The organism is Hydrogenovibrio sp. 3SP14C1, from assembly GCF_029625905.1.
In the GTDB taxonomy this organism is placed as follows: Bacteria; Pseudomonadota; Gammaproteobacteria; order Thiomicrospirales; family Thiomicrospiraceae; genus Hydrogenovibrio.
In genome coordinates this window covers 1-115,343 of sequence record NZ_JARTLM010000008.1, presented here as the reverse complement: position 1 = coordinate 115,343, position 115,343 = coordinate 1, and the positions used below count along the sequence as shown (strand labels likewise).

Annotated in this window: 112 protein-coding genes and 1 other RNA gene (1 of these 113 running past the window's edge); 29 read left to right on the top strand and 84 right to left on the bottom strand. The window is 40.9% G+C overall.

Going from position 1 to position 115,343, the window contains the following annotated elements:
• The 3 genes in view from P8629_RS08290 to sucC are tightly spaced (at most 52 nt apart) and all read right to left on the bottom strand, a layout consistent with a single transcriptional unit that may run on beyond the window.
• Positions 1-364 carry the start of an NAD+ synthase gene (locus tag P8629_RS08290; protein ID WP_278165662.1) on the bottom strand. The gene continues 1,274 nt to the left of window position 1, outside the view, so 364 of the gene's 1,638 nt are visible here — the first part of the coding sequence; its start codon is at positions 362-364; the stop codon falls past the left edge of the window.
• Positions 365-416: 52 nt separating this feature from the next.
• The gene (gene sucD, locus P8629_RS08285; RefSeq protein ID WP_278165661.1) at positions 417-1,298 is read right to left on the bottom strand and encodes a succinate--CoA ligase subunit alpha; all 882 of its coding nucleotides are present in this window, start codon (positions 1,296-1,298) and stop codon (positions 417-419) included.
• Positions 1,295-2,467, bottom strand: coding sequence for an ADP-forming succinate--CoA ligase subunit beta (gene sucC, locus P8629_RS08280; protein WP_278165660.1), 1,173 nt, complete (start codon positions 2,465-2,467; stop codon positions 1,295-1,297). Before sucC ends, sucD begins: the two co-directional genes overlap by 4 nt.
• Positions 2,468-2,590: 123 nt before the next feature.
• Between sucC and P8629_RS08275 the strand changes: the two genes are divergently transcribed.
• Positions 2,591-2,857: a PP0621 family protein gene (locus tag P8629_RS08275; protein ID WP_278165659.1), complete on the top strand. Its 267-nt coding sequence runs from the start codon at positions 2,591-2,593 to the stop codon at positions 2,855-2,857.
• Here the strand turns inward: P8629_RS08275 and P8629_RS08270 are convergent.
• From P8629_RS08270 to cobO, 5 genes are all read right to left on the bottom strand, one after another.
• On the bottom strand, positions 2,854-3,300 hold the full coding sequence (locus P8629_RS08270; RefSeq protein WP_278165658.1) for an FKBP-type peptidyl-prolyl cis-trans isomerase: 447 nt from the start codon (positions 3,298-3,300) through the stop codon (positions 2,854-2,856). The genes P8629_RS08275 and P8629_RS08270 overlap by 4 nt on opposite strands.
• Before the next feature lie 46 nt (positions 3,301-3,346).
• Complete coding sequence (locus P8629_RS08265; RefSeq protein ID WP_278165657.1) at positions 3,347-4,582, bottom strand: GGDEF domain-containing protein; 1,236 nt, start codon at positions 4,580-4,582, stop codon at positions 3,347-3,349.
• 38 nt (positions 4,583-4,620) lie between these two features.
• On the bottom strand, positions 4,621-4,959 hold the full coding sequence (locus tag P8629_RS08260) for a hypothetical protein (protein WP_278165656.1): 339 nt from the start codon (positions 4,957-4,959) through the stop codon (positions 4,621-4,623).
• A 48-nt stretch (positions 4,960-5,007) separates the two neighbouring features.
• Positions 5,008-5,304, bottom strand: coding sequence for a hypothetical protein (locus tag P8629_RS08255; RefSeq protein WP_278165655.1), 297 nt, complete (start codon positions 5,302-5,304; stop codon positions 5,008-5,010).
• Positions 5,305-5,430: 126 nt separating this feature from the next.
• Positions 5,431-6,045: a cob(I)yrinic acid a,c-diamide adenosyltransferase gene (cobO, locus tag P8629_RS08250; protein ID WP_278165654.1), complete on the bottom strand. Its 615-nt coding sequence runs from the start codon at positions 6,043-6,045 to the stop codon at positions 5,431-5,433.
• 218 nt (positions 6,046-6,263) lie between these two features.
• Here cobO and P8629_RS08245 point away from each other — a divergent pair, with 218 nt between their 5' ends.
• Positions 6,264-7,388 carry an NAD(P)/FAD-dependent oxidoreductase gene (locus tag P8629_RS08245; RefSeq protein ID WP_278165653.1) on the top strand — a complete coding sequence of 375 codons (1,125 nt, stop codon included), beginning with the start codon at positions 6,264-6,266 and terminating at the stop codon, positions 7,386-7,388.
• 68 nt (positions 7,389-7,456) lie between these two features.
• Here P8629_RS08245 and P8629_RS08240 read toward each other — a convergent pair whose 3' ends face one another.
• Both P8629_RS08240 and P8629_RS08235 read right to left on the bottom strand, forming a co-directional pair.
• Entirely contained in the window at positions 7,457-8,155 is a 699-nt protein-coding gene (locus tag P8629_RS08240; RefSeq protein WP_278165652.1) for a response regulator, read from the bottom strand.
• A 72-nt stretch (positions 8,156-8,227) separates the two neighbouring features.
• A complete protein-coding gene (locus P8629_RS08235) occupies positions 8,228-10,159 on the bottom strand; it encodes a hybrid sensor histidine kinase/response regulator (protein WP_278165651.1) in 1,932 nt (643 codons plus the stop codon).
• A 120-nt stretch (positions 10,160-10,279) separates the two neighbouring features.
• On the opposite strand from P8629_RS08235, the gene P8629_RS08230 reads away from it, so the two are divergent.
• Positions 10,280-11,674: a class II fumarate hydratase gene (locus tag P8629_RS08230; RefSeq protein WP_278165650.1), complete on the top strand. Its 1,395-nt coding sequence runs from the start codon at positions 10,280-10,282 to the stop codon at positions 11,672-11,674.
• Between the two features lie 42 nt (positions 11,675-11,716).
• Positions 11,717-12,088: a thioredoxin gene (gene trxA / locus P8629_RS08225; protein ID WP_278165649.1), complete on the top strand. Its 372-nt coding sequence runs from the start codon at positions 11,717-11,719 to the stop codon at positions 12,086-12,088.
• A gap of 111 nt (positions 12,089-12,199) precedes the next feature.
• Here the strand turns inward: trxA and P8629_RS08220 are convergent, their stop codons facing one another.
• A complete protein-coding gene (locus P8629_RS08220) occupies positions 12,200-12,835 on the bottom strand; it encodes a CBS domain-containing protein (RefSeq protein WP_278165648.1) in 636 nt (211 codons plus the stop codon).
• 209 nt (positions 12,836-13,044) lie between these two features.
• Here P8629_RS08220 and P8629_RS08215 point away from each other — a divergent pair, with 209 nt between their 5' ends.
• From P8629_RS08215 to P8629_RS08195, 5 genes are all read left to right on the top strand, one after another.
• On the top strand, positions 13,045-13,647 hold the full coding sequence (locus P8629_RS08215) for a peroxiredoxin (RefSeq protein WP_278165647.1): 603 nt from the start codon (positions 13,045-13,047) through the stop codon (positions 13,645-13,647).
• Positions 13,648-13,772: 125 nt separating this feature from the next.
• Positions 13,773-14,657: a polyprenyl synthetase family protein gene (locus P8629_RS08210; RefSeq protein ID WP_278165646.1), complete on the top strand. Its 885-nt coding sequence runs from the start codon at positions 13,773-13,775 to the stop codon at positions 14,655-14,657.
• Positions 14,658-14,751: 94 nt separating this feature from the next.
• Positions 14,752-15,129 (top strand): 6-carboxytetrahydropterin synthase QueD, encoded by a 378-nt coding sequence (gene queD, locus P8629_RS08205; RefSeq protein ID WP_278165645.1) that lies wholly within the window; start codon positions 14,752-14,754, stop codon positions 15,127-15,129.
• A gap of 90 nt (positions 15,130-15,219) precedes the next feature.
• A complete protein-coding gene (locus P8629_RS08200) occupies positions 15,220-15,510 on the top strand; it encodes an STAS domain-containing protein (RefSeq protein ID WP_278165644.1) in 291 nt (96 codons plus the stop codon).
• Between the two features lie 9 nt (positions 15,511-15,519).
• Entirely contained in the window at positions 15,520-16,314 is a 795-nt protein-coding gene (locus P8629_RS08195) for a prepilin peptidase (RefSeq protein WP_278165643.1), read from the top strand.
• 2 nt (positions 16,315-16,316) lie between these two features.
• On the opposite strand, the gene P8629_RS08190 is transcribed toward P8629_RS08195, so the two are convergent.
• Entirely contained in the window at positions 16,317-16,610 is a 294-nt protein-coding gene (locus tag P8629_RS08190; RefSeq protein WP_278165642.1) for a DUF3579 domain-containing protein, read from the bottom strand.
• A 257-nt stretch (positions 16,611-16,867) separates the two neighbouring features.
• Here P8629_RS08190 and aroG point away from each other — a divergent pair, with 257 nt between their 5' ends.
• Complete coding sequence (aroG, locus tag P8629_RS08185; protein ID WP_278165641.1) at positions 16,868-17,935, top strand: 3-deoxy-7-phosphoheptulonate synthase AroG; 1,068 nt, start codon at positions 16,868-16,870, stop codon at positions 17,933-17,935.
• 119 nt (positions 17,936-18,054) lie between these two features.
• Entirely contained in the window at positions 18,055-20,574 is a 2,520-nt protein-coding gene (locus tag P8629_RS08180) for a methyl-accepting chemotaxis protein (RefSeq protein ID WP_278165640.1), read from the top strand.
• Position 20,575: 1 nt separating this feature from the next.
• Here P8629_RS08180 and thiL read toward each other — a convergent pair whose 3' ends face one another.
• From thiL to glyA, 8 genes are all read right to left on the bottom strand, one after another.
• Positions 20,576-21,547: a thiamine-phosphate kinase gene (gene thiL / locus P8629_RS08175; RefSeq protein WP_278165639.1), complete on the bottom strand. Its 972-nt coding sequence runs from the start codon at positions 21,545-21,547 to the stop codon at positions 20,576-20,578.
• Between the two features lie 86 nt (positions 21,548-21,633).
• Positions 21,634-22,119 (bottom strand): transcription antitermination factor NusB, encoded by a 486-nt coding sequence (gene nusB, locus P8629_RS08170; RefSeq protein WP_278165638.1) that lies wholly within the window; start codon positions 22,117-22,119, stop codon positions 21,634-21,636.
• A gap of 15 nt (positions 22,120-22,134) precedes the next feature.
• Positions 22,135-22,596, bottom strand: coding sequence for a 6,7-dimethyl-8-ribityllumazine synthase (ribH, locus tag P8629_RS08165; protein ID WP_278165637.1), 462 nt, complete (start codon positions 22,594-22,596; stop codon positions 22,135-22,137).
• Positions 22,597-22,656: 60 nt separating this feature from the next.
• Entirely contained in the window at positions 22,657-23,775 is a 1,119-nt protein-coding gene (ribBA, locus tag P8629_RS08160) for a bifunctional 3,4-dihydroxy-2-butanone-4-phosphate synthase/GTP cyclohydrolase II (protein WP_278165636.1), read from the bottom strand.
• A gap of 18 nt (positions 23,776-23,793) precedes the next feature.
• Positions 23,794-24,459, bottom strand: a complete 666-nt coding sequence (locus P8629_RS08155) for a riboflavin synthase (RefSeq protein WP_278165635.1) — start codon at positions 24,457-24,459, stop codon at positions 23,794-23,796.
• Positions 24,459-25,634 carry a bifunctional diaminohydroxyphosphoribosylaminopyrimidine deaminase/5-amino-6-(5-phosphoribosylamino)uracil reductase RibD gene (gene ribD, locus P8629_RS08150; RefSeq protein WP_278165634.1) on the bottom strand — a complete coding sequence of 392 codons (1,176 nt, stop codon included), beginning with the start codon at positions 25,632-25,634 and terminating at the stop codon, positions 24,459-24,461. Before ribD ends, P8629_RS08155 begins: the two co-directional genes overlap by 1 nt.
• Positions 25,634-26,098 (bottom strand): transcriptional regulator NrdR, encoded by a 465-nt coding sequence (gene nrdR / locus P8629_RS08145; RefSeq protein ID WP_278165633.1) that lies wholly within the window; start codon positions 26,096-26,098, stop codon positions 25,634-25,636. The genes ribD and nrdR overlap by 1 nt, the downstream gene beginning before the upstream one ends.
• 18 nt (positions 26,099-26,116) lie before the next feature.
• Complete coding sequence (glyA, locus tag P8629_RS08140) at positions 26,117-27,388, bottom strand: serine hydroxymethyltransferase (protein WP_278165632.1); 1,272 nt, start codon at positions 27,386-27,388, stop codon at positions 26,117-26,119.
• Positions 27,389-27,639: 251 nt separating this feature from the next.
• Between glyA and ettA the strand changes: the two genes are divergently transcribed.
• Positions 27,640-29,310, top strand: a complete 1,671-nt coding sequence (ettA, locus tag P8629_RS08135; protein ID WP_278165631.1) for an energy-dependent translational throttle protein EttA — start codon at positions 27,640-27,642, stop codon at positions 29,308-29,310.
• A gap of 37 nt (positions 29,311-29,347) precedes the next feature.
• Positions 29,348-30,265: a sensor domain-containing diguanylate cyclase gene (locus tag P8629_RS08130; RefSeq protein WP_278165630.1), complete on the top strand. Its 918-nt coding sequence runs from the start codon at positions 29,348-29,350 to the stop codon at positions 30,263-30,265.
• A 75-nt stretch (positions 30,266-30,340) separates the two neighbouring features.
• Here P8629_RS08130 and fur read toward each other — a convergent pair whose 3' ends face one another.
• The gene (gene fur, locus P8629_RS08125) at positions 30,341-30,754 is read right to left on the bottom strand and encodes a ferric iron uptake transcriptional regulator (RefSeq protein ID WP_278165629.1); all 414 of its coding nucleotides are present in this window, start codon (positions 30,752-30,754) and stop codon (positions 30,341-30,343) included.
• Between the two features lie 75 nt (positions 30,755-30,829).
• Between fur and P8629_RS08120 the strand changes: the two genes are divergently transcribed.
• On the top strand, positions 30,830-31,183 hold the full coding sequence (locus P8629_RS08120; RefSeq protein ID WP_278165628.1) for an outer membrane protein assembly factor BamE: 354 nt from the start codon (positions 30,830-30,832) through the stop codon (positions 31,181-31,183).
• Here the strand turns inward: P8629_RS08120 and P8629_RS08115 are convergent.
• Together P8629_RS08115 and P8629_RS08110 are read right to left on the bottom strand one after the other, a co-directional pair.
• The gene (locus tag P8629_RS08115) at positions 31,180-31,458 is read right to left on the bottom strand and encodes an RnfH family protein (RefSeq protein ID WP_278165627.1); all 279 of its coding nucleotides are present in this window, start codon (positions 31,456-31,458) and stop codon (positions 31,180-31,182) included. The two genes, P8629_RS08120 and P8629_RS08115, sit on opposite strands and share 4 nt — an antisense overlap.
• Positions 31,458-31,889, bottom strand: coding sequence for a type II toxin-antitoxin system RatA family toxin (locus tag P8629_RS08110; protein ID WP_278165626.1), 432 nt, complete (start codon positions 31,887-31,889; stop codon positions 31,458-31,460). The genes P8629_RS08115 and P8629_RS08110 overlap by 1 nt, the downstream gene beginning before the upstream one ends.
• Before the next feature lie 34 nt (positions 31,890-31,923).
• On the opposite strand from P8629_RS08110, the gene smpB reads away from it, so the two are divergent.
• Together smpB and ssrA are read left to right on the top strand one after the other, a co-directional pair.
• The gene (smpB, locus tag P8629_RS08105; protein WP_278165625.1) at positions 31,924-32,400 is read left to right on the top strand and encodes an SsrA-binding protein SmpB; all 477 of its coding nucleotides are present in this window, start codon (positions 31,924-31,926) and stop codon (positions 32,398-32,400) included.
• 137 nt (positions 32,401-32,537) lie between these two features.
• Positions 32,538-32,895: a transfer-messenger RNA gene (gene ssrA, locus P8629_RS08100) on the top strand.
• A gap of 354 nt (positions 32,896-33,249) precedes the next feature.
• Here ssrA and fliN read toward each other — a convergent pair.
• The 45 genes from fliN to P8629_RS07875 form a co-directional block, all read right to left on the bottom strand.
• Positions 33,250-33,711, bottom strand: a complete 462-nt coding sequence (gene fliN / locus P8629_RS08095; RefSeq protein ID WP_278165624.1) for a flagellar motor switch protein FliN — start codon at positions 33,709-33,711, stop codon at positions 33,250-33,252.
• Positions 33,704-34,723 carry a flagellar motor switch protein FliM gene (gene fliM, locus P8629_RS08090; protein WP_278165623.1) on the bottom strand — a complete coding sequence of 340 codons (1,020 nt, stop codon included), beginning with the start codon at positions 34,721-34,723 and terminating at the stop codon, positions 33,704-33,706. The genes fliN and fliM overlap by 8 nt, the downstream gene beginning before the upstream one ends.
• Positions 34,724-34,744: 21 nt before the next feature.
• The gene (locus P8629_RS08085) at positions 34,745-35,338 is read right to left on the bottom strand and encodes a flagellar basal body-associated FliL family protein (RefSeq protein ID WP_278165622.1); all 594 of its coding nucleotides are present in this window, start codon (positions 35,336-35,338) and stop codon (positions 34,745-34,747) included.
• Between the two features lie 38 nt (positions 35,339-35,376).
• Complete coding sequence (motB, locus tag P8629_RS08080) at positions 35,377-36,267, bottom strand: flagellar motor protein MotB (protein WP_278165621.1); 891 nt, start codon at positions 36,265-36,267, stop codon at positions 35,377-35,379.
• Positions 36,268-36,298: 31 nt separating this feature from the next.
• Positions 36,299-37,150, bottom strand: coding sequence for a flagellar motor stator protein MotA (motA, locus tag P8629_RS08075; protein ID WP_278165620.1), 852 nt, complete (start codon positions 37,148-37,150; stop codon positions 36,299-36,301).
• 49 nt (positions 37,151-37,199) lie between these two features.
• Entirely contained in the window at positions 37,200-38,195 is a 996-nt protein-coding gene (locus P8629_RS08070; RefSeq protein ID WP_278165619.1) for a methyl-accepting chemotaxis protein, read from the bottom strand.
• A gap of 19 nt (positions 38,196-38,214) precedes the next feature.
• Entirely contained in the window at positions 38,215-40,113 is a 1,899-nt protein-coding gene (locus tag P8629_RS08065; protein ID WP_278165618.1) for a flagellar hook-length control protein FliK, read from the bottom strand.
• Between the two features lie 79 nt (positions 40,114-40,192).
• The gene (gene fliJ / locus P8629_RS08060; protein WP_278165617.1) at positions 40,193-40,642 is read right to left on the bottom strand and encodes a flagellar export protein FliJ; all 450 of its coding nucleotides are present in this window, start codon (positions 40,640-40,642) and stop codon (positions 40,193-40,195) included.
• Between the two features lie 28 nt (positions 40,643-40,670).
• Positions 40,671-42,011: a flagellar protein export ATPase FliI gene (gene fliI, locus P8629_RS08055; RefSeq protein WP_278165616.1), complete on the bottom strand. Its 1,341-nt coding sequence runs from the start codon at positions 42,009-42,011 to the stop codon at positions 40,671-40,673.
• Positions 42,012-42,024: 13 nt separating this feature from the next.
• The gene (locus P8629_RS08050) at positions 42,025-42,855 is read right to left on the bottom strand and encodes a FliH/SctL family protein (RefSeq protein WP_278165615.1); all 831 of its coding nucleotides are present in this window, start codon (positions 42,853-42,855) and stop codon (positions 42,025-42,027) included.
• Positions 42,856-43,875: a flagellar motor switch protein FliG gene (gene fliG / locus P8629_RS08045; protein WP_278165614.1), complete on the bottom strand. Its 1,020-nt coding sequence runs from the start codon at positions 43,873-43,875 to the stop codon at positions 42,856-42,858.
• A gap of 1 nt (position 43,876) precedes the next feature.
• Positions 43,877-45,562, bottom strand: a complete 1,686-nt coding sequence (fliF, locus tag P8629_RS08040; RefSeq protein WP_278165613.1) for a flagellar basal-body MS-ring/collar protein FliF — start codon at positions 45,560-45,562, stop codon at positions 43,877-43,879.
• Between the two features lie 30 nt (positions 45,563-45,592).
• Positions 45,593-45,925 carry a flagellar hook-basal body complex protein FliE gene (gene fliE, locus P8629_RS08035; RefSeq protein WP_278165612.1) on the bottom strand — a complete coding sequence of 111 codons (333 nt, stop codon included), beginning with the start codon at positions 45,923-45,925 and terminating at the stop codon, positions 45,593-45,595.
• Positions 45,926-46,163: 238 nt separating this feature from the next.
• Positions 46,164-47,552, bottom strand: coding sequence for a sigma-54-dependent transcriptional regulator (locus P8629_RS08030; RefSeq protein WP_278165611.1), 1,389 nt, complete (start codon positions 47,550-47,552; stop codon positions 46,164-46,166).
• Positions 47,549-48,721 (bottom strand): sensor histidine kinase, encoded by a 1,173-nt coding sequence (locus tag P8629_RS08025; RefSeq protein ID WP_278165610.1) that lies wholly within the window; start codon positions 48,719-48,721, stop codon positions 47,549-47,551. The genes P8629_RS08030 and P8629_RS08025 overlap by 4 nt, the downstream gene beginning before the upstream one ends.
• Before the next feature lie 16 nt (positions 48,722-48,737).
• The gene (locus P8629_RS08020; protein WP_278165609.1) at positions 48,738-49,841 is read right to left on the bottom strand and encodes a sigma-54 interaction domain-containing protein; all 1,104 of its coding nucleotides are present in this window, start codon (positions 49,839-49,841) and stop codon (positions 48,738-48,740) included.
• Positions 49,842-49,927: 86 nt separating this feature from the next.
• Complete coding sequence (locus P8629_RS08015; RefSeq protein WP_278165608.1) at positions 49,928-50,224, bottom strand: hypothetical protein; 297 nt, start codon at positions 50,222-50,224, stop codon at positions 49,928-49,930.
• The gene (fliS, locus tag P8629_RS08010) at positions 50,217-50,651 is read right to left on the bottom strand and encodes a flagellar export chaperone FliS (protein WP_278165607.1); all 435 of its coding nucleotides are present in this window, start codon (positions 50,649-50,651) and stop codon (positions 50,217-50,219) included. The genes P8629_RS08015 and fliS overlap by 8 nt, the downstream gene beginning before the upstream one ends.
• A gap of 22 nt (positions 50,652-50,673) precedes the next feature.
• Positions 50,674-53,019 (bottom strand): flagellar filament capping protein FliD, encoded by a 2,346-nt coding sequence (fliD, locus tag P8629_RS08005; protein ID WP_278165606.1) that lies wholly within the window; start codon positions 53,017-53,019, stop codon positions 50,674-50,676.
• Between the two features lie 176 nt (positions 53,020-53,195).
• Positions 53,196-53,639 carry a flagellar protein FlaG gene (locus P8629_RS08000; RefSeq protein WP_278165605.1) on the bottom strand — a complete coding sequence of 148 codons (444 nt, stop codon included), beginning with the start codon at positions 53,637-53,639 and terminating at the stop codon, positions 53,196-53,198.
• 27 nt (positions 53,640-53,666) lie between these two features.
• A complete protein-coding gene (locus tag P8629_RS07995) occupies positions 53,667-54,077 on the bottom strand; it encodes a flagellar protein FlaG (RefSeq protein WP_278165604.1) in 411 nt (136 codons plus the stop codon).
• A 35-nt stretch (positions 54,078-54,112) separates the two neighbouring features.
• Entirely contained in the window at positions 54,113-54,976 is an 864-nt protein-coding gene (locus P8629_RS07990; protein ID WP_278165603.1) for a flagellin N-terminal helical domain-containing protein, read from the bottom strand.
• Between the two features lie 156 nt (positions 54,977-55,132).
• Entirely contained in the window at positions 55,133-55,996 is an 864-nt protein-coding gene (locus P8629_RS07985) for a flagellin N-terminal helical domain-containing protein (RefSeq protein ID WP_278165602.1), read from the bottom strand.
• A 284-nt stretch (positions 55,997-56,280) separates the two neighbouring features.
• Entirely contained in the window at positions 56,281-58,719 is a 2,439-nt protein-coding gene (locus tag P8629_RS07980; RefSeq protein ID WP_278165601.1) for a 6-hydroxymethylpterin diphosphokinase MptE-like protein, read from the bottom strand.
• Positions 58,720-58,740: 21 nt separating this feature from the next.
• Positions 58,741-59,463: an acylneuraminate cytidylyltransferase family protein gene (locus P8629_RS07975; RefSeq protein WP_278165600.1), complete on the bottom strand. Its 723-nt coding sequence runs from the start codon at positions 59,461-59,463 to the stop codon at positions 58,741-58,743.
• 26 nt (positions 59,464-59,489) lie between these two features.
• Entirely contained in the window at positions 59,490-60,572 is a 1,083-nt protein-coding gene (locus P8629_RS07970; RefSeq protein WP_278165599.1) for a nucleotidyltransferase family protein, read from the bottom strand.
• Entirely contained in the window at positions 60,569-61,792 is a 1,224-nt protein-coding gene (gene neuC / locus P8629_RS07965; RefSeq protein ID WP_278165598.1) for a UDP-N-acetylglucosamine 2-epimerase, read from the bottom strand. Before neuC ends, P8629_RS07970 begins: the two co-directional genes overlap by 4 nt.
• Complete coding sequence (gene neuB / locus P8629_RS07960) at positions 61,785-62,807, bottom strand: N-acetylneuraminate synthase (protein ID WP_278165597.1); 1,023 nt, start codon at positions 62,805-62,807, stop codon at positions 61,785-61,787. Before neuB ends, neuC begins: the two co-directional genes overlap by 8 nt.
• Positions 62,797-63,453, bottom strand: a complete 657-nt coding sequence (locus tag P8629_RS07955; RefSeq protein ID WP_278165596.1) for an acetyltransferase — start codon at positions 63,451-63,453, stop codon at positions 62,797-62,799. The genes neuB and P8629_RS07955 overlap by 11 nt, the downstream gene beginning before the upstream one ends.
• Positions 63,450-64,649, bottom strand: a complete 1,200-nt coding sequence (locus P8629_RS07950; protein WP_278165595.1) for a LegC family aminotransferase — start codon at positions 64,647-64,649, stop codon at positions 63,450-63,452. The genes P8629_RS07955 and P8629_RS07950 overlap by 4 nt, the downstream gene beginning before the upstream one ends.
• Positions 64,642-65,643 (bottom strand): NAD-dependent 4,6-dehydratase LegB, encoded by a 1,002-nt coding sequence (locus tag P8629_RS07945; protein WP_278165594.1) that lies wholly within the window; start codon positions 65,641-65,643, stop codon positions 64,642-64,644. Before P8629_RS07945 ends, P8629_RS07950 begins: the two co-directional genes overlap by 8 nt.
• A 30-nt stretch (positions 65,644-65,673) precedes the next feature.
• Positions 65,674-66,912 carry a murein transglycosylase domain-containing protein gene (locus P8629_RS07940; protein ID WP_278165593.1) on the bottom strand — a complete coding sequence of 413 codons (1,239 nt, stop codon included), beginning with the start codon at positions 66,910-66,912 and terminating at the stop codon, positions 65,674-65,676.
• Between the two features lie 135 nt (positions 66,913-67,047).
• The gene (gene flgL, locus P8629_RS07935; RefSeq protein WP_278165592.1) at positions 67,048-68,073 is read right to left on the bottom strand and encodes a flagellar hook-associated protein FlgL; all 1,026 of its coding nucleotides are present in this window, start codon (positions 68,071-68,073) and stop codon (positions 67,048-67,050) included.
• A gap of 21 nt (positions 68,074-68,094) precedes the next feature.
• Positions 68,095-69,987, bottom strand: a complete 1,893-nt coding sequence (gene flgK, locus P8629_RS07930; protein WP_278165591.1) for a flagellar hook-associated protein FlgK — start codon at positions 69,985-69,987, stop codon at positions 68,095-68,097.
• Between the two features lie 41 nt (positions 69,988-70,028).
• Complete coding sequence (locus P8629_RS07925) at positions 70,029-70,496, bottom strand: rod-binding protein (protein WP_278165590.1); 468 nt, start codon at positions 70,494-70,496, stop codon at positions 70,029-70,031.
• A gap of 10 nt (positions 70,497-70,506) precedes the next feature.
• Entirely contained in the window at positions 70,507-71,607 is a 1,101-nt protein-coding gene (locus P8629_RS07920) for a flagellar basal body P-ring protein FlgI (RefSeq protein ID WP_278165589.1), read from the bottom strand.
• Between the two features lie 295 nt (positions 71,608-71,902).
• Entirely contained in the window at positions 71,903-72,652 is a 750-nt protein-coding gene (locus tag P8629_RS07915) for a flagellar basal body L-ring protein FlgH (RefSeq protein WP_278165588.1), read from the bottom strand.
• A 44-nt stretch (positions 72,653-72,696) separates the two neighbouring features.
• Positions 72,697-73,488, bottom strand: a complete 792-nt coding sequence (gene flgG / locus P8629_RS07910; protein WP_278165587.1) for a flagellar basal-body rod protein FlgG — start codon at positions 73,486-73,488, stop codon at positions 72,697-72,699.
• A 16-nt stretch (positions 73,489-73,504) separates the two neighbouring features.
• A complete protein-coding gene (locus P8629_RS07905; protein ID WP_278165586.1) occupies positions 73,505-74,242 on the bottom strand; it encodes a flagellar basal body rod protein FlgF in 738 nt (245 codons plus the stop codon).
• Positions 74,243-74,559: 317 nt separating this feature from the next.
• Positions 74,560-76,170 carry a flagellar hook protein FlgE gene (locus tag P8629_RS07900; protein WP_278165585.1) on the bottom strand — a complete coding sequence of 537 codons (1,611 nt, stop codon included), beginning with the start codon at positions 76,168-76,170 and terminating at the stop codon, positions 74,560-74,562.
• Between the two features lie 77 nt (positions 76,171-76,247).
• Positions 76,248-76,934 (bottom strand): flagellar hook assembly protein FlgD, encoded by a 687-nt coding sequence (locus tag P8629_RS07895; protein ID WP_278165584.1) that lies wholly within the window; start codon positions 76,932-76,934, stop codon positions 76,248-76,250.
• 8 nt (positions 76,935-76,942) lie between these two features.
• Positions 76,943-77,353, bottom strand: coding sequence for a flagellar basal body rod protein FlgC (gene flgC / locus P8629_RS07890; RefSeq protein ID WP_278165583.1), 411 nt, complete (start codon positions 77,351-77,353; stop codon positions 76,943-76,945).
• Between the two features lie 2 nt (positions 77,354-77,355).
• On the bottom strand, positions 77,356-77,757 hold the full coding sequence (gene flgB, locus P8629_RS07885) for a flagellar basal body rod protein FlgB (protein WP_278165582.1): 402 nt from the start codon (positions 77,755-77,757) through the stop codon (positions 77,356-77,358).
• A gap of 416 nt (positions 77,758-78,173) precedes the next feature.
• A complete protein-coding gene (locus P8629_RS07880; protein WP_278165701.1) occupies positions 78,174-79,445 on the bottom strand; it encodes a hypothetical protein in 1,272 nt (423 codons plus the stop codon).
• A gap of 77 nt (positions 79,446-79,522) precedes the next feature.
• On the bottom strand, positions 79,523-80,497 hold the full coding sequence (locus P8629_RS07875) for a chemotaxis protein (protein WP_278165581.1): 975 nt from the start codon (positions 80,495-80,497) through the stop codon (positions 79,523-79,525).
• A gap of 167 nt (positions 80,498-80,664) precedes the next feature.
• On the opposite strand from P8629_RS07875, the gene flgA reads away from it, so the two are divergent.
• The 4 genes from flgA to P8629_RS07855 all read left to right on the top strand — a co-directional run bounded on the left by flgA (position 80,665) and on the right by P8629_RS07855 (position 83,035).
• The gene (gene flgA / locus P8629_RS07870) at positions 80,665-81,402 is read left to right on the top strand and encodes a flagellar basal body P-ring formation chaperone FlgA (RefSeq protein WP_336618923.1); all 738 of its coding nucleotides are present in this window, start codon (positions 80,665-80,667) and stop codon (positions 81,400-81,402) included.
• A gap of 97 nt (positions 81,403-81,499) precedes the next feature.
• Positions 81,500-81,820, top strand: coding sequence for a flagellar biosynthesis anti-sigma factor FlgM (gene flgM, locus P8629_RS07865; RefSeq protein ID WP_278165580.1), 321 nt, complete (start codon positions 81,500-81,502; stop codon positions 81,818-81,820).
• A gap of 22 nt (positions 81,821-81,842) precedes the next feature.
• Positions 81,843-82,331 carry a flagella synthesis protein FlgN gene (locus P8629_RS07860; RefSeq protein WP_278165579.1) on the top strand — a complete coding sequence of 163 codons (489 nt, stop codon included), beginning with the start codon at positions 81,843-81,845 and terminating at the stop codon, positions 82,329-82,331.
• Positions 82,332-82,462: 131 nt separating this feature from the next.
• Positions 82,463-83,035 carry a PilZ domain-containing protein gene (locus tag P8629_RS07855; RefSeq protein ID WP_278165578.1) on the top strand — a complete coding sequence of 191 codons (573 nt, stop codon included), beginning with the start codon at positions 82,463-82,465 and terminating at the stop codon, positions 83,033-83,035.
• A gap of 215 nt (positions 83,036-83,250) precedes the next feature.
• Here the strand turns inward: P8629_RS07855 and P8629_RS07850 are convergent, their stop codons facing one another.
• From P8629_RS07850 to P8629_RS07815, 8 genes are all read right to left on the bottom strand, one after another.
• Complete coding sequence (locus P8629_RS07850; RefSeq protein WP_278165577.1) at positions 83,251-83,547, bottom strand: hypothetical protein; 297 nt, start codon at positions 83,545-83,547, stop codon at positions 83,251-83,253.
• Between the two features lie 43 nt (positions 83,548-83,590).
• Positions 83,591-84,223: an LPP20 family lipoprotein gene (locus tag P8629_RS07845; RefSeq protein WP_278165576.1), complete on the bottom strand. Its 633-nt coding sequence runs from the start codon at positions 84,221-84,223 to the stop codon at positions 83,591-83,593.
• A gap of 15 nt (positions 84,224-84,238) precedes the next feature.
• Positions 84,239-84,496, bottom strand: coding sequence for a hypothetical protein (locus P8629_RS07840; protein ID WP_278165575.1), 258 nt, complete (start codon positions 84,494-84,496; stop codon positions 84,239-84,241).
• A 24-nt stretch (positions 84,497-84,520) separates the two neighbouring features.
• Positions 84,521-85,927: a hypothetical protein gene (locus P8629_RS07835; protein WP_278165574.1), complete on the bottom strand. Its 1,407-nt coding sequence runs from the start codon at positions 85,925-85,927 to the stop codon at positions 84,521-84,523.
• Positions 85,928-86,045: 118 nt separating this feature from the next.
• Positions 86,046-87,404 carry a hypothetical protein gene (locus P8629_RS07830; protein ID WP_278165573.1) on the bottom strand — a complete coding sequence of 453 codons (1,359 nt, stop codon included), beginning with the start codon at positions 87,402-87,404 and terminating at the stop codon, positions 86,046-86,048.
• A gap of 104 nt (positions 87,405-87,508) precedes the next feature.
• Positions 87,509-90,157, bottom strand: a complete 2,649-nt coding sequence (gene pepN / locus P8629_RS07825) for an aminopeptidase N (protein ID WP_278165572.1) — start codon at positions 90,155-90,157, stop codon at positions 87,509-87,511.
• A gap of 189 nt (positions 90,158-90,346) precedes the next feature.
• A complete protein-coding gene (pal, locus tag P8629_RS07820; RefSeq protein WP_278165571.1) occupies positions 90,347-90,910 on the bottom strand; it encodes a peptidoglycan-associated lipoprotein Pal in 564 nt (187 codons plus the stop codon).
• Positions 90,911-91,098: 188 nt separating this feature from the next.
• Positions 91,099-91,821, bottom strand: a complete 723-nt coding sequence (locus P8629_RS07815; protein WP_278165570.1) for a helix-turn-helix domain-containing protein — start codon at positions 91,819-91,821, stop codon at positions 91,099-91,101.
• Between the two features lie 538 nt (positions 91,822-92,359).
• Here P8629_RS07815 and P8629_RS07810 point away from each other — a divergent pair.
• Positions 92,360-93,565, top strand: a complete 1,206-nt coding sequence (locus P8629_RS07810; RefSeq protein WP_278165569.1) for a PfkB family carbohydrate kinase — start codon at positions 92,360-92,362, stop codon at positions 93,563-93,565.
• A gap of 84 nt (positions 93,566-93,649) precedes the next feature.
• On the opposite strand, the gene rlmB is transcribed toward P8629_RS07810, so the two are convergent.
• The 3 genes from rlmB to P8629_RS07795 form a co-directional block, all read right to left on the bottom strand.
• Positions 93,650-94,384, bottom strand: coding sequence for a 23S rRNA (guanosine(2251)-2'-O)-methyltransferase RlmB (gene rlmB, locus P8629_RS07805; RefSeq protein ID WP_278165568.1), 735 nt, complete (start codon positions 94,382-94,384; stop codon positions 93,650-93,652).
• Positions 94,381-96,720 (bottom strand): ribonuclease R, encoded by a 2,340-nt coding sequence (gene rnr, locus P8629_RS07800; protein ID WP_278165699.1) that lies wholly within the window; start codon positions 96,718-96,720, stop codon positions 94,381-94,383. Before rnr ends, rlmB begins: the two co-directional genes overlap by 4 nt.
• Before the next feature lie 367 nt (positions 96,721-97,087).
• Positions 97,088-98,497, bottom strand: coding sequence for a dihydrolipoyl dehydrogenase (locus P8629_RS07795; RefSeq protein ID WP_278165567.1), 1,410 nt, complete (start codon positions 98,495-98,497; stop codon positions 97,088-97,090).
• A 279-nt stretch (positions 98,498-98,776) separates the two neighbouring features.
• Here P8629_RS07795 and P8629_RS07790 point away from each other — a divergent pair, with 279 nt between their 5' ends.
• Positions 98,777-100,267 carry a lytic transglycosylase F gene (locus P8629_RS07790; protein ID WP_278165566.1) on the top strand — a complete coding sequence of 497 codons (1,491 nt, stop codon included), beginning with the start codon at positions 98,777-98,779 and terminating at the stop codon, positions 100,265-100,267.
• Here the strand turns inward: P8629_RS07790 and thiI are convergent.
• Together thiI and P8629_RS07780 are read right to left on the bottom strand one after the other, a co-directional pair.
• Positions 100,245-101,681, bottom strand: coding sequence for a tRNA uracil 4-sulfurtransferase ThiI (gene thiI / locus P8629_RS07785; protein WP_278165565.1), 1,437 nt, complete (start codon positions 101,679-101,681; stop codon positions 100,245-100,247). The two genes, P8629_RS07790 and thiI, sit on opposite strands and share 23 nt — an antisense overlap.
• 86 nt (positions 101,682-101,767) lie before the next feature.
• Positions 101,768-102,607 (bottom strand): HDOD domain-containing protein, encoded by an 840-nt coding sequence (locus tag P8629_RS07780; RefSeq protein WP_278165564.1) that lies wholly within the window; start codon positions 102,605-102,607, stop codon positions 101,768-101,770.
• Between the two features lie 333 nt (positions 102,608-102,940).
• On the opposite strand from P8629_RS07780, the gene P8629_RS07775 reads away from it, so the two are divergent.
• Positions 102,941-103,912 (top strand): class 1 fructose-bisphosphatase, encoded by a 972-nt coding sequence (locus P8629_RS07775; RefSeq protein WP_278165563.1) that lies wholly within the window; start codon positions 102,941-102,943, stop codon positions 103,910-103,912.
• Positions 103,913-104,000: 88 nt separating this feature from the next.
• A complete protein-coding gene (gene ppa / locus P8629_RS07770; protein WP_278165562.1) occupies positions 104,001-104,534 on the top strand; it encodes an inorganic diphosphatase in 534 nt (177 codons plus the stop codon).
• A 92-nt stretch (positions 104,535-104,626) separates the two neighbouring features.
• Here ppa and glnE read toward each other — a convergent pair whose 3' ends face one another.
• Both glnE and P8629_RS07760 read right to left on the bottom strand, forming a co-directional pair.
• Positions 104,627-107,362: a bifunctional [glutamate--ammonia ligase]-adenylyl-L-tyrosine phosphorylase/[glutamate--ammonia-ligase] adenylyltransferase gene (gene glnE / locus P8629_RS07765; protein WP_278165561.1), complete on the bottom strand. Its 2,736-nt coding sequence runs from the start codon at positions 107,360-107,362 to the stop codon at positions 104,627-104,629.
• A 57-nt stretch (positions 107,363-107,419) separates the two neighbouring features.
• Positions 107,420-108,199, bottom strand: coding sequence for a hypothetical protein (locus P8629_RS07760; protein ID WP_278165698.1), 780 nt, complete (start codon positions 108,197-108,199; stop codon positions 107,420-107,422).
• A 187-nt stretch (positions 108,200-108,386) separates the two neighbouring features.
• Between P8629_RS07760 and P8629_RS07755 the strand changes: the two genes are divergently transcribed.
• Together P8629_RS07755 and P8629_RS07750 are read left to right on the top strand one after the other, a co-directional pair.
• A complete protein-coding gene (locus P8629_RS07755) occupies positions 108,387-108,725 on the top strand; it encodes a P-II family nitrogen regulator (RefSeq protein WP_011370920.1) in 339 nt (112 codons plus the stop codon).
• A gap of 50 nt (positions 108,726-108,775) precedes the next feature.
• Positions 108,776-110,020, top strand: a complete 1,245-nt coding sequence (locus tag P8629_RS07750; protein WP_278165560.1) for an ammonium transporter — start codon at positions 108,776-108,778, stop codon at positions 110,018-110,020.
• A 66-nt stretch (positions 110,021-110,086) separates the two neighbouring features.
• Here P8629_RS07750 and P8629_RS07745 read toward each other — a convergent pair whose 3' ends face one another.
• Positions 110,087-110,515, bottom strand: coding sequence for a hypothetical protein (locus P8629_RS07745; RefSeq protein WP_278165559.1), 429 nt, complete (start codon positions 110,513-110,515; stop codon positions 110,087-110,089).
• Between the two features lie 121 nt (positions 110,516-110,636).
• Between P8629_RS07745 and P8629_RS07740 the strand changes: the two genes are divergently transcribed.
• The 3 genes from P8629_RS07740 (at position 110,637) to P8629_RS07730 (ending at position 115,215) form a co-directional block, all read left to right on the top strand.
• Positions 110,637-111,434, top strand: coding sequence for a flagellin N-terminal helical domain-containing protein (locus P8629_RS07740; protein ID WP_278165558.1), 798 nt, complete (start codon positions 110,637-110,639; stop codon positions 111,432-111,434).
• 312 nt (positions 111,435-111,746) lie between these two features.
• Positions 111,747-114,521 (top strand): valine--tRNA ligase, encoded by a 2,775-nt coding sequence (locus P8629_RS07735; RefSeq protein ID WP_278165557.1) that lies wholly within the window; start codon positions 111,747-111,749, stop codon positions 114,519-114,521.
• Positions 114,499-115,215 (top strand): TIGR04211 family SH3 domain-containing protein, encoded by a 717-nt coding sequence (locus tag P8629_RS07730; RefSeq protein WP_278165556.1) that lies wholly within the window; start codon positions 114,499-114,501, stop codon positions 115,213-115,215. The genes P8629_RS07735 and P8629_RS07730 overlap by 23 nt, the downstream gene beginning before the upstream one ends.
• Positions 115,216-115,343 lie beyond the last annotated feature (128 nt).

The following is a 115,343-nucleotide window of genomic DNA, read 5'->3' as shown; positions in this document are numbered from 1 at the left end:
CGCTGTAATTAGGTAAATTTTGTTTGATATAGCTGGCTTGAATTTGACCCGCTTCAATCCAGGCGGCCATGTTAAAGCGATCCCCCAACTCGTCCTTCATTGGGTAACCTATGACTAAAACAACATCGGTTACTTGTTCGCAAAGAGTTGACAAGGCTGACTCTACTTGTTGATAAAGTGTCTCACGAAACAAAAGATCTTCAGGTGGATAGCCCGTTAAAGTCATTTCAGGGAAAACAACAATATCAGCTTGATGTTCCATTTTAGCTTGCTTTGCCGATTCGATAATGAGAGCGGTATTCCCCTTCACATCCCCCACAATCGGATTAATTTGAGCCATAATGATGGTTAATTGTTCTGACATTCTGTGTTCCTGCATTGAATTTGAACGCTTTAAAATATGAGACTGCGACTCTTTAACCAATTAATTTTAGCATAGCGGTACCTAAATCAGCTGGCGAACGCACGACGGTGACATCCGCTGACTCCAAGGCGGAAAACTTTGCTTCGGCCGTGCCTTTACCACCACTCACAATGGCACCGGCGTGCCCCATACGTTTTCCAGCGGGCGCTGTGACCCCAGCAATATACGCCACCACGGGTTTAGTCACGTGCTGTTTGATGTATTCCGCCGCATCTTCTTCCGCTTGACCGCCAATTTCACCGACTAAAATAATACCTTGCGTCTGATCATCTGCTTGAAACAAGCGTAAGCAATCTATAAAGTCCATACCTTGAATCGGGTCTCCACCGATACCTACACAAGTTGATTGCCCTAAGCCATTTTGAGTGGTTTGATGAACCGCTTCATAGGTCAAGGTGCCGGATCGAGACACGATCCCAACCTTTCCTGGCAAATGAATGTGCCCCGGCATAATTCCGATTTTACATCCTTGCTGATCATTGCCTGGTGTAATCAATCCTGGGCAGTTAGGTCCGATTAAGAAAGCATCGGATTTTTCTAAAACCGCACGCACCTTTAACATGTCATTAACAGGAATACCTTCAGTAATACAGGTAATCACCTTAATGCCGGCAGCGATTGCTTCAATAATCGAATCTGCCGCGAACGCAGGCGGCACATATATCATCGAAGCTTCTGCACCCGTTTGTGCAACGGCTTCTTTCACTGTATTGAAAACAGGTAAGCCTAAATGCTCGGTACCCCCTTTTCCTGGCGTGACTCCACCAACCATTTTAGTACCATAAGCAATTGCCTGCTCGGAATGAAAAGTTCCCTGTTTTCCTGTAAACCCCTGACAGATAACCTTTGTGTTTTGATTGATTAAAATACTCATTGATTGGCCTCCAAAGCGACGGCAACGACTTTTTCTGCTGCATCAGCCAGACCATCAGCCGTGATAATGCTTAAACCGCTGTTTGCTAACTTTTCTTTTCCTAAAGCCACATTTGTTCCTTCTAATCGAACCACCACCGGAATCGCTAACCCCACTTCTTGTACAGCTTGAATAATACCGTCTGCAATTAAATCGCAACGCACAATCCCACCAAAGATATTCACCAAAATCGATTGCACATCAGATGAAGATAAAATAAGTTTAAACGCTTCAGCAACCCGTTCAGGGGTTGCACCGCCCCCCACATCTAAAAAGTTGGCCGGTTCTCCGCCATTCAGTTTAATTAAATCCATGGTTGCCATGGCCAACCCGGCACCATTGACCATACAACCAATATTACCGTCCAATGCAATATAATTTAATTGGTGATCTGCCGCTTTTGCCTCACGGGCATCTTCTTGAGAAATATCACGCATTTCCACCAGGCCTGGCTGACGATAAAGGGCATTAGAATCAATATTGACCTTAGCATCCAATGCAACCAATTCATTTTCAGCTGTTAAAACCAATGGATTGATTTCCAACAAAGCAACGTCTTTATCTAGTGCCAACTGATAAAACCCTTTCATAACCGTCGCCATTTGCTTAAATGCGGTGCCCGTCAAGCCCAATGCAAATGCAATTTCACGACACTGGTAAGGCATTAATCCTACCGTTGGGTCAATATGAATAGAAAAAATCTTTTCTGGCGATGCTTCTGCTACCAACTCAATGTCCATGCCACCTGCAGCAGAAATAACAAAGGTATGTGTTTTCGTTACACGATCCACCATCAAACTGAGATAAAACTCTTGGTATATATCTAAAGTTTGCTCAATCAACAAGGCATTAATCGGTAGTGCTTTGCCTGCTGTCTGTATCGTGGCTAATGAACTTCCCAACAACTCTGAAGCAACCTGCTCGGCTTCTTCAGCTGTCTCAACAAGCTTTACCCCACCTGCTTTTCCTCGAGCACCAGCATGAATCTGTGCTTTGACGACCCAGCCTTTTGAATCAATTTGATTGAGCGCGGCTTGGAGTTCTGCCAAGTCGTTAATCATTACCCCTTTTGGAACCGGGATACCGTACTGCTGAAACAGTGATTTTGCTTGATATTCATGTAAGTTCATTGAATGCCTTTAAAAGGTTACACTACTCAATTACTATGAATCGAGAGACATTGTGAGATTTAAATTGCAATTATTTTATGATTTTTAGACAATAAATGCATTAAACAAGAGCTGAAAAACCTGATGAGAGCCTTATTTTTTTTATTATTCGTATTTTTTATCTTCTTAGTGATCCGTTTTAGCTTGAAACGCATTAATGCAATTCGTGCTTTAAAGGAGCAAGAAAACCGTCAAAAAGCGGATTATGACCATCCTAAAGAAATGGTTGCCTGTGAAGTTTGTGGTGTCCATATTCCAAAGACTGAAGCAATCCTCCAAACAAATACTGATCAATCACACTTCTTTTGTTCTGAAGAACATAAGGTGCTTGCAAACAAAAACAGTGACTAGCTTACAATCGATTCGATTTTTGCTTCAAATACGATAACTTGACCTGCCAAAGGGTGATTAAAGTCAATGACGACACCGTCTTCTTTAACTTCATATATCGTTGCCGGCACCTCTTCTCCTGTCGGCGTATTGAAGCCAATAACATACCCCTCTTCCAATGGCATATCTTCTGGAAAATCTGACTTTGGAACTGTTTGGAAATTTACGGGATCTGGTAGCCCAAATGCTTGCTCGGGCATCAGGGTAAACTTACCTGTTGTCCCCACTTCTAGACCAATTAATAATTCATCTAGGTTATTCAGAAACTGACCATCTCCTATTTGAAAAGCAAACACTTCATCTTCTTCTGTTTGCTCGACCAAGGTGCCGTCAAGCAAACTTAGCTTAAAGCTGATTTCGATTTCACTGTTTTCTTGAACGGTTTTAACATTTTCAGGGTTCATCACGGCATTACCTTTCGACTCATTTGGTTTAACTTGACCAGTTGTTTTAAGATTTTTGTGTTTTAACTGCTTTTCGAGCTGGCTTAGTTGATTTAGGTGGCGCTTTGGAAGACTCACCATACACTACAACACGATTTCGACCGGCTTTCTTTGCTGCATACAAAGCTTCATCCGCTGCTTTCATGACCTCTTCAGGTTTTTTAAATTGGTCATTACGTTCCGCAAGCCCAAAACTGACGGTCACTTTGGTTTCAACTTGCTGCCCTTGTTTTTGAACACTCAAAACTCGGTCTGCAATTGCTTTTCTGACCGCTTCTAAGGCAGGTTTTACCTGCTCGGCCTGCTTGCCTTTAAACACAATGGTAAACTCTTCTCCACCATAGCGATAAACATGACCGGTTGAAATTAACGAGAGCTCAAAAGCGACCGTTCTTAAAACGGCATCGCCAACATCATGTCCATAGGTATCGTTAAAAGATTTAAAATGATCGATATCCATCATCGAAATGCTATATTTCCGTCCGAGACCTAAAAAGGATTCCAACAGAGCTCGGCGACCATTCAAGCCCGTTAACTGATCAGTGTACGCAATGTGATGAGCATCAAAGATCAGCGATAACAAGATCATCGTGGCAGCAAACGAAGACATCCACGCAATCGCACCGAATTGATAAAAAGAATTTAAACCAAACCCCATCAAGAACAAGACAAACACAACCGTTCTATCAAGCACCTTAGGCTGGTTTAATAACGCATTTCGTAACATTAAAATTAGCCAAACCGTGACCATCGTAATAAAAGCGGTTTTCGATACGTTAAACCCTTCAATCTCAATGGGTTGAGAAATCCATTGCCAATAAGTCAAAGGGAGGTTTTCCATCACCCAATAAACTAAATAGACTTGTCCGACCAGTAAAACCAACTGGAATAAAACATAGACTTTATCATGAATGCCACGCTCAGGAAGCAATAACCAGATCAATAAATTTAAGGGCAGTAATATCGACAAAACAGGAAACAAAGTCACCGCTGTCAGGCCAGTTGAGCCCGCAGGGATAAAGTACTGCATGCCGATATTGAAACAGACAAGGCTGAGTAAAATCAGAATGGGCTGTAAGCGATTTAAGAAGATACCAACAAACACCCCAAGCCCCGCAATCACATAGGGTAACCAAGGCAATAGTTTCTGGGTGCTAAGTGGCCACGTCAGGATACTTGGCATTTGCCATACGGCAAATGCGGTCAAACCCAACAACCAGGTATAATGTTTTAAAAAAGCCATTCAACAAACGTTCTCAAATCATCTTTTCATTAATTGAATTAAGTCTTACCAAAAATAGACGTTTCTTGTTTTGGCTTGTCAGAACAACGAATACGCCATTCCATGACATAATCACAAGCTTGGCCGGCTGCACAGGTGAAATCGTTATAGCCAAATTCACCTGCTTTTCCGGCATTTTTACTCAACACATCGTAGCCAATTGGGCAGAGATCATCGGCTTGGCTTTCTAGAGCCCAGCTCGAAAAACTGGTTGGAGGCTCGTTATAGAAATCGGTTAAAAAATATACATCTTGACCCATCTCTCTGGTTTGAACCCCTGAACACCCGGCCAAAAAAACAACCAGGCCTGCCATTAATAATTTAGTTATCGATTTCATTTTTTCTCTTAATTCAGTTAAATCAGCTTTTGAGTTCCTGCTTTTCACTTAGTTAGCAGGTTCTTCTTTCATTCCTATTTCAGAAACGATATAACACATATTAGTATGTAACTTCTTACCATCCACCAAAAACGATGTTGACGAGGTAATTTTATCATCTGGGTTAAGTCTGACACTGCCTTTATAGGTTTTCATTAACTTGCCAGAATAACAGCTATAAATTTCTATTTTACGATCCAGCCCCACCCAATCAGATTGAATGTTTTTTGCAGTATTAGAGACCTTTTCACAACCGGACAAAATAATAAGATTGAACAATATTACGGGCACTAAAAACCATTTCATAATCCCTTCCTCTTCTTTGCGCACATATGACCATATTTTACACGTTTTAAGGCCACATAAAAAACAAAGGAAAGCTTTTAAAAGAACTCGCACTAAAAGAATGCGAATAAAACTTAAAAAACAACGTTATAACTCTATGCCCAGTTGCGCCTGAACCCCTTTATCAAAGGCATGCTTCACCAAAGTCATTTCAGTGACGGTATCAGCCATATCAACCAAGGCATCCGGCGCGCCTCGTCCGGTAATAATGAGATGCTGACCAGGACAGCGTGTTTCAATATCTTGCCGAATAACATCAAAATCTAGGTATTGAAAACTCAACGCCACATTTAACTCGTCTAATACCACAAGATCGATGGAATCATCTTGTAAAAAAGACTTTGCCTGCGCCCAAGCCAATTCACAAATTTCAATATCACGCGTTCTATCTTGAGTATCCCAAGTAAACCCTTCCCCCATCGCTTTAAAGACAATCTCATCAGGAAACCGTTTAAAAAAACGCTCTTCTCCTGTTTCCATCGCCCCTTTAATAAACTGAACCACAGCGACCTTCATATCATGCCCTAAAGCACGAACGACCATTCCAAATGCCGAACTGCTTTTGCCTTTTCCATCTCCGGTATTGACCAACAAAATACCTTTAGAATCCGTCGCGATTTGAATTTTATGATCCATAAACGCTTTGCGGCGTTTCATGATTTTATTGTGTTTCTCTGCTAATGGGTCGACTTGGCTTGCCATGTTTTTTCCTACTCAATTTTCTAGAAAAAGAGTATAGCGGATATTCTTACTAAAACACTAGGTTAAACCCGTATAATAAATTTCATACCGTTTAAAAAAACACGATAAAACGACGCTCTCATAATTATTTTTTATTAAGACTCTTAACTTTTTTCTATTTTAGAAAAAAACTGTCTTCTTATATGATGGCTTTTTCGATTAAAAAGGATTAAACACTGATGAATATCACCATTCTTGGTACAGGATTTGCCGCTTTGACTGCGATAAAACAAACCCGAAAACTCGCACCCACTGCTAAAATTACCGTTATTTCGCCATCTAAAGAATTGGTTTATCTTCCGAGTTTAATCTGGATCCCGTCTAAGCTTCGTAAAGCTGAAGACTTAAAAATTGATTTAACCAATTACTTCAATCGACAAACAGTCGAACATATCAGTGCTTCCGTCACGGACATCACCGATGAAGGACGCGTAGTTCACACCGACAAAGGGGAATTCCGCAACGATGGATTAATCATTGCCTCAGGAGGTCGATTCATTAAAAAACTTCCTGGGATTGAACACATTATTACTCCTTGCGAAGGGATCAAAGCGGCTGAAGAGATTAAAGACCGCTTAGATAAGCTATCCGGTGGCACCATAGCCATTGGATTTGGTGGAAATCCAAAGGAGCCTTCTGCTATGCGTGGTGGCCCTATGTTTGAATTTTTATTTGGAATCGATACCTTACTCAGACAACAAGGCCGCCGAAAAAACTTTGAACTGGTTTTCTTTAATCCCGCGCCCAAGCCTGGTAAACGATTGGGGGACAAAGTCCCTGATGCTGTTTTGAAAATGATGACTAAACGTGACATCAAAACCCATTTGGGCCACAAAATGAAAGGATTTGAATCTAATAAAGTCATCACCGAAGGGGGTGAAATTGATGCCGATTTGATTTTGTTCATGCCCGGCATGACTGGACCCGCCTGGTCACAAAATTCAGCCATTGCAAAATCTGAAGGCGGGCTCATTAAAGCCAACGAGTTCTGTCAGGTTGAAGGCATGAAAAAGACGTATGTTGCCGGTGATGCGGGAAGCTTCCCTGGGCCTGATTGGCAGGCCAAACAAGCTCATATGGCTGATTTACAGGCCGTCGCCGCCAGCCGAAACTTGATCTCTGAATTGTATGGTAAAACTGAATTTGAAAAATTCAAACATGAATTACTTTGTATTATTGATACACTTTCTCATGGAGTGTTGATTAAACGTACAGAGAAAGGCACCATCATGTTACCGCAATGTCGTTTAATGCACTTTGCGAAACGATTCTTTGAGCGTTGGTATATCAAACAATATAAATAACACGCACGGTTACAATAAAAAAAGGGGCTAAAAAGCCCCTTTTTTATGAACAATTATAAATTGCACTCTTAACGAATTTCATCCAGAGCGACTTTAAGCAACCCAATATGGCTTGCGTAATTCACTAGCTCTGCCGAGGCTGTCATGCCTAGCTTCGTCATAATATTTTCTCTGTGCTTAGAAACCGTACGGTCACTGATTTCCAACATATCAGCAATATCCTTGGTTTTGTATCCTTCCGCAACCAGCTTAATAACTTGCTTTTCACGAACTGACAGCTTCTTAGGACGACTCGGCTTATCTCCAGTATTTTCTTCCGGGACTTTCTGTTCTTCTAACTCAGCAAGATAAGCATCCAGGCTTGGTTGAATTTCAGAATGAATAAAGTTTTCCTCGGCAATAACAGACTTAATCCCCGACACAAGCTCTGCTTTAGAGACTGACTTAAGCGCCAACCCTTCAACACCCAAATCCAATACTTCTTTCCACACATTCGGGGCTTCAGCAGCGGTCAAAACAATTACCTTGATTGGATTTTTTTGCTTTTTAAGCTGCGTAATCACCGCCAACCCGCTTAATTTAGGCATGGATAAATCGATGATTAAAATATCCGGTTGCTTTTCTTCAATCAAGGAAAGGGTTGTTTCGCCATCTTGTGCTTCAGCGATGACCTTAACGGTGCCATCCGAATCTAAAATGGATTTAAATCCAGCTCGAACCAAATCATGATCTTCTGCTAGGAGTACTTTAGGTTTTGCCTTTGCCATGCGAAATCCTTTCTGTATTAATCGTAAAATTATGTATTAATTGGAAATATTATAGACGTTTTTGGGTCAAAATTAATACAAACCATTTAAAATTTTTTCAACCTGCCCCACCATGCAATAGACATTCGACTTATCATCATAGTTATCGAGTTGCTCTAACTTCTTCACAATCTGCACCATGTAGTCTAAATTAAACAGCATCATATTGCCTTTTAGGCGATGAAGTATCTTTCTAACTTCTTTCTCATTGTCGGCTTCAATCTCATTTCTCAAGTGTTTAATTTCATCTGCTGTATTTTCAATAAACTTCGGAATCAGGTGTTTCAGTTCTTCCGGGATCGTTTGTGAAAAATGATCTGTCATTTCGATATCTAAAGCTTGCTCATTTTCCTTTTCCACTTCATTACTAGCGTGTTGTGTGCATTCCAATAAATGAATAATTTTATCTTGCGAGGCAGGCTTTTCTAACCATTCATCAAAAATCGACTTATCGACCTTTATACCTTCCAACTCTACTTCCGCTTCTGTATGAGCTGCCGTTAGCGCAAAAATACCTTTTAATTTCTTTTTCTGGTTAACCGGTAATGCCCTGATTTTCTGACACACTTGGATCCCGTCCAAGCCTGGCATCTGAATATCCAAAAATACAAAATCATATGACCCTTGTTGAAATTTCTCCCAGGCCTGGGTGCCATCTTGCGCTTGATCAACCGTACAATTTAATTGATGTAAAAAAGTTTCAAGTACTTCTCTGTTAATCACAGAATCATCAGCGATCAACACATGAAAATTGCATGTTCTTGATCGCGGCAAATCAGCAATGGGCTCTGTTACTGTTTTCGGTTTCTTAACCTGAGCGCAAGTACCTGGCTTCGTTGGCAGTTTAACAATGAAAGAGGTGCCAACGCCTTTGGTAGATTCCACCTCAATGGTACCGCCCATTAAATCAACCAATGTTTTTACAATCGCCAACCCTAATCCAGACCCAATATATTGCATACTGCCTTTCGATTCGAGCTGTTTAAAGGGTTTAAAAATACTCCCTAACTCTGCTTCGGCAATTCCTTCACCTGAATCGGAAATATGTAGTTCCAGTTGCTTATCTGAGCCTTTAATTTCAACAAACACCCCACCAAACTCAGTAAATTTAATCGCGTTCACAATCAAATTGACCAGCACTTGTGAAATTCGAACAAGGTCGCCATAAAAACAGTTGGTTTGACTGTTCAATGAAAATGAAACGAAGATGCCTTTTTCAGAAGCAATGGACTTGGTTAAATGACTGACATAATCAGCCATTTCGTCCAACGCAAACACGGTCGGATTCAATTGAATTCGATTAAACTCGGTTTGGGAGAAAGTTAAAATATCGTTAATCAAAAAATTTAACTGATCAATCGTCAGGCGCATCACTTTTAACTGCCCTGAAATAGGTTCTCGCTTTAAAGACCTGTCTTTAATAATGGAAATCAGACTATTCATTCCCATTAATGGCGAGCGTAATTCATGACTCAGCATTGCTAAAAACTGAGTTTGTTCACTGTATTGCTGTTGTAGTAGCTCTGTTTCCTTCTTCGCCATTTCTTCTTTGGCTTGAAGCTGATCAATAATCAGCTGACTATGTGATTCAATCAGCTTCTCTTCAAGCTCATGCATTTCCGAGACTTCTAAACAAGTGGAATAAGCGACTGGAACCCCTTTTTTTTCAGTCAAATTCAACTCATTAATCAGCCAAGTGATTTGGTCGCCCACTTTAAATCCAATTAAAATGCGCTCTCCTTTTTTTATTTGGCGTCCGGCATTGTCCAATTTATAAACGACTTGGTTCCGACTTTCTGGCACCAAACAAGATAAAAAAGTTTCATAGTCGGTTATTTTCGTTCCAATCTTCTCTTCCAAGGCTTTAGATGCTTGAAAGCCTTTTTGCGTTTCTGACAGACTAAAACACCACCATAAACTCTTTTCCAACAACAACTGTCCAAGAAACTCTTTATCCAAAACCATAAGTGCTACTTTCTATAATTTTCGTTATTAATACGATAGAATAGCAACAATTTAAAACTTAATCTACCAATCACGAACGGATCTAAAACGATCCTGACGATATAGCCAAAGATTCTTTCTATGACACAAAACTATCGAATTGAAAAAGACAGCATGGGGTCCTTACAGGTTCCTGAATCCGCACTTTATGGCGCTCAAACACAAAGAGCTATCGACAACTTTCCCATTAGCCACACCCCAATGCCTTCAATCTTTATCAAGGCGATGGCTTATGTAAAATTTGCCTGTTCAAACTCGAATTTAGAGTTAGGCTTAATTTCAGAAACAAAATCGACAGCTATTCAAACGGCTGCGAAAGAACTCATTCAAGGGCTTCATACCGAACATTTTCCAATTGATGTTTTTCAAACAGGATCTGGTACCAGCACCAATATGAATGTCAACGAGGTTATTTCAAACCTAGCTAAGCAGTTGACAGGCACTGAAGTGCATCCAAATGATGATGTAAACATGAGTCAAAGCTCAAACGACGTTGTGCCGACCGCGATTCATGTTGCCGCGGCAATCGCTTTGGAAGAACAACTCTTACCAAGCTTGGAAAAATTGACGCAAACACTAAAAGACAAAGAAAACAAACTAAGCGGTATTGTTAAAACGGGTCGCACGCATCTGATGGATGCTACGCCAATCCGTCTCGATCAGGAAGTCGGCGCCTGGAGACATTTGATCTCAGATAACATCGCGCGTTTAAAAGACACCCAAAAGCGTTTACACCGCTTACCTCAAGGGGGTACCGCGGTTGGAACAGGCATTAACGCCGATCCAGAGTTCAGTCGATTGGTCTGTGCAAACTTAAGCACCATTACCGCAATCGATTTCAGCCCGATGGATAACCTGTTTGTAGGCCTAAGCTCGCAGGACACTGCAGTTGAATTGAGCGGCCAACTCAATGTACTTGCCAGCAGTTTGATGAAAATGGCTAATGATTTACGCTGGATGAACTCAGGACCTTTGGCAGGCCTGGCAGAAATTCAGCTACCGGCACTTCAGCCCGGCAGTTCTATCATGCCGGGTAAGGTCAATCCAGTGATTCCAGAAGCAGTATGTATGGTCGCGGCACAAATCATGGGGAACCACACGGCCATTACCGTGGGAGGACAAGCAGGTAATTTCCAGCTGAATGTCATGCTTCCGATGATTGCCAATAATCTATTGCAGAGCCTGGAAATTGCAGCGAACGCAGCTGACGTTTTAGCAGATAAAGCGATTAGTGGCTTTACGGTAAATGAACAAAAGATTCAAGAAACACTGCAAACCAATCCGATTCTTGTTACTTCATTAAACCGTCTGGTTGGATATGAAACAGGTGCTGCGATTGCGAAAAAAGCTTACGAAACCGGTCAGCCTGTTTTTGACGTAGCCAAAGCGATGACGGACTTAGATGAAGAAACACTTAAGAAATACCTGAACCCTGCTTTATTGACTGAGGGCGGCAACCCCGCCCCAAATGAATAATAGTATTTTTCAGTCCCCTTTTTTTAAACCTAAGGAGAACCTATGTCTGTTATAGACTTAAAAGTAGAAGACTTTGAATCCACTATCGAAAACAACGACATTGTTATTCTAGATTTCTGGGCTGAATGGTGTGGTCCATGTAAACAATTTGCCCCGACTTTTGAAGCAGTTTCTGAAAAGCACCCTGATATTGTTTTTGCTAAAGTGAATGTTGAAGAACAACAAGACTTAGCGGGCATGTTCCAGGTTCGATCCATTCCAACCTTGGTTTTCATGCGTGAGAAAATCGTTGTATTCTCAAATCCAGGCGTCATTCCAGAAAGTAACTTTGAAGAAGGTATTGCTCAGTTGAAAGAACTGGATATGGAAAAGGTCCGTCAAGACTTGGAAAAAGCGCAGGAAGAAAACGCTTAATTTTTCTTGCCTCTTCATCTATGCGAACTCATTGATTCCGCATCAAGATATAAATTCAATTAGCTGGAGAGGCTTATCCTTTATTGATGACTGAAGATCCCATCATCAAACTTAGGCATAAATTTCTAACGGAGGCTGCTCCGCTAATCGACGAACAATATCCGATAATGTAACGATCCCGATCACAGTGTCGACTTCAGACATAATCGGTAAGCACCCTAACCCATACTCACTCATGACAAACGCCACCCGGCGAATATCTGTATTCACTTTTGTCGTAATCACTTCTTCGTTCATCACATCCGCTATGTTTCCATCTCGGATTTCTTCAATATTGCCTTCTGCATCCATAATCCCGCGCATTAATATATCGTGCGCTGAAATCAAACCAATTAAATCAGAGGATTCATTCACCACAGGTAAATGCTGAATATTCGAGTTTCGCATTATTTCCCAGGCTTCAACTAAAGAGCGATCTGCAGTCACCGTAATGACCGGTTGAACCATAATATCGGAAACTTTGACAACCAGCGTGCGTTCTTTTTCATGTTGCACAGACTCATATTGCTCTAATGCTGATTTGGATGCCCCCTGAGGAGAAGGATACGTTTCTTCAAAGTTTAACTGTTGATCCATTTCAGAATCTCCAATCGGCAACACTCGATTGACCGGGTCTACTTTTAAACCAGGCATTCTTTGTTTGTCACCAATGAAGTTGCGACCCTCTGGTGAATAAACTATAAACATAGCCTTCACTCCTTTAAAAAAGCTTTAATAAACATTATATCGGCATTGATTTTAAATAGGTTAATTATGTTTTCATATTCTATTCATCGCATCATGAACGCATTTCCCCAGATGATCAAACAAAACCCATTACTAAAGCAGTTTTCAATAGCCGACAAATTGACTATACTATTGCCACCAAATTTAAACTAAATCAAAGGAAACAAGCTATGTCAGTATTAGTTACTAAAAAAGCCCCGGATTTTACTTCAGCCGCCGTTCTTGCAGACGGAACCATTGTTGACGACTTTAATTTAAAAAGTCATATCGACGGTAAGTATGCGGTTGTGTTCTTTTACCCACTAGATTTCACATTTGTTTGTCCTTCTGAAATTCTTGCATTTGATCACCGTGTTGAAAAGTTCAAAGAATTGGGTACAGAAGTCATCGGTGTCTCTGTTGACTCTCAGTTCACACACAATGCATGGCGTAACACGGCTGTCAATGAAGGGGGCCTAGGGCCAGTTAAATTCCCTTTAGTGGCTGACTTAGGTGGCTCTATCATGGATGCTTACGGTATTGTGCATCCTGGCAACGTTGCTTTACGTGGTGCTTTCTTGATTGACAAAGAAGGGGTTGTTCGTCACCAAGTGGTTAACGATTTGCCTTTAGGTCGTAACGTTGACGAAATGGTTCGCATGGTTGAAGCACTTCAGTTCCATGAAGAAAATGGTGAAGTTTGTCCAGCTGGCTGGAACAAAGGCGATGAAGGGATGAAAGATTCTCCAGAAGGTGTTGCTGATTACCTATCAAAACATGGTGAAGAGCTATAATTTGCTTCGAATCATAAACGTTAAAAAGGCTGTCAAATGACGGCCTTTTTTAACCCTTTCTTTTAAAAATCTTTTTGAAAAAAGCTTCTCTTTTAGAACAGGCTTCTTTTCAAAAAGAATGTGGAATGACTTTTTTGAAACCAACGCTTTTACTTTATCAAAACAGAGTTAACCAACACCTCACTGCTTTGCTGGATCAGCAAACAGGTTGCCCTGCTTCGCTTTTAGAAGCCATCAAGTACGCAACCTTAAACAATGGTAAAAGATTACGCCCTGCCCTAGTTTATGCTGTAGGAGAAAGCTTAAACATTTCACTGGAAAAACTCGATGCTGCCGCTTGTGCGATAGAGCTGATTCATAGTTACTCATTGGTACATGACGATTTGCCAGCAATGGATGACGATGATTTGAGACGTGGTCAACCCACCTGTCATGTGCAATATGATGAAGCAACTGCAATTCTGGTCGGAGATGCACAACAAACGTTCGCTTTTGAGATTTTAAGCAAAGATCCGTTAACAGAAGATGCTGATAAAGTAAAACTCATCACGCTTCTCAGCCAAGCCAGTGGTGCTATTGGCATGATTGGCGGACAGATAATTGATATCCAATCCAATGGACATTTACCAGAGTTGTCCCAATTACAAAAAATGCATGACATGAAAACGGGGGCACTCATCACAGCCGCATTACTCATGGGTGCTGTACAGTCACCGCTTTACAATAAAAAACAGCCAGGCCTGGTTAAATTAGGCCAAAAAATCGGGTTGGCCTTTCAAGTGCATGATGACATCCTTGACATTGAAGGCAGCACCGATGTGCTCGGAAAACCCCAGGGAAGTGACGAAGCGGCAGGCAAATCGACATATCCCAAATTATTGGGATTATCCCAGTCAAAGAAACTAAGGGACGAATTAATCAGTGAATCACTGGAAACTTTATCGTCCTTACAACTAAACAATCCTTTCTTAAAAGAACTCATTACCTATATTGCTTGTCGCCAATATTGATTTTATTTAAACGATCTTAATGCTAATTTATTTATTTTCTTGAAGTTTTGTTATAATGCGACTCAATTAATCATTAACGTTACCGCATAAAATCATGGCTCAACAATTCGTTTTAAAAACTCTACTCGATTTTGCTTCCGCCCATAGCCTAAGAGGTTACCCGGGTGATTGCGCAAAACTGCATGGACATAACTGGAAAATTGAAGTTCAAGTCGTCGGTGATAAACTAAACGAAATTGGAATGCTGGTGGATTTCAAAGAAATCAAACGTCATGCAAAAGAAGTCATTGCTGAGCTTGATCATACCTTTTTGAATGACCATCCACACTTCAAAGAAAAAAACCCAACAGCAGAAAATATTGCAGAATATCTCTATCAGCAAATACAACAACGCATTCAAACTCCAAGCGTTCGCATGCATAGTTTGACTGTTTGGGAAAATGACCGGAATTGCGTCATTTACAGTGAGTAATAATAATTATTCACTTAAATTTTTCTTGCCCGCTTTTCATATAATATTTTTTATCCTATACTGACACGATACAACAATGGATACGTAAGAATGATTACTTATAAATTAAAAGACCAAACACTCTGGATTCATGTCAGTGATAAGTTCACAATTGACTCTTTTGCCGACTTTCAAGCTGCTTACACGGAAAACGAATTCAAAGACATTGTGATTGATTTTAGTGAAACATCACATATCGACAGTGGTGGTCTTGGCATGCTTCTTCAGTTACGCACCCATTTAGGGGAAGATTCTAACCGCATTACGCTTTGCGGCTTATCGGATCACATTCTCAAAGTATTTGAAGTGGTAAACTTCGAAAAACTTTTCAAAATGGCTTAACGCTACCCTATGGTTGATCTGACACAGGTAGAAGCCGTTTTTGCCGCCAGTCTCCTGGGTCTGATCATTGGAAGCTTCATCTCCATGTTGACTTGGCGACTTCCAAGAATGCTCTATCTAGATGCCGGTTCAACGGCACATTCCATTACCCTCAGTCGCTCAAAATGCCCTCACTGCCAAACCACGCTCTCTTGGCATCAGTTGATTCCGATTTTTAGTTGGTTTTTTGCTAAAGGGAAGTGTCTGACTTGCCACACCCCTATTTCCATTCGTTACCCCTTAATCGAAATCGGTACCATGCTGATAACGGGATTTTTAATCTGGCATTTCGGTCAAACTACTTCAGCATTGTTCGCAGTGGGGTTTTCATGGATTTTAATCACGATCTTAGTCATTGATATTGAGCATCAGTTAATTTTAGACAGCTTGAGCTTGCCTCTTCTGTGGGCTGGTCTTTTAATCAACAGTCAAGCTTATTATGTATCTGCTGAACAAGCTATTTTAGGCGCTGCAATCGGCTATATGATTTTATGGGCTCTTTTCCACTCGTTTAAGCTATTAACCGGCAAAGAAGGCATGGGATACGGAGATTTCAAATTGCTTGCTGCGCTGGGAGCTTGGTTTGGCGTGATGGCCATCCCTCAGATAATCTTAATTGCATCATTGAGCAGTTTAGTGATTGGAGGAGGACTTGCGTTACTCAGATTAAAAAAACTAGAAGACCCTATTCCATTTGGTCCCTTTTTAGCCATCGGAGGCTGGAGCAGCCTGGTATTGGGTAATCAGTTAATTCAACAGCTGTAGATCTATGATCCCGTCTTAGTTTCCAAGGTATCGCAAACTTGACTGATTTTTAGATTATTAGATTTTGCAAAGTTCATCACATACTCAAACATTGTCGGATTTTTAATTTCCAACTCAGTGTCAATAATCAAACATTTTTGACCGTTATGAAGTTCAGGATGAAGTAAGTCAGAAAAGACCAAACGATGAGAAGAACCATATGAGGCCATCAACGATGCAATGCGATCAATCCAATCGCTTGGACGGAATTTTTTCCCGTCTTCAGTATAGCCTTCAATGATGTATTTACAATGCACTATCAGCACCTTCCAAATAAGGGTTCTATTCGAAGTTGAACAACCAGTTCTCAACCGCGAATTTTAGCACAACTCATTATAATAACCACCCTTATCCCCCTTTAATTTAAAGATAATTTCATTAAAACTAAAATATCTCACTCAAATTTGATTGAAACTGAAAGCCATTACTGGTTTTTAACCAACTTTTGACCAAAATAAATGGCATAATATGCAGTCTTTATCATGAAATAAATTTGTAGCGCTAGAGAAGAACGATGACACAGTATCAAACCGATGACGTAAGAATCAAAACCATTACCGAAGTACGCCCACCGCAGGAACTTCATGAGTTGTTTCCCATTTCCGAAACGGCGGCTCAAACGGTTTACGACACACGTCAGGCAATACATAACATTCTCACAGGTAGAGATGATCGAATCCTTGTCATCATTGGACCTTGTTCCATTCATGACCCTGGCGCTGCCCGAGAATATGCCAAACGTTTAAAAGATCAAATGGATAAATATCAAAATGACTTGCTCATCGTGATGCGTGTCTATTTTGAAAAACCGAGAACTACGGTCGGGTGGAAAGGACTGATTAACGATCCTTTATTGAACGAATCTTTTGAGATCAACAAAGGATTAGAAGTGGCGCGCTCGCTATTAGCCGATATCAACGATATGGGTGTTCCATGTGCGACTGAATTTTTAGATCTGATTTCACCGCAATACATTGCAGACCTTATTTCATGGGGTGCGATTGGTGCAAGAACAACTGAAAGCCAAGGCCATCGAGAACTGGCATCTGGCTTATCTTGTCCGATTGGGTTTAAAAATGGAACCGATGGCGGCTTCAAAATTGCCGTCGATGCTATCCGTGCAGCCAATAACCCTCATATCTTTCTGTCGCTCACTAAAATGGGACACTCGGCTATTTTCTCAACCAACGGAAATGAAGACTGTCATGTTATTTTAAGAGGTGGGAACGATGCGCCTAACTATGACGAAGACAGTGTTAAAGAAGCCGTAGAGCAACTTCAAAAAGCGGGCGTACAAGATAAACTCATGATTGACTGTAGTCATGCCAACAGCAGCAAGCAGCACGAAAGACAACTTGTGGTTGCTCAATCGATTAAAGAGCAACTTTCTAAAGGGACAGACCATATCATGGGGGCAATGGTTGAAAGCAACCTAGTTGAAGGGCGTCAAGATGCACAACCAGGTCAGACGTTAACTTATGGCCAAAGCATTACAGATGCGTGTATTAGCTGGGAAGCGAGTTTAGGCTTGTTAGAAGACCTGGCAGAAGGCGTTCAAGCAAGACGCGCAACGAAAAAATAATACCTTCCTGATATACAATGTGATGCCCTCTTCATCACATTGTGATAGATTCGTCACCACCCTGTCATAATCCATTTATATACTTATTCCAAGTTATATTTATGCAGGTATTCGCTCTCATGAAGTTTTTCAACTTTATTTCAATCAATTTAAGACTTTTTATTAACACCCTTTTCTCTATTTTGTTTTTAACCACCATCGCTTACATTGGTTGGTCTGCCTTATCTGAAGTTCGTATTAAAGCAACCAGCTTATCAAATCTACAACATCAACAAGCAGAGAGAATCGCTAACTTTCAACAATCATTAATTCTAACAACTCAGCTAGCGAATGAATATATTTTGAGTCAAAGCTTAGATGCCAGTAAACAATTCAACTCTGCCATTGATGAACTTAAACAACAAAGCGAGGCCATGCTAGCTGTCTTAAAATCTGAAGAAAATCAAAATGCCATTCATTCACTTCAAACCGTTTTAAGAAAGTATAAAAAGGCAACTAATTCAAATGTTTTCTTAAAAAAAGAAGTCAACAACACTATTGAATACGGCATTGAACCAACCACAGAAACTTTGAAACAACAAACTGAGGCTTTTTTACAAACAGACCAAGCACATGAAAATTTAGCGTTATCTGAAGCGGTTAAAGCGATTCAAAAACGGCTCAATGCTTCTCAATTAATTCTTGGCAAAATGATTTCAACCAAAAACACTCAGCTAATCAAAGTGTTTGAAGAAAACGGATTAGGAGACAATGCGAACCCTGAAATGGAAACGATTGTCAGTGCTTTTGAAGGAAATTTTCAGTATACTGATATGCTTGATGAACTGGTTACAGCTAGAGACGGTTATCAGGAATCTTTCAGTGATATTAAAGACTATATGACAACCGAAACAGACAATAATGCCTCACTCATCTCGCTCATCAATAAAGCTAATAAAATAATTAATCACTTCACAAACCAGTCGCAACAGACGACTTCAAACCTGATATCTGAATTAAGCACTCTCTCAAATCACCAGATTGAGCGATTAGCCATTATCAGCATCATCGGGTTGATCTTAATGATTTTATTCAACTTAATTGTCGTTGCTTCCATTACTCGACCTCTTCACCGAATTCGCAAAAACATCGCTTCCATCTCCCAGACAGGTGATCTAAAACAGTGGAAACCCATCATAGGTAAAAATGAACTGGTTGATATGAGCTATAGTATTCAAGAGTTGATTTTATCTTTTCGTCATATCACAACCGAATTACAAGATGTCGGTATTGCATTATCTAGGGGCGAGTTTGATAAGAAAGTCGAAAAAGCCTATGCAGGCGATTTACTCACATTAAAACAAAACTTTAACAAGTCAATCACACAAATCTCAGACACCATGACTGCGATTCAAAACATGAGCCAAGCGTTGAATCAAGGAAACCTGAGCTTTACAGAACCATCAGATCGATATTTGGGCACCTATCGCACTGTAATTGAAAGCTTAAACTCTGCAATGGATACACAAATGAATGCTATTGAAGCAGTCAAAGAAGTCATGCAAATGATGAACAAAGGGGACTTCTCCAAGCGTATTGAGTTAGAGATGCCTGGTGAGCTGAGTCAACTTAAGACTTATTTAAATACCTCACTAGACAAACTTGATGAAGCCATCAGCCAAAAGTCTTACATATTAGACCATTTTCGCCAAGGGAACTTTGCCTATCAAATCGAAGGCGAATTTGAAGGTAAACTGCAAGATTTAAAAAATAATATGCAAGCTATGGCATCAAATATCAGCAACATGCTTTCAGATGTTCAAATAGCTTCTTCCAATGCAGTTAGCGGCGTTCAAGAAATTAGCGTGGGTAACCAAGACTTAAATGAGCGTGTCAATCAACAAGCTTTGGCCATCCAAAACACCATGAACCATATGCAGAAAATGGTTCAACAAATCAATGAATCACTTTCAAGTGCAAACACCGTTAACAACAAGAGCACCGCTGCTAAGGAAAATACTTTATCCGGCGTCAGCATTGTGAATAGTATGTCGGAAGCCATTAGAGAAATCGAAAGTGCCAGCCAAGAGATAGCAACCTTTACACGAGTGATTGATGATATCGCTTTTCAAACCAATCTATTAGCACTTAATGCCGCGGTAGAAGCTGCCCGTGCCGGTGAACAAGGTAGAGGATTTGCCGTTGTGGCAACCGAAGTCAGAAGCTTGGCCAGCAAATCAGCTGATGCCGCAAAAAGTATTCAGGCTGTCACGCAAAAAAGCCTAGCAAAAGTTGAACAAGGAATTGAGTTAAGCGAATTGACTAAGAAATCATTTGATGAGAATGCCCAAGCGATAGATGAAATTTCCTCCATGATGTCGGAAATGCACCAATCTTTAAATCACCAATCGCATGGTATAGAACAGGTCAATCAATCGTTAGGCGAAATCAACGAAATCACCCAACATAATGCCTCCCTGGTTGAACAAGTCACTCAGACATCTAACAACATTATCGAAAGTGTACAAGGCGTTGAAGATCGACTGCTAAGCTTCAAGTTAAAACCTAATCGCACGATACAGCCTCTTCCTTCAGCGAACGAAGAGCTTGAGTCACCAACCAACGATGGTGTTCTCTTACTCCCTGAAAAGGCATCTTAAACTAGAAGTGTTCAAATCCGAATTGGTTTAAATGTGCCTGCTGTTCAGGTGCATTTTTTAACCGAATATCCCCTTCTTCCTCTTTTTCTATTTGCCCGATTTCTGTCAAAGGAATATCCAACTCTTGTGCAAGTGTTAATAAAGACGAACGACTATCAGGATGAATGGTAAAACACAACTCATAGTCATCCCCTGCAATCAGGGGGAGTGACCAATCCTCAGATTGTTTGATATACGCTCGCATGGTGTCAGAAATCGGTACTGACTCGACATCAATCCAAGCACTGCATTTCGATGAGGCTAGAATATGCTTTAAATCCGCCAAGAGACCATCTGAAACATCAATGGCACTGGTCGCAAGCCCTTTCAGGTAATACCCTAAAGTTACTTGTGGAGCAGGTTGATTTAGCTTTTGTTTAGCATCCACATAATCAGCTTCATCCCAATGTTGCTGAACAGCTTTTAAGCCAAGTCCGCCTTCCCCCAGTTTGCCTGAGACAAAAATCAAATCTCCAGGTTTTGCCCCTTTTCGCAGAATGGCTTGTCCCGTTTCCACCCATCCTTGAGCAGTAACGGTAATCGTCAGACGGTCTGACCGTGTAGTATCGCCTCCTACTAAAGGAATGTTATATAAGCTGGCTAACTGCTTCAGCCCTCCGGCAAACAATTCTAGCCAGGCCTGGTCATTTTTTTCAGCAGGTAAACTTAGCGCCAAAGAATAAAAGGCCGGTGTTGCACCCATCGCTGCTAAGTCGCTCAAATTTACAGCCAATGCTTTCCAGGCAATATCATAAGCGGATGTCTCAGCGGGGAAATGAACCCCCTCTATTACGGTATCCGTCACCACCACTAACTGATGCCCAGAAAGACAAGACAAAACCGCCCCATCATCCCCAATGCCAATTTCTTCAGCTTGTCCAACTTTGGACAACGGTTTGAAAAAGGTCTCAATCACATCAAATTCATGTGCCATAAAAAGCTCTCTTTATTTTAAAAGGAGGGATAAAACAAAAAAACCAGAGCATTCTCTGGTTTTTAATATCTTCATCGAAAGCCTGTTTATTCTGCTTGAGTTTTTTCCAAACTTCTCAACTCTTGCGAGACTTTATCTAAAATACCATTGATATATTTATGACTTTCTTCAGCACCAAAGCGTTTGGCAAGTTCTACCGATTCATTGATGACAACACGATATGGAATTTCTAATTTATTTTGTAACTCATACACGCCCATGCGCATGATATTTTTTTCTATTGGATCGATGCGAGCCACGGCTCTATCCAACAAAGGCGCATACAGCTCATCTAACTCTGTTGCATGATTTGTAACTTCATTGACGATTTCTTGAAACAAAGCCGCATCAGTATCCACCAAGCGTCCTTCTTCTGAAAATTGCTTAATAATATCGAGCGTTTCTGAGTGATTCACCTGCCACTGATACAATGCCTGAAGTGCCACACGACGTGTTTGTGTTCTGACACTAACACTTTTTTCTTCTTCAGGAACCTCTGTTCCTTCGCCAGGTTTAAAATCGGATAAATTCATTAACTTAAACAACCATTAAATTTGTTTTAAAACATTAGCGGTTTCAATCGCTGCTAAAGTACACTCTTCGCCTTTGTTTCCGGCTTTCGTACCCGCTCGTTCAATGGCTTGATCAATGGTATCAACCGTTAACACACCAAATGAAACTGGAATACCACTATTTAATGCAACCTGACCAATGCCTTTAACACATTCTCCGGCAACGTAATCAAAATGCGGCGTACCGCCACGAATTACCGCACCGAGTGCGACAATCACATCATATTTTCCAGAAGCAGCCATTTTTTGAGCAACAATCGGAATTTCAAAAGCGCCAGGAACCAACACTTGTTCAATATTTTCTTCCGAACCACCGTGACGAACAATCGTATCAATTGCACCTTTTACAAGACTATCAACAATAAAGCTATTAAAACGACCAACAACCAGTCCGACTTTTAAGCCCTGCGCAGTTAAATTTCCTTCGATGATATTCATTATTCAACCCTATTATTCTATTTTGTTACTTCTATTTAATATTTTTAGCTTATTTAGCCATCATTCTTTTTGTTTGTCTATATTTTCAATGATTTCCAAACCAAATCCGCCCAACGCGCTCATTTTCCATGCTGATCCAATAACCTTTAGTTTCGTCAAGCCTAAGTCAGATAAAATCTGAGCGCCTAATCCGTAGGTCTTTGCATCATCTTCCGTTTGAACTTCTGGTTTATTGATGCCACGATCTTTCATTTGGAACTGTTGAATTTTATCCAATAGCTCAGCACCTTCTTCATGCTTACGCAACACAACAATAACACCCGATTCTTCCTGTGCAATTTGCTTCATGGCACTACGTAATGACCAACCACATTCGTCTCTTTTTGAATCAAACAAATCACACAATGTATCCAACATATGAACACGAACCGTTGTAGGTTTGTCTTTCTTTAATTGCCCGTGCACCAGTGCTAAATGCGTACGGTGTTCCAAAACATCTTCATAACCGATTAAACGAAAATCACCATATTCCGTTGGCAAATGACATTCAGAAACCCGTTCAATCGTTTTTTCATTCTTCAAACGATACTGAATCAAGTCGGCGACTGTTCCAAGTTTAATACCATGTTCTTTGGCAAAAACCTCTAAATCATCACGACGTGCCATTGTGCCGTCTTCGTTCATGATCTCAACAATCACTGACGCAGGTTCAAGCCCCGCCAAACGAGACAAATCACATCCAGACTCCGTATGCCCCGCTCTTTCGAGCACCCCGCCTGGCTTTGCCATAATCGGAAAAACATGTCCCGGCGTAACAATGTCGGTTGGTTGCGCATCGGGTTGAATCGCTGCTTGAATGGTTCTAGCACGATCGGCAGCCGATATCCCGGTGGTCACCCCTTCTGCCGCTTCAATTGAAACAGTAAAGCTTGTCCCTAAAGAATCTTGGTTATTACGCGTCATTAATGGAAGATGTAACTGCTGACAACGTTCTTTCGTCAACGTTAGACAAATCAAGCCACGTCCGTAACGCGCCATATAATTGATTTGATCTGCAGTCACCGCACTGGCAGGCATCATTAAGTCGCCTTCATTTTCACGGTCTTCATCATCCATCAGGATAATCATCTTGCCCTGCTTATAATCTTCAATCAATTCTTCAATGGTATTTAACTGCATGTTTTGTCCAATTATTTGTTACAAAAAACCGCGATCCGCTAACAACTCACGCGTAATACTAGACGAATCAGCATCTGATTGTTCGGTGTCTTTTGGTGCGTTTAACATTCTTTCTAGATAACGCGCTAGCAAATCAACTTCCAAGTTGATTTCTGTTCCGACTTGAAAATGTTTAATCGTCGTTTCCTGCCGTGTATGCGGCACAATATTAACATCAAAAGCACAGTCTTTTACCTGATTCACGGTTAGGCTGATACCATTAATACAAATAGATCCTTTGCCAGCAATGTATTTGGCCAACGCAACAGGTGCTTCAATCTGATAACGCCAAGACCGAGCTTCTTGTGTGATTGATAACACTTTACCCACGCCATCAACATGTCCACTCACTAGGTGCCCGCCCAAACGATCCTGCAATCGTAATGCTTTTTCTAGGTTAACCGGAGAGCCGACTTTTAAGCTCCCCAAAGTGGTGACTTTTAATGTTTCTGACGATACATCCGCCACGTAAGCTGAGTCGGTTAATTCAATCGCGGTTAAGCACACGCCATTACAGGCAATACTATCACCGATTTTGACATCCGACATATCCAGTTTACCAACCTTAATGGTCATACGCGCATCCCCATTAACGGGATCAATACGTGAAATAGAACCTTCAGACTCAATGATTCCGGTAAACATTAAACATCCTTTATTTGGTTAGCTTTCGGGGTTAATACCAAGTATAAATCCTCCCCTAACGTTTGAACAGACTGGTAAGCAAAAACCTTTTTATCGGCCATTTCTCCCAGGCCTGGTAGCACAAACATAGGTTTCGCCATGTCTCCCATCAAGATCGGTGCAGCAAACACATGCAATTCATTAACCACATCCGCCTGGATAAAAGCGCCTGCCACAATGGCTCCCGCTTCAACCATAACATCATAAACTTTTTCGTTTTCTACCAAATACGACAGCACGGAATGAATGTCTAACTTATCACCATCCGACTCCACAGCAATTACTTCGGCACCTTTTTGATAAAACTGCTCCACTAAATCCAGATTTTGATCAGCCGTTTCTTTAGACGTCATTAAAAGCGTGCGCCCATTTAAAGACAACATTTTTGCATTCAAAGGCGTACTCAAGTTTGCATCCAGCACCACTCTTAAAGGATGGCAATCTTCTGCTGTTAATCCCAATTCGACCAGCTCCGTTTCCGGCAAACGTACATTTAAACTCGGATTATCCGCTAAAACCGTTCCAACCCCTGTGACAACTGCACCATGCTGAGCACGCATTAAATGCACTTGGTGCCGTGCTTCCGACCCGGTGATCCACTGGCTTTCGCCATTCGCCATGGCGGTTCGCCCATCTAAACTGTTCGCTACTTTTAAACGAACAAAAGGTCTATTCGATTTCATGGCAGAAACAAACCCTTTATTTAAAGCAGCAGCTTCTTCAGACAAAATACCACTGTCAACGACAATACCCGCCTGCTCTAATCTTTTAATCCCGTTTCCTGCCACAAGTGGATTAGGATCTTGCATCGCAATCACAACTCTAGCCACCCCAGAGTCAACTAAAGCATCAGCACAAGGCGGCGTTTTGCCATGATGTGAACAGGGCTCCAGAGTGACATAAACCGTCGCACCTTTAACAGACTCAACCGCATTGGCTAAGGCGACACGTTCTGCATGAGGCTCCCCCGCTTTATGATGCCATCCTTCTGCAATGATTTTTTCTTGCTGGGTTATGACACACCCAACCGCCGGATTAGGCTTTGTTGAATAAATGCCTTTTCGAGCCAGATCAATCGCTCTTTGCATCATTTGGAGATCAAAATTAGAAAAGGCGTTATTTGATGGCAAAGACATTATTGTGATTTAGTCGCTTTTACCAGCCTTTCAATTTCTTCTCGAAAAGCATTAACGTCTTGGAAGGATCTGTACACGGACGCGAAACGGACATAAGCAACTTGATCGAGTTCTTTTAGAGCTTCCATCAATAGTTCGCCTATTTGAGAAGAAGGGATTTCTCGAACCCCTTCGGCAGTCAATTGTTTATGAATACGATTTACGACCTGATCAATTGCCTCACTGGCAACCGGACGTTTTTCAAGCGCCTTTATCAAACCACGACGGATCTTATCATCATCAAAGCGTTCACGATTACCATCAGATTTAATCACACGCGGTAAGGTGAGTTCAGCCGTTTCATAAGTCGTAAAACGTTCTGCACATCTCATACATTCACGTCGACGACGAACCTGCGCCCCTTCTGTTGCGAGGCGAGAGTCGATCACTTTCGTGTCAGGCGTGTTGCAAAATGGACAGTGCATAATCAGTCTTAAGTAAGGTTATTTATAAACAGGGCGTGCAGCACACAAAGCTTTCACTTTTTCGCGAACCTCTGCCACCACTTTGTCATCCCAAGATTCAGAAGATTGCTGACATGAATCAATCACATCGCACATCCAACCTGCAAGATTGCTTGAATCTTCTTCTGTAAACCCGCGAGTGGTAGAAGCGGCTGTTCCAACACGAATACCACTGGTCACGAACGGTGACATTGGGTCATTCGGCACTGAGTTTTTGTTAATTGTAATGTACGCTTCCCCTAACGCCGCATCCACCAACTTACCAGTCAAGCCCTGTTCTATAAAACTTACCAAGAACAGATGGTTTTCTGTCCCTTTTGAAACAACATCAAACCCTCTGTCCATAAAGACTTTAGCCATCGCCTGAGCATTAACTTTAACTTGCTTTGCATAAGTTTTAAATTCTGGTTCCATTGCTTCTTTAAAAGCAACCGCCTTGGCTGCGATTACATGCATCAACGGCCCACCTTGTGCCCCTGGGAAAATAGCGGAATTCAGTTTCTTTTCAATCTCAGGATTCGACTTCGCTAAAATTAATCCACTTCTTGGGCCACGTAAAGTTTTGTGAGTTGTTGTTGTTGTCACATCTGCAATTTGTACTGGGTTAGGATATTCACCTGCCGCAACTAAGCCGGCAACGTGCGCCATATCAACCATTAAGTACGCGCCAACCGCATCTGCAATATCGCGGAATTTCTGCCAGTCAACCACTTGTGAATAAGCTGAAAAGCCAGCAATAATCATTTTTGGTTTGTGCTCTTTCGCCAAGCGTTCCACTTCTTCATAATCAATAACACCCGTTTCAGAATTCAAGCCATACTGAACTGCGTTATACATTTTGCCTGAAAAACTAACATGCGAACCATGTGTTAAATGACCACCGTGAGCTAGGCTCATCCCTAGAACCGTATCACCGGGTTCTAACAACGCCATATATACAGGCGCGTTTGCTTGGGAACCAGAATGTGGTTGAACATTGGCATAATCCGCCCCAAACAATTCTTTAGCACGGTCAATCGCTAACTGCTCGACTACATCAACATGCTCACAACCGCCATAGTAGCGCTTGTTCGGATAACCTTCTGCATATTTATTCGTTAACACAGAGCCTTGAGCTTCCATTACACGCGGGCTAGTGTAATTTTCCGAAGCAATCAATTCGATATGATCTTCTTGACGCTGTGCTTCCGCGTTCATCGCATCTGCTAAAGCATCATCATATCCAGCTATGGTCATATTTTTGTCAAACATGCTAAAAGTCTCCAAACAAGAAAAAGTAAGTAATTAAAATATAAAGGCGAATTTTACCAATTATCGACCATTTAAACCACAATTAAGGTCTGCAATTATCGAATTAATTCACCAATATCAAGAATTGCTGGATTTATCATCATAATCAACTTTATAAAATCTTCTTTTTTCGGTACAGTTATGCATATTTTTTAAATGTTCCTTTTACAAGGGTCAACATTAAAATCGTTCAAATTATTTGAGGTAATATCGTGGCACAATTCGTTTACACCATGAATCGCGTTGGAAAAGTGGTTCCACCGAATAAACACATTTTAAAAGACATTTCCCTTTCTTTCTTCCCTGGCGCAAAAATTGGTGTGCTAGGGCTAAATGGCTCAGGGAAATCGACTTTACTGAGAATCATGGCGGGAATTGATCAAGATTATGTGGGTGAAGCACGACCACAACCCGGTATCAAAATTGGATACTTACCTCAAGAACCACAACTCAATCCAGATTTGGATGTTCGAGGCAATGTTGAGGAAGCGGTAAAAGAAGTTAAAAATGCTCTAAACGAACTGGATGCTATTTACGCTGCTTATGCTGAACCAGATGCTGACTTTGACGCTTTGGCTAAAAAACAAGCGGAAATTGAAGATCTTATCCAAGCCAAAGACGGTCATAATTTAGACAGAACTTTAGAAATTGCAGCGGATGCCTTACGCATACCAGCATGGGATGCCGATGTCACTAAACTGTCTGGTGGTGAGCGCCGTCGTGTCGCACTTTGCAAATTGTTGCTTGAAAGACCTGACATGCTACTACTAGATGAACCGACCAACCACCTTGATGCAGAATCAATTGCTTGGCTTGAACGATTTTTACTTGAGTTCAGCGGTACCGTGGTGGCAATCACCCATGATCGTTACTTCTTAGACAATGCAGCACAATGGATTCTCGAGCTTGACCGGGGGCAAGGAATTCCATATGAAGGCAACTACTCTTCTTGGCTTGAACAAAAAGAAAAACGCTTAGAAATGGAATCTAAACAAGAAGACGCTCGCATGAAAACAATTCAAAACGAATTGGAGTGGGTTCGCTCAAATGCAAAAGGTCGTCATGCCAAATCCAAATCACGTTTAGCACGCTTTGAAGAGTTAAGCAGTCAAGAGACGCAAAAACGAAATGAAACTAAAGAAATCTTTATCCCTGTAGCAGATCGTTTAGGAGAAAAGGTAATTGAAGTTTCGCACATGTCAAAAAGCTTTGGCGATCGTATGCTGATTGAAGATCTAAACTTCAATCTCCCCCAAGGGGGCATTGTTGGGATCATCGGGCCAAACGGTGCCGGTAAATCCACCCTTTTCAAAATGCTTACGGGACAAGAGCAACCTGATTCTGGGGAAATCTCTTTTGGGGAGACCGTTCAGCTTTCTTACGTCGACCAATCACGCGATGCGTTAGATGACAACAAGACTGTTTATGAAGAAATTTCTGAAGGCGATGATATCTTCATGGTGGGGAACATTGAAGTGAACTCACGCGCTTACTGTGGTCGCTTCAACTTCAAGGGAAATGATCAACAAAAACGCATTGGTGAATTATCCGGTGGGGAACGAAACCGTGTTCACCTTGCTAAAACTCTACGTAGCGGTGGAAACTTACTCTTATTGGATGAACCGACCAACGACTTGGATGTCGAAACCTTGCGGGCTCTGGAAGAAGCGCTTTTAGACTTTGCTGGCTGTGCGGTAGTTATCTCCCATGACCGTTGGTTCTTAGATCGAATCGCTACGCATATGCTCGCATTTGAAGGTGAGTCTCATGTAGAATGGTTTGAAGGTAATTTCTCTGATTATGAAGAAGATTTAAAACGACGAAAAGGGGCTGATGCCGCACAACCTCATCGTATAAAATACAAACCTGTCATTAAAAATTAACGCAACATTCTGACCTTAACGTTAAAAGGAACAAAGTATGGCCGAACAGTTTGACAAAATCCACTCGCATATTGAAGCCATCGCGAATGCAATGCCTGATCCCATCTTTGTGATGGGACAAGATGGGACTTACTTAGATATTATCGGGGGCCAAGAGCGGACACTTTATGCTGACGGTCATAACCTTATCGGTAAAAAGTACTCTGACGTGTTACCTGAGAAAATGGCAGAACGCTTTTTAAAAGTCGTTAATAAAGCCATTTTATCAGGCCATCTTCAAGAAATTGAATATCAGCTTGCTGACTCTGAAGTACAAGGTATTGAACCTTTAAGAACCACAGAAGGTCAATGGTATGAGGCTCGTGTTTATCCATTGGATGCTGAAGCGTATGACCAACCAGCTGCAATTTGGTTAGCCATTAATATCACCAACCGTAAACACATGGAAGAACAAATAGAGCGTTTATCCTCTAATGATCCATTAACCGATCTTTATAATCGTGATTATTTTATGGGCGTTATAGATGAAGAGCTCAACAAAGCACGCCTAAATCAACGCCCTTTATCTTTGGCTAAAATCAATTTGGATTGTTTTAAACGCATTACTGATGCTTATGGTCATGAGATGGGAGATAAAGCCATTCTCACTGCCGCTCACGCCATCAAAAATGTGGTTAAAGACTTAGGGTACATTGGTCGACTCAGCTGTGATCAATTTATGATTGTACTTCCTGAAATCAAAGCGGTGGATGCTTTCCGCATTACCAAACTGGCACAGGAAACGATTTCATCTCAGACGATTCAACTCGATAAAGATGAAAAAACATGTTTGACCAGCCATGCAGGCGTAACAGAGTTGAGAGAGCCCAACGAAGACAGCCAGATACTTTTTAAACGCGTGAACAAAGCCATTAAGGCGTTAGATGGAACCCGAGAAAAAACAAAAATTCTTTAAAAAGTTTCACTAACATCCATCTATAAAAAAACCACTTATTTAAGTGGTTTTTTTATATCCGAAAAAGGGAATATTTTATTTTACAGGGTCGGTTAAAGTCCCGTAGATAACCAAACTATGTGCGGATAATTCATAGCCTTTTTCTTTTGCAATTTCTTTAATGCGCTCTTCAATAACAGGGTCAACAAACTCTTTAACCCGACCGGTTTTCACACACACCAAATGATCGTGATTATCCCCAGTATCCAATTCAAAAACAGAAATGTTATTTTCAAAATTAAGTCGTCTCACAATGCCCGCTTGTTCAAACTGGGTCAAAACACGATAAACAGTGGCTAGACCGACTTCTTCTCCTTGCTCGATTAATATTTTATAAACATCTTCTGCGGTCAGATGATGTTCATCACCTTCTTGTTCTAAGATTTCTAAAACTTTTAATCGCGGCAGGGTGACTTTTAAACCTACTTTTTTTAAATCAGCACTACTCATTGAAGTTAAGATTCCTTATTAAAAATTCCGTAATGTGTATAATAAACCAAAAATTGATTTAAGATAAAATATTGTATGAATAAACAGGTCAAAACAGCTTTATTTCTGAGCCTTTCGCTCAGTTTACTAACCTTAAGTGGGTGTTCATTTTTCACGCCATACAAGGCCACAATCACTCAAGGAACGGTCATCAGCCAAGAAGCACTCAATACGCTTCAACCTGGATTGACTGCCAGCCAAGTCAAAGATATTCTTGGCCCGCCTTTAGGGCAAGACCCATTTAACCCTTATCACTGGGAATATGTGTTTTACACAACCGATCCAGACTTTCACCCGGATGCTGTTCGTCATCTAGTCATCAACTTTGATGAAGAACAATTTTTAGAAAACTGGAAAGTGGTACCACAAAACGTCACCGTAGACCGCTAAGAAGACTTTTTACGGTCTTCCTCTACCTGTTTACGACGCCGATCTCTTGGGTCGGCTTTAAGAGGACGATACACCTCAATTCGATCCCCTTCTCTTAAGACTTGATCTGGCTTTACAATTTGAGAAAAAATACCGACATTATCAATATTTAATTGAGGAAACTTCTTTAGCAAAGCGGATGATTTTAAGGCCTCAGAGACAGTCGTTCCGGCTTCAACCTCTTCTTCAAACAGAAATTGTTCTTCTTCTAACGCATAAGCGACTTCGATTTTCATTAACCATACACCTGTTTAGCTCGCTCACAAAAAGACTGAACCAATGTTGAAACAATTTGTTCAAACAAGGCACCGATTGCAGCATTTAAAAAAGCATTGCTGATTTCAAATTCAATATCCAATGTAATTTTACAGGCATTCTCATCTAAACTTTTAAATTGCCAGACACCGAACAAGCTTTTAAAAGGGCCATCAACTAAATTCATTTCAATCGATTCCGGCTTTTTCAGAAAATTTTGTGTTGTGAAAGTCTGCTTGATACCCGCTTTTGAAATTAAAATACTGGCTATCATTCTATCTTCTGACTCTTCAACCACCTCCGCCCCGCCGCACCAAGGCAAAAAATCAGGATAAGACGCTACATCGTTAACCAAATTAAAAATAGATTCCGCAGAATACGGCAATAACGCAGAGCGTGAGATTTTTTTCATATTTAACCAGTAAATTCGCTATAATCGCCCTATTATGGCAAAGAAAAAAAAGCAAAACAATCCAAACAGTATCGCTCAAAATAAAAAAGCGCGTTTTGACTATTTTATTGAAGAAACCTTTGAAGCGGGCTTAGCACTTGAAGGCTGGGAAGTTAAAAGTCTCCGCCAGGGTAAAGTGCAAATTAATGAAAGCTATATCTTGCTCAAAAACAACGAAGCATGGCTTTTTGGTGCGCTCATAACGCCTCTTATTACGGCTTCAACTCATTCAAATCATGATCCGTTAAGACTTAGAAAACTCCTGATGCACCGTAAAGAAATCGATCGGCTAATGGGGCTGGTGGATCAAAAAGGATTTACTGTCGTTCCGCTAGGTCTTCATTGGAGCAAAGGAAAAGTCAAAATATCTATTGGCTTAGCGAAAGGGAAAAAAATGCATGACAAACGTGCAACCCAAAAAGAGCGTGACTGGAATCGTGATAAACAGCGCATTTTGAAGTATCACGCATAAATTTTCTAGGACATCGCCCTTGAAAAATTCGTAACCATCCCCAATAAACGTTATAATGAAAAAGTAAATTTTGTGGTACATAAAAATTGGCCAGGCCTGGTCAAATTTTTACCGAAACAACCATGATAACCGAATTCGGGGATGCACTGGTTTCGACGGGGAGTACAAAATTTAGGATGCATGTCGTGCCTGAATGATGCACGTAAATCTTTATTTCAATTTGTTATAGTTGCAAACGACGATAACTACGCTCTAGCGGCTTAATCCCGCTAGCGCAGACTGGGACCGTTGTTCGTGGCACCCAGCTCTGTGTCGACTCACACGGAATCGTCGGGTCTTATGTGTTTGGATAAGGCTTGACTAAACTTTACAAACTCGCTCAATGTGATCCCTGCTGGCCGGGCAGCATTGAGTTAAAATAATAGACCAAATAAACATGTAGAGTTTTAAATGGAGGCTTCTCGGACGGCGGTTCAACTCCGCCCATCTCCACCAAACATCAATTAAAATCTGTTAGGCCTTAGCAGATTTTTTCTTTATTCTAAATTCGTTCTGACTGAAAACGTCATTAATTAGCAAAAAATGCCTTTAGGTAATTGATTGTTTCTGGCGTCAATACAAGCACCAACAATAATATTGTTCCTAAAACCAATAAAAGCTTAAGGACAACCGTTGAGACCTTAATAATCAAATAGATCATTAAAAGCACAAACAAGAACAGCAGAACTGAGCTGGGGGTAAGTAAATCTAAAAGCGCCCAATAGTCACTTGAAACCATTTATTTCTTCTTCACACAAAAAAGGGCTTATTACTTAAGCCCTTTTATATTAAATCACTGGAACAAAAACTCTATTTAAGTTTCTTGATTCGCTCTTGCGGACTAACAACATCCGTTAAACGAACCCCAAATTTATCATTGATGACAACGACTTCACCATGAGCAATCAAAGTTCCATTTACCAGTAAGTCTAACGGCTCACCCGCTAGGCGATCCATTTCTATCACTGAGCCCTGCGTATAAGACAGAAGGTTTCTGATAGACACTTTTGCTCGCCCAATTTCTAATTGAAGCGTAACTGGAATATCTAAAAGCACATCCAAATCGACTTTCTCTGAACTGTCTCCTCGCCCTTTTTCAAGCGCATCAAAAGAGGCAGCATCGATTTCATCAGAGTTGTTAGAAGATTTTTCAGCAGCTTGTTCGGAAAGCGCAGCTCCCCATGGATCATCACTTGCCGCATCACTTCCTTCAGCTTCAGCTTGCTCGTCTAGAGCATCTCCCCACGCACTTAGATCATCTTCTTCACTCATCGTACCATTCCTTTACATTTTCTACCATTCTCTCCTGATATGCAGGATGACGAAGTATTTGTTCAATTTTTACCGCTTTTCTATCTTGGCTCTCACCTACTTTACCTTTTAAAACGCCAATACCTTCTGCTTTAACAGTCACCATCTCTGGCATTTCAATCGGAATAATATCGCCTTTTTCCATCTTCATGAGATCATCCATATTCATCTGCAACTCAAGAAGATTAACAGCCAACTCAATTTCAATATTTTTGGTTTCTTCCTTAAGCGTTCTTGACCAGCGATTATCTGATTCACCTTGCAGGTTAGACATTCCCTCTTCAAGCTTATCTCGAACTGGCTCTAACATGGCATAAGGCATGACAATATCAACTCGCCCTTCTACGCCTTCAAATCGTACATTAATCGGGCTAACGACGATCATATCGGTGGCATCAACAATACTGGCAAACTTAGGGTTCATTTCAGAATGCATATAGTCAATTTCTATATCCATTACCGGTGCCCAAGCTTTGCGCAGGTTTTCAGAAGACATATCCAAAATACTTCTGACCATACTCATTTCAACAGGCGTATATTCACGACCTTCAATTTTAAAAGGAAGCAACCCGGTTCCACCAAAATACATATCAACCGCTGTGAATATCAGCTTTGAATCTAACGTAAATAGTGAGACCCCGTTGAGCGGATTAATGCGATATATGTTTAAACTGGTTGGTACAAAAAGATTTCTTAAATAATCAATCATCTTAATGATTTTGACTTCACCCGCAGTGACTTCCACACTGGACATAATCATTTCATTAAAGTGTCTTTGAAACCCTCTTGCGAAACGTTCATTAATGATATCCAAGGCAGGCAAACGCCCACGAACAATCCGCTCTTGGTTCGTGAAATCGTATACCTTCGCAGATGTTCCTTCAGCCGGGTTATCCCCTTCTGTATCAACATCTCCGCCTCCCATTCCTTTGAGAAGGGCGTCGACTTCATCTTGACTTAGAATATCATCCATTAACGTTACCTAAATTAGATCTTATTGCATTACAAAGCGTTCAAAATAAACGTTTTCTAATAAATCTGGGTAAATATTTCTTTTTTCCAACACGGCTCTTGCTTTAGTCAGAATCTTTTCTCTTAAAATATCAGGGCCATTATCTTGATTCATCACACTGTAAGTCTGAATTCTCAACAAAGAAGTTATGTCATTTCTTAAAATTGGACGATAACTCTCCATATCTGTTACCAGCTGCGGATAATGAGACATAAATTTTAGCGTCACAGCCAAAAATTTAGCTTGCCCTTCTCCTTTAAAGTTCACCACAAAAGGCTCCATTGCAAAATATTGTGGTGGAGATCCTGGCTCTGGCGGTTCATATTGTTTGAACTGTGGTGAGTATTGCTGAACAACGCCATCACTGGAGACAACCGGTTCATCCGAATGTTCAGCTGGTGCATGTTGTGCGGCTTTTTCAGTATGCGTAGAACCATTTTCACCATTACCACTTAACAGTACAAACGTCATAACCGCCACACCCACAATCAGCAAAACAATGATGACTAATAAAGCAATAATCATTCCTTTTCCACCACCACTGCTTTTTTTCTCTTCTTGAACATCTTCTGCCATGTTTTATCCCTTAAGTTCTTATATTAGCTCTATTTTTGTTAGTTCTTGTCCAGTGGAGAATTAATCAATTCTTTTGATAAATCTTCCATTCCTGGTGCTTCACTTAGACTTTTTAAGCGCTCATCAGCTTCTTTATTCAGCACGATAATACTGATTCGTCTATTACGGGGATTATACGGGTTTTCCTTATCAAATGGCACCGTATCTGATAACCCAACAACTTGTGCAATCTTTTTCTCACCAACGCCACCATCTAAAAGCAAGCGTCTTGCCGCATTGGCTCTATCCGCTGATAATTCCCAATTGGTATACTCTGCATTAGAGTGATATCCCGATGAATCCGTATGGCCCGCAATGCTTATTCTATGATTTGTTTGCGATAATACAGACCCTACTTCTGTCAACAATTTGGCTGCATAATCTTTTGGTAAATCAACACCACTGCCAAACATGGGTCTCTTACGGTCATCAAGCACCTGAACTTGCAACCCGTTTGGGGTTACTTCAATTTTCAATTGATTTTTTAACTCGTTCGTAATCGGGTTTTCCGAAATTTTTCGTTCTATCTGGCGCTTCAATTCTTCCATTTGGGCTTTTTCTTCAGCTTTATCAGCGCTATCTTCATTTTCGATGTTTCCTTTAGGCGTATCTTTAAACCCCCCCATATCAATCATCGAATCCGAACTTTGCCCTGCTTCTTTTGAAGGCACCAATACTTGAGGAGACGCTTCAATAACTGTTGGATCACGAAAATACTCAGCCATCGCTTTCATTTCTTCATCATTCACACCGCTTAAAATCCAAAGCATTAAGAAAAAAGCCATTGCCGCTGTCATAAAATCGGCAAATGCAACTTTCCATGCCCCACCATGAGCGCAGTGTGGACACTTAGTTAACCGTTTGATGATTATGGACTGTTCTTCACTCATTTGCTTTTACTCGGTATATCGCTAAGCGTTATTATTTTTGTGTTTGTAAAAACTCTTCTACTTCTTGGAAAGCAGGTCTTTCAGAACCTGGAATCGCTTTTCGTCCAAACTCAACCGCAATTTGTGGCGCATATCCATTCAGGTTTGCCATTAAGCAGGTTTTAATCGTGCCAAAATAAGCGCCTTCATTATGCGCTCTATTCGCCATATCAGATGAAATTGGCCCAACCACCCCATAAGCAACTAATATCCCTAAAAAGGTTCCCACCAAAGCAACCGACATATGATGTGCGATTTCTAACGGCCCGGCATCCAAATACCCCATCGTAACGATAATCCCCAATACCGCGGCGACGATACCGAAACCAGGAAGTGCTTCCGCAACTTTACCAACAGCTTCGGCAGGCGCTGCCGCTTCATGATGATGAATATCCATTTCTAAAATCATCAAATCTTCTAGTTGATAAGGATTGCTCGCCCCACTAATCATTAATCTCAAATAATCACAAATAAAATCAACTGCATGATGATCAGATGCTACTTTAGGTGAAGCATTAAATAACTCACTTGAACGAGGTTCTTCAACATCGGCTTCAATTGCCATCAACCCTTCACGTCGTGCTTTATTAAAGATTCTGAACATTAACCCTAAAAGTTCTAGATAAGCCTCTTTGTTATATGGATCAGGCTTTGCTAACCCTAATGCGCCACTGAAACTCTTCTTAACCACCCAACCTGGGTTCGCAATAATAAAAGCCCCTAATGCACTCCCACAAATAATCAAGACTTCTAATGGCTGGATTAAAATTCCAATACTACCATGAGGAAGATACCCCCCTAGTAGAGATCCAAACACCACTATTGTTCCGACGATTGCTTTCATATTAGAGCCTTGTTATTTTTTTTATTTACCACACTAATTCCAAAAAAGTTTAAAAGCTATTTACTGCTTGTGACAGTGCTTCTTGAGCGGTTTTCAATTGTGACAGATTATCTTCGATTTCATGCAAAAAATCATTTACTTTTCCAGCCTGCATCTGGGTTGTTTCAACCCTTTCTTGACCATTCCCCATAACCTCTACTGCATTACGTGCTCTTTGCTGTAGCTCTTCGATAATTTTTTGAATATCAGTCGTTGCATGTTGTGTTTTTCCAGCCAAGATTCTTACCTCATCTGCAACAACCGCAAACCCGCGTCCATGCTCACCCGCTCGAGCAGCTTCAATGGCCGCATTCAAAGCCAATAAGTTTGTTTGCTCTGCTATATCTCGAATCAAAACAAGCACAGTTCCAATGTTATTACTATCTTCTTCAAGTTCTTTTATGACCGTAGAGGCATGCGTTACTTCATCCGTCAACCCGCTCACTTCTGAAATAACGTTAGAAGCGGATACCATTCCTTCATTTGTTCCTGTACTCATTTGATCAACAACGGTTGATAAATGTTTAGATAAGCTCACTAATCCAGAGGCATCCACAATCGACTCATGACTTTTAGTCTGAGCCTGTTCTGCATGAGCAGCTGCCAAAGCTTCGTTTAACTCTTCAATTTGACTCTCTAAGGTTGCAATTTGAGAATGAGCCGCATCAACTTCATCTTGCTTTGAATTAATACTCTCATTCGCTTTCGATAACAATTGATTGATGCTTGCTTGCAATTTTGGATCGGTATTTTCATCTGAAATAGGAAAAAAACTAGCATCACTTGAAATAAGCTTGTCAAGCGTATCAATTAAAGACGCCTGATCACAAACACCTGGTTTATTACACCATACCAAGTAAACCAAAGCACCTGCAACAACAGCCCCGACAGCAATTGCAATTAAAGCAACCCCTGCTACAGGCACTCCAACCACTTCTGATTGTGAAAATGCAGAAGTTGATAATAGACTAGCTCCCGCCATAACCAATCGTTGATGTAATTTCATGCTTATTCCTTTCACTTACTTAAGCGTAATAATCTACTATATTGTTATTTGAACTTTGAACGACAGCAGACTCGTCCTGCGAGTCACTTTCTATTTCAGACGATGCTGACCCGCGAAGCCCTTGTTGTTTCTGATGTTCTTCATTATCATTCTCTGAAGATGCTCTTTCATCTTTCACATCCAAAGAACCAAACCCGATCCCCGCGGCTTCTAACATCTCTTTAAGTCTAGGCATTGCATTTTCAATCGCTTCACGGGTCGCACCATGTTGAGCGGTCATAGAAACATGCACTTGCTGATCTTTATCTATATTAAGCTTTACTTGGATAGGACCTAGTTTTTCCGGATTGAGGGTAATTTTTGCCTCTTGTATTTTGTTATTTGCCATGTAAGTAACACGGTGCCCTAAAGCATGTCCCCACTGAGGTGTTCTAACCCCTTGTGAAATCACTTGCAGACCAGCTGGCAATTGATTTCTTGAATCAAAACCAACCCCTAAGTTTCCAATAATCTTTTCAGTTTTTTCAGCTTTTTGTGCTTCAGTACTTAAAGCATCATTAAAGCTTTTTAAAACTTCTTGATGCTCTTTAGTGACTTGTTGTTTTTGCAACTGACTTAACATTTGTTGCTGCTGCTGAGAAAATTGTTGACCTTGTGAGTTCTGTTGTGATGATTGTCCTTGGTTAGAACTACCCTGCGAATTTGAATTTGATCCATTCCCTGCTTGATTACTTGAATCTACTTTAGAATGCTTCAACTCATTATTAGCTGGCGTATTTGAATCCTTATGAACAGAAGCCCGCAATTTATCATCTGCAATCGTTGCTCTCTTGTCGTGTGCTTGTTCAGATGATCTATCAAATGACTGCATCGGATTATTACCCGCTATCTCAGCGCGTTTTTCTTGTGAACTATGCTGAGAAGTCACTGTTTTATCATCTTTTGTATAGACTTGCTGCATACCATCTTCTGTAACCTGAGCCGCTACCGGTTGAGGTTGAGGTTGAGGTTGAGGTTGAGGTTGAGGTTGAGGTTGAGGTTGAGGTTGAGATTGAGTTTCTGCATCCATCTTGGTGGAGGTAACCGAACGAGTCACTACCGCTGCTTCAGACTGTGTTTTTTCTGACTCAACGGAAGAAGGCGTCAATAATTTTTCTTTTGGGTTAGTTTGTTCAGTTTTATCTTTTATCTCCGTTAAATTAGAAACCTCTTGTTCTTGCGCTCGCGTTTTTATATTTGTATCTTTTGCATCATCATTGGTTTTATCACTTAAAACCGTACTCTTAATCTCTTCAACTGAATCTGTTTTATCAACCTTTGCACTCACAATCATAGAATGCACATCGTCAACTTGTTCCGTTTTTTCAGTACACCCTTTTTCAGTATGATTTACTTTTTCATCGGTACCATTCGTGACAGGTACATTCTCACCTTCTAGTTTAGAAGTTAAGCTAGAATCAGATTCTTGTCGTACTTCAGTGGTGTTTCCTTTCTCTTCTGGTATATTTTTAAGTTGTTCTTCTACAATCGAGTCTGAACTTAAAGCACTTTGAACACCCTCTGGCTTGTCTTTTGCATCAGATTTTGTATCTGATTTACCATCTGAATGACGATTAATCTGCTTTAGAACCGCTTCTAAATCAATTTTGGTATCTGAATCAATCTGTAATAGTTTTTCTGAACCAGAATTAACAGCGCTTTCATCTGCTTGAACCGTTGCAACATCAACTTGAATTTCTGAAAATGGCATTTTTGTTTCTGAAGAGGTCTTTTCAAAAGGTTTACCGGCATTTTCCAACGCTTCTGAAAATGTACTCGCCGTTTTCGGCAAAGATTGCCGTCCTTCTGTATCCGCAACAGGTAAAGCGGCTTTTGACTTGCCGTTTGCTATATTCAACACTGGAGTTTGTTCAATCATTGTATATTCCATATGATTTCTATTTAAACAGGTTTAAGCAACATGCAAGCCAACTTAATAAAACCTTTCTAAAAGCTATTTACTCAGAAGATTGGGTTTGAACAAACCGTTGTGAAGCCAGCTCATCAAGCATTTTTTGCTCTTGTTTATCGAGCTTAACGCTCTCATCTCGTTTTAATTTTAAGTGAACAGTTTTCAAGGCTTGATGACGAGCGCGTTTTTCAATCCAAGCTTCATGGGCTTTTTCTAAGGCATGCGTCATATGTTCAATTTGATTTTTTTGGGACAGAATAGCTTTATTAACTTTATCAACAAAAGCTTGTGTTGTTTGAAGCTGGGCTGCGTTGACTTGTTTTTCATTATGAAACTTAGTTAAATGATTAGCCTGATATTCTGTTAATGAATTGAGTTGTTCCTGGCTACTATCTAACTGTTGGCGAATGGTTACAAACGTTTCTTGTGCTTTATCTAGCTCGTTTTGAGCCAATTCGACCAACATCTCAAAACGTTTTACTTTTGACTTAGCCACTTAGAAACACCTAGGTAATAATCAAATATTAAGAAAGAACTGACTCAAGTGCCGACAAACTTTCTTTAACAGAAAAGGATTCCTCAATTGATTGAGATAAAAAATCACTCAATTGATGATTTTTTTCAATCGCCTCATCAATCGCCGCATCATTTCCTTTTCGATAGGCCCCAATACTAATTAAATCCTGGTTTTGCTGATAAGTAGAATAAAGCTGCTTAAATCTTCGTGCTAACCGAGTTTGATGCGAAGGAACAACATCAATCATCACGCGACTGATCGATGACTCAATATCAATTGCTGGATATCGTCCAGAATCAGCTATTTGTCTAGACAATAAAATATGACCATCTAATACCCCTCTAGCAGAATCCACAACTGGATCATTTTCATCATCCCCTTCAGCCAACACCGTATAAATAGCCGTGATAGAACCGGAATGAGAGGCTCCATTTCCTGCTCTTTCAACCAGTTGAGGAAGCTTGGCAAATACCGAAGGAGGATACCCTTTACTTGCTGGAGGCTCTCCCACCGCTAAAGCAATTTCCCGCTGAGCTTGAGCAAAGCGCGTTAAAGAGTCCATCAAAAGCAAAACACTTTTTCCTTGATCTCTAAAATACTCAGCAATTGAAGTTGCCAACATTGCGCCGTGTAAACGCATCAGAGGCGGATCATCAGCAGGTGTTGCAACAACAACAGATCGCTTTAAACCTTCTTCACCAAGATTATTTCTAATAAAATCATTAACTTCACGACCACGCTCTCCGACCAGACCGACGACAACAACTTCAGCATCGGTAAAACGAGTCATCATCCCTAGCAAGACACTTTTACCTACCCCCGTACCCGCTAAGAGACCAACCCTTTGGCCTTTACCCAGCGTTAAAAGTCCATTAATCGTTTTAATTCCTACGTCCAAAGGTTCTTCAATAGGGGCTCGATGAAGTGGGTTAATTTTATCCCCATGCAAAGAGACTTTTTTCTCAAAAGAGATTGGTCCTTTGTCATCCAGTGGACTACCAGACCCATCGACGATCCTTCCCAACATTGAAGAACTAACACCAACCTTTACCCCACCTGAAACAGGTACAACCCGAGCATTCGGCTCAAGTCCATGAAGCTTACCAATGGGCATTAAAAAAAGCCGATCATTGTTAAACCCAACAACTTCAGCTTCGATAGGAGATTCATTTTTAGAAAAAACCTGACAGCGAGATCCGATAGGCGCGTAGGTTCCGACAACTTCCAACGTCATTCCCACCATTCGAACCAATCGGCCTTCTATTTGAAGCTTAGGTTTATGAGGAATTTGTTCGGACAGCTCTGAAAACTTGTAATGTAAATACTGATTAAAAAGTTGTTTAATCATTGTGGCCTCTCAGCTAATTGTCTTCTGATGGAGTCGAAGCCTGAGAGTTTGAATTCAAAACTTTATTCGGCTCTTTTGCAATTTTTTTAAAAAGAGACTCTGTATCGCCTAAAAGTTCATCCATTCGACTTTTCCAATCATTCATAACGATTGAAGAATTTTGTTTAATACGACAAGTGCCTTCTTGAAGAAGATCATCGGCTATTAAACGCCAATTTTTTTGATTTGATTGGAGGTATTTCTCAACAATTTCAAGATCTGATGAATTCAGAAACACATCAATCGAATCGGAATCATCGGGCAATTTTTGAACCGCTTCTTGAACCGCATCAATAACCCATTCTTTATGCATTTTTACTTCTACTGGAACAATACGAGTAGCCAGATCAATGGATAAACGACATAATGATTCAAATATATTCTGAGAAACATCTTGGTAGGGCTGGCTCATTGATTCCAGTAGTTTCTGAATAGATTTAACTTGAGAGGAAAGCGCAGCATCAGCTTCTTTTTCGGCGGCTTCATAGGCTTCTCTTCGACCTTTTTCTAAGCCTTCTTGATACCCTGAATCATATCCTTCTTTTTGAGATTTTTCATATACTTCTTTCTTAAGCAAGCTTGCTTTTCGAGCCAGCTCAGGTTCAAGTTCACGACGAATTTGGTCTTTTACATCTGCTCGAATCTTTTGTTCTTTTTTAACTTCTTCTTGTTCAAGATCTGTGTATTGAAACGCCTTAATTTCAGGTTCAGAAACCTCATCTGCTCGCATTAAACTTGCGACTGGTAAATTTTCCTCTTCTGGTACCGGAGGCATTGGATCAAGTGGCTGTTGATTGTTAGCCATTTAAACAAATTCCTCTGCACCACCTGGCATCATTAACTTCTCTTCATCAGCTAAACGACGCACAGTTTGAATAATCGTTCTTTGAGCATCTTCGACATCGCTTAATTTCACCGGCCCACTCATTTCTAGCTCTTCTCGTAGCATTTCAGCCTGACGCTTAGACATATTCGCCAAGAAAAGTTCCGTCATCGTATCATCCGCACCTTTAAGTGCGATTTTAAGCACATCAGTTGGCACTTCACCAAGTAAGGTTTGAATACCACGTGCTTCGATACCACTGATATCTTCGAATACGAACATTTTGTCTTGGATTGCTTTACTAATGTCTTCGTGCTCAACAGCAATGTCATCCAATACTCTAGAATCAACACCCCCACCCACTAGGTTGAGGATTTCGGCAGCGCGCTTTTCACCGCCAATCGTAGCAAGTTTACCGCCTTCACCATCACTAGAAGCATGCTCTAGCACATCGTTCAAATCAAATAAAGCTCTTGGCTGAATTGTTGTAAGTGTCGCAATTCGATAGATAACTTCTGACTGAAAACGTTCAGGAATACCCGATAAGATTTCAGCCGATAAATCAGGCTCAAAGTAAGATAAAACAATCGCAACGACCTGAGGGTGTTCATTTCGCAGCATATTGGAAATTGTCGAAGGGTGCATCCATTTCAATGCCTCAAGACCTTTAACCTGGTCTCCAAGCATGGCTGCATCCATTAATCCGCCTCCACCTTCTCCAAGCGCGTCGACCATTAATGACTGAGCATATTCCGTCGGGTTGATACCCAACGCGTCCTCACCCAATTCATCTAAAAACTTTTTCATCACGACTTGGATATCAGAATGAGAAACATCCGTCACGCCAGTCATCGCAGTACCAATTTGCTGGACTTCTCTAGGGTTGAGATGCCCTAAAACTTTTGAAGCCGTTTCTTTACCCAGTGCCAGCAAAAGAATGGAGGTTTTTTCCAATCCTGTAAGGTTATCATCACCCATTTCTTCAATTTCAGAGCTTGCCATGTTAGTCTCCCTTCGACATCCATTGCTTGATGATATGCGCTGCTAGTTTCGGATCAGCGGATACAACAGCTTTAACTTTTTCAAGCATCTCTTTGTCTTTTTCAGAGTCTTCATCCACCTCTTCGGCTTTCTGTTCGACTTCCTCATTCATTTGCTCTAATGCTCTAGAGATTTCATCTGCATTTTCAAGCTCTTCTTCTTCCTCTGGCACATCCTCAGGATAGTCCATCGCAATTTCTTCGCGCTTCGATAGATCTCTAAGCATCGGTCTAATGACACCGAAGATAATGATTAAAACAGCCAGGCCTGCTAAGACTTGCTTAACCAACGTCCAGAACCAAGGTTCTTCCCAAATTTCAGGCCCTGCAAACTCTTCCTGTTTTTCTTGAATAAATGAAGCATTCACAATACTTAAAGTATCCCCTCGAGCTTCATCCAGACCAACCGCATCGCTTACTAGACGGCGGTAACGTTGTAATTCGTCTTCTGTCAAAGGTGTTCTAACCGTACCACCATTATCATCAACTGTTAACTTATCATCCAAAACCACTGCAACCGACAACCGTCTAATGCTGCCGACAGAGTTTTTAATATGACTGACCGTTCGATCCAGCTCATAGTTTTTAGTTTTCTTCTCTTTCGAGTTTTTCAGATTAGGATCATTTTCAGCTTTATAACCTTCTTCAGGTGCGAGTCCCGCACGAGGTGGCTGGTTGGTTAAAGCACCGGGAATCCCCATAGGCCCTTCATTTCGATTAATTTCTTTTATTTCTTGCTCGGATCGAATAGCTTCCGGATCCGGTTCGTAATTTTCACGCGTTTGTTCTTGCTGGGTAAAGTCGAGTTCAGCTGTTACCTGCGCTCTAACTTTGTGATCCCCACCTGCAACTGGAGTCAACAAACGAATAATTCTTTGCGAAAGGGTATCTTCAACTTGACGGGTATAACCAAGCTGCTTGAGACTCACATTCATAATGCCAGAATGTGAATCACTGGTTAGCAAGTTTCCTTGCTGGTCAACGACTGTCACCCCTTTGGGTTTCATATTGGGAATACTGGAAGAAACTAAATAGACAATCGCACTGACCTGCTCTTCATTCAAAGAACGCCCCGGATAGAGTTTAACGGTCACTGACGCAGTAGGCTCTTGTTGTTTACGAACAAAAACTGAACGTTTTGGCATCCCTAAAATAACCCGGGCTGACTTGACTGTATTAATGCTCGATACCGACTTCGCTAACTCACCCTCTAACGCTCTCTGATAACGAGTGGTTTCTTTAAATTGAGAAATACCGAACCCCTGATCAATATCCAGAATTTGATACCCAGTTGGTGCTTGTTTCGGATACCCTTGAGCGGCTAGCTTTAAGCGTAAAGCATGAACCTGTTCATTTGGAACGAGAATGGCGCCAGAGTTTTCTTCAATTTTATAGGGCACATTTTCTTGATCTAACGTCTGAATAACTTCATTCATGTCTTTGGCATCCATGCTGCCAAATAACAAGGTATAGCTAGTTGATTGAGACCAAAGAATAATCCCGATCGCTAAAGCCACACTGGCAGCCAATGCAATAACCAAACTGACTTGTTTGGCGACCGATAAAGAGGTTAGATTTTTTAGGAGCGGAGAACCTTCCGCGGCTTTTGACGAACTTAAAGTAGGATCAAGAGATGTTTGATCAGGCATTAAAGGTATCTTCTCTCGTTAAGCATTCAATTAAATAGGCATGTTTTTAATATCTTTATAAGCTTCGACCAGTTTATTTCTTACTTGAGTCATTGCTTGGAAAGACAAGCTTGCCTTTTGCGCTTGAACCATTACTTCAGTTAAATCAACGTCCTCTCCTTTTTCAAAGGCGGTTTTCAAAGCGGATGATTTATTTTGTTCAGTAGCAACGGCATTAACAGATTGAGAAAGTAAGTCGGCAAAATTCTCCGCACTCTGGGCGCCTTTTTCAATTTTTTGAACCGGTTGAGATTGAGATGACGCTTCAGCAGCCAAACTTCTCATCTGCAACATAAGGCTTTGTGTATCGACCGAATTACTCATTTTGGTGTAAAACTCCAGTTTGTCATCACATAATCTTTCAGTAAAAGACCATTTTCAGTGGGCTAATTATGACACAGTTCAGCAATTCATATGCCAAATAAAGTGTCAAATTAACGACATTTCATCAGTCTTAAAAATAAGTCTAATGCCTCATCTCAAAAAGCAATCAAAACGATATATGTTTAAACCTGATTTTCTATTCAATTAGCATTGAATAAATGTACCATTTTTAAAAGCGTTATAAAACTTCCAAGCCCTGCTCTTTAAACCTTGCTAGCTTATATCTTAAAGTTCTTGGGCTAATATTCAATGCCTCTGCTGTTTTTTGACGGTGTCCATTATTCACTTTTAATGTTTCTAAAATAATTTGAACCTCACGTTCTTTCAAGTCCATTGACGCAGATTGAGGTTGCACCTCTATAGACGGTTTTGGGTCACTTTCTTTTGTTGATTGCTCAGAAGTTTCTTCAGCACTCGCTTTCAGCGCGATTTCTCCATCTTGATGAAAGCTTTCGTCAAATAAAATATCTTGCTCTTGAATGGTCTCTCCAGACATCATGACCAGCGCCCTTTGAATCACATTATCAAGCTCTCGAATATTACCCGGCCATTGAAACTGAATTAAGGAACGCATCGCTGGAGCAGACATCATCGGCTCCACTCTTCGACCACCACAATGCCGCTGCAACAATCGCTCTGCAATTGCTGCGATATCTTTAGGCCGATCTCTTAAAGGCGGAATTCGCATTGGAAAAACATTTAATCGATAAAATAAATCTTCTCGGAAATCTCCATTAGCCATCGCTTTTTTCATATCAATATTAGAAGCACTCAGTAAACGCACATCCAATTTAATCAGCTTAGAACTACCAATGCGCTCGACTTCTCGTTCCTGTAAAACTCTTAATAGCTTAGCTTGCAAATCCGGCTTCATTTCTCCTATTTCGTCTAAGAAAATTGTACCGCCTTGTGCAAGTTCAAATTTACCAGGCATGGCTTTCATCGCGCCGGTAAAAGCGCCTTTTTCATAACCAAATAACGTCGCTTCCAACATGTTTTCAGGAATCGCCGCGCAGTTAATGGCAACAAAAGGTTGTTTACTTCTAGTGGAATGATTATGAATAAACCGAGCTAGAACCTCTTTCCCAGTACCACTCTCTCCTGTGATCAAAACGGACGCGTCACTTTCAGCCACTTTTTTCGCCATTGATTTCAGTTGAATCGTTGTTGCATCAGCCACGACAAAATCTTCTTCTGCCGAAGCATCTCGATAAAAATAAGCTTTCGCTTTTTCCACCAACACATCGGCCTCAAACGGCTTCAATATATAATCCACGGCACCTGACTTCATGGCTTCAACAGCTTGCTCGACAGTTCCATAGGCCGTCATCAGCACGATTGGCAAATAGGGCTTAATGGCTCGGATACGCTTCATCAGATCATAACCATTCATCCCATCCATACGAATGTCTGTAAAGACCATCGCGATTTCATCATCTAAAGCGACAAGCGCCTCTTCTGCTGACCCAACAGAAACCACATCAAACCCATTCAGCTCCAAAGTATCAACTAAAGCTTCTTGTAACTCCGTATCATCTTCTACCACTAAAATTTTAGCAATACTCATGAGCTCTCCTCAACTTTTAACAAAGGTAAGCGCACGCCAAAAACGGCTCCTCTTCCCACTACCGAGTTCACCCAAACCTCTCCTCCATGAGCTTCAGCAACAGCTCTAACAACAGCCAAGCCAAGCCCTGTTCCTTGAGCTCGACTGGTAAAAAAAGGTTCAAAAATTTTCTCATTCATTTCTTCAGTCAGCCCCGGCCCATTATCTGAAACCATAATATCAACCAGATCTGAAGTTGTTCTGACGGATACTGAAATTTCAGCTTGCTCAGAAACAATATCAATTGCATTACTGACCAAGTTTTCTAATGCGGTTAACAATGCGTCTTGATCCCCTAAAACCACCAGGCCTGGTGGAATTTCTTCAAACTCAATCACACTTCTTGATTGTTGAGCTTTTGCTTCAACCGCTTGCTTTAAACTCTCTAACAAAGAACAAACTTCAACTTTCTGGTCTTTAGCTTTCCCACCTTTGGCATACTGCAACATGTCATTCACTAAAGATTCAAGGTGACGCAAACTATTTAAAGATTTATGAACGAATTTTTCACGTTTTTGAGAGTCCAGTTGACTGGAAGACATTTGTGACACATAAAGCAAGGCAGACGCGAGAGGCGTACGAATTTGATGCGCTAAAGAGGCTGCCATTTCCCCCATAGAACTTAAACGCTGATGACGACTGATATGTTGTTGTAAATCTCTGGCATCCGTCACATCTTGAATCAATAAAATTTTACCCGTCACGCTATGGCCATCAAAAGAAAAATTCAAAGGCGATTCTGATAATTGAAATGTCATCTGACTATGGGTAATTAACTCTCCCGCATCATTAAATGTCAAAAAAGCATTCCTTACAACAACATCCCATAAGCGTCCTATGGCATCTTTTCCTAAGATATTTCCAGCGGCCGGATTCATTTCGACGATTTTTTGTTGTTCATCTAAAACAATAACCCCGGCAGGAAGTAGATTTAAAAGCTGTTCAAGACGCTCACCAACTTGGTGCTTTTCTCGATTACTCTCTGCCAATTTTTCTTGTAGGTCTTCTACCTGGTTTTGTAAGGATTCATAAGCGTGCGTCAGCTGCGAGGAAGTCTGATTAAAAAGTTCAAAGGCTTCTTCTAATTCGGCTAAACGCTTTTGTTCAACTTCCTTTTCGATTGCGCTCACAATTAAGCCCTTTACTTTAACTCAGATTAAATTTACGAATTTTTTCGACCAAGGTGGTACGGTTCGTCTGTAACAGTTTGGCAGCCTGAGAGACATTTCCATCCGTTTGTACCAATGCTTTTTGAATCAACTGAACTTCCATTTCAACTAAGTAAGATTTCAAATCCAACCCAGAATCTAAATCAGGCATGCCGCCACCCAGAGAGGATGTTCTATCAATGTCTTCACCCTGCTGAGGAGAGGCAGGTTCGACTTTATTCACCGTAATATCTGACTTAGTTTGTTCGGCAGTCATTTTTACAGAGTCTAATTTAGCCGAATCAACACGGATCAAACGCGCATCATCTTCCAGTTCAACCTGATACTTAATTGGTAGATCATCAAATTCGACCGTCAATTCAGGAAATAAAATAGATAAACGTTCTGCTAGGTTACCCAGTTCACGGACATTACCTGGCCAACTGTAACGCTGTAATGCAATCATGGCTTTTTCAGAAAGCTGAGGAATGGTACGACCAGAACTTTGAATTTTATTGAACATAAAATCAAATAAATCAGGAATATCTTCAGGCCGCTCTCTTAAGGAAGGCATTTCAATAGGAAAAACATTTAAACGATAAAATAAATCTTCGCGAAAGGTACCATCAGAGATATTGTCTTCTAAATTTCTATGAGTGGCAGCAATGACTCTGACATCACATTCAAAACTCTTATTACCGCCCACACGCTCATACATTCTTTCCTGAATTACACGCAGAAGTTTAACCTGCATCGGCAAAGGCATATCACCGATCTCATCTAAAAAGATTGTGCCCTTTTCAGCCATTTCAAAACGACCTTTACGGGCCGTAATAGCACCGGTAAAAGCGCCTTTTTCATGACCAAACAATTCTGACTCTAATAATTCGCCAGGAATCGCACCACAATTAATAGGAATAAAGGCTCGGTCGAATCGACCTGATACGGAATGCAATGATTGGGCAACGACTTCTTTACCCGTTCCTGATTCTCCAAGAATCAAGACGGTCGCATCGGTTTTTGCTACCTGTTGTATGAGTTTTTTAACTTGTTGCATGGCTGGTCCATTACCAACCAAAGAGGATAAAAGCTCTTCTTTCATCTAGCCGCCGCTTCGTTTTGACATCTAAGACACTTTATATAAGTTTTTTTACGATATGTCAAAAATTTGGCAGGGTTTTTCGGTTTTTATTTCAAATACTCTTTAATCGCACCCGCTATATGGGTATCCTGCTGCATTTCTGAGGCGACTTCTTGTTGAGCGGATTGAAGACATTTAGCGATTGTTTTATTGTCATCTAAAACTTGTTCAACAACCCCGCTCAAGCCTTCACCATATTCATCTACAGCTTTTTCTAACATAGGATGCCACCGATGATCCAACTCTGTAAGTTCTTGCCATTGGGAAGATTCAGCCGCATTTACCATATTTTTAGAATGTGCCAACAATTGAAGTTTTGTTTGCTCTAATGACAAATCAAGCACTCACTCTTTCAATTTGATCTTTAGTAGACCGCTTAACTTCTTCAGGCATCGCTTTCCAAGCTTCATTTAGCTTTTTAATATGTTCAATTACCTCGTCGATAATAACAGTATCATTTTTAGCAGAGACCTCAATCAATTTGCGATAACAATAGTCATACAAACCAAACAAATTCTCTGCAACCTCACCCCCCTTTTCAAGATCGACACCATCTCTAAGAGAGTTCAATATCGCTAAAGATTTATTAATATGCTCTGATTTTTGCTCATATTTCTCCTGCTCGATAAACACCTTTGATAAAGTTAAGTGCTTAATCAAACCATCATAAAGCATTTCCACCAGCTTATGAGGTGTCGCCTCCGATGCCGCTGTTTCAAGATAATTATTTGCATATTGCTGTGCAAATTTATTACGCATATTCATATCCATAACAAAATCCCTTGTTTAATTTTTAATTATTATTGTTATTACTGTACGTTGCTGTCAGCATATTTCTTGTCTGTTCCGAGCTTGAAATCAATGATTGCAACATAGAAAACTGCATTTGATATTTCATTAATAGTTTTTCATATCGAGCATCAACATCTTTTGTTTTTTCATCATAACGATCAAGTCGATCATTCAGGTTATTCATGCGTGTAGTCAACAACCCTGTATCCGGTTCAAATAAGTTGCCAATGGTTTTTTCTAACTGGCTTGCATACCCTTCAGAATAACTAATCGTGCCACGAGCTCCAGTGGTTCCACCAATTACTTCAAATTGAAGCCCACGAACTTCAGCTTCATTTCCTGAAATCATGGCATAACCACTGATGTTCACTTGTCGACCATCAGCAGTGTTGGCATAAGCACCAATATTTAATGAGCCACTCGCGGTAGTCAAAGTACCATCGACATTTTGCCCCACATCGATCGCGTCAGCGGTAAATCCTGCCGCACCAAAGTTAGCAAATCCGGTTAACTCTACATTAGAAAAACCACCGAAACGAGTTGACGTGACAGTAAAGGCACTTCCATCATGTGTCACACTAACTTCAGCACCCGAAGCTTTAACATCCGCATTATTATTAATCGTTGATGCTACTGTAAGTGCTAATTCATCCATAGTGTAGCGTCCCGCAGTGATAGTCACTGCAGAACTTGTTGATTCATCCACTTTGACATTAAAAGTCGCGTCTGTCGCCCCTAAGTCAAGCAATTGCTGTCCTGCATAAGTTGCAGCTCCAAACCCTTGACTTGACATCCCTGTCGTTGAAGCGACATCTACAGTCCCTTGACCAGCGGCCGCATTTATTTCAAATCGAGATTGAGACGAGTCATAGGTAACAGCAACCACGCCTGCACCAAAAGCTGCATCAATTTGCCCTTGAATTGCCGTGGCTACGTCATCTTTTGTCGTATACGTTTGAGCGACTGACGCCAAATTAATCGTATTGGTGGTTCCATTGACATTTAAATCAAAACTGGCAGAGGCATCAATAGTTAAAGCAGAAGTTAAATCACTAATGCGATCGCCCGCTAACTGTTCGTCTGCTGTCAAGCCCGTAACTGCGCCCCCAGTCACCGTTGCTCTATCTGCCAACTGAGTAATATTTAAAGCATAATCCCCAGTCTGTGTCTTATCACTTCCTGATAAGACATTCACAAGAGCATCATCACTGGTCCCCCCTTTGGAAAACATCGTTGATAACGCACTCATATCACCCGATAATGCGGCATCCAGTCTCGCATTATCGATTTCCAAAGCACCATCTCGCGTAAAACTAACACCGATATCAGCTAACGACTGGTAAGCCCCTCCTCCTAACTGAGTAATTGCTCCAGACATTGAGTCTCTAAGTTGATATTTAACAGACCGTAATAGGCTATTACCTGCCAAATCACCATAATACTTGTATTGGTCTGATGCCAGCTCTTCTTTCGTTAAGTCACTGGTGTCATACTTACCAAGCTCATCGAGAATGGTATCCAATTGATTGTAAACGTCAACGAAACTGGTAATCGTATCCTTGACACTTTGAGAATCCTGCCCAACTGAAACGGTACTGATCGTCCCAGCAGATGCGGAATTCAATTGAAACGTGACGCCATCAATGACTTGATCAAAAGTGTTGGTAGAATTTGTCACAGTGACACCATTTAAAACCATTACGGCATCTTGCGCTTGTGACGTCGTAGTAAAACCATTCGTATCAAAATCAGCAATCCCTGAAATAGTCGCTTCGCCAGCCGCACCACTTTCTTTTGAGGTAAACATCATTTGATAAGAGCCGCCATTATTAATAATCGAAGCGGTAACACCATAATCACCGTTATTAATCACTTTTTGCAACCCTTCCAAAGTGTTATTGGAGGCATCAACCGTGATGTTGGATACCTGTCCACCGACATCAATGGTTAAAGTTCCAGTAGATAACGTATCGGAAGGCGATGTAAACCCTTTATTAGCGACCATCGTATGCGCCTGGGCTAACTGTCTTGATTCGATTTGGTAACTGGCTAATGCAGCAGAATTCGTTGCTGTAACAGAGACAAGCGTATCATTTGAAGAGGACGTATTTTTCTGACTAAACAAGGTTGGTGAAGACAAATCGGTTACATAACTGTTAAACGCTTCAAGATTTGTCTGTAAATACTTAAATGCATCAAGCTCAGTGGTTACCTTTTCAACATTTCTTTCTAAAATAGCCTTAGGCCCTGCAACTTCTGCCGTTGCTAAAGCTTTTGACATATTTCCAATATCAAATGTACTGTTGGTTAAGCTATTTAAAAGCGTGCTACCTATTTCGTTTGCCATTTCGGGCTCCTGGTCATCTGGTCTGATGATGTCATATGAACATATATTATTATATTGAGTTAAGCATACAAAGTGCCATCTGTATTAGGTATAACGGCAAAAAAACAAAAGACTTTAATTTTTAGGCAAAAAAAAAGCGGCCAAAAGACCGCTAAACACACAAGGGAAACTGAAAACTAAACTTTTTCATCCGCAATCAACCCCAAAACGGGTGCTATCTTTTCAGACAACTGTTGACGCATCTCTAAAAAGTTTTTTATATTTTTGGAAACAGTTAAAAACTCTTGAGAAGGAATCTGACGTAACACCTCATCCGTCTCACGGTTTTTTATAAAAACAACCATTTCTTCAACATCTTCATTTTTTTCAAACTTTAAGTAGCTGTCATAGCCACTTAAGTCTTTATTTACACGCTCAATTAAACCATCCAACTGTTCATTAGACAATTTAACATCTTGCAATTTTTGAACCTTCCTGACCATACTCTCCTGTTGAAAAGAGTTTTTATCTGTTGAAGATTCTGTTAATTTGGTACCTAAAGCGTCTTGTTTAAGAACTTTAGGATTTATTGTTTCAATTGTTGCCAGGTTACTTGGTTGCATAACATTAACATCTGCCATACGCCCATCTCCTTACCAATTCATCATTTATATGATTTCATTGAATAAGACCCCTGTCAAACTTTCTTTTTCTTGAAACTCATTTAGTTGCAAGTTATCTAGATAGTCTTGAATATTTTTCATCATTTTCAAAGACCCTTCTGAGGGTAACTGTTTTACAACTTCATTTGTTTTCGTATCCAACACAGTCACAACAGATGACTGAGTATTTTCATCAACACTGAATGCTATCGACAAACCAAGTAATAACATTTTTTCATTCAAGCTTTTGGCTTGCGTCTGAACATGATTAAAGGTTATCTCGTCAGCATTTTTCGTTAATGCAGTCGTCGTTAACGTTGAAGCCTGCTGCGGACTTTTAGGGTTTGTTGCAACCTGACTTAATTCAGGTTGCATTTTTAAAGCCACATCAGGCGGTAAGTGGTTTTGAATATCCATACTTACCCCCTTTTAATGCGCTTCATTAAACGCTATTAACGAAGTAGTGAAAGTACGTTTTGCGACTGTTGGTTCGCTTGAGACAACATACTCATCCCTGCTTGTTGCAGTACTTGCGTACGCGCTAAGTTCGCACTTTCTTTTGCAAAGTCTGCATCTTCGATACGTGAACGTGCACCTTGGATGTTTTCATTTACATTCGACAAGTTAGAAACTGTTGACTCTAGTCGGTTTTGTACCGCACCCCATGATGCACGCTGTAAGTTAAGCTTTGACATAACAACGTCTAACTTAGAAACCGCTGCAGAAGCTGCTGTTGTTCCTGTTGCTGTACTTGTTAGAGTCAAAGATCCTAACGTGACACCAGCGGCAGACAATGCACTAGTACCAACGTTCAATACACTCATTGAGATTTTGTTGTTAACACCAGATTCCCAACCAACGTGGAAAACTTTTGCTGTTGAGGCACCAAGTGCTGCTGAGTTCAACAAGTTAACACCGTTAAATTTTGTAGTCTGAGCAACACGATCAATTTCTTCTTGAAGTGCGCTAAATTCTTCTTGCATTTGACTACGGTTAGCTGTGCTGTAAGTACCGTTCAATGCTTGAACGCCCAACTCACGCATACGCTGCATCATGTTAGAAATTTCTTCAGTTGCACCATCAGCTGTTTGAATTTTAGCCATCCCGTCATTCGCATTACGAATCGACATATCCGTACCCATTACTTGAGTCGTCATTTTAGTAGTAATCGCAAGACCAGCCGCATCATCTGCTGCGCCGTTAATACGTTTACCAGATGTCAAACGCTCCATCGCTGTTTGCTGATCAACAGTTGTGTTACTTAAAATACGGTTTGCATTGATTGCAGCCATATTAGTATTAATGACCATTGCCATGATACTTCTCCTTTTTTGAAAATCAGCTGGAATGTTATTCCAGCTATACTTCTGCCTAATCGTAAAACTTTGAGCAGAACTGGTTTATTAAGTGTGAACCACTTAAATAAATTCTATTTTCACTTGCTACGTACCGGGCTTACTCGTGTTGTGCGATTACTGAAGTAATTGCATCACATTTTGCGACTGCTGATTAGCTTGGGACAACATACTCATCCCTGCTTGTTGCAGTACTTGCGTACGCGCTAAGTTCGCACTTTCTTTTGCAAAGTCTGCATCTTCGATACGTGAACGTGCACCTTGGATGTTTTCATTTACATTCGACAAGTTAGAAACTGTTGACTCTAGTCGGTTTTGTACCGCACCCCATGATGCACGCTGTAAGTTAAGCTTTGACATAACAACGTCTAACTTAGAAACCGCTGCAGAAGCTGCTGTTGTTCCTGTTGCTGTACTTGTTAGAGTCAAAGATCCTAACGTGACACCACCGGCAGACAATGCACTAGTACCAACGTTCAATACACTCATTGAAATTTTGTTGTTAACACCAGATTCCCAACCAACGTGGAAAACTTTCGCTGTTGAAGCACCAAGTGCAGCTGAGTTCAACAAGTTAACACCGTTAAATTTTGTAGTTTGAGCAATACGATCAATTTCTTCTTGAAGCGCACTAAATTCTTCTTGCATTTGTGTACGGTTACCTGTGCTGTAAGTACCGTTCAATGCTTGAACGCCCAACTCACGCATACGTTGCAACATGTTTGTAACTTCTTCTGAAGCGCCATCCGCTGTCTGGATTTTGGCAATCCCGTCATTTGCATTACGAATCGCCATATCCGTACCCATTACCTGAGTCGTCATTTTAGTCGTAATTGCAAGACCAGCCGCATCATCTGCTGCGCCGTTAATACGCTTACCTGAGGTTAAACGTTCCATTGCTGTTTGTTGATCAATAGTTGTGTTACTTAGAATACGATTTGCATTGATTGCAGCCATATTTGTATTAATAACCATTGCCATGATACTTCTCCTTGTGTGTATTTTCTTTGTGTGTCTTTCTTATTTGTTTGAGGCAGTGTTTCCTGCCTTCAATTAAGGTATCGGCCCTAATGATATTTCTTTAGAAAAAAACAATAAAAATTAAGAAAAAATATAAAAACCCGCTATTTATGGGGTCAGAAGGCCATTAAAAGTGGCAAAAGAAAACAAGATTTTAGCGTTGGAGGAACGTAATAAATTTAAAACTAGAGGGAAATATAATGAGTAACTGGCTAGGCAACGAACACCTAGCCAGCTTTTAGAAATTATTTTTGTATGTAACTTTGCAATTCTGGATGAAAAGGATCCATCGAAAGTGCGACAGACAGGGCGTCTGAAAACACATCATTTAAACCTGCTTTATGTGCATAGTGTACGACTTTGATTAATGCCGGTAAATTGGTTTGCTCTTGTCTAAAGAGCTCTAAAGCCACTTCAGTGGCCAGGTCAGGTCTTCCTAAAATATTCAAATAATCGGCATACGGAATCATGTAGTCTGCTGACAGTTCACATAAATCCTGTAAGGTTTTAAGCGCTTTATCATGCTGTTCTGTTTTCATGTACGTCGGCAACAATTGACTCTTTATATACACCTGCAATTTAGGATGTTCATTTTTTTCATAAAGCTCAATAGCGGATTCAGGAGCCTCTATCGTGGCAATTGACGCTTCAATAAAATTAGACAGCCCTAACTGATCGATGGGGTTTTTAAGGGTTTGCACTGGTTCCATTAGCGCTTTCAACTCTTGGACATTACCCAGTTCAAATGCCTCTTTGATTTTGTCAATCAAATTGGTCACGCCATAAGCTTTTCGTTGGAGCATTTGCGCTTGCTTAGTATGCTCAGTAGAAATGTCTTCATAGAACTTTTCTTGCATTCTGTCCAGGCAATCTTGTTGCTCTGCAGTCGGTGCCCCCACATGATAACGAGTCCAAACTTCTCCTCGCCCAAATTCTTTATGCTGCTCCCAAACCGTTTCCAATTCACAAGGTAAAGAATTATCATCAAACTCTTTCTGCATAAACTTGATTTCAGTAATGACGGCATCAATCAACACAATGAAATCTTTAACCGATTTTTTCATTCCATCAAAATAAGTAGATAATGTGTGTGCGATTTCATCGTCAGATAAATTAGAACTGTCCTCGACTGGCTTCATTACTTGAGAAAAATAACTGTACCCAAAATAAAAGAGCATCATTGCTTGCTCTTCCAGTTTCTTTTCTAACTTTAGGCGATGTTTTTGAGCTTTAGCCAACGCTTTCGCATTAAAGTCTTTTTGATATTGTTTTATGCTTTTAATCGCATCGGTCAGAATGGACTGTGCAGAGATAATTAAAGCCCTTTCAGACTGCATCTCTTTTAACTTATTCTTAAGAATTGTCTGCATTTCGGGCAATGAAAACTTAATCTCAAGTTTTAGCTGTTCCAACACTGGGTACTTTGCTTGACTCCCACCTTCGGGTAGAGAAATATCGTCAAGTGAACGATATGCAATGTTTTCAACTTTTGCCGCGTTTTGACTTAAATTAAACAACTTCGTTTCACGCGTTTCCTGTAAGTAAGTCGCAATACTCCCTAATGCGATAACCCCTTGAGCAAAAGGAATGTCTGTTTCGGCTTCCTCGCCGCTGTACGTCAATACTTTAGACAAATCCTTAATACCGAGCTTACCGACATTAGATTCAGCGGTACCGGAAACATGTGTCTGACCATTGTAAAAACATAAATCGACACCGGTGAGATAAATTTCATCACACCCTAAATATGCGGCTTGAACAACCGCGCTGTGAAGCACCGTTGGGCCAGGTGAAGTGGAGTTTCCACTGGCTTCTTCCCAAGGATAGAGTTCACCAAAATAGCAAGAGATACCAGACCATTGACTTAACAACCGAGGTGCGATGTGAAAACAGTTCAACAAAATACTTTCTTCAGAAAAGTAAAACATTTGCTTACTGTTGTCATAACTCAATTCATGCGGATCAACCGAAATAATGAAATCGGGGGTCACTCCAGCTTGATACAATTTTTTGGAAACGCGACCAACGGCGAAGATAAAAAAAGAATCCTGCACGTCTTTAATCCATTCTATCGATTGATCAAGAGACGGACCGCCTGCAATCATAATGGCTTTTTGGCCTTTTAAACGGTTTTTAATTTGTTGAATGGGGAAATTATTTCTTGGAAAGTTTTTTAGCTGCGCTTCAACAAATGGTTTGGTGTGGTTGTTGGCTAAATCGCTGAATTGCAGACGAGAATATTGATCTTTGATCAAAACCCAAAGTGATTTTATTTCTGTCGAGATTTCATCAATAACGGCAATGGACTTATACAGTCCAATGCGCTTTGTCATCATGTATTCAATCCAGTTTGCGCTGAGTTCTTTCAGATCAACACCCGCCGGTTGAACGCTGATCCAATCAGGTAGATAACTAAAATCGAATTTTTCAATGACTTCCGGTTGCTCAAAGAAAACAAACTCGCGACCTTTTTTATTGTCTCGATATTTTTCGTAAATAAATTTGGGTAACAATCCAGAGTCCGTTCCCACAATTAAATTTAACTGATACTCAACATCAAATGAATCCTTAAAATAACGCTCAAAAACCGTCTTACTCGAAGAGTTTGTAAAGATCTTACCATTTAACTCTTCATAAAATTCTTCGCCATAAGCATTCTGTTTGGGCGCATTTAATACCGTCATAATTACTTCTCTTCCATTCGTTTATTTTGCTAACATTTTTAAATAAGCTTCTACTTTAAAAACATCAACCAATTCGTCGACATCAATTCCAGCAATGGAGCTCATTTCAAATAAAGCCGTTTCGCCTTCAACCACAAACGCTTTTTGCTGCCTAAACCAACTTGGCTTAACAATATAAAAGGCCCCATTTACCGTAAAAAAATTGCCATCATAATCTTGTCTGCGATGGGCTTTTTGATCAGGCCTGGCCAAATATTGCCAACTGCCATCCTCTTGCATATGCATACTTTTAAAAGGATGCTCAACCATTTTATGAACACTGACCATGGAATCAACGCCCAACTCGATAAAACGCTGAACGGCTCGATTAATATCCTCTGCCGACCGTAACGGGGATGTCGGCTGCAATAACACCAATACGTCGGGAAACTCTCCCATCTGTTCTAACCACGCCAACACATCCAGAACGACATCCGCCGTGCTGGCTTGATCGGTTGCAAGCGCTTGTGGGCGTCGATACCGTGTATCAATACCATGCAACTGAGCAAAGTGTAAAATTTCATCGTCTTCTGAAGAAATCAGAATATTATTCAGCGCCCCGCTCTCTTTTGCAGCTTCAAAGGTATACTGCAATAATGGCTTGGCCATAATAGGAAAAAGGTTTTTCTTTGGAATACCTTTTGAACCGCCTCTGGCTGGCACCAGTCCTAAAATTTTTAAGTCGTTTTGTGCTTCTTTAGACATGCATGCTTCCGTTATCGTATTTCTGTTCATGTAATTGGATGAGAGGTATTAGCATTTCTTTTTTGGAAATGCACTTCATAATCGGCCTGTGCTTGCTCAAAATCGGGCATCTGACCAATATCCATCCAATATTCAGTAATTGGAAATCCGCCGACATTCCCTTTTTCAGCCAACACTTCATCAATTAAGGTTGGCATGTCGTAAAAAGCTTGTTCAGGAACTTTTTCCATCGCTTCTGGCGAGAGTGCATAGATTCCAGCATTAACAAAATAACGATAAACCGGCTTTTCAACCAACTGAGTTACATGCGCCCCTTCTATTTCAACAACCCCATAAGGCACTTGCTGGGCATATTCCCGAACACAGGCGGTTGCAATATTATGATGTTCTTCATGAAAATCCAGTAAGCTCGATAAATTGACTTTGGTCAGCAAGTCTCCATTCATCACAATAAAAGGTAACGCAGGTTGTTCAGGCAGTAAGCTCAAAGCCCCAGCGGTTCCTCGGCGCTCTTCTTCTTCCACATACTCAATATTGATGCCCCATTGGCTCCCGTCACCAAAGTAACTTCGGATTTGTTCTCCAAGGTAGTTAATACAAAAATAAAAGTTCACAAACCCCTGTTCCGCAATGTGCGTCACAATCGTTTCTAAAATGGGTTTGTCTCCTACTCTAAGCATTGGTTTGGGAATCGATTCTGTTAAAGGACGTAAGCGGGTTCCTAACCCGCCCAACATCAGTACAACAGGATTCAAACGTTTTTGAATTTCCGCTTTGTCATAGTAAAGCCCAACCATCACACCTTCAGCATTCACAATCGGAAGATGTCGAATCGACTTTTCCAACATCTTTCTTTTCCATGCCATCTTATCCTGACTTTCAATACCTGCGATAGGGTTTGAATTCATGGCCTCTACAACCGGCCCATCAATTCCCCCTCCTTTCAACAAGGAACGGCGGACATCACCATCCGTTAAGGTACCTTTCAAACAGCCTGTTTGATCGGTCACCAAAACAATCTGCAGCGCTTCTTTATCAAGCACCGTCAAGGCTTCTTTAACCGTTACCGCTTCATCTACGGCAATACGACGCCAGTCAAAAAGATTCATATTGTTTCTCCCTTCTCGTCAATGCTTTCATTTATATTCAAGGGTAAATCATAAAAAGACTTCACGCCCAAACAGGCCTCTTCAGACAACAGTGTTTTTTCCAGTTGCTCTACCATCTCTTTGGCACTATTACCTTGGCCATAACAGGATACTTTTTGTGCCGTTATCGTTTTAAACTCTTGCGCTAAACTGTGCTCTAAAGCCTGCGTAATGTCTTGCTGCTGCTCACCACAATCAATGACAGATGGTGATCGAAGACGGCCCGTTTGCCGCTCTCCAATATTGACTGTTGCGACACCCATGGCGGGTGCCTCAATAATGCCACTGGAAGAATTGCCTAACACAACATCGCACACTTTCATCAAACTCAAATAACGCTGGGACCCTAAAGAAGAAACAAATGTTGCATTCATCTGAGTGGTTGATATCCATTGTTTTACGTGTTGATTGAGCTCAGCTCCGGTAGCATCGGTATTGGCCGCCGTCCAAACGACGGTGGCTTCCGGAAACTGTTCAATGGCTTTAAACAAATTATGCAGCGCTGTAATGCCGGCTGTTTCTCCCCAAGAGACGGGGTGATAAGTCACTAAAAAGAGTGGGGGCGTTAACGTCATTTCCAAAAAATCACTCAGCTCTTTTTTAGATAAATACTCTGTTGTTTGAATCACATCCAACCCGGGAGCGCCGACATTAATCACACACGGTGGTTGTTCGCCCATTTGAATCACACGCTGGCGATAAGGCTCGGCCGCTACAAAATGCAAATGCGCCATTTTCGTGACCGCATGACGAATGGCTTCATCCATTGCACCTTCGGTCACTTCGCCGCCATGAATATGCACAATTGGAATATGTGCTAACAAAGCCGCCGAGCAAATTCCCAACAACTCGTATCGATCGCCTAAAACCACCACACAATCGGGGTTAAGACGTGAAAACGTCCGTGCAAAACCGGATGTCGCTTCTGCGACGGCATCCGATAACATCACACTTTCATTATCAGTTGTTGTCGTTTTCGGCAAAATCGGAATTTCAGCTGCAATCTCAACGCAATCTTCTCGAATCTGCTCAACGGTTAGACCTTGCTCAGAAACCAAGTGCGCTCCAGTCACTAAAAGCTGGCACTCTAATTTAGAATGCGCATTAACTGCTCTAATCAAGTTCGACAGCAAACCATATTCGGCACGGGTTGCCGTCACAATAGCGACTTTTTTAGGCAAGCTCAATTCCTTCATCTTCCTGATAATCCCGCGCTGCTTTTTGTCCGATCACCTGATCCCATTCCGTTGCAAACACCCCAGAATCACTTCTCTTGAGTGTGATATTCTTTTCCGAAAAAACGGTATTCTTTGGGATAGAACAAGATGTAACAATGCGCTTACGCGCCACGGCAATATTCATGGATTCGGAAGCAGACACCTTTTTTTCGCCATGCCCTAATGCTTGCTCAACATGTCGAATTGCACTTACCATCGATTTCAACTCTGAAGGATTCAAACTGGCCTTATGGTCTGGGCCCGGCAAGTTTTTATCTAAGGTGAAATGTTTTTCAATCATCGTCGCCCCAATTGCTACTGCGGCAATAGGCACTTCAATACCCAATGAATGATCTGACAAGCCAACTGGCAAATTCAAGGCATTCTTTAATGTTTGCATGGCGTTTAAATTCACATCTTCATATGGTGTTGGGTAAGCGGTATTCGCATGCAATACTGTTAAATTACTAGCCTCTAAGCCGGCTTTTAACAACGTATCGACTGAAAATTGAACTTCTTCCATATTGCCCATACCCGTCGAAAGAATTGTCGGCTGATTATAAGCAGCAATTTTTCGTAAATAAGGAACTGACAAAAGCTCCCCTGATGGAATCTTCCAGCGCGTCATCCCCAATTGATGTAACAGACGAATACTCTCATCATCAAAGGCGGTTGACATAAATTCAATATCAGAATTCAGACAATGTTGAATAATGACTCTATGGTCCTGCTCTGAAAGCTCTAAGGATTGTAGTAACTCATATTGGCTTTGTTGTTTTCCGGTGTTTTGTGTTTGATAGTCCGCTTGCTTGGCCTGTTTTGAAACCAATGCCTGGGTTTTAAAGGTTTGAAACTTAACGGCATCGGCTCCCGCTTCCACAGCGGCATCAATTAAACGTAACGCGGCTTGCAAGTCGCCATTATGATTAACCCCTGCTTCTGCAATAATAAACGCGGATCCAGCCGAATTATTCGCCATCTTTAAGTCCCCGATGTAACTTAGTGGGATTGCCAATATAGATACCACTTTCGTGAATCGATTTGGTTACCATCGCTCCAGCGCCTAATACTGTTTGCGATGCCACTTTAACTTCTTGCAACAAAATCGCGCCACTGCCCACCAAGCAATTATCGCCCACTTCAGCCGCCCCATTCAATATCGCCCCAGTTGAGATATGGCAATGATTTCCAACCAAGGCATGATGCTCCACTAGAGCCTGAGTGTTGATAATACAGTTATCACCAATACAGGCCAAACTGTTTACTAATGCATGATGCATGACAACGCACCCTTCGCCTAATCTAGCAGAGTGTGCAACACGTGCTAATGGTGAGATAATGGTTGGTAAAATGCCGCCATGACGCTTTATTTTTTCAAATAACATTTGACGGAGTACAGCCGTTTTCACCTGACCCACGGTCAAAACACAATGAGGTGTGTCTTGTAACAAACCATCTAAATCTTGATCTGTTCCAATCACTGGATAGCCCAGTAAAGAAGTATTCTGGGCGTTTTCTGCTTCAACAATACCTTTAATCTCATATTGTTGGGTTGCTTCAATCACATCGATCACTGAAGCACAATGGCCGCCGCCGCCAATCAATAAAACAGGGGTTTTGTTCACGGTTTCACTCCTGAACACCGAATGCCACTCGGCAAGTTCACGACTCTCTCTGCAAACCATTCTGTGTTGGGTAGCTCTGCTCGCGGAGCCTGCTGGTAAATCTCAAGTTGATGCATAGGCGTCCATAAGGGGCGCGTCTGAATGCCTTGCTGATTTGTTAGCGCCAAAAAAGCTTCTCTTTCGGCAGCATTTTGACAAACAATAGCATTCAACCAGTAATTTGATTGGGCGATATTCTCATTGTTGTCATCACTAAAAACAGCCAGGCCTGGCTGTTTTTGAATGACTTCTTGGTAGCCCTGTGCCAGCTCGTGCTTTTCTTTTAAAAAGCTATTGATCTTGCCGAGTTGTGCCACGCCTAAGGCAGCATTAAGGTTCGGCATTCTAAGGTTGTATGCCACTTCATCATGCTCGAAATACCAAGCGTGTGGCTTTTTGGCCGTGGTACTTAAATGCTTTGCATGCTGCGCCAAATCAGAATTATTTGTTACCAACATGCCTCCGCCACCGGTAGTGAGGATTTTATTACCATTAAAGCTAAACACGCCGACATCACCAAACGTGCCGGTATGTTGGTTTCGATAAAAACTCCCCAAACTTTCAGCTGCATCTTCCACCACCTTAATATGATGTTGGTGGCAAATCTCCACAATGCGATCGATTTCACATGGGAATCCGAGCGTGTGCATAGGCACACAAGCTGAAATACGCCGTCCCGTTTGCGTGTGAATACAGTCACCTTGATGCGTGTGCGTTTCAGTTGCTAGAAACTGCTGTAATGCTTCGGGAGACAAGCCCATTGTTTTACGAGAAACATCTAAAAATAAGGGATCGGCCTGGCAAAGCTTGATGGCATTAGGCGTGGCCACAAACGTCAACGACTGAGTTAATACCAAGTCGTTAGCCTCCACCCCCACAACTTTTAACCCTAGGAATAACCCCATGGTGCCATTAACGACAGCCACTGCATGACTTGCCCCCGTATAAGAAGCCAAATCAGTTTCAAATTGCTCAACATATTGCCCAACAGAAGAGACAAAGGTGCTGTCAATGCAATCCACTACGGTTGATTTTTCAGCCTCATCAAAACAAGGAGCGTGTAATGGAATCCCCCCCTCTTCTTTCGAAAACGTTTCATAATGCTTTCGAATAAAATTCAACAAGGCATCATAAGACTGAGACGTCATTTCAGACATTGTAAATGCCCGCTTTATATTGTTTTAAATTATCAGCATTTCGGAACCAGCGAACCGTTTCTTCCAGTCCTGTACGTAAATTGTATTGCGGTTTAAAGTCCGTTAAGGACTGAATCAATGTATTATCACACCACAAACGAAACACTTCCGAGTCTTTCGGGCGAAGGCGTTGCTCATCTGTGATAAACACCACATCGGATTGCATAATATCTTTAATCATGTCCAAAGTGTCTTGAACAGAAATTTCAAAGTTCGATCCAATATTAACGGTCTCTCCAATCGTTTTGTCAGACTCGGCAATCGCCATCATGCCTCGGCACGTATCGGTCACAAAATTAAAGTCTCGCGTTGGGGACGTATCCCCTAGTTTGATTTCTTTCATGCCATTGGCAATTTGCGTAATAATGGTCGGAATGACCGCTCTGGCAGATTGTCTTGGGCCGTAAGTATTGAATGGACGCGCAATTGAAACCGGCATTTCAAACGCATTGAAATACGACATTGCCATAGCGTCGGCACCAATTTTACTGGCACTGTAAGGTGACTGAGGCTGAGAAGGATGTTTTTCATCAATAGGCACATATTGCGCTGTGCCATAAATTTCCGAGGTGGAAGTGTGCATAAAACGTGTTACGTTATTATCAAGACAAGCTTGCGCCATATTTAAAGTCCCATTCACATTGGTTTCGACATAAGAATTAGGCGCGACATAAGAATAAGGAATGGCAATCAGTGCGGCTAAATGAAACACCGTGTGACAATCTTGGGTAATTTTTTTGCATAAGAACGGGTCTCGCACATCACCCGACACCACTTCGATTTCCTCCAGATAAGGAGACTGATCCAACCACCCCCAAGAATTAAATGAATTATACAGTGCTAACGCTCGAACTTTCGCACCTGCTTTGACCAGCTGCTCGGTTAAATGTGACCCTATAAATCCATCTGCTCCCGTCACCAAAACCTGCTTGCCCTGCCAGTACTGATCTACCATTTAACACTTTCTCCCTTATATGTACGTTACTTAAACTTCATTCAATAACGCTCGGTATTTGGTTTCCGCCTTTAAGACCTTATCTAAATATCGGCGTGTTTCATCCGATTGATGATCATAGCGTAATTTACGATACACTTGATTTGGTTTCATTTTATTCAAACGTTCAACCGCTTTTTCCGGAGTATTACCAAACAGCCCAAGTACCGTGGTTAGGCCTCCATTATAAGAAGAAATGGTGACCATTTGCTTAATTTTATCATCCACTATATTAGAGAGATAATCGTGTTTTAGCAAACTCAGATAAGCCGTTCCCATACGGATATTATTCTTGGAGTCGAACAGATCGTTTTGGCTTGGCTGACCGGGCTTTGCATCTATGTATTGATAAACATCACGCCCCGCCGCTTCTGGCTTAAGCTGCATTAATCCAATGGCATTTGATCGGCTGACCGCTCGCGGATTAAAAGCACTTTCCGTTTCCATCACGGCATACACCAAAGAAGGCGGCACATCAAACTCATCCGCATAATCTTTCACCCAGGCCTGGTAGTTTTTTGCAGGGCCTGTTAACCCACTTTCCACTAGTGGAATATGAAGTGCAATAAACTCTCCCTCTTCATCTTTAATTTCTTCAGCGTGATGTTCAATCAAATAACTTGCATAATCAAAAGCCTGCTTGGGATATCGAATAGGTTGTTTATGTTGGTCGAGTGCTCTACGATAAAAATAAGGCTTTTCAGACAAAACGAGACTGTCTTTTGACAATAGGTCATGATCCGACAAAGGGTGACTGAGCAACAAAACTCGGCTCACGGCATTTTTAATATTTTTAGTCGAAGCAATCGCCTTCGGAAATTCAATTACCAACTCATCTTTATAAATTACTAAAACTGGGTGCAATCGCGTTGCAGATTGTATTTGAGAGAGGTTTACCAAAGTAGGCTTAAATGAGCTTGACTGATTCGATGAGTGAGCAATATTTTGCTTTTCACCTAATGATGAAGAAGGTTGAAAGGGATCATTTATTTTGGATTTACCAGTATTAGGCTTTGCCTTAAATGGTTCAACAGCAGTTTGCTTTTTAGGCATTGAAGACACCATATGACGAATGCCCGACTCAACAGGTAGGTGCATTGAAGGAGTGCTTTCCTTTGCCTGTGTTTGCACAATTACCCATTGTTCAAAAGACACCATCAGACCGCTACTGACACCCAGTAGAATCATTGAAGCGACAATCAAATAAGAAATGGTTTTATGGAATGACACTTTAATCCTCTGTCAAAATTTAGTTAAAAACTCTTAATTAAACAGAGGAAAAGCAATTTAAACGCCAACATCGTTCAAAAACGATTTTTAGAGAGAAAAGTATCCAGTTTTGGGAGAGGCTTCTCCCTTTTTGTCTTACCTTAAATAATCAAACAAAGACATGCCTTGTACTTTAGAAAAGACCTGCTGCGCCATTTGCAACGCATTTTGACGCATATTCAATTTTGAAATACCATCCACCATATCCATTTCTTCAATATTGACCCTTCTTTCTTGCAAAGCCATTGAAAAAGTCTGCCCTGCCTCGAACTGAGTTTGAATACGATTTTGTCGACTGCCTATTTCAGCTTGTTGTTTAGACAAGCCTTTTACGGCTGATAATAAATCATCGGCCACCGCATCTGGCGGAGGATTACCCTGATCAAGCGAATCTTTCAAACCCACCAAAACATTCAATAAGTTCGGGTCCACACCAGGAGGTAAAGAAGTTGCCCCGCCTGGGATATTAAACACTTTAGCCCCATTATCCGTGATTCGAACACGACTTGAGTCCCCCTTATCATCCGGAGCAGCTGTTTGATCGTTATCAAACCCAATTTGAACAAAGCGCGACCCAAAATTAGCTCTGTCATCAAATTGCGCCCCGGCATTTGCACTCCCGATATAAGCAAAATACTCATTACCTGGCTGTAGAGCACCAGAATTAGCAGGGTCAGCTACAAAAGCAGCTGTTGCATCCACATTATTTCCTGCAAACAACAACTCCCCTTCTGAGTTGTTGCTGTTCATGATGCCGCTCAAATGTTTAATAATTTGATCAATCTCTTGTGCCGTCGTTTGTCTATCGCCTGCCGTATAAGTTCCGTTCATCATTTGAATACTTAACTCACGCGCTCTTTGAGTCAAATCAACTGCAGTCGAAATCTGTGTTTCTTCCAAAGAAAGTTGCGACTTGGCAAAATCACCATTTTTTTCAAATTGACTAATGGTGTTAACCGCTTTATTCAACGAATGGATTTGACTTGTTGCGACAGGGTCATCGCTAGGTCGATTGACTCGGTTACCAGTCGTAAGTTTTTCTTGAATATCTAACACTGAGTTTTGATGTTTCTCGATAGCTGAAAAACTTTGCATGTGGAATTGGTTACTTGAAACTCTCATGATAATGTTCCTTAATCGACCTTATAAACGCACTGCACCAAGCAAAGACTGGAACAATGACTGTGATGTTTGAATGATTTGAGCTGATGCTTGATAAGCTTGTTGAAACCGAAGTAAATTTGCCGCTTCTTCATCTAAATTAACGCCTGAATAGGATTCTCGTCTGGCATTAATTTGATCAAAAACATTTCCTTGCGACGTTAATTGAATTTCGGTACCACGAACATACATCCCAACATTAGTGGCCATCTTAGAAAACCCACCCAATAAAGTTTCTGACGCATTTCCAGAAGCATCAGAGTAAAGAATTTTTTTAGACTCCATACTAGCCATATTGGCCATATTAACATTATCACCCACTGATGCGGGTGTTGGTGCTTCATCAGCTAGACCCGCCACACCGGTATCGACAGGAGACTGTCCGCGAGCCGCAATTTCTTCACCACTGGATATCGTCGTAGCAAAGTCTTCTAACATCGCTTGATGCGGTTTGACAATAAAAGTATCACCGTCTGCAGGGGCCGCACCAACGTTAGTGACATCAAAACGAAGTCCCTCAACATCTTCAAAACCATTATCTGGTGCCCCTAGCGTAATTAAAACTGGATTGCCTGCTGCGTCTAAAACAGGATCGCCTGTTTTATTATCTTTAACTTGAAATCCATTGCTCCCAGCCAAAAACTGTAACTTATATTCCCGTGGTTCAAATTCACCAATGGCAGTCATGGCTTGATCTAAATAGTTTTGCTTATCACCATACGTTGGGGGCTGGTCATTAGCAGAACCTGCCACGGCAGCCGGATCATAAGGTGGATTGGTTCCTTGAACTGGTGCATTCGGATCGAATACAGGGTTAAAGCTAACCTGTATATTGGTACCATCTTCAGGTCCTGTGTTTTTAGCACTTTGTATCGCGTTGGTCGACAATGGCTCGAAAAAATCTTGCCCTGGGTTACCATTTTGATCATACCCTTGATAGTGTTGCCAATTGGTTGAGGCAGTCAAACCATTCAAAGCCATACCCAATTCATTCATTGAACGATCCAGCATATTATTACGAAAATCTAGCACCCCCCCTAGTTGCCCGCCTTTAATATTATCGGACACTTCAACTTTTTGTCCACCAAGCTGCATATACACTTCAACTCGGTTTTCATTTTTATAATCTGTTAAATCAGCATTTAAAGTTGTTAAAGTGTTATCACTAATTAAAGGATAGCGGCCATTGCCCGTGTGAATATCAATTCGACCATCTTCTTGTCGATATGTTTTGATATCCATGTAACGCCCCAGTTCTTTAATTGCTTGCTCACGCTGATCGAGCAAGTCATTAGGCGCTTGCCCACCATTACTTAAACTGTTGGCAACCTGGTTGTTGATTGCCTGGATTGTGGTTAAATTATTGTTGATTTCATCGGTCATGTTTTTAATCTGACCATTGACCTGTTCCTGCGTGTCTTTCAAAACAGTACTCATATTCAACAACATGGACTCCATATTGCCTGCTTCACTAAGAACTTGCTCACGATTGGTAGAAGATGTCGGATTATTGGATAGGTTTTGAAAGGAATCAAACAAATTTTGCATGAAGGTTTGCAGTCCTTGGTCATTACTCGCAACCACGCCTTCAACTTGCTTACCTAAACTAAGCTGCTCTTCATATCGGCTCTTAAGACTGTAAGCATCCACCAATTGGGTTTGGATGTAATCCGCATAGACACGATCAATCGAGTCGACTCGAGACCCTGCACCCAAAAAGCCATACCCAGTATTACTCGGAGAACTACTAACAATATCAGCTCTTTGTCGGCTATAGCCTTCGGTTCCGACATTGGCAACGTTGTGACTGGTTACTTCAATCGCGCGTCTAAACGTATTCGTCGCTGCCGTACCGATGTTTAACATATCAGCCATCTGAATGTCCTTTTTCTAGTCTAAAGTTAAGCCGACTCATTTTATTTTAATTGTCTCAAAGCCAAGCTATCTGAAGTTGTTTGCACCGATGCCTTTGATTCTAAAGGCAAAGCTTCTTTTTGTGAAGTCTGTTTATTTTCTTTACTCTCGAGCAACTCTTTATATTGCGTTGAAGTCATCGAGGGTAACTTCGGTGAAAGATCTTCAACAATCTTATCGGCCAATCCTAAAGAACCTTTAGCGGCTAATGTTTGAGAAAGTTGTTTATCGTACCAATCTTTATAGAAATCGGCTTGATCGCCGTCCATAAAGCCATCATCAAATTTAACTTTGCGTGCTTCTTTTAAAATTTGAGACAAAAACATTGCTTCAAATTGTTCTGCGACTGGACGTAATGCTGCTTTTTGGTCTTGCTTCGCAGTTTGTTTTAAGTCATTAAAAGAACCACCATTGCCGTATATCTGTTGATAGGCCTCAAGTTTAGGAACTTGTAAATCTGAACCTGACATAGCGCTCTCCTTAAATTACCATCAAGTCAGCTTGCAATGCACCTGACTGTTTCAAGGCTTCTAAAATTGCGACCAAATCCCCTGGAGCGGCACCGACCTTATTAACGGCTTGAACAATATCATCCAACGTCACCCCTTTCGGAAACTTAAACATACGCCCTTTTCCTTCATTCTCAATACTTAACTCAGTTTCAGGTGTGACTTGCGTATTGCCTCCCGCAAAAGGGTTTGGTTGTGACACATTATTTTTCTCAGAGACTTTCACCACCAGGTTCCCATGTGTGACTGCTGCAGCTGTTACTTTAACATTACTGCCAATCACGACGGTACCCGTTCTGGAATTAATAATCACTTTAGCAGACCCAACGCCTGGGGTAACTTGAATATTTTCAACCACCGATAAAAAAGCAACACGCTGGTTTGGAATTCTAGGTGCCATCACTTCAACCGATTCTGCATCGGTTGCATAAGCCGTTCCTTTGCCTAACTTGGCGTTAATCGCATTCACTAAGTTAGTCGCGGTGGTAAAGTCTGAGTTTTTTAAGTTCAGCGTAATGGTATTCCCTAAATCAAATCCCGTATTGACGGTTTTTTCTACAATCCCACCACCCGGTACTCGACCGACACTTGGCACATTGACCGTGATTCGAGACCCATCAGCACCTGAAGCGTCTAACCCCCCAACCAATAAATTTCCTTGCGCCAAGGCGTAAACATTACCATCCACCCCTTTTAAAGGGGTTAACAATAGAGTACCACCTCGTAAGCTTTTGGCATTTCCTAAAGAGGACACCGTCACATCAATCCTTTGACCTGATTTGGAAAAAGCCGGCAAGTCAGCATGAACTGCGACTGCTGCCACGTTCTTTGAATTGGTTTTAGTGCCGGGCGGTAAGTTAATACCAAATTTATTTAACATACTCATCAAACTCTGGTCTGCGTAACTGGTTTTATCACCCGTTCCACTCAAACCAACCACTAAGCCATAGCCAATCAATTGGTTCGGACGAACCCCTTCCACATTAGCCAAATCTTTGACCCTTTCAGCGTAGCTGACAGCACTCCAAATTAATAATACCGCCATTAAAATGACACTTTTTCTGGTAAACATGGTCTTACTCCCTATTTTAGGAAATTATTTTTATTGTGTAACACAATACTAGCATTAGCTATGCCATATAGATAAAAATTAAGAAAAAAAATTAAAGAAATGAATAGGTTGGCCGATATGCAACGTTCAAATAAAAAAATGGGGCAAACATGCCCCCAAAGACCAGAAAAAACTGGGATAAAATGACCAGGCCTGGCCATTTTTGAATAAATTAAATTAAAAATTCGAGGCCTAAGAAAAGAGACTTAGGTCGGACAAACATCTTTCCCACGCTTTCTGAGGAAAAGGCTTGTTATTATAGTGGCCAATATTTATGCAGCCACTGCGTCACCGCACCAGGTCGGTTTGTATCACCGGAAATGCCGGTATCTTTGTAGATTAAGCGAACATCCGCGACTTTCTCGGAATCAATCGTGTTGTCAGGACGAATATCTTGCGGCCGGACAATGCCTGCAAAGCGAATGACCTCTTCCCCTTCATGAATGGTAATCCATTTCTCCCCGCGAATAATCAAGTTACCATTTGAGATAACTTGTACCACCGTCACCGCGATGGATCCGCTTAAACTCGATCTTTGTTTAACATCCGATTTTCCGGCAAAACTACCTTCGGAACCATACCCAATGCCCACTCCTGTTCCCAAACCAGGGACAGAAACGTTTCCACCGAAAGCAGTAGCATTAGAGCCAGCTGTTGCCTGACCATTTAGACCAAAATTCTGCTGGTTACTTTTATCGTATTTTGCTTCATCTTTTTTCTTAGCATCAAATTTTTCAGCTAAGTTAATCGTAATAATATCCCCGACTTTATGCGCCCGAGAATCATCAAACAAAGTGATTGCATCGCCACTTTGATATAAAGACCCATTTTTAGGGACCGTTTTCTTTGGGATATTCATCGGATAGTTAGGCTCATAGGAAAATTTTTCCATACGCTCAGGGGTTGCAGAACACCCGCTTAAAACAATCGATGAAACCATCATTCCCAAGACTAACTTGGAAAGACTTGAATTATTTTTTTTATGGTTTGCATTATTTCTGGTCATATCTAGCTCCTTGTGCCTATCATGAAGCATCTGGCTATTTAATATTAAACATTATTATTCAAATACTGCATCATGCCATCTGCGGCACTGATTGCTTTTGAGTTCATCTCGTACGTTCTCTGAGCCTCAATCATCCCGATTAACTCTTCAACCGTATTCACGTTAGAAGACTCTAAAGCGCCTTGCAACAAACTCCCTGCTTCTTCAGTTTCTGGGTTTTTAATATTAGGCGCGCCACTGGCTAAGGTTTCAACATAAAAGTTTTTCCCGGTTGATTCCAAACCCGATGGGTTCATAAATGTTGCCAGTTCAAGCTGACCTACCGCGACAGGCTGTGGGTTGCCGGGTTCTTTCGCAGACACAACACCATCCCCAGTGATAAACACTTCGGTTGTATTCAGCGGAATATTAATATTAGGTTCAACCAAGTACCCGGATGACGTCACCAGGTCACCATTTTGATTGACCTCAAACGATCCATCACGGGTATACATGATATTGCCGTCCTGATCCAGCGCCTGAAAGAACCCTTTTCCTTCAATCATCACGTCTAACTGATTGTCTGTAACCATCGCATTCCCTTGGGTATGGATTTTCTGAACCCCAATGGCTTTTACCCCAGTCCCCAACTGAAGACCGGAAGGAAAGGTATTCTCTTCATTTTGTGTAGCCTGCGCCCCCGGTTGACGTACATTTTGATACATCAAATCATTAAATTCTGCTCGCCCTGTCTTGTAAGCATAAGTATTGGCATTGGCCAAGTTGTTTGAAATGGTGGCCAATCTAAAATCTTGCGCTTCTAAACCTGTTTTTGCGACATAGAGTGCTCTGTTCATTTTAAGACTCCTACTATTAGCTTAACTTAAGAATGCTGTCAGATTTTTGGGCATGGTTTTTAGACGTGCTCATCATCTTAATTTGCATTTCATATTTACGAGAAAGCTCGATCATATTCGTCAAAGCTTCAACTGTATTCACATTACTGCTTTCCAATGCCCCACTCACAACTCTGATTGGGGCTTGCTCTAATTCAGCGCCATTATTGCGAACAAAACCATCTTCGCCTTTCTCAAGCTGCTTAATATCTGGCTGCACCAATCTTACTTGATCTAAAACAACAGCTAAGTTATTAGCTGAATCGGCTGGAATAAATGAAATCGTGCCATCACTTCCAATCTGTATGGACTTGGCAGGCGGGATATTAATCGGCGCGCCACCCTCATTTAATATGGGGTTACCATGAACATCTAACAAATCACCTTCTGGCGTCAGATGCATAGACGCTGAACGCGTCAAGGCTTCTGTGCCATCCGGTGCTTGAATCGCTAAAAAACCATTCTCTTTCGTCATAATATCTAGGTCACGCCCAGTCACTTTAACGGCTCCCGGCGTGAAATCCGTTGCAGGCCTTTCGTCTAATGAATACGTTCGTGAATTCCAACCAGGCCCTTGCACATGCTGAGCACGGAATTGGTTAAAATCTTGTTTAAATCCATCCGTATTCGCATTGGCCAAATTGTTAGCGTTATTCGCCTGCGAGAGCATCACTTCTTTCGCGCCACTCATCGAAACATAAAGCATACGATTCATCAGACAATCCCTTTCAATGTATTCCAGTCAAAATAATGGCTAAGATTTATTAATCAAACCCCAGCCTAAAATCAGAAGCACTTTTATATTTAAGTGGATTCTAACGATCCGTACCTCTATTCCCTTGTATGCTTAGCGCTCTTGTCAAATAACTGACGCTTTATTTTTCATACAGGAATTATTTAGCATAGGTTGTGCCAACTTGATGAAAAAAAGAATTAAAGATTTCAGAAAAAGGCCGACAACCTTATATAGGAAGGTATAAACAAAAAAGCCGGCAAAAAATGCCGGCAAGACCAGAAAAAATAAAACGTTAATTAAAGCTGTAAAATCGTTTGCGTCAGTGTTTGTGATGTTTGAATCACTTGCGCACTGGCTTGATACGTTCTCTGCGTTTGAATCATATGAACTAATTCTCCTGCCGTATCCACGTTCGAATACTCCAATGCACCGGCATTAATGGAACCATAACCGTTACGCTCAGACGTCCCAATCTGCACGGCACCAGAACCAAAACTTTCGGCATAACTTTGTCCACCGAGCTTCTCTAGCGCATTTTTATCATTAAAGTTCGCCATCCCAAGCTGAGCCACCGGAACGGAACGCCCGTTTGAGTAACGCGCTTCAATCACACCGTCTTTACCGGTATAAACCCCAACCAAATCACCGATGGCATACCCATTCTGAGTCACACCACGCAAGTTATAAGACCCGGCAAATTGCGTCATTTTAGTAAAGTCTACATCGATCCGCACCCCAAGTGCATCCGCAGGATTCCCTAAGGGATCATTCGCACCGGTGATTGGACTGTCGACCACCCATTCCATACTCGGCTGATTCCCAGTAGGCGTCCAAGTTGCAGGATCCAGAGGGTTATTCGCTGTATCTTGCCCTGTAGGCGTTGAGTTTGCCCCAGTTGCAAGTGCGGCAACCGTCGGTTCACGCGTGTCAATCAAGTTACCATTGGTATCAAAGCGTAACTCGTAAATAATCCCCGCATCCGCAGAGGCTGTTCCATCTGCGGGAACCGCTTCGCGATGGCCACTGGTGACCCATTGCCCAGTCGCATCATCATAATCTTCCATCGTATACTGAGCAAGCCAACTGGTGTACTTGGTATTTCCTGGAACTGCTTCCGAGTAAGTATCCGTTGCTGGATCATACAATAAATCAGAGTTGGCTTCGGTGACCACATCGCGCTTATAAAAGTTAGTGGTCAAACGGTGTTCTCCACCTAATGTATCATATACAATCTTATTGGTTGAGAAGTCAGGATAGCCACCATAAACCTCAGTTTCAGGCGCGACTAATTTTTCAATATTCGACAAAGCTGACCCAGCCAGAGCAGTATCCCCACCCACTGAGTTTTCAATTCCCGCTATAGGAGTTTGAGTGGCATCAACGTTATTATCTTCTTCCCCATTAACGTTGATGTCATAATTCATTTCACTGGTGGACTTCGGCGTTTTATTCAGCTCATCCAAGTCAATCGAGCTCAATGTTGTTTCAAAAACAGGCTTTCTTTCCGTCGACAAGGCTGGATTCAACAAATACCCTTGCACTTTATTGCCTTCCTGCGAGGTGATGTAGCCGTCTTTATCCAGTTTAAATGACCCATTACGGGTATAGACATTTTCATATTTTCCAGTTCTGTCTTCTAAAATAAAGAAGCCTTCCCCATCGATCGCCATATCTAGATCACGACCTGTATCGGTAATGGTTCCATTGGTAAAATCTTGAGTAATTGAGTCGACGCGCACCCCGTTACCTGGCGTGCTTTGTGCACCATAGAACATATCTGAGAACTCTGCTCGAGAGCTCTTAAACCCCATTGTTTGAGCATTGGCGAGGTTATTGGAAATGACCCCTAACCCTTGAGAGGCCGCATTCAGACCACTGACCGCTGTTAAATCATACGCTACACCCATGATGCTTCTCCTTTACGTATTCTCTTGTGTTTGTTTTTTATTTAAAATATTGTTGATATTATTCGTTTTAAATCGCTTTAGCTGATTTCTCTGATGTCATCTATTTTGACTCTTTCACCCGTTGCCAAAGTCGCGGTTGAGCTACCATCCTCATTAATTGAGATTGAATTCACCTTAGATGGAACGATGGTTTTAATAGACTGTAATTCATCATTTTTATCTAGCCCGAAAACGGTCAAAGTATATTCCCCACTATCCGCTACATTACCTAACTTGTCTTTTCCATCCCAGTTAACCGTTTTGTCGCCGGCATTTAAGTCATCGACAAAGATTTCAGAAACAGGGCCATTGGCATCTGACACCACAACCGTGACATCTCTTAACGGCTGATCAAGAGAAAGCCGAATAGGCGTTTCTGAACCTGCCTCATGAGACATCGTATCGCCGATGGCTTGAACATTCTTACCAATCAATGAGGCCGATTGCATGACCTGCATATTTTGCAGCCCGGTTGTCATTGCTAACATTGACTGATTCATTTTAGTGGTTGCTTCAAGCTGACTCATTTGTGTTAAATCGGTCACAAAGTTGGTCGGGTCCATTGGTTTGTTGGGATCTTGATTTTGAAGTTGAGTCGTTAAGAGTCGGAGAAAATCTGCCTGACCCAACTGCTGATCGGGCGCATTCGACTTTCCATTCGTTGATTGCTGAAGCGCTTTCATATAATCGGTATTATTACTGCTGATTGCTGGAGTTGCCATCATTTACTCTCCTATTTACCCATCTGAATGGTGCGTAACAATAACTGTTTTGAAGTATTCAGCACTTCAATATTCGTTTCATAGCTTCGAGAAGCACTCATCATATTCGCCATTTCTTCAACCACGTTGACATTGGGACGATAAATATAGCCTTCCTCATTTGCCATCGGGTGATTAGGGTTATATTCCATTTTCAATGGCGCTTTACTTTCTACAATATCATCCACCTTCACGCCACCAGCTGGGAGACCCGTTTCATTATCCATAATGGTTTTAAAGACAGGTTGCTTAGAGCGATAGGTTTCATCTGAGTTGGAACTGATACTGTCAACGTTTGCCATATTGGACGCGATGGTGTTCAGCCGGACGGTCTGTGCTTGCATGCCTGTTGCGGAAATATCTAACGTTGGAAACATCGACATAATTATTCTCCTCTCAAGGCACCGCGGATGCCGGTAATACTGCTATTCATAAACTCAAGCGTCGCTTGGTATTGCATTGAATTTTCCATAAATTTCGCTTTTTCAATGTGCGTTTCAACCGTATTACCATCTAAAGCGGGCTGTGTTGGCATACGATACTTTAAATAATCTTCAGTACTCGCTTCTGCAAACCCTTCTATGTGGCGGCTGTTGGTCATTTTTAAATCAGGCTTATAGCGGCCTTTATTCAAATCTTCTTCCGCTGCTTGCATTTCTTTACGCCAATCTACATCTCTTGCTTTAAAGTTCGGCGTGTCTGCATTGGCAATGTTATTTGCTAAAATACCTTGGCGTTCTTTTCGAACCGCTAAAGCTTGTTCATGTATACCAAATACCGATTCCATAATTTTTCCTTTCCTAGTCTGTTGCCCTGCTATCTAAAGCTCACAACCGTCAAAATATTATTGTTTTTATTTTTCTAGAAAATCATTAGCAATGAGAATGCCAAATCTTAAAAAAGATCTAAAGTTGGCGGAAAAAGGCCGTATATCGGCAGGAAATTAAAAAACTTTAGAAAATAAATTAATTTTTTCGTCACTTTCGGCAATTATTGCCGAGAAAGGCAATAACCATATGTTTTTCAATTATTTTATTTAAAGAGATAGTCTATAAGAGGCTTTAAATGTAGAATTAAAAGCGGCAAAAAACAGCCAGGCCTGGCTGTTTTTTGACCTAAAGAAAGACCGTCAGAACGGTCAATGAAAGTTATTTAAGTAATATGATAAATAAAATCAGGGTGACAAAAACACAACACTGATGCTTACCAAGACCGAACAATGTCGCCGATTTGAATAAGATCTTCTTTTGCTAAAATTTCAGCAACGGCAAACTTAGATTGAATGCGTTTAATTTTCAAAAAACCTGCTGGTTTTGAATCGGCACCCAAGTCATTACCTTGATAACGAACCGGGCGACCAAAGGTGTGGTAAACCGCTAATTCATCCCCCACTTGAGCCCCAGACTCGCGTGACAGGAAAACAATATACTCGCCATCTCTGATATCAATAATTCGCGTTTCAACTGGTCGACAATTTAAATACCCATAGACCGCCTGAGTTTGCTCTTCCAATAACGAATGGAAAACCATCCCCGTATCAGTCGCAAAGAATGCATTGGTTCCAAAAGGACGATCTCGTCCGACCACGACATCCCCTTTAATATCAAACCCTTTTCTTTTTTGCGAAACCACCTTGTGATTTACTAAATCAACAACATAAGAGTCGACTTCAATATAACGGGCATTCGGTTGAACTTCACGATTATAAAAACGCTTAATATCATTCCAAAGCTTGGGATCTTCATTATGAGCAGAAGCGGAACGAATCACCGACAGCAATAGAAATTGTGCACCCGTGCGTTCACGAACCGGATCTAACACTTCAGGCGATAAATTTGGTCCAACCGCCTGATTCGGATCAATCACTGAAGAGTCTTCCAAAGTAGTGAGGTTTTGATACCCTTTATTTCTTAAGCGTCTTTCCAACTCATTTTGATAACCAACCAATAGATTTGAAATATCACTGGCGCCATAAGAATCGGTGGTCACTGGGCGCGCAATAACTAACTTCGGTTGATAATGATTTCCAGGAACATTATTGCAAGCATAAGGGTCTTCAGTCAGGCAAACTTCCATACGAACTTGATAAGTTTTTAACTGCTCAATTTCTTCTGGCGATTTTTTTAACCCTTTTTCATTAAAAAGGCTATCAAACTCAGGCTCTTTTACCCCTTCATCCAAAATGATAAACTTTGACACTTTACTGTTACTGGTAAAATGAGTCATATCTTTTGTGAGCGTGTAATCCTTCACGACTTGATCGGAAGCAATGCTGAGATTATTTTGCATACTGGCAAGTTTCAATCCATTGCGAATGGCCATTTGTCGCGCAAAAGCTTCGGAAACACCTTCAACTGATGCGGTTCCTGTAACCATGACGCAATGCTTTGGGTAAACTTGAGAAGATTTTTTTAAAGTGGTCTCTGCGCTGGCACCTGAACTGAATAAGAGAGAAGTCAGCAAAAAAGTTAACACGCCACTCAATGAAAACCTCTTTAACCCCGCCAATTTCATAAATTCTTCCATCTTATTGCTTACCCTATCGCTTTTAATTAGGATGCTTGCTTTTGTCTTTGGGCTGAGACTTCATCAATCCGATCAATAACGGCTTGCGCCAACTCTTCAGGATGCCACTTTGACATAAATTTATTTGCGCCGACCTTCTCCGTCAGCGTATCGTTAAAACCACCGCTAAGCGAAGAACTTAATACCACATACAAATCACTCAACCTAGGATCTTTTCGAATATTAGTGGTTAGGGTATACCCATCCATTTCAGGCATTTCAATATCTGAAATCACCATCAATACACGATCACCAACCGGTGGGCTAATATCTTTATCGGCATCGTTGGCCCACTTTTTCAAAAAGTCTAATGCTAAGCGTCCATTGGTCACAATCTTATTGGATATGCCTAATTTATCTAATGTTGTTTTAAGTTGGTTACGGGCAACAGTAGAATCGTCTGCACCCAGCACAAAGAAATTATGCCCTTCTGTCTTCGCCTGATTTTGATGTAAAAATTCATCTGACATTTCTTCTTGAATGCCTGATACTTCTGCTAAGACTTTTTCGACATCAACAATTTCAACAATTTGGTTTTGAGCACGGGTAATGCCTGTGAGGTAGTTTACATTTTGTAAAGAGTCTGGCGGAGGTAAAATATCTTCCCAACGCAAATGAACAATACGATCAACATCTTCAACTAAAAACCCTTGAACAGAACTATTAAATTCCGTCACAATTGTTAAAGAATCACTGTATTTATCTTTAGGAACCGCAGGCAAATCAAGCGATTTTGCTAAATCTATCATCGGCATTGTTTGCCCACGAATATCAGAGACCCCCACGACTCGGTCATCGGATTTTGGAACCGGTGAGATATAAGGTGTACGAATGACTTCTCGAACTTTAAAGACATTAATACCAAATAATTGATTGCCGTGGATTTTAAACAACAACAACTCCATGCGGTTCATTCCCGCTAAAGACGTTCGTTGGTCAACCCCTTTTAGAAAACTTGACATTTAAAGCCACCTTCACACTTTTTATTTGTGCCATTGTGTTTGTTTCAAAAAGCCTTTCAAGCTCTTTACAAAGACTTCTTATCGAAGACAACAATGATAATTCATTCAATATCAGTTAATATAACTGAAAACCTAATAGCAAGCAAAACGCAATCAAAAGTATCTAAATGAGACCCATAAAACTGTTTATTCAACACCTTCCTGTCGCCCTTTTCATTCTGAGTGCTTCTATGCTCAACAGTACCATCGTGCGAGCCGATAACATATCTCACAAACCAGAGAGTCAACCGCTTGACACCCTGTACAAGATGGTACGATCACACCTAAAGCAAAAAACTGACCAAAAAGTTTATAATGCGCAAATAGATATCCGAGAATTTAGCCGGCGCCTGCAACTTCCAAAGTGCCAAGGAACATTGATTTTGGAAGACAAAGCACCAGAAAAACTTTATGGAAGAATGACTCTACGCCTTGTCTGTCCCGCGCCAGAATGGAAAGTATATGTCACCGCAACGGTAGAAGGTGATGTGCCTGTGGTCATGACAACTAAAGCAATCTTAAAACAGGCCGTTATAAATAAAGATGATGTGAAACTGGAATTAGTTCCATACCAAAAAACAAAAACAGGCGCATTAATAGACATTGAAAGTGCTATCGGCATGAGGGCTAAAAGAGGGATTTCACCCAATAGCATTTTAACGGTAAGGCAGTTACAACCGCCTTATTTAGTTTTGGAAGACAATAATGTTACGATTATTACCTATATCGGTAACATTAAAGTAGAGTCGGTTGGAAAGGCATTAAAAGACGGTGTTAAAAACCAACAAGTTCCGGTCGAAAACCTGTCTTCTAAAAAAATAGTAAAAGGCATAGTTATTGCTCCAAACACAGTTCTCGTTCCTTAAAGAACAAAAAACCTTAAAAAAAAACTAAAGTTATTAGGAATTTGTCGATAAATAATGTAGATACAGATAAATTAATTGTTAAAATACAAGAGACAAATTGGGGATTTACGTCATGGATATTAAAAATATCAACCAAACTTTAGTGAATAATCGCTTGAATGATTCAGCGAGCAATTCACCAAAAGGTAATACATCACCTGCTGCATCCAATGCTTCTAAAGATACGGATAAAGTCACTTTGACAGATGTTTCATCTCAAGTAAACAATCTTGAAAAACAAGCGGCCGCAAGCAGCATTGATAATTCAGCACGTATTGCAGAGTTACGAGAGTCCATTAAAGATGGAACTTACCAAGTAGACGCTGAAAAAGTGGCCAACAAATTAATCCAAACCGAAGTTTTACTAGCAGGCAGTTAAGCGCTGAAGGTACGGCATGTTTATGACTCAAGTAACTGACACAAAAGATATTCCCCAACGTCTTGATCAGTTGCTTGAAGATTTAAACACCTTTGAATCTATCCTAGATCAAGAAGCAAGTGTCTTAAAGACATCAGATATCTCCCCTCTTATCAGCATTCTTGAACAAAAAGAAACCCTTTCAGAACGTCTTACGCAATCATTTAACTGGCTATCAACAAACTTATCTCCTGATAATAGCGTTCGACTTTCTTTAAAAGAACTACTATTAGTTGATTCCGTTCAAAACCTATCTGAAAAAACGCAACGTCAATTGCAACACGCTGTCGATTTAGCGACTCAATGTTACGAAAAAAATATCATCAATGGTATGACAGTACAGGCATTGAAAAACATGAATCAAACACTCTTAAACGTGTTTACCGGACAGGATCAGAATGCGCAAACCTACGGTTCTTCTGGAAAAGCTGCGACTTCAGAAACAAAATCCAATCCACTAGGAAAAGCTTAAGTCACATCAACCTCACAAATGCTTACTTGGCTTATTTTCTGCTTTAAGTAAAATTCAATACTAAAACCTTACATCCTGAAAACATATGCATTAATATATGTTTAATTTGAAAGTTAAAAGAGAAAATAATAATGGCCTCTAAAAATAGTCGCTCTTTCTTTAGAATTGATGTGATGCTGCCATGCAGTTACCATATCATTTCCGCTGAAGATGCCAAAAACAACCCACTTCCTCTTCAAGCTGATTCTGGTTATATTGAGAAATATTTCATGGAAAACTTGAATGAACTGGATGAACAGATCCATACTATCATTTCCCAGATTGGGCAAAAAAGTGCACTACTATCAACAGCTTTAACAGCACTGAACAGTAAACTAAATTTTTTACTGCAAACAGTTGATAAAAAACAACTCGTGCATGCAATCCCACAACAAATGGTAAACATCAGTGCTGGAGGCGTTGCAATCAAAGTGCATGAACCGGTCAAAGAAAGTGACAAGGTTGATTTACTTATCCAGCCTTTAGAAGATGAACCTCCGGTACTGGTTCGCTGCAGCATTATCAAAATCATCCCTGATAAAGATATTGCAACAGCATCGACTATTGCTTTGGAATACGACAACTTATCTGAAGACGATCGTAGAAAATTGGTTTATTTTATTCAAGGCAAAGAAATTGAAATGGCGAACCAACAAAGACAATAATTTTCTTTGATAAACCTCGCATTTCACTCTTATTTAAAAGCCCTTTTTAAGGGCTTTTTTTATTTCTACCGGAAACACTTCTTTTTAAATCTATTGCACCGTTGACCTTAAACTCATTCTCAAAGCACTTATAAAGATTAATGATACAAAAAAACCGGCTAAAGCCGGCTTCGAATTTTGAGTAAAACATGTTGTGACATTCTTAACACTTTTGGTTAAGGAAAAGAATACCGTTTATCTTTAGAAGTTTTTTGTTTCTTTTGAGTCGCCGCTTCTTGCTCGCTCATAAAATTCTTCACTTCTAATTTTAGTTGTTCTATATCCTTAAGCCCATTTTTAAGCTCTTGCGAGTTAGATCTATTTTGCCTAGCTTGCTGCTTAATCAGCTTGCTTTGCTTATATACCTTACCTTCTAATATACGAACCCGTGTACTAATACTAGCGGCTTCCGCAATGGTCTGAAAAGTGAACAGCATCAACATTATAGAAACCAAAAAGGTTATTTTTTTCATCACTTTTCTCCTAATGGAACACTAACACTTGATTCATTAAGAGTTAACGTCCTCCTAAGCCTTGGAACTCATCAACTGAAATAGTCGATTTTTTAGACGCATCGTGCGTGTAAACAAAGGTGTTGTTAAAGAAGCTTTTATCAACGTATACTTCTAAGATGGTTTCGTAGTTATGATCAGCTAAAGGCGTAATACTCACAAGTCTAGCGCCTCTTACTAGGGCATCAACCCGTGCTCTAAAACTATCGTTTTGCGCTGTTAAGGTGGCTACCGAGGTATTACTGTCAATTTTAATGCCATAAAGTTGCTCAGCAAGCGAACGATAAGCATCCAATTTAGCTGAACGAATCGCCATTAATCGACGTTGACCAGGCGTATAGCCTTCAAAGGTACTTTCAGCACCATAACCAATACCAGAAATCTTGATCAGTTCTGGTTCATGAGATTTTTTATTCACTGTATAAACAACTTTTTGTTCTGATTCAGTGTTCGCTTGAACTTTATCTTTTTCTACTGATTCAATTTCAGCTTCTGCTTTAACTTTAACAGTAGGTTCAGCATTATCTACTTTAGATTCCTGCTTTGATTGATAATCATTTTTAGGGGGTTGTGATGTACAACCAGCTAATACAAAGGCACTGGTTAATGCCGTTAATAATAAAGTCTGCTTTTTCATAACAGTTTCTCCGTTTTACTCAAAAAAAGATTGTTTTCTATAAGTCCGGTGAGCCACCCAATCATTCGACTGACCTTCCGTACAATTATTCCGTTGCTCGCGATACTTAAGATCGTCCACATAATATTCGCAGCCATGACGATACTTAATATTTGAAACGGCACTCGTTTCATAATAGCTTGGCATCGAATAAGTCGTGGTTGCACTGCTACAAGCCATTAAATTAATCAAACTGATTATGATGAACCCTCGTTTTAATAATTTTATAAGCATTCATATTCCTAGTAATGATTCTTATTAACGCACGCCATCAAAAAATGGATTACTCGGTGCACTATATTGATAACTAGATTCTTTTCTGTGCTGCTCTTTAATAAGTTCCGCTTTCTTTTGTTTCTTTATTGCTTCAAGTTCTTTTGAGGCTTGAACCTGCTCTTCCAGTATCGTTTTTTCGACTTTTTTAACTGTTTTTAAAACCGTCTTGTACTGAGATTGTAAAGATTTAATTCGTCGATTCACTTCTGCAATTCTTCTTTGTGTAACGACCACTTGCGAACTTACTTTATCCATTTTTTTAACTAGCTCAGGATTTACTTTGACCATTTCAATCGTTTGAGCAGCGGGAACCTGTTGTGTTTGTTTAGGTGAAACTACCACTGTTTTATCTGCAGTAGCTTTCTCATGTTCAGGTTTTACAGGCTTAGCAGGACCAGATTTATTTTGAGTGGCGCCGACACTGTTTAACGCTGCTGAATTACTCGATAACATCGGACTTAACTGAGTAAGATCTCGATTTAACTGTTCAATTTGAAAGCTTAATGCATCCAGCTTCTTCTCAACCTGCTTCACGGTTTTTTCAGAGCTAGCAGCTTTGATCATACCCTGAGTGGAACCTGCCTGAATATCTTCTAACAAAGTTATCGTTTTATCATCCAAACTCGAACTTGATGATATGGCACCCCAGAAGCCAATCCCAATCCCAACCAGCACGAGAACTATTGTGATTGAGCTGAAAATAATAATCAGTTTTTTTATTGAATCCATTTCGGCCACCGTTAAATTGTTTGGACTTTGGTTTTGTTCTTGTGTTTGATTCTGTTGCTGTAAAGCAGCACGTTTTTGTAAAAAATTTTCAGCACCGTCTTCCATGCCAGAATCCATTCCCCCACCCTGCTCTGGAGGTGACATCATATTGCCGCCTCCTTGTTCAGGTGGAGACATCATATTGCCACCTTCTGGTGGATCTGAACTGAATAACGGTTCAAGCTCGGGTTCAGGCATGCCCATGCCCATCCCCTGTCCTGGCTGCTGCTCAGGCTCAGGCTCAGGCTCAGGCTCAGGTTCTGGCTCAGGTTCTGGCTCAGGTTCTGGCTCAGGTTCTGGCTCTGGCTCTGGCTCTGGCTCTGGCTCTGGCTCTGGCTCTGGCTCAGGCTCAGGCTCAGGCTCAGGCTCTGGCTCAGGCTCAGGCTCAGGCTCAGGCTCAGGTTCTGGCTCTGGCTCTGGCTCAGGTTCTGGCTCAGGTTCTGGCTCAGGTTCAGGCTCAGGCTCAGGTTCGGGATCAGCATCTAGCCCGTCTAATAAATCATCAACAATATCTTCAGACGCATCGTCATTGTCTGAAACAGCCTCAAGCTCAGCTTCATCCAACAATGCATCAATACTGTCTAAATCATTAGGGTCAATTGTGTCGCCCGTATCAGCCACGCTTGTATCCTCAAAACAGATTAAATTAAAAACGCTTTTTAATAAGCCAGTATCGCTTCCATCAAAATAGCCAGGCCTGGCTATTTTTTAAAAACTACCTTGCTTAAAAAGAAAGTCCCTAGTCAGTTAACTTTTCGAACACACCCGTATCCAACCAATAAATGTCTGGGTAAAAATGCAGGTTTTGACTCTCATCTAAGGTTAACTGACCTAATTGAGTGTTCATTACCATCGAGTGTTGTCGCGTCGTTTCAATGACAGCTTTTGCTGCCACTTCCCCTAAAGCATAAAAAATGCCAACGTGCTTATTTGAGTCGGCATTTTCTTTATTTTGCTTAACTGAACGGGCATAGGACACAGGAAGAATGGCAGAAGTGGCCTGCCAAAAAGGAAGACTGGACGTAAACTCATCAACGCTTGGACGCTTTGAAGGTAGCCAAATGTGCGGGACAGAACTAAGTTGATAGTATTCAAGTATAGGTGAAATTTGCATAGCAAGCCGATAAGGCAAAAAGCTAACGACCAACTCCAGGTCTTGTCGTGGTCGTTCTGTAAATTGAATTGGCGACCGAATAGTTCTTTGCAACCAAGCTTTCCGGCTGATTGACTTAATTGAGTTTACCGATTTTTCTAACGCTTGATCAACGTTTGAGACAATAGGTTGCTCTTGAATATCCACTGGATACACTAAACTTTGCTCTGACCAATGGCTTTTAAAGTCATTCATTAATGCTTGTGAATTATCCGAATCGTCTGTTAAAACAATAATTCTTTGATAATGCGCCTTTTTGACCAGTGAAACCAACTTGTCTACCGCATCCCTATTCGACAAAGGAACAAAAGATTTAACTAAAGGAGAAGGGTTTTCGAGCTCATTAAAGACTAGCATGGGCGCATTTAGTTCCAAGTGATTAAGTGCTTCAACATTCTCTTTAATCAATGGGCCAAAAATAAACGTTGGTTGATAGAGTCTAATCCACTCCCAAGCTTCAAACATAGAATCGTAAATATTAGAATCCAACACCTCCAGATTGCTATCTGGATAAATCGATTTTAAAGACGACTTCAGTCCCTCATAAACCTTTTGCCCTGCCTGAGCATAAGGACCTGACATTGGCAAAACAGCTAAAATTCGATCTGGTTTAAACACAAACACTTGAGCAGTTTCCTCATGTGCCTGGACAGATTGATTCAAGTAAAGCTTTAATGCTGCCATTCGATTTTGAAGATTCAAAGGTAGTTCAATACCTGCACCCTGCACCCTGAACTCAGAAAGATAGGCTCGCACTTGATCCTTTTGAGCATTTTTTTGGGCAAGCTCTGCCTTCAATAACAAAATTTCAAGATCGATTAACTTGATTTGTTGATCAAGCGAAAGGCTCGACTCAGGCTGTTCTAAACCTACCTGATTTTTTGATTCAAGCTCAGGCTGAAAATCAACCGACAAGGCAGGTAAGGAATAGGCAAATATTGCCACTGGCAACAAGCCTGTACGCCCGCATGTCTTGATTAGAAGCTTAACAAGACACCATGACGTCGATACGGTTTTAGAAAATTGAATAAAAGCCATCATTGTTAATGTCAGTCATGCAATGTTAATGTTTTTGAAGCAATTTCAAACACATCTTTTGAGAGATGCTCAGTATTGGCAATCTGCTCTATAGCTTCACGCATCAATGTTTTTCTCGGTTCGGCGAGTCGCTGCCACTGACTATAAAAAGAGGTTAAACGGGCTGCGACTTGAGGGTTAATCTTATCAATCTTAAGCACTTCTTCTGCCAGAAACTGATATCCTTCACCCGTTTTGGTATGAAACCCGACAAAATTCATTCGACCAAACACGCCTATAAGACTGTGAAGCCGATTAGGATTGTGGTAGGTAAAGTCTGGATGCGTCGTTAATTTCTTCACCTCATCCAATGCAGACTTGGATTGTGCACTGGCCTGCAGTGCAAACCACTTGTCCATTACCAAGTTATCTGATTGCCATTTATCATAAAAATCTTCCAAACACTGCGCTCTTTCAACTCGATTAAGATGGTTCATAGCGTCTAAAGCAGCTAACACATCGGTCATATTATGATGCTGTTGATATTGCGCTAGACCCAGCTCAAAATGTTGCGGCAACTGTAACAAATAGCTAAGACAGCGATTTTTTAACATTCGGCTGGCTATGTCTTCTTTGCGATATTGATACTTAGTTTGCTCAGCTTGCTGCAAGCCCTGATAAATCTCTAGCATTGGTTCTTCAAAAAACTCAGCAATCGCTTGTTTCAAAAATTTATGCGAGGCGATGATCGCATCCATATTCATTTCGGCATATTGCTCAGAAAAATAGGTAATATCGGGCAAAGCCATCGCCAGTGATTTAAGCGCGGAATCAATTTCATTGTCCTCAAGAACTGCTTTAAATGCCGTCTGATAGCTATCTAAAAAGATGCTTGGCTTTGAGTTTTCAAAACGCGTGACATTCTCTTTTAGATTCATCATAGCGAGTTTTTGAATAGACTCCCAACGGACAAAACTATCAGAATCATGTGATGCCAATACCATCAACTCTGCTTCTGTTGCATCATAATCAAGATAAACAGGGGCCGAAAAATGCCTTAACAAAGAAAGACAAGGTGTCGTTGTGACTCCCATAAACTCAAAAGTATCATTTAACTGGGTGACCTTTAACAAAGTCCCTTTTTCTGTCTGGCTGACTTTATTTTTAGTACTGATCGACGGTTTTATAGGAATTGGATGCCCTTCTTCATCCATGAATCCAAATAGCACAGGAATCAGCAATGGCAAATGAACCTGCTTACCGTTCAAGAACTGGGAAAATTTTAATGCCAAGCACTTAGTAATTGGATTATAAGTCTTAGTAACCTTCAAATGAGGTGTTCCAGATTGAACGTACCAATGATGCATTTGATCCAAATTCACATGATTAGCATCCGCCATTGCTTGGCGAAAATCTTGAACCGTTACCGCTTGCCCATCAAAAAGTTCGACATATCGCTTCATTCCTTTTTGAAAGCCAGCCTCTCCTAATAAGGTGTGGTATAAACGAACCACTTCAGACCCTTTTTCATAAATTGTCATCGTATAAAAGTTATTCATCTCAATATAGGACTGTGGTTGAATAGGATGTGCCATCGGTCCAGCATCTTCAGGGAACTGGTTGCTCCTAAGTCGCTTAACATCTTCTATTCTTTTAACATCCGGGGACAGCATGTCAGCAGAGAATTCCTGGTCTCGGAAAACCGTCAACCCTTCTTTTAACGTTAATTGAAACCAATCTCGACAGGTAATACGGTTGCCCGTCCAGTTATGAAAATATTCATGCCCAATGACAGACTCAATTCCTTCAAAGTCATGATCTGTTGCTGTTTCAGGCTTGGCAAGTACGTATTTGGAATTGAAGACATTCAGCCCTTTATTCTCCATCGCACCCATATTGAAATCATCTACAGCGACAATCATATAAATATCTAGATCATAAGCTAGCCCAAACCGCTCTTCATCCCATCGCATCGACTTCTTCAACGAAGTCATGGCATGCTCACATTTATCAATGTTACGGGCTTCCACATAAATTTTTAAAGCGACTTTTCTATTTTCCTGGGTAACGAAACTATCCTCGATTACCTCTAAATTACCAGCAACCAAAGCAAACAAATAACACGGTTTTTTATAAGGATCTTCCCAAACAGCATAATGCTGATTATTTTCTAATTCGCCTGAATCAATCAAATTTCCATTAGATAATAAAACTTTACTTTCGGATTTATCCGCCACAATTTTCGTGGTAAAGAAACTTAGAACATCAGGCCTATCCATATAATAAGTAATGCGCCTGAACCCTTCCGCCTCACACTGGGTGCAATAATTTCCACTCGTCCGATAAAGCCCTTCCAAAAAAGTATTACTTTCAGGGTTAACCTCAGTAATAATTTCCAACTCAAATTGGTTTGATTTGGGAAATAACGTTAAAGAGTCAGAGTTAAGCTGATAATTCTCTTTCCCCAATAAACGGTCATTCTCTTTTACAGAAATCAACGTTAGCGATTCGTCACCATCTAATACTAATGGCTTGTTACCATGCTTAGCCTCAATCACCATATGGTTAACGATTTGAGTTTTATTGGGTGACAGATAGAAAGTTAAATAAACCGATTTAATTTCATAATCTGGCGCTTGATAATCTTTTAGGAAGTGTTCTTGAGGAATGTTTTTAGTCATGATCTTTTATTATTATGCGTTACTCAAACTTGCCTTTACTTGAAAAAGCCGTCTGAAATTGGAAAGGAGTTTGTCTTATTATAAAAATTTTGGCATTTCAAGAATGAAAGACAAGCTGAAAATGAAGAAAAAAAAAGCCTTTCTGCCAAAAAGCAGAAAGGCTTTTAGTTATGCGCTTAAATCAAGAACTTAATATGAAAATTCAGCTCGACGATTTTTAGCCCATGCTGCTTTATTATGCGCAGGATCAACAGGATTTTCTTCACCGAAGCTGATGACATTAATACGGCTTGGGCTCACACCTTCAGCGATTAAAGCATTTTTAACCGCATTCGCACGACGCTCACCTAACGCAAGGTTATATTCACGTGTACCACGCTCATCACAATATCCTTTAACGGTAACCATTGCAGAAGAGTTCAATGCCATATAGTCTGCGTTCATTTTAACCACATCATAAAATTGTGCTTGAACTTCAGAGCGATCAAATTCAAAGTTTACAACTTTTCCTTGAAGCGCTGCGTATAAGTCTTCAGCTGTTTGGCCTGCAGAGTTTGTTGCCGCAGCCATATCGTCACCAGAACCAGCATTTGAATCAGTTGCCGATGATGTTTCTGTTCCAGTTGTTCCGGACGTTTGCTCAGCTGTTGAACCAGAATCAGCCTCTTCATTTGTTGGAGTTGAACTACAACCCACTAAAGTTAACCCTAAAAAACCAACCAGAAAAAGCTGCTTAAGACCTGATGTAGACATGATAAATCCTCTCACTTTTAATAAAAATTATTATTTAATTTGACTCAATTCTAAAAGAAAACGAATTTGATTTAAAGTTTTATGTAAAAAAACTTATTTTTTTATTTTTTCTTTCTAAAAAAACATTTACTTACAATACTTTTTTAACCAATTAGCAACCGCACTAAACGACCTTTCGTAAAACCCTTTTACTCGATTTTATCATTAGCGAGCTCTCTAAGAGAAACCTCATTTTCAATAACTACTTCTTTTTTCTTCCAAGTCATCATACCTTGTTTTTGGAATTTTCCAAGGATACGTGAAACCGTTTCAGGTGTTAAGTTTAAAAAATTAGCGACATCCCGATGAAGAATATTCAGCCGGAATTGTCGGTGTTCGTATCCGCGAGATTTATATTTAGTTGACATCAGCAAAATAAAATCCGCCAATCGTTGCTCAGCGGTCTTTTGCGTTAAGATGGTTGAGTGTAATCGACTGCTCATGATCTCATGACTCATCAAACTAAACATTTGTGAATTCAAGTGAGGCACTTCAGCGCTTAAAGAAGTCAATTGCCCATAAGGTAATGCGCACACGGTGGTGGTGTCCAGCGCAACCGCATAAAATTCGTGAGAATCATATGCCATTGCTTCCATACCCACGATGTCTCCAGGTAAATAAAAGCCATGAATAACCTCAGACTCGTCTTCTGAAAAAGAGATTAGCTTAACGATTCCAGCCCGGATGGCATACAAACAGGAAAAATCCTCTCCTGCAGAATATAGATACTCACCTTTAGAAATGGAAGGTAACCGATCAACCAATTGGTCTAATCGATCAAGATCTGTCTCGTACAACCCATTTGCAAAACAAATCGTTTGTAAGGCACATTTGGCGCAACTGGCATTAAATCCAGTCTGTTTTTCTGTCATATTATTTCAAACATCTAATTTGTCATCATTGAACTGCAAACATTCTAGCAAAATATATGTTAAATGTATGAAGCATAATGAAATAATTAATTCTTAATACACCCTAATATACCGATAAGTAAATTTAATAAAAATATTGTCAAAAATAATTTTATTTTTTTCCATTTTTTTACTGAAAATTACGGGCTAAAATTATCTGCTCATTTTTTAATCAATTTAAAAAAGAGTAACATTTTTAAAGCATTTAGCACACAAGTTATGAAACTCTTCACAAAGTTATCCACAGCTTCTGTGGATTATAAACAGCCTCACTAAAAAGGCAAATAACACAAACAAATATCATTTTTATAATTTAAATTCAATAAGTTAAAATGTTTTTCTAGAAAGCAACTGAGCAAAAAAAACTAATACCACATGTTTTCATGTCAAGCATTTTTTCAAATTATTCACTTTTTTCACGCAAACCCGTCATACGCCTACTAAAAACCGGTTTTATGTTAAAATCCGTACACAAAATTTTATAGATCAAGGAAAAGAGATGGCGAAAATTTTAGGCATAGGAAATGCGGTTCTAGACATCATTTTGAAAACACCACACTACCCTAGAGAAGACGAAGAATTACGAGCTAGTACTCGTCATTTTGAAATAGGGGGCAATGTCAGCAATAGCCTTTATGTTCTCAGTCAATTAGGTCATGAATCTTCAATCATGACAACCATTGGAGGTGATGACTCAGCAAAGCAGCTCGTCAATGGCTTAAAATCGCGTCAGATCAATACCGATCATATGCAACGTTTCATACAGGGACAAACACCGACATCGTATATTATCTTAAATACTGAAAACGGAAGCAGAACCATCACCCACTTCCGGGATCTATCAGAACTCAGTTTTGATTTCTTTGCCAAAGTGGAGATTGAAAATTATGATTGGCTACACTTTGAAGGACGCAACATTGAAAACCTGACCGGCATGCTTAATATTGCAAAAACCTTCTTAACCCATCAACCTATTTCGTTAGAAGTCGAAAAAGCACGTGATGGAATTGAAGCCCTATTCCCTCAAGCCAACGTATTATTCTTTTCTCACCACTATGCTCAGCAAAAAGGCTTTAAAGATGGGCAGGCTTTACTACAAGAAATGAAATTACTCGCTCCTGAAAGTCATTTGGTCTGTACTTGGGGAAAACAAGGAGCATGGTTTTGCCAGGCAGGTCAGGAGATCCAACATCAAGCGATTCATGCCATTCCTCAAACCATTGATACCCTTGGTGCTGGAGATACGTTTAATGCAGCTGTCATTGATGCAATGAGCCAGAATAAACCACTTTTTGAAGCCGTAGAAGCAGGATCAAAACTGGCGGCAAGAAAATGTCAACAAGAAGGGTTGGATAAATTACTGAGTGAAATCAAAGAAAAACAACCCTTGGCGAATATCAAACAATTAAGCAATGCTAAAACAATGGTAGTGCCATGCGCAGACCTAGACCACTCAGTGATTTTGATTAAACATGAAACGGGCATAAAAGCTTACGAAAATAATTGTCCTCATCAAGATGTTCCGCTCAATGAAGCTTATAAAATTGATGTCAACCCATTCGAAAAAACCATGAAGTGCTCCGTACACGATGCTTTCTTTAATATCGAAGATGGTGTGTGCGTGGAAGGCCCTTGCATGAACGATGAACTGGAACCGGTCTTAATTGAAATTGATGATAATGGAGATATTTATCTTGCCTCATAGGTTTTTAAAAAAGCCTTAAGGCAGAAACAAAAAACGACCAGGCCTGGTCGTTTTTTGTTTTATTTGAGATGAAACGAAATAAGATTAAAGTGATATTCTTTGACGATAAATCTCATACAAAGCAACTCCCGTGGCGACGGAAACATTTAAGCTTTCAATAGAACCCGCCATTGGAATAGCAGCTAAATGGTCACACGTTTCCCGAGTTAATTTTCTCAAGCCAAATCCTTCCGCCCCCATAACCAAGCCCACAGCCCCTTTAAAATCTAACTGGTAAAGAGTCGTATCGGTTTCGCCAGCTAGGCCAGTAACCCATAAACCGGCTTGCTGCAGTTCCTTAATAGTTCTAACCAAGTTTGAAACCACCACCACCTTCACGGTTTCTGCTGCGCCACATGCAACCTTACGAACAGTTGCATTAACGCCCACTGAGTTATGTTTTGGAATCACAACGGCTGTCACGCCCGTCGCATCTGCCGTTCTAAGAATAGCACCCAAATTATGAGGATCCTGAACTTCATCCAAAAACAGAAACAGTGGATTAGACGCTGATTCAAGCAATGCCTTTAAATCGGTTTCATTCAGATCGGCTTGCTTGGCAACTGTTGCCACCACACCTTGATGAACACCCTCAAGCTTATTAAAGAAAGATTTAGGTTCAAGCTGATAAGCAATCCCCAAACGTTTTGCTTGATCCATTAAGCTTTGCACACGCTTATTGGCCGGCCCTTTCTGAAAAGTCAGCGAATAAATCAAATGGGGCGATTGCTTTAAAAACTTTTCAATCGCATGAATACCGTATAACTGCTGTTGCTTCACTCGGAAGTGCTCGATTTCTTCTTGCGGTTACGACCACCACCTTTTTTACGGTAATAACGTTTCTTTTTCTTTTTAGGTGCTTCAGAATCCTGTGATGCATCTTCAGAAGAAGCAGATCCCGACGTATCTGAAGTCTTAGAGTCTGCCTGAGTCTCTTCTTCGCCAGAAGACTCTGTTCCACCAGACAAGAAGCGTAAATCAACCTTACGGTCATCCATATTCACTTGGGCAACTTGCACGCGCAGCTTATCGCCTAAACGATAAACTTTACCTGTACGCTCTCCCTTCAAACAATGACGGGAAGCATCATAATGGAAGTAATCCTCCCCTAACTCTGTAATATGCACCAGCCCTTCAACATACAAAGGTTCAAGCTCAACAAACAATCCAAAGTTGGTTGCAGCCGTAACGACCGCATCATATTCTTCGCCCAATCTGTGAGATAAGAATTCACACTTCAAGAAAGTAACCGCATCACGCGTCGCTTCATCAGCACGTCGCTCAGTTCCAGAACAATGCTCACCAAGTTTCCCCATATCTTTCTCAGAATAGTTGAACTTACTGACATCTTCTTTCTTCCAAGCAAAACGAATCGCACGGTGAATCAACAAATCAGGATAACGACGAATTGGAGAAGTAAAGTGAGCATAATACTCATAATTCAAGCCAAAATGCCCTTTATTATCAGGCTGATAAACTGCCTGATTCATGCTTCTCAATAAGACCGTTCCAACCAAATGCTCATGTGGCTGACCTTGAACGGCTGCTGTTACCGCAGCATAATCATTTGCGTCCGGTTCATCTCCTCCTTCAAGCGTCAAACCAAAGTCACCAAGGAAAGTTCTTAAGTTCTTCAAACGCTCTTCTGAAGGTTTTTCATGAACTCTATACAGCATCGGAATTTTATGCCACTTCAAGTAACGTGCTGTTGCGACGTTCGCCATCAACATACATTCTTCAATCAACTTATGTGCTTCATTACGCACAACCGGAACGATTTTTTCAATCTTACGATTTTCATCAAATACAATTCGAGTTTCAGTGGTGTCAAACTCTAACGCCCCTCGCTCTGCACGAGCCTCTTTTAAAATCTGATACAAATCATTCAAATCTTCAACATTTGGCACAATATCTTTAAAGGTTTTGCGATGTTCAGATCCTTTATCCGTCAACATTTCATGCACTTGATCGTATGTCAGACGTGCTTTTGAATTCATGACCGCATCATAGAATTGCGTTCTTTCCAACTTTCCATCGTTATCGATGGACATATCGCACACCATACACAAGCGGTCAACTTTTGGATTTAATGAACAGAGATTATTAGACAGTTTTTCCGGTAGCATCGGAACTACTTTTTGTGGGAAGTAAACAGAGTTTCCGCGCTCATAAGCTTCTTTATCAAGCGGCGTGCCTTCTTTAACGTAATGCGAAACATCCGCAATCGCCACCACAAGTCGCCAACCATTTTTACGACGCTTCGCAAAAACAGCATCATCAAAGTCTTTAGAGTCTGCACCATCAATAGTGACTAATGGCAGACTACGTAAGTCTTTACGACCTTTTTTATCTTCTTCAGTCACTTCATCAGGAATTTTATCCAGCTGCTCAATCAATTCTTCCGGCCATTCATTCGGAATGTCATAAGCGTGAATGGCAGAATCTATTTCCATGCCAGGAGCAAGATAATCACCCACCACTTCAATGATTTTACCAATCGCACTTGAGCGCTTGGTTGGCTGATGGATTACCTCAACCATTACAATCTGCCCTTCCTCAGCATCAAGAAGACCATCTTGAGGAATAAAGATATCCTGTGCGATTTTATTATTATTCGGTTGAACCCAACCTAGTCCATCCTCTAAATGAAGACGCCCTAAAATCGTTTGGTTAGCATGCTCGATGATTTCGACAATCATCCCTTCGCGACGCCCCTTACGATCGACTCCTATAACAGATGCAATCACTTTATCACCATGAAATACTTTATGCATTTCACGATCACCCAAGAAAAGATCTCCGCCACCTTCTTCCGGCTGTACAAACCCAAATCCGCCAGGGTGTCCAATCACTTTCCCTTTGATCAGATCCATTTTTTGAATCAACCCGAAGGCACCGCGTCGGTTACGCAGGATTTGCCCGTCTCGAACCATTGCTTTTAAGCGGCGCGATAAGGCTTCAAAACGATCGTCACCATCAATTTCCAAAATAGTCGCAATCTGTTTAATTCGAAGAGGCTTTTGCTCTTTCTCTAAAAGCTCAATAATGAACTCTCGACTTGGAATGGGATTTTCGTATTTATCGGCTTCTCTATCAGCATGCGGGTCCGCTTTCATATCTTCATCTGTGGACGCATTTTGATTATTAGAAGGGTGTGATTCAGTCATCGTCTCAACTTGCTCTACAGACGGCTCTAAACTTTCATTCTCATTTTTGTTTGTGTCAGTCACTCGAAATTCAACTACTCTTATCTATAATGAAAAGCCACAAAGATCAATATTCCACACTTCGTCTGGCTTTCCAAGGTGGAAAATGTACTGTTCGTTTCTATAACCTTCAATACACTTTACAACACCTGATTAAAAAAAACCTAGCCAAGCTAGGCGCGCATATTATATACCAATTATAACAATATGTAAGTATTAAAGATTTTGGTTCGATCTACGGGCTTTATTTTGGCTGCATAATTCATTCTTTAATTATTCACTTTGAAGGTAAAATTTCTAAGGCATCAATTTCTTCAGTCGAATATAAAGCGTCAGCCAACAAACGTATGGCTGACTCTATCGCTTCTTCTAATACTGGGTGATAGTATGGCATTCTCAGCAACTCTAAGACTTCAAGCTTTTGTTCAACAGCCCAAGTCAACAAATGGGTAAAATGCTCAGCATGAGGCATAATCAACTCGCCCCCGATTAATTGTTTCGATGCCTTATCAGCATAAAGCGATATAACTCCTTTATCTTCTCCCATCACAATCGCCCGACCATTATTACGCTCAAGTTTGAAGTCAACGACAACCGTTTCATCCAAATCTAGTTCGGGATAACTCGTGCCAAAAAAGCCGATCTGTGGATCAATAAATGCAATCCCTAACGGTGTTTTCCGTCTATAAGCCGTCACATCAGGATAAGCCATGGCATTATTCACCGCTATTTTTCCTTCATGCCCCGCTTCATGCAAGATGGGCCTAAACGCATTGACATCGCCCGCAATAAAAACGGGCAAATCAGATATCTGCATGGTATTGATATTAAAAGAAGGCATGCCTTTTTCATCCAACTCAACACCTAGTTTTTCTAAACCAATGGTATCAATATTTGGACGGCGTCCTAAAGAAGCAAACACGGCATCAACTTCAAAACACCCAGAAGAAACCGTTACTTTTACGCTATCTCCGGATGCCTCAACTTGAGCAGGCTCTCCTAAATAAATCGGAAATTCTTTAGATATTAACTTAATCGCCTGACGAGAGGCTTTAGGCGAATTTAAGCCGCCAATCGTATCCGACATTTCAAACCCTATCACCTCTACACCGAGTCGAGAAAGTGCTTGGCCAATCTCAAGCCCAATAATGCCCAACCCAATCACAGCAATACGCTTAGGAAGTGTTTCCAGCTCAAATAAATCATCGCTGGTCATGAGTTTGTTTCCTAACGCTTTCCAGGGTTCAGGTACAACTGGACGCGAGCCAGTTGCAATAATAATTCTTTCTCCTTGAATTTGCTCACCATTCACTTCCACTGTATCGGGTGACACAAATTTAGCATACCCTTTGATTAGCTGACCTTCTTTCAGGGTATCGGTTGACCCCGCTTGAACACCAGAGGTAAAGCGATCACGAAAAGCTCTAACGCGCTTCATGACAGCAGCAAGATCAACACTCAAGCCATCAGCTCCATCAATCCCAAAATCATAGAAATGTTTACGAGCATGAAAGTGTTCAGCACAGTGAATCAAAGCTTTCGATGGCATACACCCTACGCGGGCACAGGTTGTTCCAAAAGCGCCTCCATTAATCATGACAAAATCATCTGTTTCATGACGAATGCGTCCTAAAGCTGTTAAGCCTGAGGAACCTGCTCCTAAAATAATGTATTTAACATGTCTCATAATTTCCATCTCTTAATATTGATCGGCATCTATGACAGAGAGAATGAATAAAATTTAACTCTCAATCTATCGAATTTCACCTCACACATTCTAAATAAACTGGTATATTCCATATTCTAAGATTTAAATTCATTCTAACGCCAGAATATGACAACTTAAAGAAATGACGTTAGTTAAAAACTAAATAGTGCTTGATTAATATTATTATCAAAATAAAATCAGTTCTAATGAAGTTCTAAATAGATACGTACGCGAAGCGAGCTCGGATTGTTATATAGTTTGAATAAAATCATCATCGGTATGTTAGTTGGCTGGACTTTCCTTGCCCTGCCAACTACGATTTGGAGTCAAGCGCTTCCCGATCAAAGAATATCGATATCTGAACGTATTTTAAAGCCATTTAAAGGCGACTTACCCGAACTCAGAAAAAGACGTATCATTCGGGTCTTGGTCAGTTACACACGAACCAACTTTTTCTTAACACCAAAAGGGTTTCGCGGGCTGGAATACGACCTATTAATGGCTTATGAGGCTTATTTAAACAGGGGTCCCAGGAAGCAGCGTTACGAGACACATTTAACTTTTATTCCGATGCCTTTCAGTGATATCTTGCCTAAATTACAAGCTGGCTATGGTGACATTGCTGCTTCTGGCTTTACAATTACCCCTGAACGAAGCGCCATGGTTGACTTCACCTCCCCTTACATTACAGAAGTTAAAGAAATACTCGTTTCGAGCAACGATGCACCACCAATTAAAAAGCTGGCTGACTTTGCTGGAAAACAAATCATCGTTGTCAGCAACAGCAGTTACATCGTCCACCTAGAAGCGATCAATCAAACCCTGGGACGCATGGGGTTGCCGACCATGGAAATTGTCAAGGCCGATCCACTCATTGAATCAGAAGACATTTTAGAACTCATTAATGAAGGGATCTATCAATATACTGTCGTTGACAACCATATTGCCTATATATGGCAGCGCGTTTTAGACAATATTCAACTGCATGAAGACATGATCATTCATCATGACAGTAATATTGGCTGGGCTATTCAAAAACACAATCCAAAATTAAAAGCCTCTTTGAATGATTTCATTCAAGCTTATGCCCAGCCTGGCCGTTTCCTTGGAAATGCCATTTATCATAAATACTTCGAAAACACTTATTGGATAGAAAAACCGTTAACACATGACTTGCTTAAACGAATCGACTGCTTAAAGTATTATTTTCAGCTTTATGCTGAATTTTATGGGTTTGACTGGAAGTTAATTGCGGCATTGGCCTATCAAGAGTCAAGATTTAACGCTAACAAAAGAAGTCATGCCGGTGCGATTGGGGTGATGCAAGTAAAACCTTCAACGGCTAGAGATCGGAATGTAAACCTTCCTAACATCAAAGACCTTGAGACCAACATTCATGCTGGTGTGAAATATTTAGCTTTCCTAAGAGATCGTTATTTTTCCAGCAATGATTACACACCAGAAGAAAAGGACAATTTTACTTTAGCAGCGTACAACGCAGGTCCGAGAAAAGTGATTCGACTGCAACAAAAAACCAAACGGCTTGGGTTAAACCCTTACAAATGGTTTTACAATGTCGAAACAACAGCTCGTGAAGTTATTGGACATGAAACCGTTAATTACGTTACCAGTATCCAGAAAATGCGGATTTTCTTGGAAGCTTCAAAGCGCCTGGATCAAAACAAGCGCCTCTATCTTGAAAAAACCGTTAGTCGAAACGATTATTTTAAAGAGGTCGATAAACCTTAACATTGTGAAACCCTGCATCCTGAAGATACTGAGCATGTAACTGACTCATGACGCCTTTTTGACAATACAGCAAATACTCTTTATTTTGATCTAAATACTTAAACTCATGATTAAGCTTATGAAACGGAATCGTCAAGACATCTTTCAAGTCTAATGGGTCGGCCGCTGCCTGCTCCTCTTTTCGAATATCAATCACAACTTGTTCAGAGACTTGGTTTAGCACCTCAATGGCTTGCGCTTCATTAACATTGGCAACGATTGAATCAACCGGAATGGATTCAGAAGCGGTAACCGCTTGAGCCAGTACGTCATAATCAAATTTTTTCGCTTCCCTCTCCATTCGCTTGAAAGAACCATGTGTAATCGGGTTTTGAGAAATCACGCCACAATATTCCGGCATATTCTCAGCAAATTCACGCGTACCGATTTGGTCTGCAATTGCCATAATATCCGGCTTGCTCATCACTGAAAGAGGACGCAAAACTAACTTATTCGTTATCTGATCAATCAATGCCAGGTTACGTAATGTCTGGCTGGATACCTGAGCAACCGATTCGCCCGTAACTAAAGCATCGATCCCCATTTTATCAGAGACCTCTTCAGCCGCCTGCAACATCAGCCTTTTAAGTGTCACCCCCATATAAGATTCATGCGTTGAGCGGAAAATTTCTGCCACCACGTCTTCAAACGGCACAGTAATGAACTCAACCCGGTGTGAAGCCCCAAAATGCTCCCATAAATAAAGAGCCACTTGTTTCACGCCAATCTCGTGGGCAGCACCCCCTAAATTGAAGAAGATAAAATGCGTCTTCAGTCCACGCTTCATGGTTAAATAACTGGCGACAGTGGAATCAAACCCACCCGACATCAAGGACAGTACCTCTCCCTGACTTCCTAAAGGAAAACCACCCAGGCCTGGGTAACGATTTTGAATAATATTTAATTGATCCTGATGGTATTCCAATTCAATTTTTACATCGGGATGATAAAGATCAACCCCTTTTGGGTTTCCTTTTTCATAACAGTAAGCACCTATAAAGCGCTCCATATCGAAGGATGTAAAATCGTGCGTTCCAGTTCGTTTGGCACGAATCACGAATGTTTTACCTTCAATCTTAGGCACGGCATACTCAGCCACTTTGGCAGCAATCTCATCTAACGTTTTTGCATGAGATTGCTCAACCTCCAACACCTGTTCAATGCCAGGTGTTTTTAGCAAGATATCACGAACAGCCGCACCTTGCTCAGTAGTACAGAAAACTTCGATCTTATCCCAATAACGCTTGCTTTCAACACCCGACAATCTTCGAGACAACAATGTCTTTAGATTGAAATGAAGCTGGTTCACCATTTTCTTTTTAACGGCGTTACCTTTCACCATGATTTCAGGAAAGAGTTTAATAATAAATTTCATACAATTACTGTCTACTGTTTAGAACGGAAGCGACTAGCGCTTCTTGTTTTTTAATCTTTAGAATAAATGAGAACCTAGATATGGGACTAAACCAAGCTATTACTCATCAATGCACGACGGACTTCATCAATTACGTCATCTTCGAGATAGAGTTCATGCTGAGCATTTTCAAGCATCTCTTTCACTTCGGATCCCAAAAAACTATCAAAACTGACTTCACTGACAATCGAGTTCCCTAACTGTATCAATGCAACCAAAGTACGGACATGCTTATTTTTGATGGCATCCAAGTTTCGCTGATGATGCATTAGCATGACTTGAGCGTAAATTGAATCCAGTCGCCACTCTTTAGCCACTAATAACCCATAAAAACCATGATGGGTTTTGTAGTTTTTAACTTCTCGAGTGAGTCCACTGTAGCAATTTGTGAGCGTATTATAAAAAGTCGATTGATAGTTACCAAACTTCATTTCCATCACAATTGCACCCGCATTATGAAACAATCCTGCCAGATAGACTTCATCTTGCTGCACGCCGTCCACCCAGCGACTCAATTCAGTTGCCACATTCGCCACATCAATACTGTGATCCATCAGATCATCAAAAATAATATCGGCGACCTGTGTTTTAAACCCTAACCCAAATACCAAGTTTTTAAGACGTTTAAGTCCTAAAGAATCAATTGCGCCCTTAATGGTTGTGACCGAATCAGAATCTTTGGGTAGGAATTGGGATTGGTTAGCGACCTTGATCAACTCACCTGATAACACGGTATTTCGACCAATAATACCGGCCACTTCATGCATATCCGGAAATTCTGTTTTTTGTAATAAGTTTTGAAGTTCAATCAGCTCAGCTGGAATGGTTGGAATATCAAAATCAGCGAGTTGCTGCTGCGCAATCAACATTTGTTGCCTTATATCCATAAATTCTTCATCTTATAATTTGTTACAAAACACAGCATCATTTTCAGTCTTACCATTTGAGACAACCTAAGCTCACTTAACTGTAATATAAAAATACCAACCTAATAAACGCAATCAAAGAAATGTAGAGCGTCAAAATACGGTACTAATTTTAGGCTTATTATAAAACAGACAGCGGTTTATTTCTCAGTTTAATTCCAGCACTCGCTCTCATTATCAGCAATCCTATTCCACGCCCAGCAAGCCCCGCCGCAAGTGCTTAATCACTTGAAGTTTTATCCACTGCCTGTTATGATTACGCCAATTTTATTTTCAACATAAGAGAGACTCTCAATGAAAAGATTAGATCAAGTCTTAGCGGCCGATGGCGTAAACGCTGAACTAGAGTTAGTAATCAAAGACGTTATGGTTGCCTGTAAAGACATCGCCTACAAGCTAGGTCAAGGTGAATTAGCCGGTATCTTAGGCGCAACTGAAGATGAAAACGTTCAAGGTGAAACACAAAAAATGCTTGACGTTATCTCTAACGATCTTTTAAAAGATATTCTAGTAGCAAACCCATATGTTCGTGGCGTTGGCTCTGAAGAAGAAGATTACACTATCGCTGGAAATGCAGATGGTAAATACCTAGTGACATTTGATCCACTAGATGGTTCTTCTAACATCGACGTTAACTTGTCTGTTGGAACAATCTTTTCTGTCTTAGAAGCACAAGACAACAAATCTGGCGATAACCAAGAAGTTTTCCTACAAAATGGTCGCAAGCAAGTTGCTGCTGGTTATGTTCTTTATGGTCCTTCTTCTTTGCTTGTTATGACAACAGGCAATGGTGTTAACTTATTCACTTTAGATACCAATATCGGTGAGTTCGTTCTAACGAAAGAAGCGCTACAAATTCCTGAAGAGACTGCTGAATTCGCAATCAACATGTCTAACCAACGTTTCTGGGAACCAGAAATGAAACAATACATTGATGACTGTCTACTAGGGGAAGAAGGTCCTTTAGGTAAGCGTTACAACATGCGTTGGGTTGCATCAATGGTTGCTGAAGTTCACCGTATTCTAATTCGTGGTGGTATCTTCATGTACCCTTACGACAACCGTGATCCATCAAAAGCTGGGAAACTACGTCTTATGTACGAAGGAAACCCAATGTCAATGATCGTTGAACAAGCGGGTGGTGCGTCATCAACAGGTCGTATGGACATTATGGATGTTGCCCCTCAAGGGATTCATGATCGCGTTCCAGTGGTACTGGGTTCAAAAAATGAAGTTGCTAAAGTTGTGGCTTACCACACAAAATAAGCTAAGCGTTTTAGCATCAATTTTGAACACCCGCTTCATGCGGGTGTTTTCGTCTCTAACATCAATTTTAGTTTAAAAGGATAAAACCATGGGTTATTCAGCCGTTCCAGCTGGAAAAGACGTTCCGAATGATATCAACGTTATTATTGAAATTCCGGCATTTGCACCACCGATTAAATATGAAGTCGACAAAGATACCGATCTTGTCTGGGTTGACCGTTTACAAGGTGCAACCATGCAATACCCGGCCAACTACGGTTATGTCAATGACACCCTTTCAAATGACGGTGATCCGGTTGACGTATTGGTTGTCACACCGCACCCTCTAATGATTGGTTCTGTCATTCGTTGCCGCCCAATCGGTATCTTCCATATGACTGATGACGGTGGTGAAGATGCAAAAGTGATTGCGGTACCAATCGACAAACTGACACCGATTTACAAAGCTGTTCAAAAAGTAGAAGACATTCCTTTACTGAAAGAACAAGTCGAGCTTTTCTTCAGCCACTACAAAGACATTGAACCAGGTAAATGGGTTAAAGTTGATGGTTGGGGGGATGTTGAAGCGGCCCGTAAAGAAATTCTAGATGGAATTGCACAATACGAAGCTGCAAAAAAATAAACCTCTTCAAAACCAACTGGTTGAATTAAAAACAGCCAGGCCTGGTGATTATTAAGCCCTGATTTATAAGGTATAAATCAGGGCTTTTTTGTTTAGCTCATCAGCGTTTGCCAGCTTTTTTCAACCACCGCTCTTTCTACTTTAAAATCCTCAGCAGAAATCAGCGACTTTTCATTTTGTAATGCCAGTCGATGATAACGCGCTCGATACACTCGGTAAGCATCAATCAACGCCCCCACCTCTTCAACCGGTAACAACTGAACGGTTTTAATCGCCTCTAGCAAACGGATATTGTCTGACCACTGTGTTAACTCACTAAACTCATGTGCATGTCCTAACACCAAATATTGCACCATAAATTCAATATCAACAATCCCACCACTGCCCTGCTTTAAATCAAACTGCTCAGCGTTCGTCTTATCTAATGACTCTCGCATTTTTTGGCGCATCGATACCACTTCTTGCTTGAGCGCATTCAAAGCTCTGGGTTTTGCAATAAACGCTTTTTTAAAGTCATAAAAATGCTGTTGACTGATTTCTGAGCCCACTACTGCACGGGTACGAACCAAAGCTTGATGCTCCCAAACCCAAGCTTTATTCTCTTGATAAGCTTCAAAAGACTTCAGGTCGGTAATAATCATCCCGCTCGCGCCATTGGGGCGAAGCCGAGTATCCACTTCGTACAAGGTGCCTGTCGGCATAAAGGTTGTTAACAAAGAAATAATCTTCTGAGCCATCCGCATAAAATAAAGATTGTTTTCCAATGGTTTATCACCATCACTGGCGTCGGAAGGTGCCAGACCATCATATAAGAACACAATATCTAAGTCAGAACCATAGCCCAACTCAATACTGCCTAACTTGCCATACCCCACAACCAAAAACGGCATGCCATTTTCTGATTTGAAACCGCCAGGCAAGCCACTTCTACGCTGCATAAATCGCCAGGCATATTCTGCCGTTACCTCTAAAACGGCTTCCGCAATCCACGTCAGGTAATCACTCACTTTCATGATCGGCAAATGCCCTGTTATATCGGCGGCAGCTACCTTAAAGACTTGCGCATGCTTCCATTGGCGCAAGTGGTTCATAAAGGCTTCATCATCTGGAAAACTGTCGTCTAAAAGATGACAAGCTTCCTGTTTTAAATCCGCCAACTCTAACGGTTCATATAGAATTCTTTCATCCAGCAACTGATCTAACAAAGCTGGATATTTCACCAGCATCTCCGTCATCCAGCTACTTAACGAGCACAATTGCAACAAATGCCTAATGGCATGAAGATTTTCTTTTAACAACACCAGATAAACACTACGATTCATCACGCCGCTTAAAATCTTTAACACTCTCTCCAAGGCCAAGGCTTCATTTTCAACGTCCTGCAAGCCCATCAATAAAACAGGTAAAACCGCTTTAAATCGGCCAACCGCATCGGAGCTTGCATGCGTATAAGATCGGGAACTCAAAAACTGGTTCAAAATATCGACGACCTTTTCAGGCGCAGTCAATGAGAGTGATTCCAAGACTTCTAAATCGATTTCATTCGATAAACAGGCTTGCTTGAAATCGCTATCTTCTACCGACTCATCAGACTCTTCAGCAAAAACAGCATCAAACTCGGTTTGAACAAACGCCAGATAAACCGCCAACTGTTTTTCAAAGGCCTCATAATTGTCAAATCCCATCGACTCGGCCAGACATTGTTGCTGATGAGCATTACTCGGTAAGTCATGTGTTTGTTGATCGTTCCATTCTTGTAAACGGTTTTCTGCTTTTCTTAAAAAGAGATAGGCTTCAAGTAGACGCTGTTCATTGTTTTTATCGATATATTGCCGTTCCGAAAGTGCTGCCAGCATAGGCATCAATTGACGGCCTTGTAACAAAGTATCTCTGCCACCATGCACCAACTGAAAAGCCTGCACAATAAATTCGATTTCCCGAATACCACCAGGACCCAACTTAATATTATTATGCTTGTCTTTTTTCTTCACCTCGGCATTAATCATCATTTTCAATTCACGCAGGGCTTCAATCGCAGTGAAATCAACATATTTTCGATAAATAAATGGGCGAAGTATTTCAAACAATTCTTCGCCTTTTGCTTCATCTCCGGCAATCACTCGTGCTTTGACTAACGCATAACGTTCCCAAGCACGCCCATGAATTTGATAATAATTCTCCATTTCTGAAAAACTAACCGCTAACGGCCCAGTCTGACCAAAAGGTCTTAAGCGCATATCGACTCGATAAACCATGCCGTCCGTTGTAAATTCGGTTAATGATTTGTTAAGCGCTTGTCCTAGCCGGGTAAAAAACTGATCATTTGAAATTGAGCGTACCCCACCTTCTGTTTGCCCTTTTTCAGGATAGACAAAAATCAAATCAATGTCCGATGAAAAATTAAGCTCTTGACCGCCTAGCTTGCCCATCCCAAGCACTAACATTTTTTGGGGCTCACCTGATTCTTGACCTATCGGGGTACCGGATCGTTTTATCATTTCATCATAATGCCAGTCCAATGCACCCGCAACCAGTCCATCAGCTAGATCAGATAAATCCTGCAGGGTTTCAGGAACGTCTGCCAACCCTTTTAAATCACGAATCGCGATGCGTACCATTTCAGCACGTCTAAAGTAACGTAAGCGAGTGTTCAAGGTCGCTAAACTATCACTCGCTTTCAATTCTGTGACAATCCGCTGAACCATGTCTCCTGTTGAATATTTGCTGTCCCAACATTGAGTCTCTAACAACTCGGGAAAACGTTGTGTTTCCCGTTCAACAAAAAGACTCCAAGCATTAATTTTTTCTAAGGGGATTGTTTGACTCATTCTGATTCTCTTTTTCAATCATAAATAGTGATAAAAATAGCCAGGCCTGGCTATTTATTAAGCTTCAACGGTGGCAAGATCTGTTTTAAAATCCTGCATATAATAAATATAGAGTTTGGTTTTTCGTTTATCTGACAACTCCCAAATCTCACTCGGTTCAACTTCGGGAACAGCAAAGCTGTTTGAAATAAAAGTGGCCTCTTTCGGTAGCTCAGACACTACTTTTTTCCAAAGCTTCGACATCGGTTCAGGCGATAAAAAAGCATACACCACATCATAATATTCTAACTTTGCTTTCCACATGTCCATTGGGTAGACATGCCCGCCTCTGAACAGCGTAAATAGCTTGGAGAATAAATAAGGAATCGGAGCGGTTTCAACCCCATCAGATCGTAGAACATTCACTTGCTGACTCATAAAAACAACCGTCCCACCGAGCCCACAGCCTAAGTCTAAAAAACGAATGTCTTTACGGCGTTTAATCAGTTTTTTTAATGCCATTCGCGTTGTGGTGTTTGTTAAATAAAGTGGGACACGTTCTTTAATCGCATTAAAAAAGACCAGCCAAAGCAACAGAAAAATAACCAATGCCCAAAGTGGATTGAGTTCAAAATGCAATCCGATATATAAGCCTACAGGCAGCCCAAACTGGATAAGGCGCCACCAACACGGCAACCCCATTCGACAACTCAAAAATGCAGCTAAAACACCTTGGGCAATGACCAGCCCCCAAATGGGATACGGCGGTGCAACAACAAACTTCAGCAACCAGACACTGGCCGCTAATATAAGGAGTGCAATCCCTTGTGCCAATAAGGCAATCATAATCTTAGGCATTCTATTCACGTCATCTCACTTTGGCGCACCAACAAAAAACAACATCGCACCATAAAAAACATTAAAACTCTCAAAAAAATCAAAAAAAACAACTTAACTCATTGTTTAAAAACGAAATTAAAAACATGGCATAACCAAAGCTACGTGATGTACGAACAATTCGTCAATCATAAAAACAGAGGTTAGTATGAAACTTGTAGTCGCAATTATCAAACCTTTTAAGTTAGATGATGTACGGGAATCTTTACATGAAATTGATGTTCATGGGATGACTGTCACTGAAGCTAAAGGTTTTGGTCGCCAAAAAGGGCATACCGAAATTTACCGTGGCGCAGAATACGCCATAGAATTTTTACCAAAAGTACGCATCGAAATTGCCGTACCTGAAGAAAAAGTGGAAAGTGTTATTGAAGCAATTGGTAATGCTGCACGCACTGGAAAAATCGGGGATGGAAAAATCTTTGTAAGCCCAATCGAACAAGCTGTTCGTATTCGAACTGAAGAGAAAGGTGAAGTCGCACTTTAATTAAAAGATCTTCTCATCAAATCTTTTGTTAAACGATAAGGAACTAAGTTATGGAACAAATATTAGAATTAAGCTACGCATTAGATACTTTTTATTTTCTAATGTCTGGCGCACTGGTCATGTGGATGGCAGCTGGTTTTGCCATGCTAGAAGCGGGACTGGTTCGTACCAAAAATACAACAGAAATCTTAGCTAAGAACGTTGGGCTTTTCGCCATTGCCTGTATTATGTATATGTTGGTTGGTTACAACATTATGTATGGTGATGCAATTAACTCAGTGATTCCTGGTTTAAGCTTCCTATTAGGTGGTGACAACGCAACAGCAGCAGTTGTAGCTGGTGGTGATGGTGCACCTTATTATTCAAACATGTCTGACTTCTTCTTCCAGGTTGTGTTCGTAGCGACAGCAATGTCTGTTGTATCGGGTGCGGTTGCTGAGCGTATGAAGTTAATGTCTTTCTTCGTGTTTGCAATTGTCTTAACGTCAGTTATCTATCCTGTCCAAGGTTATTGGAAATGGGGTGGTGGTTTCCTAGATCAACTAGGTTTCCTAGACTTCGCAGGTTCAGGGATTGTTCATATGACAGGTGCAGCGGCAGCTCTAGCAGGTGTTCTTCTACTGGGTGCTCGTAAAGGGAAATATGGTCCTAACGGTGAATCTAAAGCGATTCCTGGTGCAAACCTACCGCTTGCAACTTTAGGGACATTCATCCTATGGTTAGGTTGGTTTGGTTTCAACGGTGGTTCAGAGCTTAAAATCTCTAACGTTGAAGAAGCAAATGCTGTATCAATGATCTTTGTTAACACACTATTAGCTGCAGCAGCAGGTGTTGTTGGTGCGTTACTAGCGTCTAAAATCAAGTTTGGTAAAGCAGATTTAACAATGATGCTAAACGGTGCACTAGCAGGTCTAGTTGCAATCACGGCTGAGCCTCTAACGCCAAGTGCATTAGAAGCAACTTTAATTGGTCTTGTCGGTGGTATCATCGTAGTTGCAGCAATCTTGATTCTTGACAACAAGTTCAAAATTGATGATCCAGTCGGTGCGATCTCAGTGCATGGTGTTGTAGGTATCTACGGTCTTATTGCAGTGACGTTCACTAACCCTGATTCAAGCTTGGTTGCACAGTTCATCGGTATCGCAGCGATCTTCAGCTGGGTATTCATTACAAGTTTGGTTGTCTGGGCAATTATCAAAGCAGTAATGGGAATCCGTATCTCTGAAGAAGATGAGTTCGAAGGAGCTGATCAGTCAGAATGTGGTATGGAAGCTTACCCTGAGTTTACAAAGTAATCTCAAATAAAGCTTAAAAAAAAACCCCGCATGATGCGGGGTTTTTTTGTGTCTAGGGAAAAGACATTATAACGTTCTTATTTTATAGAGCCATTTTTTTAATATCATTGCTAAACTCGGTTTCACAACAATTGGGTGTTTAAACTTCAACACCACTGCCTGTGTTTCCGGATTAAAAAGTGGATGATGATACCAACCCTGTATATCACTTTCTTCCATCCCACTGTCTAAAGCAATTAACTGCCATGGTAGGAACACCGCCTCATCCTCACTTTCAACCTTGTTAGGTAAAACAATAAGTGGAACTTTCTGTTCTAGAATAACCGTTTCTGTCTGCCCCCCTTCGGTCCAAATACGAACCACTTCTCCTTCTTCTAACAAAGAGCCATAAGGTAAAAACAGATACTGTGCCGATAAATGCGTCACCGGATTATCGGTTAATGGAGGACCTTCAGGAAAACTGAACTGACAGAAATTACCGGGACAACAAGACATAATTGAATTCCAAATGACTTTTAAAAATAAATTAAAAGTGTAAAATAATTAATAAGTTAGCGAAAAATATTAACTAAACTATTTTTCTCGTTTCACCTTTTAAAGCAAGGAGAGTAAGACTATGGCTTTAGAATCTCTTAACGTAACAGGCGCGTCCTCCCCTTATATGAATGACCTTTTTAAGGTGAATCAAAGTTTAACATCAGGCTCTCGAATCAACAACTCGGCAGATGACGCAGCCGGGCAAGCTATTGTCTCGTCTTTAACCTCTCAAGTTAACGCTCAGGACGTAGGCGTTCAGAATGCCAACACGGGAATCAACCTGCTTCAAACCGCTGATGGCGCCAGCAACAGTATTACACAGCAATTACAGCGGCTCAGCGAATTAAGCCTTCAAGCTCAGAATGGAACCTATTCCGACGCACAGCGAACCATTTTAAATCAAGAGTTTCAACAAGGCTTAGAAAGCATCAACCAATTTGCTGAATCAGCTTCATTCAATGGCATTAAGCTGCTCAACGCAGAGACCCCTAGCCTGAATATTGCTTTAGGTGCCGATAACAATACATCCACTATCCAGTTACCTGACTTAACTGCGAACAATTTAGGGCTGGCAGGGACAGACATTTCCACCAGCACAAATGCCGAAGCGGTTCAATCGCAAATTTCCGATGTATTAGGTCTTATCTCAGACAGTCGTGCGCAATTAGGTGCCCAACAAAATGGCTTGAGTTCAGCGGCTAATGACTTGATGAATCAAAATCTAAATTCACACTCGACTCGTAGCCAAATCAACGACACAGATTATGCCAAAGCGGTCACAGATCAAGCACGACAACAAGTATTAAACAATGCTTCGGTCGCCATGCTCGCACAGAGAAACCAAAATTACAGCAACGTATTACCGCTACTAAGTTAAACAACTCAATTAAAAATGGCCAGGCCTGGCCATTTTTAACGCCAAAATCATAATATTACTCACCTCTGATCTTTAGCGTCGTAAAATTGGAATACCGAGTTTTTTGACACCATCTCCGTTACGGTATTAAGTTCTTTAATCCAAAACTTATTTTCTCTTCTAAAAGCCGTTTTCGTTTTGCTATAATCCCAAGAATTTATTAATAAAATGCATTGAAAGACCGTGATTTTTGCTTAGTTACAACGAAAAACGAGTAAACAATCAACCGGGCTAATGAGCGTTCCAAACTAGATAAGAAGACATACAAAAAACATGGAAAAACATTTCGATCCTAATTCTATTGAAACAAAGTGGTATCAAACTTGGGAAAAAAGCGGCTATTTTAAGCCTCAAACCAGCACAACTGGCAACAATTACAGCATTATGATTCCGCCACCAAATGTGACCGGAAGCCTCCATATGGGGCATGCTTTCCAAGATACCATTATGGACACATTGACTCGTTACCACCGTATGCTAGGTGACGAAACGCTGTGGCAACCAGGAACGGATCATGCCGGCATCGCAACTCAGATGGTAGTTGAACGCCAGTTGGCTGCTAAAGGATTAAGTCGTCATGACTTAGGTCGAGAAGCTTTTACCCAAAAAATCTGGGAGTGGAAAGCAGAATCCGGCGGAGCGATTACAAAACAACTTCGTCGTTTAGGGGCTTCACCAGATTGGAGTCGCGAACGCTTTACGATGGATGATGGTTTGTCAGATGCTGTCAGAGAAGTCTTTGTTAAGCTGCATGAAGAAGACCTAATCTACCGAGGCAAACGCTTAGTAAACTGGGATCCGGTTCTACACACAGCCGTTTCCGATTTAGAAGTCCTTTCAGAAGAAGAAATGGGTAGCCTGTGGCACATGCGTTATCCGTTATCAGATGGATCGGGGCACTTAATTGTCGCCACCACTCGTCCAGAAACCATGTTTGGAGATCAGGCCGTTGCGGTTCACCCTGAAGATGATCGCTATCAAGGCCTTATTGGTAAAACCATTACACTCCCTCTGGTTGGACGCGAAATTCCAATCATCGCAGATGACTATGTTGAAATGGACTTTGGAACAGGTTGTGTCAAAATCACACCTGCTCATGACTTTAACGACTATGAAATGGGGAAACGTCACAACCTCCCAATGCTAAACGTCATGACCGTCGATGCTGCGATGAATGAAGAAGTGCCTGAAAAATACCAGGGGTTAGATCGTTTTGAAGCAAGAAAACAAGTCATTGCCGATTTAGAATCACAAGACTTAATGGAAAAAATAGTACCCCATAAGTTAATGGTTCCTCGCGGAGATCGCACGCATGCGGTTATTGAGCCATTCTTAACAGACCAGTGGTATGTGGCCGTTCAAGAGCTTGCCAAACCAGCTATTAATGCAGTTAAAAACGGCGACATTGAATTTGTACCGAAAAACTGGGAAAACACTTATTTTGAATGGATGAACAACCTTCAAGATTGGTGTATTTCTCGACAAATTTGGTGGGGGCATCGAATCCCAGCTTGGTATGATGAAGAAGGTAATGTCTATGTTGCCCGCTCTGAAGAAGAAGTACGCACCAAATATCAACTGGATGCAAATCTAACACTTAAACAAGATGATGATGTTTTAGACACGTGGTTCAGTTCAGCTTTATGGACCTTTTCAACATTAGGTTGGCCAGAAAAAACACCTGAACTTGAAAAATTCCACCCCACATCAGTGTTGGTAACGGGCTTTGATATCATCTTCTTCTGGGTTGCCAGAATGATTATGATGACCCTTAAATTTACCGGCGAAGTCCCTTTCAAGCAAGTCTATGTTCACGGTTTAGTGCGTGATGGCGAAGGTCAAAAAATGTCCAAGTCGAAAGGAAATGTGCTTGATCCAATTGACCTGATTGATGGCATCGATCTTGAAAGCCTGGTCATTAAAAGAACCACAGGTATGATGCAGCCAGAAAAAGCTGCCCAAATTGAAAAAACAACTCGTAAGCATTTTGCTGATGGTATCGAATCTTACGGAACAGATGCCTTACGTTTTACGTTCGCATCATTAGCCTCTACTGGTCGAGATATCCGCTTCGATTTAAATCGATGTGAAGGATATCGAAATTTCTGCAACAAACTGTGGAATGCGACGCGGTATGTTCTCATGAACACAGAAGGTAAAGATACTGGAACAGATGAAACACTTAGCACAGAATTATCGTTAGCTGATAAGTGGATTATTTCTAAACTACAGAATGTAGAAACGGAAGTCGCAAAGCACTTTGAGCAATATCGTTTTGATCTCGCTGCTCACTCATTGTATGAGTTTACATGGAATGAGTATTGTGATTGGTATCTAGAGTTGGTTAAACCGATTTTAAACTCAAACACAGCCACTGAAGAGCAACAACGTGGTACCCGACAAACATTGGTACGCGTTTTAGAAACCATCTTACGCTTGCTACACCCAATCACGCCTTATATCACAGAAGAAGCCTGGCATAGCGTTGCAGCACTTGCAGGTAAAGCCGGTGATACGATCATGCTTCAGCCCTACCCAAGAGCAAATGAAGCTTTAATTGATAACGCGTCTGAAAAAGAATTGGAATGGGTAAAACATGTCATCATGGGCGTTCGTAAAATTCGTTCAGAAATGGATATTGCGCCAAGCAAGTCATTGCCAATCTTGTTGACCAATCTGCAAGAGCAAGATAAAACTTGGTTAGAAAACAACCGTGTTTTCCTACAAACATTGGCTAAACTTGAAAGCATAACCTTATTAGAAAATGAAAAAGAAGCTCCTGAATCTGCCGTTGCCTTAGTTGGAGAAATGAAGATCTTAATCCCAATGGCTGGTCTAATCGACAAAGAGGCAGAACTGACACGCTTATCAAAAGAAATCAACCGACTTGACGGCGAAGTGAAGCGCTTCACAGGAAAATTATCAAACGAAAGCTTTGTTTCTAAAGCTCCTGAAGCCGTGGTTGAAAAAGAAAAACAAAAACTGCATGACACTGAAATTGCACTAAAAAACTTAAAGGATCAATATGAAAAAATTAGTCAAATCTAACAAAACCATACTTTCATTAATGATTGCCGTTAGTGCATCAGCAGTAACTTATAGTTCAACAGCTCTTTCTGAAGTTCAATCTGGCTATACGCATTATGTAACGGATTCTATCGAAATACCGTTTAGAAGCCAACCTGGTTATAAGTATAAAATTTTAAGAATGCTAAAATCAGGGACTAAGGTTACCATCCTAGAAGTGAATGATGATGGCTGGGCAAGGCTGATCTATAACTACAAAGGTGATGACATTGAGGGCTGGATGCCATCAAGTGTTCTTCAAAGCCAACCTATTGCAAAAGTAGAAGTTCAGAAGCAAGATCGCAAAATAGCAAAAATTGAAAAAGAACTGAACCAGTTAAACCTGGAAAAAAATACACTTCAAAGTCGCTTCAATGATACCGCTAAAGAGTTAAAAGAAGTCAAACAGGATAACTTTGAACTCAACAAACAACTTGAAGAAATCAAAGCGATATCTGGCAATGCCATCCAGCTAAACAATGAAAATAAGCAAATGGTTCAGCAAATAGAAAAGCTTAATAATGAAAATGCCATTATGAAAGAACAAATTGATCAAGCGAAAGATGTAGTTCAACGTCAATGGTTCTTAACTGGTGGTGGGGTTTTGTTACTAGGTCTCTTACTAGGTCGTTTCTTCAGAATCCCTAATCGCAAAAACAAATGGAACACTTTGTAAGTGATTACGAATAAACCTCTAAAACCTACCTCTGGTAGGTTTTTTTATGTCCATACATTCAACTCGTAAGTGCAACGTTCTTATTCCAAAACACCTCATTTGGTGTTTTGTATCCTAAACACTTTCTG

Coding starts and splice junctions, on each gene's coding strand:
- fliS (WP_278165607.1), bottom strand. CDS start 50,651: ATGGATATGAATATGCGTAATAAATTTGCACAGCAATATGCAAATAAT.
- P8629_RS07730 (WP_278165556.1), top strand. CDS start 114,499: ATGAAAAAATTAGTCAAATCTAACAAAACCATACTTTCATTAATGATT.
- P8629_RS07750 (WP_278165560.1), top strand. CDS start 108,776: ATGGAACAAATATTAGAATTAAGCTACGCATTAGATACTTTTTATTTT.
- P8629_RS07875 (WP_278165581.1), bottom strand. CDS start 80,497: ATGTCAAGTTTTCTAAAAGGGGTTGACCAACGAACGTCTTTAGCGGGA.
- P8629_RS07980 (WP_278165601.1), bottom strand. CDS start 58,719: ATGACGGTATTAAATGCGCCCAAACAGAATGCTTATGGCGAAGAATTT.
- P8629_RS08265 (WP_278165657.1), bottom strand. CDS start 4,582: ATGGCTTTTTTAAAACATTATACCTGGTTGTTGGGTTTGACCGCATTT.
- P8629_RS07990 (WP_278165603.1), bottom strand. CDS start 54,976: ATGGCAATGGTCATTAATACTAATATGGCTGCAATCAATGCAAACCGT.
- flgL (WP_278165592.1), bottom strand. CDS start 68,073: ATGAGAGTTTCAAGTAACCAATTCCACATGCAAAGTTTTTCAGCTATC.
- P8629_RS07760 (WP_278165698.1), bottom strand. CDS start 108,199: ATGCCTAAGATTATGATTGCCTTATTGGCACAAGGGATTGCACTCCTT.
- P8629_RS08020 (WP_278165609.1), bottom strand. CDS start 49,841: ATGAAAGAAGAGCTTTTATCCTCTTTGGTTGGTAATGGACCAGCCATG.
- P8629_RS07780 (WP_278165564.1), bottom strand. CDS start 102,607: ATGGATATAAGGCAACAAATGTTGATTGCGCAGCAGCAACTCGCTGAT.
- motB (WP_278165621.1), bottom strand. CDS start 36,267: ATGAGTGAAGAACAGTCCATAATCATCAAACGGTTAACTAAGTGTCCA.
- fliE (WP_278165612.1), bottom strand. CDS start 45,925: ATGAGTAATTCGGTCGATACACAAAGCCTTATGTTGCAGATGAGAAGT.
- sucC (WP_278165660.1), bottom strand. CDS start 2,467: ATGAACTTACATGAATATCAAGCAAAATCACTGTTTCAGCAGTACGGT.
- fliD (WP_278165606.1), bottom strand. CDS start 53,019: ATGGCAAACGAAATAGGTAGCACGCTTTTAAATAGCTTAACCAACAGT.
- P8629_RS07905 (WP_278165586.1), bottom strand. CDS start 74,242: ATGAATCGTATGCTTTATGTTTCGATGAGTGGCGCGAAAGAAGTGATG.
- flgB (WP_278165582.1), bottom strand. CDS start 77,757: ATGGAATCGGTATTTGGTATACATGAACAAGCTTTAGCGGTTCGAAAA.
- motA (WP_278165620.1), bottom strand. CDS start 37,150: ATGAAAGCAATCGTCGGAACAATAGTGGTGTTTGGATCTCTACTAGGG.
- sucD (WP_278165661.1), bottom strand. CDS start 1,298: ATGAGTATTTTAATCAATCAAAACACAAAGGTTATCTGTCAGGGGTTT.
- P8629_RS08115 (WP_278165627.1), bottom strand. CDS start 31,458: ATGAAAATCGAAGTCGCTTATGCGTTAGAAGAAGAACAATTTCTGTTT.
- P8629_RS08260 (WP_278165656.1), bottom strand. CDS start 4,959: ATGAAATCGATAACTAAATTATTAATGGCAGGCCTGGTTGTTTTTTTG.
- P8629_RS08155 (WP_278165635.1), bottom strand. CDS start 24,459: ATGTTTACCGGAATCATTGAGTCTGAAGGTTCTATTTCACGTATTGAT.
- P8629_RS07895 (WP_278165584.1), bottom strand. CDS start 76,934: ATGATGGCAACTCCAGCAATCAGCAGTAATAATACCGATTATATGAAA.
- P8629_RS08120 (WP_278165628.1), top strand. CDS start 30,830: ATGAATAAACAGGTCAAAACAGCTTTATTTCTGAGCCTTTCGCTCAGT.
- queD (WP_278165645.1), top strand. CDS start 14,752: ATGGCTCAACAATTCGTTTTAAAAACTCTACTCGATTTTGCTTCCGCC.
- P8629_RS07755 (WP_011370920.1), top strand. CDS start 108,387: ATGAAACTTGTAGTCGCAATTATCAAACCTTTTAAGTTAGATGATGTA.
- P8629_RS08235 (WP_278165651.1), bottom strand. CDS start 10,159: ATGGTTTTGGATAAAGAGTTTCTTGGACAGTTGTTGTTGGAAAAGAGT.
- neuB (WP_278165597.1), bottom strand. CDS start 62,807: ATGGCGAATAATTCGGCTGGATCCGCGTTTATTATTGCAGAAGCAGGG.
- P8629_RS07735 (WP_278165557.1), top strand. CDS start 111,747: ATGGAAAAACATTTCGATCCTAATTCTATTGAAACAAAGTGGTATCAA.
- P8629_RS07995 (WP_278165604.1), bottom strand. CDS start 54,077: ATGGATATTCAAAACCACTTACCGCCTGATGTGGCTTTAAAAATGCAA.
- flgK (WP_278165591.1), bottom strand. CDS start 69,987: ATGGCTGATATGTTAAACATCGGTACGGCAGCGACGAATACGTTTAGA.
- P8629_RS07970 (WP_278165599.1), bottom strand. CDS start 60,572: ATGAATCTTTTTGACTGGCGTCGTATTGCCGTAGATGAAGCGGTAACG.
- fliN (WP_278165624.1), bottom strand. CDS start 33,711: ATGAGTGAAGAAGATGATCTAAGTGCGTGGGGAGATGCTCTAGACGAG.
- P8629_RS08240 (WP_278165652.1), bottom strand. CDS start 8,155: ATGGCAAAGGCAAAACCTAAAGTACTCCTAGCAGAAGATCATGATTTG.
- nrdR (WP_278165633.1), bottom strand. CDS start 26,098: ATGCACTGTCCATTTTGCAACACGCCTGACACGAAAGTGATCGACTCT.
- trxA (WP_278165649.1), top strand. CDS start 11,717: ATGTCTGTTATAGACTTAAAAGTAGAAGACTTTGAATCCACTATCGAA.
- P8629_RS08275 (WP_278165659.1), top strand. CDS start 2,591: ATGAGAGCCTTATTTTTTTTATTATTCGTATTTTTTATCTTCTTAGTG.
- P8629_RS08000 (WP_278165605.1), bottom strand. CDS start 53,639: ATGGCAGATGTTAATGTTATGCAACCAAGTAACCTGGCAACAATTGAA.
- P8629_RS07945 (WP_278165594.1), bottom strand. CDS start 65,643: ATGGTAGATCAGTACTGGCAGGGCAAGCAGGTTTTGGTGACGGGAGCA.
- P8629_RS07860 (WP_278165579.1), top strand. CDS start 81,843: ATGACTCAAGTAACTGACACAAAAGATATTCCCCAACGTCTTGATCAG.
- thiL (WP_278165639.1), bottom strand. CDS start 21,547: ATGGCACATGAATTTGATGTGATTGAGACCTTTTTCAAACCGTTGTCC.
- ppa (WP_278165562.1), top strand. CDS start 104,001: ATGGGTTATTCAGCCGTTCCAGCTGGAAAAGACGTTCCGAATGATATC.
- P8629_RS08065 (WP_278165618.1), bottom strand. CDS start 40,113: ATGATTGAACAAACTCCAGTGTTGAATATAGCAAACGGCAAGTCAAAA.
- P8629_RS07920 (WP_278165589.1), bottom strand. CDS start 71,607: ATGTTTACCAGAAAAAGTGTCATTTTAATGGCGGTATTATTAATTTGG.
- nusB (WP_278165638.1), bottom strand. CDS start 22,119: ATGAATTTATCCGATTTTAAACCTGGCGAAGGAACAGAGGTTCCTGAA.
- P8629_RS07840 (WP_278165575.1), bottom strand. CDS start 84,496: ATGCTTATAAAATTATTAAAACGAGGGTTCATCATAATCAGTTTGATT.
- P8629_RS08210 (WP_278165646.1), top strand. CDS start 13,773: ATGACTTTTTTGAAACCAACGCTTTTACTTTATCAAAACAGAGTTAAC.
- P8629_RS07775 (WP_278165563.1), top strand. CDS start 102,941: ATGAAAAGATTAGATCAAGTCTTAGCGGCCGATGGCGTAAACGCTGAA.
- cobO (WP_278165654.1), bottom strand. CDS start 6,045: ATGGCAAGCCAAGTCGACCCATTAGCAGAGAAACACAATAAAATCATG.
- smpB (WP_278165625.1), top strand. CDS start 31,924: ATGGCAAAGAAAAAAAAGCAAAACAATCCAAACAGTATCGCTCAAAAT.
- P8629_RS07975 (WP_278165600.1), bottom strand. CDS start 59,463: ATGTCTAAAGAAGCACAAAACGACTTAAAAATTTTAGGACTGGTGCCA.
- glyA (WP_278165632.1), bottom strand. CDS start 27,388: ATGTTTGACAAAAATATGACCATAGCTGGATATGATGATGCTTTAGCA.
- fur (WP_278165629.1), bottom strand. CDS start 30,754: ATGAGTAGTGCTGATTTAAAAAAAGTAGGTTTAAAAGTCACCCTGCCG.
- P8629_RS08070 (WP_278165619.1), bottom strand. CDS start 38,195: ATGAAATTACATCAACGATTGGTTATGGCGGGAGCTAGTCTATTATCA.
- P8629_RS07850 (WP_278165577.1), bottom strand. CDS start 83,547: ATGAAAAAAATAACCTTTTTGGTTTCTATAATGTTGATGCTGTTCACT.
- flgG (WP_278165587.1), bottom strand. CDS start 73,488: ATGAACAGAGCACTCTATGTCGCAAAAACAGGTTTAGAAGCGCAAGAT.
- pepN (WP_278165572.1), bottom strand. CDS start 90,157: ATGACTAAAAACATTCCTCAAGAACACTTCCTAAAAGATTATCAAGCG.
- rnr (WP_278165699.1), bottom strand. CDS start 96,720: ATGAAAGCGGACCCGCATGCTGATAGAGAAGCCGATAAATACGAAAAT.
- P8629_RS08220 (WP_278165648.1), bottom strand. CDS start 12,835: ATGTTTATAGTTTATTCACCAGAGGGTCGCAACTTCATTGGTGACAAA.
- flgC (WP_278165583.1), bottom strand. CDS start 77,353: ATGTCGATGTTTCCAACGTTAGATATTTCCGCAACAGGCATGCAAGCA.
- P8629_RS08030 (WP_278165611.1), bottom strand. CDS start 47,552: ATGAGTATTGCTAAAATTTTAGTGGTAGAAGATGATACGGAGTTACAA.
- fliI (WP_278165616.1), bottom strand. CDS start 42,011: ATGATTAAACAACTTTTTAATCAGTATTTACATTACAAGTTTTCAGAG.
- flgA (WP_336618923.1), top strand. CDS start 80,665: ATGAGACCCATAAAACTGTTTATTCAACACCTTCCTGTCGCCCTTTTC.
- P8629_RS07745 (WP_278165559.1), bottom strand. CDS start 110,515: ATGTCTTGTTGTCCCGGTAATTTCTGTCAGTTCAGTTTTCCTGAAGGT.
- fliM (WP_278165623.1), bottom strand. CDS start 34,723: ATGGATGATATTCTAAGTCAAGATGAAGTCGACGCCCTTCTCAAAGGA.
- P8629_RS08130 (WP_278165630.1), top strand. CDS start 29,348: ATGGCCGAACAGTTTGACAAAATCCACTCGCATATTGAAGCCATCGCG.
- P8629_RS07915 (WP_278165588.1), bottom strand. CDS start 72,652: ATGACCAGAAATAATGCAAACCATAAAAAAAATAATTCAAGTCTTTCC.
- P8629_RS07815 (WP_278165570.1), bottom strand. CDS start 91,821: ATGACAGAAAAACAGACTGGATTTAATGCCAGTTGCGCCAAATGTGCC.
- ribH (WP_278165637.1), bottom strand. CDS start 22,596: ATGAATATCATCGAAGGAAATTTAACTGCGCAGGGCTTAAAAGTCGGA.
- P8629_RS07795 (WP_278165567.1), bottom strand. CDS start 98,497: ATGAGACATGTTAAATACATTATTTTAGGAGCAGGTTCCTCAGGCTTA.
- glnE (WP_278165561.1), bottom strand. CDS start 107,362: ATGAGTCAAACAATCCCCTTAGAAAAAATTAATGCTTGGAGTCTTTTT.
- P8629_RS08245 (WP_278165653.1), top strand. CDS start 6,264: ATGAATATCACCATTCTTGGTACAGGATTTGCCGCTTTGACTGCGATA.
- P8629_RS08085 (WP_278165622.1), bottom strand. CDS start 35,338: ATGGCAGAAGATGTTCAAGAAGAGAAAAAAAGCAGTGGTGGTGGAAAA.
- P8629_RS07985 (WP_278165602.1), bottom strand. CDS start 55,996: ATGGCAATGGTTATTAATACAAATATGGCTGCAATCAATGCAAATCGT.
- P8629_RS08200 (WP_278165644.1), top strand. CDS start 15,220: ATGATTACTTATAAATTAAAAGACCAAACACTCTGGATTCATGTCAGT.
- ribD (WP_278165634.1), bottom strand. CDS start 25,634: ATGTCTTTGCCATCAAATAACGCCTTTTCTAATTTTGATCTCCAAATG.
- P8629_RS08215 (WP_278165647.1), top strand. CDS start 13,045: ATGTCAGTATTAGTTACTAAAAAAGCCCCGGATTTTACTTCAGCCGCC.
- P8629_RS07740 (WP_278165558.1), top strand. CDS start 110,637: ATGGCTTTAGAATCTCTTAACGTAACAGGCGCGTCCTCCCCTTATATG.
- P8629_RS08230 (WP_278165650.1), top strand. CDS start 10,280: ATGACACAAAACTATCGAATTGAAAAAGACAGCATGGGGTCCTTACAG.
- P8629_RS08050 (WP_278165615.1), bottom strand. CDS start 42,855: ATGGCTAACAATCAACAGCCACTTGATCCAATGCCTCCGGTACCAGAA.
- P8629_RS07925 (WP_278165590.1), bottom strand. CDS start 70,496: ATGTCAGGTTCAGATTTACAAGTTCCTAAACTTGAGGCCTATCAACAG.
- P8629_RS08180 (WP_278165640.1), top strand. CDS start 18,055: ATGAAGTTTTTCAACTTTATTTCAATCAATTTAAGACTTTTTATTAAC.
- P8629_RS08195 (WP_278165643.1), top strand. CDS start 15,520: ATGGTTGATCTGACACAGGTAGAAGCCGTTTTTGCCGCCAGTCTCCTG.
- P8629_RS07845 (WP_278165576.1), bottom strand. CDS start 84,223: ATGAAAAAGCAGACTTTATTATTAACGGCATTAACCAGTGCCTTTGTA.
- P8629_RS08255 (WP_278165655.1), bottom strand. CDS start 5,304: ATGAAATGGTTTTTAGTGCCCGTAATATTGTTCAATCTTATTATTTTG.
- aroG (WP_278165641.1), top strand. CDS start 16,868: ATGACACAGTATCAAACCGATGACGTAAGAATCAAAACCATTACCGAA.
- P8629_RS08270 (WP_278165658.1), bottom strand. CDS start 3,300: ATGAACCCTGAAAATGTTAAAACCGTTCAAGAAAACAGTGAAATCGAA.
- P8629_RS07900 (WP_278165585.1), bottom strand. CDS start 76,170: ATGGGTGTAGCGTATGATTTAACAGCGGTCAGTGGTCTGAATGCGGCC.
- P8629_RS07950 (WP_278165595.1), bottom strand. CDS start 64,649: ATGTCTGAAATGACGTCTCAGTCTTATGATGCCTTGTTGAATTTTATT.
- ribBA (WP_278165636.1), bottom strand. CDS start 23,775: ATGCAGTTAAATACCATTGAAGAATTGATTGAAGATTATAAGCAGGGC.
- fliG (WP_278165614.1), bottom strand. CDS start 43,875: ATGGCAAGCTCTGAAATTGAAGAAATGGGTGATGATAACCTTACAGGA.
- fliF (WP_278165613.1), bottom strand. CDS start 45,562: ATGCCTGATCAAACATCTCTTGATCCTACTTTAAGTTCGTCAAAAGCC.
- pal (WP_278165571.1), bottom strand. CDS start 90,910: ATGTCTACATCAGGTCTTAAGCAGCTTTTTCTGGTTGGTTTTTTAGGG.
- thiI (WP_278165565.1), bottom strand. CDS start 101,681: ATGAAATTTATTATTAAACTCTTTCCTGAAATCATGGTGAAAGGTAAC.
- P8629_RS07855 (WP_278165578.1), top strand. CDS start 82,463: ATGGCCTCTAAAAATAGTCGCTCTTTCTTTAGAATTGATGTGATGCTG.
- P8629_RS08110 (WP_278165626.1), bottom strand. CDS start 31,889: ATGAAAAAAATCTCACGCTCTGCGTTATTGCCGTATTCTGCGGAATCT.
- P8629_RS07810 (WP_278165569.1), top strand. CDS start 92,360: ATGGCGAAAATTTTAGGCATAGGAAATGCGGTTCTAGACATCATTTTG.